Source organism: Prochlorococcus sp. MIT 0801 (genome assembly GCF_000757865.1).
Classification (GTDB): Bacteria; Cyanobacteriota; Cyanobacteriia; order PCC-6307; family Cyanobiaceae; genus Prochlorococcus_B.
This window is the reverse complement of record NZ_CP007754.1, coordinates 1,640,582-1,755,924: the sequence shown is the minus strand read 5'-3', so window position 1 is coordinate 1,755,924 and position 115,343 is coordinate 1,640,582. Positions and strand designations below refer to the sequence as shown.

122 protein-coding genes, 5 tRNA genes, 1 other RNA gene and 1 pseudogene (2 of these 129 running past the window's edge) are annotated in these 115,343 nt (G+C 36.6%); 87 read left to right on the top strand and 42 right to left on the bottom strand.

From position 1 onward, the window contains the following. The 3 genes in view from tkt to acpP are tightly spaced (at most 56 nt apart) and all read right to left on the bottom strand, a layout consistent with a single transcriptional unit that may run on beyond the window. Positions 1–683: the start of a transketolase gene (gene tkt, locus EW15_RS09510; RefSeq protein WP_038654517.1), read on the bottom strand. It extends 1,330 nt beyond the left edge of the window; the window shows 683 of its 2,013 coding nt (coding positions 1–683); the start codon lies at positions 681–683; the stop codon falls past the left edge of the window. 56 nt (positions 684–739) lie between these two features. Further along, positions 740–1,987: a beta-ketoacyl-ACP synthase II gene (gene fabF, locus EW15_RS09505; RefSeq protein WP_038655505.1), complete on the bottom strand. Its 1,248-nt coding sequence runs from the start codon at positions 1,985–1,987 to the stop codon at positions 740–742. Between the two features lie 7 nt (positions 1,988–1,994). Beyond that, on the bottom strand, positions 1,995–2,237 hold the full coding sequence (gene acpP / locus EW15_RS09500; protein ID WP_038654514.1) for an acyl carrier protein: 243 nt from the start codon (positions 2,235–2,237) through the stop codon (positions 1,995–1,997). Positions 2,238–2,372: 135 nt separating this feature from the next. Between acpP and psaC the strand changes: the two genes are divergently transcribed. Further along, on the top strand, positions 2,373–2,618 hold the full coding sequence (psaC, locus tag EW15_RS09495) for a photosystem I iron-sulfur center protein PsaC (RefSeq protein WP_011295528.1): 246 nt from the start codon (positions 2,373–2,375) through the stop codon (positions 2,616–2,618). Positions 2,619–2,705: 87 nt separating this feature from the next. Further along, entirely contained in the window at positions 2,706–4,610 is a 1,905-nt protein-coding gene (gene glmS, locus EW15_RS09490; RefSeq protein ID WP_038654511.1) for a glutamine--fructose-6-phosphate transaminase (isomerizing), read from the top strand. 70 nt (positions 4,611–4,680) lie between these two features. On the opposite strand, the gene EW15_RS09485 is transcribed toward glmS, so the two are convergent. Both EW15_RS09485 and rimM read right to left on the bottom strand, forming a co-directional pair. Further along, positions 4,681–6,138 carry a mannose-1-phosphate guanylyltransferase/mannose-6-phosphate isomerase gene (locus EW15_RS09485; protein WP_038654508.1) on the bottom strand — a complete coding sequence of 486 codons (1,458 nt, stop codon included), beginning with the start codon at positions 6,136–6,138 and terminating at the stop codon, positions 4,681–4,683. Between the two features lie 52 nt (positions 6,139–6,190). Further along, positions 6,191–6,721, bottom strand: coding sequence for a ribosome maturation factor RimM (gene rimM, locus EW15_RS09480; RefSeq protein WP_038654505.1), 531 nt, complete (start codon positions 6,719–6,721; stop codon positions 6,191–6,193). Between the two features lie 45 nt (positions 6,722–6,766). Here rimM and EW15_RS09475 point away from each other — a divergent pair, with 45 nt between their 5' ends. Then, entirely contained in the window at positions 6,767–6,952 is a 186-nt protein-coding gene (locus EW15_RS09475; RefSeq protein ID WP_038654502.1) for an NAD(P)H dehydrogenase subunit NdhS, read from the top strand. A gap of 25 nt (positions 6,953–6,977) precedes the next feature. Here EW15_RS09475 and rnc read toward each other — a convergent pair whose 3' ends face one another. Then, entirely contained in the window at positions 6,978–7,721 is a 744-nt protein-coding gene (rnc, locus tag EW15_RS09470; RefSeq protein ID WP_038654499.1) for a ribonuclease III, read from the bottom strand. Positions 7,722–7,792: 71 nt separating this feature from the next. Beyond that, an RNA gene (gene rnpB / locus EW15_RS10390) (RNase P RNA component class A) lies at positions 7,793–8,197 on the bottom strand. Between the two features lie 35 nt (positions 8,198–8,232). Between rnpB and EW15_RS09465 the strand changes: the two genes are divergently transcribed. From EW15_RS09465 to EW15_RS09455, 3 genes are all read left to right on the top strand, one after another. Next, positions 8,233–8,306 (top strand) — tRNA-Arg (locus EW15_RS09465). Positions 8,307–8,407: 101 nt separating this feature from the next. After that, positions 8,408–8,746, top strand: a complete 339-nt coding sequence (locus EW15_RS09460; protein ID WP_038654497.1) for a hypothetical protein — start codon at positions 8,408–8,410, stop codon at positions 8,744–8,746. A 37-nt stretch (positions 8,747–8,783) separates the two neighbouring features. Next, entirely contained in the window at positions 8,784–9,236 is a 453-nt protein-coding gene (locus tag EW15_RS09455; protein WP_038654492.1) for a hypothetical protein, read from the top strand. 4 nt (positions 9,237–9,240) lie between these two features. Here the strand turns inward: EW15_RS09455 and EW15_RS09450 are convergent, their stop codons facing one another. After that, entirely contained in the window at positions 9,241–11,760 is a 2,520-nt protein-coding gene (locus EW15_RS09450) for a glycogen/starch/alpha-glucan phosphorylase (RefSeq protein ID WP_038654489.1), read from the bottom strand. Positions 11,761–11,924: 164 nt separating this feature from the next. On the opposite strand from EW15_RS09450, the gene EW15_RS09445 reads away from it, so the two are divergent. From EW15_RS09445 to EW15_RS09425, 5 genes are all read left to right on the top strand, one after another. Further along, positions 11,925–13,298 carry a cation:proton antiporter gene (locus EW15_RS09445; protein WP_011295519.1) on the top strand — a complete coding sequence of 458 codons (1,374 nt, stop codon included), beginning with the start codon at positions 11,925–11,927 and terminating at the stop codon, positions 13,296–13,298. 118 nt (positions 13,299–13,416) lie between these two features. Further along, positions 13,417–14,328: an alpha/beta fold hydrolase gene (locus EW15_RS09440; protein WP_038654486.1), complete on the top strand. Its 912-nt coding sequence runs from the start codon at positions 13,417–13,419 to the stop codon at positions 14,326–14,328. Between the two features lie 3 nt (positions 14,329–14,331). Then, the gene (locus EW15_RS09435) at positions 14,332–15,189 is read left to right on the top strand and encodes a galactose mutarotase (protein WP_038654483.1); all 858 of its coding nucleotides are present in this window, start codon (positions 14,332–14,334) and stop codon (positions 15,187–15,189) included. A 146-nt stretch (positions 15,190–15,335) separates the two neighbouring features. Further along, positions 15,336–16,520: an alpha-hydroxy acid oxidase gene (locus EW15_RS09430; protein WP_038654480.1), complete on the top strand. Its 1,185-nt coding sequence runs from the start codon at positions 15,336–15,338 to the stop codon at positions 16,518–16,520. A 30-nt stretch (positions 16,521–16,550) separates the two neighbouring features. Next, positions 16,551–17,903: a four-carbon acid sugar kinase family protein gene (locus tag EW15_RS09425; RefSeq protein ID WP_038654477.1), complete on the top strand. Its 1,353-nt coding sequence runs from the start codon at positions 16,551–16,553 to the stop codon at positions 17,901–17,903. A gap of 26 nt (positions 17,904–17,929) precedes the next feature. Here the strand turns inward: EW15_RS09425 and EW15_RS09420 are convergent, their stop codons facing one another. Beyond that, positions 17,930–19,354: an NADP-dependent isocitrate dehydrogenase gene (locus tag EW15_RS09420; RefSeq protein ID WP_038654474.1), complete on the bottom strand. Its 1,425-nt coding sequence runs from the start codon at positions 19,352–19,354 to the stop codon at positions 17,930–17,932. 79 nt (positions 19,355–19,433) lie between these two features. On the opposite strand from EW15_RS09420, the gene EW15_RS09415 reads away from it, so the two are divergent. From EW15_RS09415 to EW15_RS09400, 4 genes are all read left to right on the top strand, one after another. Further along, the gene (locus tag EW15_RS09415) at positions 19,434–20,141 is read left to right on the top strand and encodes a heme oxygenase (biliverdin-producing) (protein WP_038654471.1); all 708 of its coding nucleotides are present in this window, start codon (positions 19,434–19,436) and stop codon (positions 20,139–20,141) included. A 166-nt stretch (positions 20,142–20,307) separates the two neighbouring features. Beyond that, the gene (locus EW15_RS09410; protein ID WP_038654467.1) at positions 20,308–21,024 is read left to right on the top strand and encodes a 15,16-dihydrobiliverdin:ferredoxin oxidoreductase; all 717 of its coding nucleotides are present in this window, start codon (positions 20,308–20,310) and stop codon (positions 21,022–21,024) included. Positions 21,025–21,037: 13 nt separating this feature from the next. Then, positions 21,038–21,814 (top strand): phycoerythrobilin:ferredoxin oxidoreductase, encoded by a 777-nt coding sequence (locus EW15_RS09405; RefSeq protein ID WP_038654464.1) that lies wholly within the window; start codon positions 21,038–21,040, stop codon positions 21,812–21,814. Between the two features lie 18 nt (positions 21,815–21,832). Continuing rightward, complete coding sequence (locus EW15_RS09400) at positions 21,833–22,306, top strand: low molecular weight protein-tyrosine-phosphatase (protein WP_038654461.1); 474 nt, start codon at positions 21,833–21,835, stop codon at positions 22,304–22,306. Here EW15_RS09400 and EW15_RS09395 read toward each other — a convergent pair. After that, complete coding sequence (locus EW15_RS09395) at positions 22,296–23,846, bottom strand: bifunctional pantoate--beta-alanine ligase/(d)CMP kinase (protein ID WP_038654458.1); 1,551 nt, start codon at positions 23,844–23,846, stop codon at positions 22,296–22,298. The genes EW15_RS09400 and EW15_RS09395 overlap by 11 nt on opposite strands. Before the next feature lie 129 nt (positions 23,847–23,975). Between EW15_RS09395 and purM the strand changes: the two genes are divergently transcribed. Next, the gene (gene purM / locus EW15_RS09390) at positions 23,976–25,016 is read left to right on the top strand and encodes a phosphoribosylformylglycinamidine cyclo-ligase (RefSeq protein ID WP_038654454.1); all 1,041 of its coding nucleotides are present in this window, start codon (positions 23,976–23,978) and stop codon (positions 25,014–25,016) included. Positions 25,017–25,178: 162 nt separating this feature from the next. Further along, entirely contained in the window at positions 25,179–25,811 is a 633-nt protein-coding gene (locus tag EW15_RS09385; protein WP_038654451.1) for a hypothetical protein, read from the top strand. 7 nt (positions 25,812–25,818) lie between these two features. Here EW15_RS09385 and EW15_RS09380 read toward each other — a convergent pair whose 3' ends face one another. Then, positions 25,819–26,790 (bottom strand): aldo/keto reductase, encoded by a 972-nt coding sequence (locus EW15_RS09380; protein WP_038654447.1) that lies wholly within the window; start codon positions 26,788–26,790, stop codon positions 25,819–25,821. Positions 26,791–26,882: 92 nt separating this feature from the next. Between EW15_RS09380 and EW15_RS09375 the strand changes: the two genes are divergently transcribed. After that, positions 26,883–27,020, top strand: a complete 138-nt coding sequence (locus tag EW15_RS09375) for a hypothetical protein (protein WP_225866565.1) — start codon at positions 26,883–26,885, stop codon at positions 27,018–27,020. 71 nt (positions 27,021–27,091) lie between these two features. Here the strand turns inward: EW15_RS09375 and EW15_RS09370 are convergent, their stop codons facing one another. Both EW15_RS09370 and EW15_RS09365 read right to left on the bottom strand, forming a co-directional pair. Next, on the bottom strand, positions 27,092–27,523 hold the full coding sequence (locus EW15_RS09370; protein ID WP_038654441.1) for a hypothetical protein: 432 nt from the start codon (positions 27,521–27,523) through the stop codon (positions 27,092–27,094). 341 nt (positions 27,524–27,864) lie between these two features. Beyond that, positions 27,865–27,935, bottom strand: a tRNA-Cys gene (locus EW15_RS09365). Positions 27,936–27,992: 57 nt separating this feature from the next. Here EW15_RS09365 and EW15_RS09360 point away from each other — a divergent pair. Then, positions 27,993–29,213 carry a lipid-A-disaccharide synthase-related protein gene (locus EW15_RS09360; RefSeq protein WP_225866564.1) on the top strand — a complete coding sequence of 407 codons (1,221 nt, stop codon included), beginning with the start codon at positions 27,993–27,995 and terminating at the stop codon, positions 29,211–29,213. Between the two features lie 55 nt (positions 29,214–29,268). Then, positions 29,269–29,538 (top strand): hypothetical protein, encoded by a 270-nt coding sequence (locus EW15_RS09355; protein WP_038654435.1) that lies wholly within the window; start codon positions 29,269–29,271, stop codon positions 29,536–29,538. 21 nt (positions 29,539–29,559) lie between these two features. Here EW15_RS09355 and EW15_RS09350 read toward each other — a convergent pair whose 3' ends face one another. Beyond that, on the bottom strand, positions 29,560–30,204 hold the full coding sequence (locus tag EW15_RS09350) for a ribonuclease D (protein ID WP_038654432.1): 645 nt from the start codon (positions 30,202–30,204) through the stop codon (positions 29,560–29,562). 186 nt (positions 30,205–30,390) lie between these two features. Between EW15_RS09350 and EW15_RS09345 the strand changes: the two genes are divergently transcribed. Together EW15_RS09345 and EW15_RS09340 are read left to right on the top strand one after the other, a co-directional pair. Beyond that, on the top strand, positions 30,391–30,948 hold the full coding sequence (locus EW15_RS09345; RefSeq protein ID WP_038654429.1) for a cofactor assembly of complex C subunit B: 558 nt from the start codon (positions 30,391–30,393) through the stop codon (positions 30,946–30,948). 24 nt (positions 30,949–30,972) lie between these two features. After that, entirely contained in the window at positions 30,973–31,713 is a 741-nt protein-coding gene (locus EW15_RS09340; protein WP_225866563.1) for an N-acetylmuramoyl-L-alanine amidase, read from the top strand. An 11-nt stretch (positions 31,714–31,724) separates the two neighbouring features. Here the strand turns inward: EW15_RS09340 and hemF are convergent, their stop codons facing one another. Continuing rightward, complete coding sequence (hemF, locus tag EW15_RS09335; protein ID WP_038654422.1) at positions 31,725–32,771, bottom strand: oxygen-dependent coproporphyrinogen oxidase; 1,047 nt, start codon at positions 32,769–32,771, stop codon at positions 31,725–31,727. Positions 32,772–32,951: 180 nt separating this feature from the next. Between hemF and EW15_RS09330 the strand changes: the two genes are divergently transcribed. The 8 genes from EW15_RS09330 (at position 32,952) to EW15_RS09295 (ending at position 43,820) form a co-directional block, all read left to right on the top strand. Beyond that, a complete protein-coding gene (locus tag EW15_RS09330) occupies positions 32,952–34,037 on the top strand; it encodes an Mrp/NBP35 family ATP-binding protein (protein ID WP_038654418.1) in 1,086 nt (361 codons plus the stop codon). 9 nt (positions 34,038–34,046) lie between these two features. Beyond that, a complete protein-coding gene (gene rodA / locus EW15_RS09325) occupies positions 34,047–35,321 on the top strand; it encodes a rod shape-determining protein RodA (protein ID WP_038654415.1) in 1,275 nt (424 codons plus the stop codon). Between the two features lie 393 nt (positions 35,322–35,714). Continuing rightward, entirely contained in the window at positions 35,715–37,100 is a 1,386-nt protein-coding gene (locus EW15_RS09320) for a HAMP domain-containing sensor histidine kinase (RefSeq protein WP_038655502.1), read from the top strand. A gap of 102 nt (positions 37,101–37,202) precedes the next feature. After that, positions 37,203–37,628, top strand: coding sequence for a photosystem I reaction center subunit II PsaD (gene psaD / locus EW15_RS09315; RefSeq protein WP_038654413.1), 426 nt, complete (start codon positions 37,203–37,205; stop codon positions 37,626–37,628). 61 nt (positions 37,629–37,689) lie between these two features. Beyond that, the gene (locus EW15_RS09310) at positions 37,690–39,210 is read left to right on the top strand and encodes an anthranilate synthase component I family protein (protein WP_038654410.1); all 1,521 of its coding nucleotides are present in this window, start codon (positions 37,690–37,692) and stop codon (positions 39,208–39,210) included. Continuing rightward, positions 39,207–40,346, top strand: a complete 1,140-nt coding sequence (gshA, locus tag EW15_RS09305) for a glutamate--cysteine ligase (protein WP_038654407.1) — start codon at positions 39,207–39,209, stop codon at positions 40,344–40,346. The genes EW15_RS09310 and gshA overlap by 4 nt, the downstream gene beginning before the upstream one ends. Before the next feature lie 35 nt (positions 40,347–40,381). Next, positions 40,382–43,366 (top strand): phosphoenolpyruvate carboxylase, encoded by a 2,985-nt coding sequence (ppc, locus tag EW15_RS09300; protein WP_038654403.1) that lies wholly within the window; start codon positions 40,382–40,384, stop codon positions 43,364–43,366. 1 nt (position 43,367) lies between these two features. After that, positions 43,368–43,820 (top strand): hypothetical protein, encoded by a 453-nt coding sequence (locus EW15_RS09295; protein ID WP_038654400.1) that lies wholly within the window; start codon positions 43,368–43,370, stop codon positions 43,818–43,820. A gap of 13 nt (positions 43,821–43,833) precedes the next feature. Here EW15_RS09295 and EW15_RS09290 read toward each other — a convergent pair. Continuing rightward, positions 43,834–43,907, bottom strand: a tRNA-Arg gene (locus tag EW15_RS09290). Positions 43,908–43,987: 80 nt separating this feature from the next. Between EW15_RS09290 and recF the strand changes: the two genes are divergently transcribed. Beyond that, positions 43,988–45,088, top strand: coding sequence for a DNA replication/repair protein RecF (recF, locus tag EW15_RS09285; protein WP_052041216.1), 1,101 nt, complete (start codon positions 43,988–43,990; stop codon positions 45,086–45,088). 40 nt (positions 45,089–45,128) lie between these two features. Next, positions 45,129–45,596 carry an adenosylmethionine decarboxylase gene (speD, locus tag EW15_RS09280; protein ID WP_038654394.1) on the top strand — a complete coding sequence of 156 codons (468 nt, stop codon included), beginning with the start codon at positions 45,129–45,131 and terminating at the stop codon, positions 45,594–45,596. 55 nt (positions 45,597–45,651) lie between these two features. Here speD and larE read toward each other — a convergent pair whose 3' ends face one another. Continuing rightward, the gene (larE, locus tag EW15_RS09275; RefSeq protein ID WP_038654390.1) at positions 45,652–46,494 is read right to left on the bottom strand and encodes an ATP-dependent sacrificial sulfur transferase LarE; all 843 of its coding nucleotides are present in this window, start codon (positions 46,492–46,494) and stop codon (positions 45,652–45,654) included. A gap of 133 nt (positions 46,495–46,627) precedes the next feature. Between larE and EW15_RS09270 the strand changes: the two genes are divergently transcribed. After that, positions 46,628–47,779: a cob(I)yrinic acid a,c-diamide adenosyltransferase gene (locus EW15_RS09270; RefSeq protein ID WP_038654387.1), complete on the top strand. Its 1,152-nt coding sequence runs from the start codon at positions 46,628–46,630 to the stop codon at positions 47,777–47,779. 6 nt (positions 47,780–47,785) lie between these two features. On the opposite strand, the gene moeB is transcribed toward EW15_RS09270, so the two are convergent. Continuing rightward, a complete protein-coding gene (moeB, locus tag EW15_RS09265; protein WP_038654385.1) occupies positions 47,786–48,931 on the bottom strand; it encodes a molybdopterin-synthase adenylyltransferase MoeB in 1,146 nt (381 codons plus the stop codon). Between the two features lie 23 nt (positions 48,932–48,954). After that, positions 48,955–49,467: a M67 family metallopeptidase gene (locus EW15_RS09260; RefSeq protein ID WP_038654382.1), complete on the bottom strand. Its 513-nt coding sequence runs from the start codon at positions 49,465–49,467 to the stop codon at positions 48,955–48,957. Between the two features lie 123 nt (positions 49,468–49,590). Here EW15_RS09260 and EW15_RS09255 point away from each other — a divergent pair, with 123 nt between their 5' ends. Next, complete coding sequence (locus EW15_RS09255) at positions 49,591–49,953, top strand: CAAD domain-containing protein (protein ID WP_038654380.1); 363 nt, start codon at positions 49,591–49,593, stop codon at positions 49,951–49,953. A 36-nt stretch (positions 49,954–49,989) separates the two neighbouring features. Here the strand turns inward: EW15_RS09255 and EW15_RS09250 are convergent, their stop codons facing one another. Continuing rightward, a complete protein-coding gene (locus tag EW15_RS09250; RefSeq protein ID WP_038654377.1) occupies positions 49,990–50,877 on the bottom strand; it encodes a fructosamine kinase family protein in 888 nt (295 codons plus the stop codon). Between the two features lie 28 nt (positions 50,878–50,905). Between EW15_RS09250 and crtD the strand changes: the two genes are divergently transcribed. Next, complete coding sequence (gene crtD, locus EW15_RS09245) at positions 50,906–52,423, top strand: C-3',4' desaturase CrtD (protein WP_038654375.1); 1,518 nt, start codon at positions 50,906–50,908, stop codon at positions 52,421–52,423. Here crtD and EW15_RS09240 read toward each other — a convergent pair. Further along, positions 52,416–53,291: a prephenate/arogenate dehydrogenase gene (locus EW15_RS09240; RefSeq protein ID WP_038654373.1), complete on the bottom strand. Its 876-nt coding sequence runs from the start codon at positions 53,289–53,291 to the stop codon at positions 52,416–52,418. The genes crtD and EW15_RS09240 overlap by 8 nt on opposite strands. Positions 53,292–53,364: 73 nt before the next feature. On the opposite strand from EW15_RS09240, the gene EW15_RS09235 reads away from it, so the two are divergent. Next, entirely contained in the window at positions 53,365–54,813 is a 1,449-nt protein-coding gene (locus EW15_RS09235) for a helicase (RefSeq protein WP_038654371.1), read from the top strand. Positions 54,814–54,852: 39 nt separating this feature from the next. After that, entirely contained in the window at positions 54,853–55,092 is a 240-nt protein-coding gene (locus EW15_RS09230; RefSeq protein ID WP_038655499.1) for a DUF2839 domain-containing protein, read from the top strand. Positions 55,093–55,112: 20 nt separating this feature from the next. Here the strand turns inward: EW15_RS09230 and recA are convergent, their stop codons facing one another. The 5 genes from recA to EW15_RS09205 form a co-directional block, all read right to left on the bottom strand. After that, complete coding sequence (gene recA, locus EW15_RS09225; RefSeq protein WP_038654369.1) at positions 55,113–56,246, bottom strand: recombinase RecA; 1,134 nt, start codon at positions 56,244–56,246, stop codon at positions 55,113–55,115. 112 nt (positions 56,247–56,358) lie between these two features. After that, positions 56,359–57,138, bottom strand: coding sequence for an HAD family hydrolase (locus EW15_RS09220; RefSeq protein ID WP_038654367.1), 780 nt, complete (start codon positions 57,136–57,138; stop codon positions 56,359–56,361). A gap of 13 nt (positions 57,139–57,151) precedes the next feature. Next, a tRNA-Gln gene (locus tag EW15_RS09215) sits at positions 57,152–57,223 on the bottom strand. Between the two features lie 183 nt (positions 57,224–57,406). Continuing rightward, on the bottom strand, positions 57,407–58,429 hold the full coding sequence (locus tag EW15_RS09210; RefSeq protein WP_038654365.1) for an LdpA C-terminal domain-containing domain: 1,023 nt from the start codon (positions 58,427–58,429) through the stop codon (positions 57,407–57,409). Positions 58,430–58,441: 12 nt separating this feature from the next. Continuing rightward, complete coding sequence (locus EW15_RS09205) at positions 58,442–58,906, bottom strand: NAD(P)H-quinone oxidoreductase subunit N (protein WP_038654363.1); 465 nt, start codon at positions 58,904–58,906, stop codon at positions 58,442–58,444. 370 nt (positions 58,907–59,276) lie between these two features. On the opposite strand from EW15_RS09205, the gene rplC reads away from it, so the two are divergent. The 30 genes from rplC (at position 59,277) to prfA (ending at position 75,776) form a co-directional block, all read left to right on the top strand. Then, positions 59,277–59,933 (top strand): 50S ribosomal protein L3, encoded by a 657-nt coding sequence (rplC, locus tag EW15_RS09200; RefSeq protein WP_038654361.1) that lies wholly within the window; start codon positions 59,277–59,279, stop codon positions 59,931–59,933. Further along, positions 59,933–60,568, top strand: coding sequence for a 50S ribosomal protein L4 (gene rplD, locus EW15_RS09195; RefSeq protein WP_038655496.1), 636 nt, complete (start codon positions 59,933–59,935; stop codon positions 60,566–60,568). Before rplC ends, rplD begins: the two co-directional genes overlap by 1 nt. Beyond that, positions 60,561–60,872, top strand: a complete 312-nt coding sequence (locus EW15_RS09190) for a 50S ribosomal protein L23 (RefSeq protein WP_038654359.1) — start codon at positions 60,561–60,563, stop codon at positions 60,870–60,872. The genes rplD and EW15_RS09190 overlap by 8 nt, the downstream gene beginning before the upstream one ends. Positions 60,873–60,876: 4 nt before the next feature. Continuing rightward, on the top strand, positions 60,877–61,740 hold the full coding sequence (gene rplB / locus EW15_RS09185; protein ID WP_038654357.1) for a 50S ribosomal protein L2: 864 nt from the start codon (positions 60,877–60,879) through the stop codon (positions 61,738–61,740). Between the two features lie 35 nt (positions 61,741–61,775). Next, positions 61,776–62,051: a 30S ribosomal protein S19 gene (rpsS, locus tag EW15_RS09180; protein WP_011295469.1), complete on the top strand. Its 276-nt coding sequence runs from the start codon at positions 61,776–61,778 to the stop codon at positions 62,049–62,051. A 2-nt stretch (positions 62,052–62,053) separates the two neighbouring features. Continuing rightward, complete coding sequence (gene rplV, locus EW15_RS09175; RefSeq protein WP_038654355.1) at positions 62,054–62,434, top strand: 50S ribosomal protein L22; 381 nt, start codon at positions 62,054–62,056, stop codon at positions 62,432–62,434. Continuing rightward, positions 62,434–63,168: a 30S ribosomal protein S3 gene (gene rpsC / locus EW15_RS09170; RefSeq protein ID WP_038654353.1), complete on the top strand. Its 735-nt coding sequence runs from the start codon at positions 62,434–62,436 to the stop codon at positions 63,166–63,168. The genes rplV and rpsC overlap by 1 nt, the downstream gene beginning before the upstream one ends. 12 nt (positions 63,169–63,180) lie before the next feature. Beyond that, on the top strand, positions 63,181–63,666 hold the full coding sequence (gene rplP / locus EW15_RS09165) for a 50S ribosomal protein L16 (RefSeq protein WP_038654351.1): 486 nt from the start codon (positions 63,181–63,183) through the stop codon (positions 63,664–63,666). Further along, positions 63,663–63,875 carry a 50S ribosomal protein L29 gene (gene rpmC / locus EW15_RS09160; RefSeq protein WP_038654349.1) on the top strand — a complete coding sequence of 71 codons (213 nt, stop codon included), beginning with the start codon at positions 63,663–63,665 and terminating at the stop codon, positions 63,873–63,875. Before rplP ends, rpmC begins: the two co-directional genes overlap by 4 nt. Before the next feature lie 10 nt (positions 63,876–63,885). After that, positions 63,886–64,152: a 30S ribosomal protein S17 gene (rpsQ, locus tag EW15_RS09155; RefSeq protein ID WP_038654347.1), complete on the top strand. Its 267-nt coding sequence runs from the start codon at positions 63,886–63,888 to the stop codon at positions 64,150–64,152. After that, on the top strand, positions 64,149–64,514 hold the full coding sequence (gene rplN, locus EW15_RS09150; protein ID WP_038654345.1) for a 50S ribosomal protein L14: 366 nt from the start codon (positions 64,149–64,151) through the stop codon (positions 64,512–64,514). The genes rpsQ and rplN overlap by 4 nt, the downstream gene beginning before the upstream one ends. A gap of 47 nt (positions 64,515–64,561) precedes the next feature. Continuing rightward, positions 64,562–64,873 (top strand): 50S ribosomal protein L24, encoded by a 312-nt coding sequence (rplX, locus tag EW15_RS09145; protein ID WP_197049717.1) that lies wholly within the window; start codon positions 64,562–64,564, stop codon positions 64,871–64,873. A gap of 89 nt (positions 64,874–64,962) precedes the next feature. Beyond that, positions 64,963–65,502, top strand: a complete 540-nt coding sequence (gene rplE, locus EW15_RS09140; protein WP_038654341.1) for a 50S ribosomal protein L5 — start codon at positions 64,963–64,965, stop codon at positions 65,500–65,502. A 19-nt stretch (positions 65,503–65,521) separates the two neighbouring features. After that, the gene (gene rpsH, locus EW15_RS09135; RefSeq protein WP_038654339.1) at positions 65,522–65,923 is read left to right on the top strand and encodes a 30S ribosomal protein S8; all 402 of its coding nucleotides are present in this window, start codon (positions 65,522–65,524) and stop codon (positions 65,921–65,923) included. 17 nt (positions 65,924–65,940) lie between these two features. Beyond that, the gene (gene rplF, locus EW15_RS09130) at positions 65,941–66,480 is read left to right on the top strand and encodes a 50S ribosomal protein L6 (protein ID WP_038654337.1); all 540 of its coding nucleotides are present in this window, start codon (positions 65,941–65,943) and stop codon (positions 66,478–66,480) included. A 32-nt stretch (positions 66,481–66,512) separates the two neighbouring features. Continuing rightward, complete coding sequence (gene rplR, locus EW15_RS09125; RefSeq protein WP_038654335.1) at positions 66,513–66,881, top strand: 50S ribosomal protein L18; 369 nt, start codon at positions 66,513–66,515, stop codon at positions 66,879–66,881. A gap of 14 nt (positions 66,882–66,895) precedes the next feature. Continuing rightward, complete coding sequence (rpsE, locus tag EW15_RS09120) at positions 66,896–67,522, top strand: 30S ribosomal protein S5 (RefSeq protein WP_038654332.1); 627 nt, start codon at positions 66,896–66,898, stop codon at positions 67,520–67,522. Positions 67,523–67,527: 5 nt separating this feature from the next. Then, positions 67,528–67,974, top strand: a complete 447-nt coding sequence (rplO, locus tag EW15_RS09115) for a 50S ribosomal protein L15 (protein ID WP_038654330.1) — start codon at positions 67,528–67,530, stop codon at positions 67,972–67,974. A 64-nt stretch (positions 67,975–68,038) separates the two neighbouring features. After that, the gene (gene secY / locus EW15_RS09110) at positions 68,039–69,358 is read left to right on the top strand and encodes a preprotein translocase subunit SecY (RefSeq protein ID WP_038654328.1); all 1,320 of its coding nucleotides are present in this window, start codon (positions 68,039–68,041) and stop codon (positions 69,356–69,358) included. A gap of 25 nt (positions 69,359–69,383) precedes the next feature. Next, positions 69,384–69,932, top strand: a complete 549-nt coding sequence (locus tag EW15_RS09105; RefSeq protein ID WP_038654326.1) for an adenylate kinase — start codon at positions 69,384–69,386, stop codon at positions 69,930–69,932. A 45-nt stretch (positions 69,933–69,977) separates the two neighbouring features. Continuing rightward, complete coding sequence (gene rpmJ / locus EW15_RS10660) at positions 69,978–70,094, top strand: 50S ribosomal protein L36 (protein ID WP_011295453.1); 117 nt, start codon at positions 69,978–69,980, stop codon at positions 70,092–70,094. A gap of 111 nt (positions 70,095–70,205) precedes the next feature. Then, on the top strand, positions 70,206–70,571 hold the full coding sequence (gene rpsM / locus EW15_RS09100; RefSeq protein ID WP_038654324.1) for a 30S ribosomal protein S13: 366 nt from the start codon (positions 70,206–70,208) through the stop codon (positions 70,569–70,571). 63 nt (positions 70,572–70,634) lie between these two features. Then, a complete protein-coding gene (rpsK, locus tag EW15_RS09095) occupies positions 70,635–71,027 on the top strand; it encodes a 30S ribosomal protein S11 (protein WP_011295451.1) in 393 nt (130 codons plus the stop codon). Between the two features lie 51 nt (positions 71,028–71,078). Beyond that, positions 71,079–72,017, top strand: coding sequence for a DNA-directed RNA polymerase subunit alpha (locus EW15_RS09090; protein ID WP_038654322.1), 939 nt, complete (start codon positions 71,079–71,081; stop codon positions 72,015–72,017). A gap of 39 nt (positions 72,018–72,056) precedes the next feature. Then, entirely contained in the window at positions 72,057–72,407 is a 351-nt protein-coding gene (gene rplQ, locus EW15_RS09085) for a 50S ribosomal protein L17 (protein WP_011295449.1), read from the top strand. Positions 72,408–72,455: 48 nt separating this feature from the next. Further along, positions 72,456–73,271 (top strand): tRNA pseudouridine(38-40) synthase TruA, encoded by an 816-nt coding sequence (truA, locus tag EW15_RS09080; RefSeq protein ID WP_038654320.1) that lies wholly within the window; start codon positions 72,456–72,458, stop codon positions 73,269–73,271. Positions 73,272–73,492: 221 nt separating this feature from the next. Next, positions 73,493–73,945, top strand: coding sequence for a 50S ribosomal protein L13 (gene rplM / locus EW15_RS09075; protein ID WP_038654318.1), 453 nt, complete (start codon positions 73,493–73,495; stop codon positions 73,943–73,945). Next, a complete protein-coding gene (rpsI, locus tag EW15_RS09070) occupies positions 73,942–74,349 on the top strand; it encodes a 30S ribosomal protein S9 (RefSeq protein WP_038654316.1) in 408 nt (135 codons plus the stop codon). Before rplM ends, rpsI begins: the two co-directional genes overlap by 4 nt. A gap of 33 nt (positions 74,350–74,382) precedes the next feature. Beyond that, positions 74,383–74,643 (top strand): 50S ribosomal protein L31, encoded by a 261-nt coding sequence (rpmE, locus tag EW15_RS09065; protein ID WP_038654314.1) that lies wholly within the window; start codon positions 74,383–74,385, stop codon positions 74,641–74,643. A 35-nt stretch (positions 74,644–74,678) separates the two neighbouring features. After that, entirely contained in the window at positions 74,679–75,776 is a 1,098-nt protein-coding gene (gene prfA, locus EW15_RS09060) for a peptide chain release factor 1 (RefSeq protein ID WP_038654312.1), read from the top strand. A gap of 6 nt (positions 75,777–75,782) precedes the next feature. Here prfA and EW15_RS09055 read toward each other — a convergent pair whose 3' ends face one another. Next, on the bottom strand, positions 75,783–76,289 hold the full coding sequence (locus EW15_RS09055; protein WP_038654310.1) for an HNH endonuclease: 507 nt from the start codon (positions 76,287–76,289) through the stop codon (positions 75,783–75,785). 73 nt (positions 76,290–76,362) lie between these two features. Between EW15_RS09055 and alr the strand changes: the two genes are divergently transcribed. Together alr and EW15_RS09045 are read left to right on the top strand one after the other, a co-directional pair. Further along, complete coding sequence (gene alr / locus EW15_RS09050) at positions 76,363–77,571, top strand: alanine racemase (RefSeq protein ID WP_038654309.1); 1,209 nt, start codon at positions 76,363–76,365, stop codon at positions 77,569–77,571. Between the two features lie 60 nt (positions 77,572–77,631). After that, a tRNA-Ser gene (locus tag EW15_RS09045) sits at positions 77,632–77,720 on the top strand. 170 nt (positions 77,721–77,890) lie between these two features. Here EW15_RS09045 and EW15_RS09040 read toward each other — a convergent pair. Then, positions 77,891–78,172: a DUF1651 domain-containing protein gene (locus tag EW15_RS09040; RefSeq protein ID WP_038654306.1), complete on the bottom strand. Its 282-nt coding sequence runs from the start codon at positions 78,170–78,172 to the stop codon at positions 77,891–77,893. Positions 78,173–78,533: 361 nt separating this feature from the next. Here EW15_RS09040 and EW15_RS09035 point away from each other — a divergent pair, with 361 nt between their 5' ends. Together EW15_RS09035 and EW15_RS11400 are read left to right on the top strand one after the other, a co-directional pair. Then, positions 78,534–78,764 (top strand): hypothetical protein, encoded by a 231-nt coding sequence (locus tag EW15_RS09035; RefSeq protein WP_038654304.1) that lies wholly within the window; start codon positions 78,534–78,536, stop codon positions 78,762–78,764. Continuing rightward, on the top strand, positions 78,765–78,935 hold the full coding sequence (locus tag EW15_RS11400) for a hypothetical protein (protein ID WP_197049679.1): 171 nt from the start codon (positions 78,765–78,767) through the stop codon (positions 78,933–78,935). Between the two features lie 713 nt (positions 78,936–79,648). Here EW15_RS11400 and EW15_RS10370 read toward each other — a convergent pair. The 6 genes from EW15_RS10370 to EW15_RS09005 all read right to left on the bottom strand — a co-directional run bounded on the left by EW15_RS10370 (position 79,649) and on the right by EW15_RS09005 (position 88,525). Beyond that, positions 79,649–81,025 (bottom strand): tetratricopeptide repeat protein, encoded by a 1,377-nt coding sequence (locus tag EW15_RS10370; protein WP_052041215.1) that lies wholly within the window; start codon positions 81,023–81,025, stop codon positions 79,649–79,651. Between the two features lie 252 nt (positions 81,026–81,277). After that, positions 81,278–83,830 carry a tetratricopeptide repeat protein gene (locus EW15_RS09025; protein WP_038654302.1) on the bottom strand — a complete coding sequence of 851 codons (2,553 nt, stop codon included), beginning with the start codon at positions 83,828–83,830 and terminating at the stop codon, positions 81,278–81,280. A gap of 581 nt (positions 83,831–84,411) precedes the next feature. After that, positions 84,412–85,011 carry a 2OG-Fe(II) oxygenase gene (locus EW15_RS09020; RefSeq protein WP_038654300.1) on the bottom strand — a complete coding sequence of 200 codons (600 nt, stop codon included), beginning with the start codon at positions 85,009–85,011 and terminating at the stop codon, positions 84,412–84,414. After that, positions 85,012–85,599, bottom strand: a complete 588-nt coding sequence (locus EW15_RS09015) for a tetratricopeptide repeat protein (RefSeq protein WP_038654298.1) — start codon at positions 85,597–85,599, stop codon at positions 85,012–85,014. Positions 85,600–86,101: 502 nt separating this feature from the next. Then, entirely contained in the window at positions 86,102–86,665 is a 564-nt protein-coding gene (locus EW15_RS09010) for a hypothetical protein (protein WP_038654296.1), read from the bottom strand. Between the two features lie 69 nt (positions 86,666–86,734). Beyond that, positions 86,735–88,525, bottom strand: a complete 1,791-nt coding sequence (locus EW15_RS09005) for a tetratricopeptide repeat protein (RefSeq protein ID WP_038654294.1) — start codon at positions 88,523–88,525, stop codon at positions 86,735–86,737. A 247-nt stretch (positions 88,526–88,772) separates the two neighbouring features. Here EW15_RS09005 and EW15_RS09000 point away from each other — a divergent pair, with 247 nt between their 5' ends. The 3 genes from EW15_RS09000 (at position 88,773) to EW15_RS11650 (ending at position 90,710) form a co-directional block, all read left to right on the top strand. Then, a complete protein-coding gene (locus tag EW15_RS09000; RefSeq protein WP_225866562.1) occupies positions 88,773–89,798 on the top strand; it encodes a hypothetical protein in 1,026 nt (341 codons plus the stop codon). 91 nt (positions 89,799–89,889) lie between these two features. Further along, positions 89,890–90,453 (top strand): hypothetical protein, encoded by a 564-nt coding sequence (locus EW15_RS08995; RefSeq protein WP_038654292.1) that lies wholly within the window; start codon positions 89,890–89,892, stop codon positions 90,451–90,453. A 122-nt stretch (positions 90,454–90,575) separates the two neighbouring features. Further along, entirely contained in the window at positions 90,576–90,710 is a 135-nt protein-coding gene (locus EW15_RS11650) for a hypothetical protein (RefSeq protein WP_011295180.1), read from the top strand. Here EW15_RS11650 and EW15_RS08990 read toward each other — a convergent pair. Further along, entirely contained in the window at positions 90,703–91,596 is an 894-nt protein-coding gene (locus tag EW15_RS08990; RefSeq protein WP_038654290.1) for a serine hydrolase, read from the bottom strand. The two genes, EW15_RS11650 and EW15_RS08990, sit on opposite strands and share 8 nt — an antisense overlap. Before the next feature lie 21 nt (positions 91,597–91,617). Between EW15_RS08990 and EW15_RS08985 the strand changes: the two genes are divergently transcribed. Then, positions 91,618–92,370 (top strand): C40 family peptidase, encoded by a 753-nt coding sequence (locus EW15_RS08985; RefSeq protein ID WP_038654288.1) that lies wholly within the window; start codon positions 91,618–91,620, stop codon positions 92,368–92,370. Between the two features lie 33 nt (positions 92,371–92,403). Continuing rightward, positions 92,404–93,366: a glycosyltransferase family 2 protein gene (locus EW15_RS08980; RefSeq protein ID WP_038654286.1), complete on the top strand. Its 963-nt coding sequence runs from the start codon at positions 92,404–92,406 to the stop codon at positions 93,364–93,366. Here the strand turns inward: EW15_RS08980 and EW15_RS08975 are convergent. After that, complete coding sequence (locus EW15_RS08975; RefSeq protein ID WP_038654284.1) at positions 93,324–93,806, bottom strand: HEAT repeat domain-containing protein; 483 nt, start codon at positions 93,804–93,806, stop codon at positions 93,324–93,326. The two genes, EW15_RS08980 and EW15_RS08975, sit on opposite strands and share 43 nt — an antisense overlap. Before the next feature lie 132 nt (positions 93,807–93,938). Between EW15_RS08975 and EW15_RS10655 the strand changes: the two genes are divergently transcribed. Both EW15_RS10655 and EW15_RS08970 read left to right on the top strand, forming a co-directional pair. Beyond that, positions 93,939–94,055: a photosystem I reaction center subunit VIII gene (locus EW15_RS10655; protein WP_011295429.1), complete on the top strand. Its 117-nt coding sequence runs from the start codon at positions 93,939–93,941 to the stop codon at positions 94,053–94,055. A 37-nt stretch (positions 94,056–94,092) separates the two neighbouring features. Further along, a complete protein-coding gene (locus tag EW15_RS08970; RefSeq protein WP_052041214.1) occupies positions 94,093–94,620 on the top strand; it encodes a photosystem I reaction center protein subunit XI in 528 nt (175 codons plus the stop codon). Positions 94,621–94,893: 273 nt separating this feature from the next. Here the strand turns inward: EW15_RS08970 and EW15_RS08965 are convergent. From EW15_RS08965 to psaA, 3 genes and pseudogenes are all read right to left on the bottom strand, one after another. Further along, a pseudogene (locus EW15_RS08965) lies at positions 94,894–95,070 on the bottom strand (hypothetical protein); the annotation flags it as partial. Positions 95,071–95,167: 97 nt separating this feature from the next. Continuing rightward, on the bottom strand, positions 95,168–97,396 hold the full coding sequence (gene psaB / locus EW15_RS08960; RefSeq protein ID WP_011295427.1) for a photosystem I core protein PsaB: 2,229 nt from the start codon (positions 97,394–97,396) through the stop codon (positions 95,168–95,170). A gap of 21 nt (positions 97,397–97,417) precedes the next feature. Further along, positions 97,418–99,724, bottom strand: coding sequence for a photosystem I core protein PsaA (psaA, locus tag EW15_RS08955; protein ID WP_038654276.1), 2,307 nt, complete (start codon positions 99,722–99,724; stop codon positions 97,418–97,420). A gap of 634 nt (positions 99,725–100,358) precedes the next feature. On the opposite strand from psaA, the gene cobJ reads away from it, so the two are divergent. Beyond that, positions 100,359–102,140 carry a precorrin-3B C(17)-methyltransferase gene (gene cobJ, locus EW15_RS08950; RefSeq protein WP_038654274.1) on the top strand — a complete coding sequence of 594 codons (1,782 nt, stop codon included), beginning with the start codon at positions 100,359–100,361 and terminating at the stop codon, positions 102,138–102,140. A gap of 138 nt (positions 102,141–102,278) precedes the next feature. Beyond that, positions 102,279–103,148 carry a lipoyl synthase gene (lipA, locus tag EW15_RS08945; protein WP_038654272.1) on the top strand — a complete coding sequence of 290 codons (870 nt, stop codon included), beginning with the start codon at positions 102,279–102,281 and terminating at the stop codon, positions 103,146–103,148. Here the strand turns inward: lipA and EW15_RS08940 are convergent. Together EW15_RS08940 and gltB are read right to left on the bottom strand one after the other, a co-directional pair. Further along, a complete protein-coding gene (locus EW15_RS08940) occupies positions 103,136–103,462 on the bottom strand; it encodes a YciI family protein (protein ID WP_038654270.1) in 327 nt (108 codons plus the stop codon). The two genes, lipA and EW15_RS08940, sit on opposite strands and share 13 nt — an antisense overlap. 10 nt (positions 103,463–103,472) lie before the next feature. Next, complete coding sequence (gene gltB / locus EW15_RS08935) at positions 103,473–108,062, bottom strand: glutamate synthase large subunit (protein ID WP_038654268.1); 4,590 nt, start codon at positions 108,060–108,062, stop codon at positions 103,473–103,475. Positions 108,063–108,338: 276 nt separating this feature from the next. Between gltB and rpsL the strand changes: the two genes are divergently transcribed. From rpsL to EW15_RS08900, 7 genes are all read left to right on the top strand, one after another. After that, positions 108,339–108,713: a 30S ribosomal protein S12 gene (gene rpsL, locus EW15_RS08930; protein WP_038655486.1), complete on the top strand. Its 375-nt coding sequence runs from the start codon at positions 108,339–108,341 to the stop codon at positions 108,711–108,713. 48 nt (positions 108,714–108,761) lie between these two features. Beyond that, entirely contained in the window at positions 108,762–109,232 is a 471-nt protein-coding gene (gene rpsG, locus EW15_RS08925) for a 30S ribosomal protein S7 (RefSeq protein WP_038654266.1), read from the top strand. 105 nt (positions 109,233–109,337) lie between these two features. Then, entirely contained in the window at positions 109,338–111,413 is a 2,076-nt protein-coding gene (gene fusA / locus EW15_RS08920; RefSeq protein WP_038654264.1) for an elongation factor G, read from the top strand. 42 nt (positions 111,414–111,455) lie between these two features. Continuing rightward, positions 111,456–112,655 carry an elongation factor Tu gene (gene tuf, locus EW15_RS08915; RefSeq protein ID WP_038654262.1) on the top strand — a complete coding sequence of 400 codons (1,200 nt, stop codon included), beginning with the start codon at positions 111,456–111,458 and terminating at the stop codon, positions 112,653–112,655. Positions 112,656–112,775: 120 nt separating this feature from the next. After that, the gene (rpsJ, locus tag EW15_RS08910; RefSeq protein WP_038654260.1) at positions 112,776–113,096 is read left to right on the top strand and encodes a 30S ribosomal protein S10; all 321 of its coding nucleotides are present in this window, start codon (positions 112,776–112,778) and stop codon (positions 113,094–113,096) included. Positions 113,097–113,156: 60 nt separating this feature from the next. Next, positions 113,157–113,819: an LON peptidase substrate-binding domain-containing protein gene (locus EW15_RS08905; protein WP_038654258.1), complete on the top strand. Its 663-nt coding sequence runs from the start codon at positions 113,157–113,159 to the stop codon at positions 113,817–113,819. Between the two features lie 2 nt (positions 113,820–113,821). After that, positions 113,822–114,754 (top strand): methyltransferase domain-containing protein, encoded by a 933-nt coding sequence (locus tag EW15_RS08900; RefSeq protein ID WP_038654256.1) that lies wholly within the window; start codon positions 113,822–113,824, stop codon positions 114,752–114,754. 1 nt (position 114,755) lies between these two features. Here EW15_RS08900 and pheA read toward each other — a convergent pair whose 3' ends face one another. Then, positions 114,756–115,343, bottom strand: the 3' portion of a protein-coding gene (pheA, locus tag EW15_RS08895) for a prephenate dehydratase (RefSeq protein ID WP_038654254.1). 243 nt of this gene lie beyond the right edge of the window; only the last 588 of its 831 coding nucleotides appear in the window; the start codon falls outside the window, past its right edge — the gene reads right to left on this strand; the stop codon is at positions 114,756–114,758.

Here is a 115,343-nt window from a genome sequence, read left to right as displayed (position 1 = left end):
ACATCTGTATTCCCCTCAGGAATTTCTTGTACATGCCATCCATATGCTTCATATCTTTTTAGGACATCCTCTGTAAATGAGACGTCAGTTCTTCCATCAATAGTGATGTGGTTGTCATCGTATAAAGCTATTAATTTGCCGAGTTTCAAATGACCAGCAAGAGAACAGGCCTCTGAAGAAATGCCTTCTTGGTTGCAACCATCTCCCATGATCACATAGGTGTAATGGTCTACAACTGTTGAATCAGGCTTATTGAATTTTGCAGATAGGTGGGATTCTGCAATGGCTAATCCTACTGCATTTGAAATTCCTGCTCCCAAAGGTCCAGCAGTTACTTCAACACCAGGAGTTTCAAATGTTTCTGGGTGTCCTGGAGTTTTAGCTCCCCATTGTCTAAATTCTTTAATATCTTCAATGGTGACAGAATCATAACCAGTCAAATGTAGAAGGGCATACAAAAGCATGCATCCATGTCCTGCTGAAAGAACAAATCTGTCTCGATTAAACCATTTTGGGTTTTTTGGATTATGACGTAAGTGTTTATCCCACAATGCATAACCCATCGGTGCGCAACCCATAGGGAGTCCAGGGTGACCACTTTTTGATTTATTAATTGCATCAACAGCGAGCATCCTGATGCTGTTGATGCAAAGTGTGTCTAGGGAAGTAGTCAAGGCAACCATTTTTAATTAAGAAGTTGGGAAAAAGAAATTTAAGTGGAAAGAGGAAATGAAATTGGTTAGATCATTTGTCGAAAAGCTAGACAGACATTGTGACCGCCAAACCCGAATGAGTTAGACAATACGACGCCTAATTTTTTCTCCCTTGCTTTGTTTGGTACATAATCAAGATCACAATTTGGGTCTGGATTGGAATAATTAATTGTTGGCGGAATTATTTCATGTTTTATTGCCAGAGCACAAGCAACAGCTTCTATCCCACCAGAACCTCCCAACAAATGTCCTGTCATGGATTTGGTTGAGCTTGTAGGCACTTGATATGCATAATTTCCTAAAGCACTTTTTATAGCAGATGTTTCATTACTGTCATTTGCAGGAGTGCTAGTTCCATGAGCATTAATGTAATCAACTTCTTCTGGATTAATTTGTCCATCAATTAATGCAAGTTTCATAGCTTCTGCACCTCCGACTCCACCTGGCGTAGGGGAAGTTATGTGATGTGCGTCACATGTAGTTCCATAACCAATTATCTCTGCATGGATTGTGGCATCTCTTTTTAAGGCATGTTCAAGAGTTTCTAGAATTAATATTCCTGCTCCTTCTCCAATTACGAAACCATCTCTTTGAGAATCAAACGGTCTACTCGCCGTGCATGGATCCTCATTTCTAAATGATAGGGCTTTAGCACTCGCAAAACCTGCGACTCCTAAGGGGGTAATACTTGCTTCTGCTCCTCCACAAACCATTGCATCTGCTTTGCCTAGTTGGAGCAGTCTGAATGCATCACCAATAGCATTTGATCCGGCGGCACAAGCAGTAGAAACTGCTGAACTTGGACCTTTGGCGCCAAGTGCAATAGCCGCTAGCCCTGTAGCCATGTTGGGAATCATCATGGGAACAGTAAATGGACTTACTCGACTAGGACCTTTGTTGTTTAAAACATGAGCTTGAGTTTCCATCGTTAGCAATCCGCCAACTCCAGAACCAATGATCACGCCAATTTTTTCAGCATTTAAATCGTCAATTACTAGACCCGAATGATTCAGGGCTTCTTTGGCTGCAACGACTCCAAATTTTGAGAAACGATCCCATCTTTTGGATTCTTTTGGTTCTAATTTGCCGGTTGGGTCAAAACTTTTTACCTCTGCTGCAAATCTGCATGCATGGGAGGAGGCATCAAAAAGGGTTATTTGATCAACCCCATTGCGCCCAGATTGAAGTCCTTTTAGGTAACTTTCGATGTTGTTGCCAATTGGAGTTATCGCTCCAAGACCTGTCACAACAACTCGATGGAGTTTCTCCATCATTTGAACCTCAAGACTGTTTTTCTTCGATGTAATTGACTGCATCCCCCACAGTGGCAATGCCTTCTGCAGCTTCGTCAGGGATCTCTATGTCAAACGCCTCTTCCAGAGCCATCACTAGCTCGACAGTGTCGAGAGAGTCTGCACCGAGATCGTTTTGGAAATTTGAATCCGGTTTAACTTCACCAGCTTCAACACTAAGTTGTTCTGCGACGATAGAACGAACTTTTTCAAGGATTGCTTCCTGGGACATAACCTTCTTAGACCTGAGTTCTAATCCTACGGGTTAAAGTGTCGAGTTAACAAAAGTGACTAGATTGCAACTAATTTTTTTTATGAAGCAAATCTTTGGGTATAGTTTTATACATCAAGAAACCTGTGCTGTAACTTGTCACACGCCGTAAAAATCTATGACACCTGTATTGGTTGCACCCAATGCGTCAGGGCTTGTCCACTTGATGTTCTTGAAATGGTTCCTTGGGATGGCTGCAAAGCTTCACAGATAGCTTCCTCTCCAAGAACTGAAGATTGTGTTGGATGTAAGCGATGTGAAACTGCTTGTCCAACTGATTTCCTTAGTATTAGGGTTTACTTAGGTGACGAAACAACTAGAAGTATGGGTTTGGCTTACTAAAAATTTGGGTTTGGCTTACTAAAAATTTGGTATTTTGCTTGAGGAAGGTTTATTTTAAAAAATAATTTTTGATGTAAATTTAAATATATGTGTGGCATTTTTGCTGTTATTGGATCAAGAGAAGTTTCTTCTTTACTTATTGATGGATTAAGAAAATTGGAATATCGCGGTTATGACTCTGCAGGTATAGCAACAATTGACAATTTAAATAACGATCAAATTGGACAACTAAATGTCACAAAAGCAAAAGGAAAGCTTGTTAATCTATCAAACTTAATTAAAAAAAAGCCTCCAAAAGGTCATGTTGGTATTGCCCATACTAGATGGGCTACTCATGGAAAGCCTAACGAGAGAAATGCTCATCCTCATCTTGATTTCTCAGGGCAAATTGCAGTTGTGCAAAATGGGATTATCGAGAATTACAGAGAGTTATCTAGCAGCCTGAAAGTTAAAGGAATCAAATTAACCTCGGAAACTGACACTGAAATAATTCCACACTTAATCGGTCTTGAGATAGAACAGTCTCTGGCAAATGGACTTTGCCCTGATGAACAAACACTATTAATCGCTGTTCAAAAAGTTTTGACTTTATTAGAAGGGACTTATTCCATCGCAGTGATTTGGTCTAAGGCACCAAATGCCTTGGTAGTAGCTAGAGGGCAAGCTCCATTAGTTCTTGGCTTTGGCGAGGGTGAGTTTTTTTGTGCAAGTGATACACCAGCATTAATAGGATTTACCCGTACATTTTTACCTTTAAGGGATCACGAAAGTGCACTTTTAACCCCACTAGGAATTGAACTATATGATGATGATGGAAAGAGGCAGCATAGAGCACCATCGATCTTGCAGGGCACGGAATTTTTTGCCGATAAAAGAAATTTTCGTCATTTCATGCTTAAAGAAATTTATGAGCAGCCAGAGACGGCACAACAATGGATAGATAGATTTTTGCCTATGGATTTGCCCTCCGAAAAACCAGTAGCTTTGCAGGTTTCTAAATCTATCCTTGAGAAAATAGAACAGATTCAAATACTTGCCTGTGGCACAAGCAGACATGCAGGTATGGTTGGTGCTTATTTGTTGGAACAGTTTGCAGGAGTTCCTACAAAGGTATATTTCGCGAGTGAATTTCGTTATGCTCCCCCTCCACTTTCTCCCAATACTTTGACAATTGGAGTAAGTCAATCAGGTGAAACTGCAGACACTTTAGCTGCCTTAAGGATGGAAAAGGAGAGAAGAGATTCGACTAAAGATCCTCATTTTTCTTTTCATCAATTGGGCATTACTAATAGAATTGATAGTTCATTTGGTCGTGAGCTAGATAATGTTATTGATATTGGATCAGGCATCGAAATAGGTGTTGCAGCAACCAAAACCTTTCTGGGACAAATGTTGTCCTTTTATGGTTTAACACTTTTATTTGCATCACATAGACAAAAAAGAAACTCTCAAGAAATTTTAGATCTCTCCAATGATTTGAGATTAATCCCTAAACAGCTAACAAATCTTATAAAAAAACATGATTCTCTCTCTAAGGAAATAGCACATTTGTTTGTTGAAACAAAGGATGTAATTTTTTTAGGTAGAGGAATAAATTATCCAATTGCACTTGAAGGTGCTCTTAAATTAAAGGAAATAAGCTACATCCATGCGCAAGGCTATCCAGCTGGAGAGCTAAAACACGGACCAATAGCACTTTTAGATCAACATGTTCCAGTGGTATCTATTGCTGTCCCTGGAATCGTCTATGAAAAAGTACTTAGTAACTCGCAAGAGGCTAAAGCTAGAGATGCCCGTTTGATTGGGGTGTCTACTCATCGATCTGAATCGGAAATGTTTGATGAATTATTTACTATTCCAAAAGTTAGTGAATGGGTGAGTCCTCTATTGACCGTTGTACCTTTGCAGTTATTTAGTTATCACATAGCAGCACATAAAGGTTTAGATGTTGATCAGCCTAGGAATTTAGCCAAAAGTGTAACCGTGGAATAAAGATTCTTAACTCTCAATCATTTTATTTAATTAATTACCTGTAATTTGAAAAATAAAATATAGTTTTTCATCAACTAAGATTTTTTATTCTGCCATAAGAATCTTCAAAGCGAATGATGTCTTCTTCATCTAAATACGCTCCGCTTTGAACTTCAATAAGCTCAAGTTTCATTTTCCCTGGATTGCTTAATCTATGCTTGCAGCCTAAAGGAATGAATGTGCTTTCATTTTCACTTAAAAGTTGCTTTTCTCCATTTTTTTCTATCAAGGCTGTTCCGTTAACTACAACCCAATGTTCAGCTCTATGATGGTGCATTTGTAAAGAAAGAGAAGCATTTGGCTTTACTTCTATGAGCTTGACTAGCCATCTATCCCCCTCAACTATTGTAGTGTAATTTCCCCAAGGTCTATAAATTTTTCTGTGAACTTTACCTTCTGGGAAGTCTTTTGAGCAAAGGCTTTTGATTATATTTCCAATATTTTGAGATTGATCTCTATTAGCAATTAATATAGCATCATTTGTATCTATAACTATTAGATCTTCTATTCCTATTCCCACAATTAGACGTTGTTCACTTTCTAGATAACAATTTCTACTTTGTTCAGCGATTATTCTCCCATTTATGTAGTTTCCATCCTTATTCTTTTGACTAATATCCCACAAAGATTTCCAACTTCCTATATCACTCCATCCTACATTTAAGGGAAGAACGGTACCTAAGTTTGTTTTTTCCATAACTGCTATATCTAAAGATATTTTTGGACATTTCTTGAATGACTCTGTTTCTAATCGTAGGAAATCAAGATCTTCTACATCTTTCTCAATTGCAATTTTGCAATAATTTATGATTTCTGGAGAGAATTTCTCTAATTCACTTATTATTGAACTTGCTTTAAAAAGAAACATACCACTATTCCAAGTATAGCGAGAATCTTTGATTAATTTTTCAGCTATTTCTTTATTAGGTTTTTCTATAAATTTGTTTATTTCTAGACCACTTATTTGATCTTCATTATTATCTAATTCTTTTGCTTCAATGTAACCGTAACCAGTTTCTGCAGAAGTTGGAACAATACCAAAGGTCACTAATCTACCCTGCTTTGCATATGTTTTTGCTGATTGAATTACTCTTTGAAATTCAATGATATTTTCTATCAAGTGATCGGCTGCCAAAATTAACAGTAAAGGATCTTTACCTAAAGAAATTGCTTGAAGAGCAGCAACTGCAATTGCTGGTGCAGTATTACGTCCTACGGGTTCCAGAATAATTGCCTGAGGATCAGTATTTATTTCTCTAAATTGCTCTGCAACTATAAATCTATGATCCTCATTACATATTAAAATGGGATTTTCAAGTCCCTCTAAACCCAGAAGCCTTTCATAAGTTTTCTGCAAAAGTGTTTTCTTTGTTCGTGTATCTAACGCTAGAAATTGCTTAGGATAACTTTCTCTAGAAAGTGGCCAAAGTCTTGTTCCTGATCCACCACTAAGAATTACAGGAATTATGGAGTTATCAGTTATTCTCATAAAGAACTTTGTAATTTATTTTTGAAGTTTTGTTTAAAAACCTCAATAATTATTAGAGTTCCAATAAGCCATTGGGTGGATTGATTAGCAACCATTTTTCTTTGATGTCTATTTCTGGGACAATTTCTTTAACAAAAGGTACCAAAACTTTTTTACCTTCCACTAACTCTATCTCTAGAAGGTCATTCCCTCCCTTCATTAAGTCAGTTACATGACCAATTAAAGCTTTTTTGGGACCGCTTCTTGCCTCTAGACCAATTAAATCATAGTAATGGTACTCATCTTTACTCAACATCGGTCTGCTATCACTTGGTATAACTATTTTCCAACCAATAATTTCTTCCGCAGAACTTCTAGTAGATACTCCCTCGATAGAAAGTACATAGATTGATTTGCCTGGAATAAGCGTTCCTTTTGTTAAATTGATTTCAGTAGGTAATTCGTCAGTTTTTTGAATCCATCGTTTCCCAGGTTGTGTAAATCTTTCAGGAAAGTCGCTATTAGGTTTAATTCGAATATCTCCTTTTAAACCTTGCGGAGCAACAATTTCACCTATTGACATCCATTTATCTTTTTCGATCATTTTTATGAGTAGACTTTTTCAAAGTTTATTTGAATATGGTTAATTATGACTGATACAAAAGATCCTATTCTTCCTGGTACAACAGTAACTGTTAATAACCAAGAGTCAATTTACAATGGTTATGAAGGATTTGTTCAAAGAATAAGTGGTGATAAAGCGGCAGTGCTTTTTGAGGGGGGGAATTGGGATAAATTATTAACAATACCTCTTAAAGATCTTATGAAAAATTGATTATTCATTTTTCTAAGGAAACTAATTACTGATCAATTACATTTTTCTCGAAATACTTCAATGCTTTACTTGCAGCATCTTTTTCGGCTTGCTTTATTGACTTTCCAGTTCCTTCAGCAATCGATCGATTTTTGACAAAAACACTACACAAAAATCGTTTAGGATTGTTATGCTTTTTATCAATTTCAATTGTTTTATATCTGGGAATTGATAAGCCTTTACTTTGAGTCAATTCCTGAAGTGCTGATTTGTAATTTTTCTTATGAGGATCAGCTAGAACTTCATTACTTTTCTCATCCCAGAACGGAATAAGCCAATCTTTTATAGGTTCAACAATATTAAGACTTTCATACAAAGCTCCTATTAGTGCTTCAGTTGCTTGCGCTTGAATAGTTGCGTTTGCTGATTTATCTCTAAGGGCTTTATTCCCAATAACTAATACACTGTTGATTTCTATTTTTTTACCAACTTCTTCTAGCCATTGATCACTTACCAGATGTGAACGAAGTTCAGATCTTTCTCCTACTTGCATATATGGATATTTATTTTTTATGAAATCTGATGCAACGAGTCTGAGAACTGCGTCTCCAAGAAATTCAAGATTTTCATAATTAATTTCACTATTTGCTGAACTATGAGTAAGTGATTCATTAATATATAAAATATTTTTTATTTTTTCTTTCGTAAACTCTTTTTTAAATTTTTGATCTAAATTTAGACCTTTAATAAAATTAATTATTTCTTCTACTCTGTGATTTGAGATTTTCATAATTCTTTAAAGAATATAATTTAAGTGATAAAAATAGAATTTTGACTGTGATTTTTTGTATGAAATGAATAAAGTGAAAGCAGGTCATAAGCCGGGTTCTGTTCATTCTTCTTTCTTCAGAAATCGAATGGGTAATCATCTATCTGGGGCTAACGTTACCGCTAGCCTCAAGCGGCTCTCTTCAGGGACAAGGTCTATGGCCATCCATTGCCCCTCGCCTTGCTCCTAGCCGGGGTTTACCTAGCCAGCACCTCTCGATGCTGCTGGTGCGCTCTTACCGCACCTTTGCACCCTTGCCGCGTCTGTTGGGATTTCCCCATCAAGCGTTAGGCGGTGTGTTTCTGTGGCACTATCCTCACGGTCACCCGCACTGGGAATTACCCAGCAAGCCTGGCCAAATAGGAGCCCGGACTTTCCTCAATAGAATTCTTCAGCTTTTTTGCTGAAGTTCAATTGCGATCACCTCCCCTGCTTTCATCTCCATCATGCCTCAAGGCATAATTAATTTCAGGGGGCTGTAGCTCAGCTGGATAGAGCGACGGTTTCCTAAACCGTAGGTCGTGGGTTCGAGTCCCGCCAGCCCCGTGCGAAAAACGAATAAAAACTAAAAATCTATAGTCCTAGATCTGGTGGAGGTGCAAAATCATTACTCTTTCGCTAGCGTTAATTAGGTGAATTAAGTCAACATGGCCCAGCTTCACGATCTTCGTTTGCGATTGCTTGTTCAGCAAGAGAGTGAGCAAATATCAAACTCTCAACCAAGTGATTTAGATTTATCAATTGTTCAAGCTCGATGCTTGTGTTGGTTAACACTTCTAGCCGAAGCGCATGAAGATCAAGCTAATGATGCGGAAGGAAGAAATGATACAGAACAAGCAATGGGTTGGTTTGCTGACTCAATGAGATTACGAGATGTTATTCAAGTGGTCTCTAGCATTGAAATACCTCTGCCTGAAAGCTCTGAATTGGATAATAATGATGAAGGAGGAGATTTCTTTAACGGTGAGCCACCTATGACGGCCTAAGAAATGCAATGATGGTTGCTAAGCTGCCTCGAAGAAGGTGCCTGAAGAACCATGCCAATGTCCAGATTGCCAAAGATTTTACAGGGAACATGATCGTCTAATCAGAGAGTTTCCCACTTTGCGTCAACAGCAAGAGATTAATTGGGCTGCTCTTCAATCTTTCCGAACTTTATGTGGACGAGTCTTAGAAGATTTGCAAAAGAAATTGAATCTAAACTCATCAGATCAATTTGAAGATAATTTTCAAACTGGAACTATTGAGAAAAAAGATAAATCAGTTACACAAGTGATTTCTGATCTTGAAAATATTCATGCTCATTTATATTCTATTGAAGCTTTAATGGAAAGAATTTTTGATGTCAAGGTTTCTGATGAAGTTGAAGATACATTTCGAGAAGTCGCTGGAGAACTTGCTCCAGATCCATTCAATATAGATCGGTTAAGGTTAAATAGATTATTACATCAAACACCAGATTTGCCTGATAAATAATTATTTATTTTTCACAACTTATCTCCACAGGTAATGGCTTAACCTTCCATATTGATTGACAGTATTCTCTTATTGATCTGTCTGATGAGAAAAAGCCAGATCTAGCAGTATTTAAAAGAGCCATACGATTCCATTTCTTACTTTTTTTCCAAGCTTTACTAACTTCATCTTGTGCGCGTAGGTAATCATCAAAATCAGCCATAACAAAGAAAGGATCGCTTCCTGTCAAGATATTAATTATTGGTCTAAACAGCTCACTATCACCATTACTAAAATGCCCAACTTCTATTAACTTAAGAGTTTCTTGTAGTTCACTCGATTCTGCGATAAAGCTATTTGGATTATATCCTTGAGCTCTTAATTCCATTATTTCTGATTCTGTCTTACCAAACAAAAAGAAATTTTCTGCGCCGACTTTATCCCTAATTTCTACATTAGCTCCATCAAGAGTTCCAATCGTTAATGCGCCATTCATTGCAAATTTCATATTTCCAGTTCCTGAGGCTTCTTTTCCAGCAGTTGAAATCTGCTCAGAAAGATCAGTTGCTGGATAGACTTGCTCACCAAGTTTTACATTGTAATCAGGAAGAAAAACGACCCTTAGTAACCCATCCATATCTGGATCTGCATTAACTACATCTGCTATACCATTAATAAATCTAATCATTAATTTCGCCATGAAATAACCTGGTGCAGCTTTACCACCAAAAATGACAGTACGTGGTGCAATATTTTTTGTTACTCCGTTTTTAATTCTTAGATATTGTGCAATGACTTGCAAAGCATTTAAATGCTGTCTTTTATACTGGTGAATTCTTTTAACTTGAACATCAAATAAACTTGAGGGATCTACTAGCACGCCAGTCTGTCTGTGTATGTACCCAGCTAGTTTCCTTTTGCCAGATAACTTAGCCGATGCAAAAAGATCTAAAAAATTGGAGTCATTTTCTTTTTTTTCTAATTCTAGTAATAGGTCCATATTGGTAATCCAATTAGGACCTATTTCTTTGTCAAGAAGTTTAGAGAGTTCAGGATTTGCTAAGGCTACCCATCTGCGTGGAGTAACTCCATTGGTGACGTTAGTGAATTTTTCAGGCCAGAGTTCTGCAAATTCAGGTAGTAATTGTCTCTTGATTAGATCTGAATGAAGAGCAGCTACTCCATTGACATGATGTGCTCCAATTGTCGCTAAATGAGCCATTCGTATGGCTTTCCCTCCATCTTCATCAATAATTGAAAGCTTCCTTAAAATCGCATCATTCCCAGGATACTTTAGTCTTACTTGTTGCAAGAATCGTCTATTTATTTCATAAATAAGTTCTAAATGTCTAGGTAATAAGCTTTTAAAAAGGCTAAGGTCCCATTTCTCGAGAGCTTCGGGCAACAAAGTGTGGTTTGTATATGCAACTGATCTATTGGTGATTTCCCATGCTTTATCCCAATCCAATCTATGTTGATCAATTAATAGTCGCATTAACTCTGCAACTGCTATGGCTGGATGAGTGTCATTTAGTTGAACTGTCCAGTGATTTGGGAACTCCTCTACAGCTATTGACCGTTTTTCTAAACTTCTAAGCATATCCTGCAAGGAACAACTTACGAAAAAGTGTTGTTGCTTTAAGCGTAGTCTTCTTCCTTCGTCAGTTCCATCATTGGGGTATAGAACTTTTGATAGTGTTTCTGATGCTACTTTCTCTTCTACAGCTCCGTAGTAATCGCCAATATTGAAAGCGTAGAAATCAAAACTTTCGGTTGCATCAGCTCTCCATAATCTCAATCGATCGCAGCTGTTTACTCGATAACCAAGAACAGGGACATCGTGTGGGACCCCAATAGCGTGTTCGCTTGGAATCCATCGAGAGCGATAATTTCCATTGTCATCAGTATAACTCTCGGTTTGACCTCCAAAACCGACTAGGCAAGCTTCATCTGGTTGGGGTAATTCCCAAGGCCATCCACCTTTGAGCCATTTGTCAGTAACTTCTACTTGCCAACCATCTCTTATTAATTGGTTGAAAATTCCAAATTCGTACCTAATTCCATATCCCACTGCGGGAACCTGAAGACTTGCAAGTGATTCCATATAGCAAGCTGCAAGTCTCCCTAATCCTCCATTCCCAAGGCCAGGCTCTTCTTCTACTTCCAATATCTCATTTAAAGATTCAATACCAAACCTTTTAAGCGCTTCTTCTGCCTCTTTTTTAATGCCTAGATTCAGTAAATTATTATTTAGTTGAGGTCCTATGAGGAATTCAGCTGAAAGATATGCAACTGTTTTTTGAGGTCTAGCTCTGATTGTCTCTTGACTTGTTAAGTATCTACTCATCAATCTGTCTCTAACAGCGTAGCTCAAAGCCATATAGAGATCTCTAAGGCTTGCCGATGTAGCAAGTTTCCCAAGAGTAAAAAAGAGATGCTCAGTCATTCCATCGAAGACTGCATCAGCATCCATACCAGCCCGAACAGGATCCGCATAGCATCCTGGGGTCGGTAGACGCAGGTCTAGTGACTGGGAGCTGCTCATAAGGGCGTCAAAGGTCTCTGGACGCTAGCTAATAAAGCCTTAGTAATCAGTGAGTAACTTCAGATCCACACCTTATTGATTAAGTCTCCTTTGATACTTATGCCAAATATGCCCTGTGATTAGGTAATTTATGTCTTAAAGAAAAGGCTTTTCTAGAAAACCTGATGGTACTAACTCCTTTAGTCTCAGCACTAAATACTCATGATGTTGAGGTCGCAGAAACACTGATAGGGGTCATTAATTTCTTGATGATCTTTGTTGCAGCAAGGACTTTGGCTGAAATCTTGGTTAGACTAAGTTTGCCTACTATTGTAGGTGAACTTCTTGCGGGAGTTTTAATTGGTGCCTCAGGATTACATCTTTTATTGCCGCCTAGTGCTCATGCTGAGTTGAATCAAGGTTTTGTTTCTGTTATTAGCACACTTGCTTCAGTACCGAAAGAAGCAGTCCCAGATATTTATTTTGAAACTTTTCCATCATTACAAGCAGTAGCAACTTTAGGGCTATATGCTTTGTTATTTTTGACCGGTCTTGAGAGTGAATTAGAGGAACTTGTAGCAGTTGGAGCACAAGCTTTCACTGTTGCAATGGCAGGAGTGATTTTGCCATTTGCTTTTGGAACTTTTGGATTAATGTTTATTTTCCAAGTAGATATCATTCCTGCGATATTTGCTGGTGCATCTATGACCGCGACTAGTATTGGTATTACTGCAAGTGTTTTTGGTGAGCTTGGTTATTTAAAAACTCGTGAGGGTCAAATTGTTATTGGCGCAGCAGTATTAGATGACATACTTGGAATTGTTATTCTTGCCGTTGTTGTAGCACTTGCGACGGGAGGATCACTGCAAATTGCTCCCATCGTCAAATTAGTACTAGCTGCAACTGTTTTTGTATTTGCTGCAATTGCTTTAAGTCGAACAGCGGCTCCAGCCTTTGATTGGTTGCTTGAGAGACTTAAAGCTCCTGGAGCTGTTGTTGTGGCCTCTTTCGTAATACTAGTCTTAAGCTGTTTTGTAGCTACTGCTATAGGTTTAGAAGCTGCTTTGGGTGCTTTTGCCGCTGGATTGATACTAAGTAGTTCAAAAAATAATCACGCAATTCAACAATCTGTGTTGCCATTGGTATCGCTCTTTGCAACTATCTTCTTTGTGCTTGTTGGAGCTGGTATGGATCTTTCTGTAATCAATCCTCTTGATCCACAGAGTCGCTCAGCTCTAATTGTTGCTGGTTTCTTATTCATTGTGGCGATCGTAGGGAAAATCGCTGCTGGCTGGTGTTTTGTCATTGATAAACCAACAAATAGATTAGTAGTTGGTCTAGGAATGATGCCTCGAGGTGAGGTCGGATTGATTTTTCTAGGATTGGGAACAAGTGCAGGTTTGCTTACCCCTTCACTTGAGGCTGCAATATTGTTAATGGTTATTGGAACAACATTTTTAGCACCTGTTTTGCTAAGAGTTGTTTTGAAAGATAAACCCCCTTCAGGAGGTAATTCTATTCCTGATGAGATTGCAGCTGATCCAGTTGGATTGGTTTAGAAATTATCAATAACTCTTTTTCAAAAAGGTGAGGCAATTTCGAAAAAAAAGAAATAAAATCATTAATCTTTTTCTATCAATTATTTACTAGGATCTAGAGGTTAGAATTTATCTTTAAATGGTTTCCTCAGTTGTAGAAACAAATCTTTCTGATTGGAAATTCCTAGGTCACCCTGTTCACAGTCTGAGCATTATTCCTGAAGCTCATAAAACCAAGACCGATGAAGAAAAAGGTCCAGCAATTCTCTTAATTCATGGCTTTGGTGCTTCTACAACTCATTGGAGGCACAACTTACCAGTACTTGGAAAGCAGTATGAAGTTCACGCTCTGGATCTTCTTGGGTTTGGTAAAAGCTCTAAACCGAGTGGACTTGCTTATGGAGGACCACTTTGGAGAGATCAAATAGTTGCTTACGTAAAAGAAAAAATTGGGAGACCTACAGTACTTGTAGGTAATTCTCTAGGAGGATATGCTGCGCTTGCCAGTGGTTCGGCTATGGGTCCAGAAGCAGCGGGTGTGGTTTTATTAAATGCTGCTGGTTATTTCAGTGCAGATAAGAAAACAACAAAAGGAACTTGGGCGACAGCTAGAAAAACTATTGCTGGTATCTTTCTCAAAAATGCTCTATTGCAAAGAATAATTTTTGAAAACCTTAGACAGCCTTCAACAATTAAACGTACTTTGAATCAAGTTTATATTGATACATCTAACGTTGATGATGAACTAGTAGAAGCGATCCGAAAACCATCTTTGGATAAGGGTGCTTTTAATGTCTTCAAAAGTGTTTTCGATCCAGCAGGACCTCAGGGAAGACCACTTGATGAGTTATTTGCTCAGTTGAAGGCACCATTATTATTGCTATGGGGTAATAGAGATCCTTGGATGAATGCTCCTGGTAAAAGGGCTACTTATAAAAAACACACTCCCACAAATACAAAAGAAGTTATTTTAGATGCTGGTCATTGTCCTCATGACGAAGTGCCCGATCAAGTTAATTCAGCTCTTTTAGAATGGATTAATCAGCTTTAATACATGTCCATCAGTTTCGAAAAAAAGACAAAGCCTTATCCTCATTGGGAATATTCAAACCTTGAATTTGATTCATCAATAAGTATTGTTCCTGAAAGAGGAGGGCTGATTACTGAATGGCGAAGCGAAGGGAAGGAACTTTTGTACTTTGATTTAGAGCGTTTTCTAGATAAAGATAAAAGTGTCAGAGGAGGAATACCTATCCTTTTCCCCATATGCGGGGGTTTGTCTGAGGGCTATTCACTTGGTGGCAAGAAGTATTTTTTAAAACAACATGGTTTTGCTAGAGATTTACCTTGGTCAATAGGTTTATTAAAAGATAAACTAGGAATAAGGCTTAAACTCACTGATACAAAAGATTCACGTTCTTATTTTCCTTTCTTTTTTACTCTGTGGATGGATGCATGCTTGAAAGAAAAAAGTCTTCAAATATCTATTAAAATCCAGAACCAGAGTCAAGATTCTATGCCTTTCAGTGTTGGTCTGCATCCATATTTTCAAGTTTCAAACATACAAAAAATAAAGATAGATGGTTTGCCTGAAAAATGTATTGATCAAACTAATATGAAAGTTACTAATGTCTCTGACCAGATAAGAATTTTAGATAAAGGTGTTGATTTTCTTTCTTATCCTTCTTCTTCGGTTAAACTGTTTGATTTTTTATCTAGGAATGTAATTGAATTAATTCATCAAGAGCCAATGGATACAACTGTCATATGGACTGATCCTCCTAGACAAATGGTTTGTCTGGAGCCTTGGACTAGCCCAAGGAATTCACTGGTGACTGGAGATAGAAAGCTGGAAATCAAACCGGAAGAATATATAGAATTATTTACTACTTTTCAGCATAATTCTTTTTAGTTATTTGAGTTATTGACGAGTACAGTTTCTAATTAATTAAATTCAATTTATAGCTTTTTGTATGACAAATATTTCAATATTTTGTTCGTTTTTGCAACTATGTTCAATATATTATAGATTCGTTATTCATGAATTTGTGATGAATAATGTTAGGAGCAGATGTTTCCTCTCCAAGAGTACTTAATATTGATGACCTCAGGTCTAGAGCTAAAAGTCGTCTGCCGGCAATGGTTTTTAACTATATAGATAGTGGTGCAGATAGAGAACAAACACTTTCACAAAATTGCAACGCATATAATGAAATTTTATTTAGACCTAGATGTGCAGTTTCTGTTCCATCGTGTGATCTTGGAATATCTGTTTTAGATCAGAAATTTCAACTTCCTTTCTTGTTGGGACCAGTAGGTAGTAGCAGAATGTTCTATCCTCAAGGAGAAGTGGTTGCAGCTAGAGAGGCAGGAAAAGCTGGAACTGGATATACCTTGTCGACTCTCTCTGGTTGTTTATTAGAAGACGTTAAAGCTGCTACAAATGGGCCAGCTTGGTATCAGCTTTATTTGCTAGGTGGTAAAGAAGTTGCCTTAAAAACAATTTCTAGAGCCAAAAAAGCTGGATTCTCAGCAATAGTTGTAACTATTGATACACCCGTGTCTGGTTTAAGAGAAAGAGATATGCGATCAGGAACTCAACAGCTTTTATCAATGAATCCTTTGGAGATGTTTCCTTATATTCCTCAAATATTAGTTAAACCATGCTGGATGACTCAATGGTTAAGTGATGGAGGCTTAATGAGTTTTCCTAATGTTCAACTTGATGATGGCCCCATGGGATATACGGCAATTGGTCCTGCTTTAGAGCAATCAGTTGTTACTTGGGAGGATCTTCAATGGATACGAGAGGCGTGGGGTGGAAAAATTATTGTTAAGGGTATACATATTGGTGATGATGCAAAAAAAGCGGCAGAGCTAGGGGCTGATGCGATCGTTATTTCTAATCATGGAGCTAGGCAACTTGATAGCGTTGCTCCCACGATCCGTGTTTTGCCAGAAATTTTAGCTGCAGTTGATGGAAAAATAGATGTGTTGCTAGATGGAGGTATTCGCAGGGGTAGTGATGTCGTTAAAGCATTGTGTCTTGGTGCGAAAGGAGTTTTGATCGGTAGAGCATATGCTTATGGACTTGCTGCTGCGGGAGGGAAAGGCGTTGCCAGAGCTATAGAAATTCTTCAAACAGATATAGTGAGAACTATGAAACTATTGGGATGTGGGTCTGTTGCCGAGTTAAATAAATCTTATATTCAAGTTCCTGAAAGTTGGGAGAGGTTCGAATAAATCTTTGACTGAATAATAGATTTATTTTTTATGAAAATAATTATTTTTGATGATGATCCAACTGGATCTCAAACTGTTTATGGATGCCCATTATTATTAAACTGGGATGAACATAATCTAGAGAAAGCATTTAAACAGTCTTCTCCTTTAATATTTATACTTGCAAACACAAGATCTTTATCTTCTGTTTTGGCTGTTAAGAAAACTAGAGAAATATGCTCATCTATTAAGAAATTTTTTTTAAGACAAGGATATTCCAAAGATGATTTCTTTTATATTAGTCGAGGTGATTCAACATTACGTGGTCATGGTGTTTTGGAACCTGCAATTCTCGAGGAAGAATTAGGGCCATTTGATGCAACATTTCACATTCCAGCTTTTTTGGAAGGTGGAAGAACAACTGAGAACGGTATTCATTATTTAAATGGTATACCTGTTCATACTACTGATTTTGGTCATGATAATATTTTTGGATTTTCTACTAGTAATTTAGCTAAATGGATTGAAGAAAAAAGTTTTGGAAAGATTCAGGCGAAAAATATCTTACATGTTGAAATTAAACAATTAGATATGGCTTTTAATAATGAGGATGATTTTGAATCTCTTTTAAAATTTTTGTCTAACTTAGAAAATAATACTTCAGTGGTTGTGGATGCTAAATTACCTCATCATTTAGAAATACTAGCTAGTGCGATTAAAGTAGTTTCTAAAGAAAAAAGATTTCTTTTTAGGACTGCAGCAAGCTTTATCAATTCTTTATCTGCCTTACCACCTAACCCTCAAGATGCTGCAGATTTAGTTGCTTTGAAATTGAAAAATAAAGAGTGTAAATATAAGCCAGGTTTGGTAATGGTTGGCTCCCATGTGAAATTAGCGACAGATCAATTAAAGGTTTTATTGATAGATAATTCCTGTGAGGGGGTCGAAATACCAGTTAGTAAATTAGCTAATATTTTTGCTTTAGAAGATTATCAACAGGCAATCTTAGAACTTGAGCATACTTTATTATCGGAAATAGATGATATTTTGGGTATAGAAAAAATACCTGTTTTATATACTTCTCGAGAAGAAATGAAGTTTTCTGCTTGCCCTGAAAGAATGAATTTTGGACTTCAACTTGCAGAGTTTATGGCAGTTCTGGTTAGGAAAATAACTAATAAATTGGGTTATATTATTAGTAAAGGAGGTATTACAACACAGATCTTACTTCAGAAAGGGTTCAATTTTAACCATGTAAATTTAAAAGGCCAAGTATTACCAGGGTTGTCAATAGTAACAAGTAATTCTGATCAATATAATTTACCAATAGTTACTTTCCCAGGTAATCTTGGCAATGAGAAAACCCTGTTAGAAGTATTAAAATTGATGGAGTCAATTCCTTAATTTGTGAAGACTCTAAATAAAATTAGTTAAAATCTTTCAACAATTGATTTAGCAAAATCACTACAACTAAGAGGCTCTACGCGTGGTTCCATTAAACGTGCTAGATCGTAAGTCACTTGTTTGTCTGAAATAGATTTGCTCAATCCATTTGTAATTAATTTTGCTGCCTCATTCCAACCCAAATATTCAAGCATCATTACTCCGCTTAATATTACTGAACCTGGATTTATTCTGTCCAAGCCTGCATGTTTCGGAGCTGTTCCATGCGTGGCTTCGAAAATAGCCGCTGTATCTCCAATGTTTGCACCTGGTGCCATCCCCAGTCCACCAACAATTGCAGCGGCCGCATCCGATATGTAATCACCATTAAGATTGAGAGTTGCAAGTATTGAATACTCTTGAGGACGAGTTTGAATTTGTTGAAAAATACTATCTGCTATTCGGTCATCAACCATCACCATATCTTTCCATTTACCATTGCCATGACTAGTTCCAATGATTGTAAGAACGGAACAAACCTCATCACAAATAGCTTTCTTTTTCTCTTCTGTTAAAAAGGAATATCCTGGATCAATCAACTCAGCATTCTCCTCGTAAGAGATGTGAGGATTTTTTTCTACATTATCTAAAATCCAACTTTCTCTCTCGGTAACGCATTCACTCCTAAATTCTGTGGTTGCTAATTCGTATCCCCAATCTCTGAAAGCTCCTTCAGTGAATTTCATGATGTTTCCCTTGTGAACCAAGGTCACATGTCTTTTGCTCCCCTCAAGGGTGAGTGCATGTTTAATTGCACGTCTGATATGTCTTTGACTACCACTTTTACTAACTGGTTTAATGCCTATTCCTGATCCGCTTGGAATTTTCCTGTTTTTTAGTTTTTGGCTGGCTGGAATTATTTCATTATTGAGTTGGTCAATCAATTTGATGCATTCGGGATCATCAGATTCCCATTCAATACCCATATAAATATCTTCAGTATTTTCTCTATAAACAATTACATCTAAATCTTGCGGCTTTTTATGAGGGCTTGGAGTCCCTGCGTAATATTTGCAAGGTCTAACACATGAATATAGATCAAAAATCTGTCTTAGAGATACGTTTAAAGATCTAATTCCACCACCTACAGGAGTGGTTAAAGGTCCTTTGATAGCCATCCCGTAAGTTCGTATCGCTTCGAGGGTATCGTTTGGTAAATATTGATAAGTTCCGTATAACTCGCAAGCTTCATCACCTGCATAGATTTTGAACCATTCAATGGATCGATTTTTTCCATAAGCCTTTTCAATAGCTTTATCGATAACTAATTGTGTAGCTGGCCAAATATCTATTCCTGTTCCATCCCCTCTGATAAATGGAATAATTGGATGGTCTGGGACTACTGGGTTTCCATCAAAAAAAGTAATTCTTTGGCCTTTTGACGGAGCACTAAGCTTTTCAAAATTTGCCATAATTTTTATCCAGCGATTAATTCATCTAATGTTGAGCTTATGTCTAAGTGGTAAGTTTTGATTAAATGATTTTGAACTCATGGCACTAGCCTTCGCTAGGCAACTTCGTGAAGGGACTAAAAAGTCTCATACGATGGCTGAAAACACAGGTTTTATAAGTTGTTTCCTCAAGGGAGTAGTTGATAGGTCCTCATATAGAAATTTATTAGCTGATTTATATTTTGTTTACTCTGCGATGGAGGAAGAGATAGAAAAACTTTGTGAAAATTCTCATCCAATAATTTCTCCAATTGGATTTAAAGAGCTTTTTCGTAAGAAAAAATTAGAACAAGATTTGTCATTCTACTTTGGTAGTAATTGGTCTGAATTGGTAAAACCCTCAAAACCTGCTGTTGAATATGAAGCAAGAATCCGAGAAATCGCTAAAGATAATCCTGAACTTTTAATTGGGCACCACTACAGCCGATATATAGGTGACTTGTCTGGGGGACAGCTTTTGAAAACAATCACTAAAAAAGCCATGAATCTTCCTGGTGACGATGGACTTAGCTTTTATATTTTTGAGGAAATCAGCGATGAAAAAGAATTTAAGATTAAGTATAGAAATACTTTAGACAATCTTCCTATTGATCAAAAGACAGCTGATTCAATTATAGAAGAGGCTAATAGATCTTTTAAATATAATATGGATATTTTTAATGAATTAGAAGGAAATTTAATTGCAGCGATAGGGAAAGTTTTATTTAGATTTTTTGCAAATAAAAAGCGAAAAGGTAGCACGGAGTAATAAAATTCATATTTTTTTAAAACTATTATTTTATTTATATTCATTATCTATTAAGATATCTATTATGAAGTATAAGAGTGTTGAAGATTTGTATTTTTTCTCTTTAACTGATTTAATTATTTCAAGGGAGAGGACGTTATTAAACTCTTTAAGGAGATGACTGTATATGTTTAATAACCTGTTAAGTGAGTTAAAAAAAAATATTCTTGAACATGGCGGTAAGAAGTTGATTGTACCGAATGAATTTTGTGAATGCGTTTCAAAACAAGGCAATTGTAAATTGAACAGTTGGTTATGGGATGTTCCCGGATTTCGAAGATGGAGAGTCACTAGATTGGATGCAGGAGATCGCCTTCAGGTATTAAATTCAGTTGCTTATCCTGATGAAAAAAATGATATGCCAATTATGGGTATTGACCTTTTGTGGTTTGAAAAAAAACAAAAGCTAGTTGCTATTCTTGATTTCCAGCCTCTAGTTCAAGATAAAGAATATTTAGATAGATATTTTGATGGCTTGAAAAGCCTAAAAAAATGTTTTAATCAGTTTAATTCTAGTATGAAAAGTAATATATATGATCCAAATAAGTACTTCTCACCATGGGCCCTTGTTTGCAAAGGAGGAAATTTTGAAGCGGAAAATATTTTACCAAAAATTTTTAGTTCTTTTCTTAAATGTTATTGGGAAAATCTTGATTTGTCTAAAGCTAATGAAAATCATATTAAATCTCAAGAGATCAGCTTATTGCATATAGACTATGATAAATATAGTGCTAAAAAAGATCCTGCTCATGGTTTATTTTCTGGCTTTTTTGGTAAAGAATGGTCAGAGAAATATATGAAAGAATTTTTATTTCCTTTAAGCCTAGAAAACATTAATTCTTAAGTTAATTTTTTAAATGCAAAGTATTCGAAATAATAGTCTTGAGCCTATTTCAATAAGTAATTGGCGTTGGGCTTATTTCTTAGATCAAACTATTAAGGCCTTTTCTACTTTTCAAACTAGACCTTATCCAATAGATAATGATTTTCTGTTTAGAGAATCTTTTTTTGGTTCAAGTTCTAATCCTAAAAAAGTTATTTTGGAAACATGGGGTCTAAAGATGGAAAAAATACGACAGGCTAGATGTGCATGCTTGCAAGCAGGTGACATTACTTCTGTCATGAATTTGGTAATTTCACCTCTCAATAATTATGACCTGCCTTTTTTTGGAGCCGATTTTGTCACACTTCCAAATGGACATCTTATTGCATTAGATCTTCAACCAGCGTTAAAAGATGATACAACACATACTCAATATGTTTCGAATAAATTAAAATCTATACATGCTCATTGGCAATCTAAAATTCCATCAGGAGGTGATATACCCTCTGGGGCTAGAAAATACTTTTCTCCAGCTTTTCTTTGGTCTAGAATTCCATTAGGAGAAGAAGGTGACAACTTGATTACTCAGGTAATTAAACCTGCTTTTGATGAATACTTGAATTGTTTCTTGGATTTAGTAAGAGAGGCAAAAATAATTTCTAAGGAAAGATCTTTTCAACTGTTAGATGGTCAGAAAAAATATATGCGATATAGGGCTGAAAAAGATCCTGCAAGAGGAATGTTGCGGAGCTTTTTTGGAGAGCTATGGACTGAAAGCTATATAAATAATATCCTTTTTGACTTAAAATAAAATAAAGACATTTAAAAAATGGTAAAAAAAATTCTCTTTGTTTGCTTGGGAAATATTTGTCGTTCGCCTGCAGCTGAAGGAATTTTTACTAAAAAAATTAAAGAGAGAGATTTAGAAAAATTGTTTGTAGTTGATTCCGCAGGTACTGGTAGTTGGCATGTAGGAAATCTTCCTGATAAAAGAATGCGCTCAACAGCGTTATCAAGGGGGATAGAACTGACCAGTAGGTCGAGACAAATCGAAGAAAATGATTTATATGAGTTTGATCAGATTCTTGTTATGGATAAAGATAATCTCGACGCTGTTAAATCATTAACTAAAGATCAAAATAATCCTGTAAATTCTAAAATAAAACTGATTCTAAGTTACTCAAAAAACTTTCAATTAGATGAAGTTCCTGACCCTTATTATGGCGGTCAAAATGGATTCGACAAAGTTATAGATTTACTTGATGATGCTATGGATGGATTAATAGATAGTCTCACGGATTAGGCGTTGGCCAGACTTCCTCTGGAATCTTTGATCTGAAAATATCAATCAGTTCTTTTAATACATCTTCAATATTCATACCATCTGTTACGAGCTCTATTGCCTCTTGAGCTTTTTTTAAAGGAGCTATTTTTCGTTCACTATCTTTTTTATCTCTTTCTTTAATTTCTTTTTCAAGATCTTCAATGCTGGAGAATTCATAACCTCTTTTGTTTAAGTCAAGGGCTCTTCTTTTTGCTCTTTCTGTTGGAGAGGCAGTAAGAAAAATTTTGAGGTCTGCATCTGGAAATACAGCTGTGCCTATGTCTCTTCCTTCCGCGACCAAGCCCCCATTGTTTCCAATTACTTGTTGTTTTCGGGTCAATAGTTCTCTTACAAATTGTTGTTTGGCAATTTCGGAAACCATTGAAGTCACTTTAGGGGATCTAATTTGTTCTGTTACGTCAATATTATTTATGAATATTTTTTGCTCAACAAAGCTAGAGTTTTTAAATTCTAATTTTAAATCTTTTAAGATATTTTTGATTTCCGCTTGATCATTTGGATCAATCGAATTGCTTATTATTAACCAAGTCACTGCTCGATACATTGCGCCAGTATCTAAATAAATAAAACCAAGTTTCTTGGCAAATGCTTTAGTTACTGTGCTTTTCCCTGCACCAGCAGGCCCATCAATCGCAACAATTGGTTTTCTTTGCATCAGAAAAGTGTGATCGATTAGCCTTGTAGACCCACATTTTACTGCTGCTGCCAAAAGGCATAGTCTATTGATATTTTCTGTTTCTTTTAATGAAAATGGATCTACGATTTTGAGATATTCAATTTTTAAATTATTTTCTTCAAATATCGAAGCTATTTTTGTGAGATTTATTACTTTCCCTTTATCAAATTCTGTTTTTGCTTCTTTGATTGCATTAGGTAATGATTGAGCATTTACTCTTTCAGAATCACTAAGATAAGAATTTCTTGAACTATAAGCAAATCCACTTTGGTCTCTTTGTGTAGAATAGGATTCAATCTTTACAGGTATTGATAGTTCTTGAAAGAGTTTTCTAATTATAATTAATTGTTGCCAATCTTTTTCTCCCAGAATTAGTTTCTCTGGCTTGATAATTTTGATCAATCGAATAATAACGGTTGCGACTCCATCAAAATGTCCTTTCCTTTCAGCACCACATAATTGATTATGTAATGTTTTAGGTACTTCAATTTTAAAATGTGAATCTTCACCTCCAGGAAAAACTTCGTCATAATCTGGAGCCCAAATTGCATCTGCTCCCGCGCTAAAAGCTAATTCAGCATCTCTGTTTATATTTCTGGGATATTTTTTGAAGTCTTCACCCTTGCTAAATTGCAATGGATTTACAAAAATACTTAAAAGAATAATTTGGTTTATGTTTGTTTTCCTTTCTTTTGCTTTCTGAATTAAATATTTGTGCCCAGGGTGAAGTCCTCCCATGGTAGGGATAAAAATTATTGCTGAATTTTGTTCACTAAGCCAATCTTTTAATTCAGCATTAGTTTGGAAGATTTTTCGTACCACTATGTTGGTAAACAAATTAATTTCATCAACTTATGATTGAAATGAAATAAGTTGATTGCATACTGATACTGATCCCATATGGATTTCATATTAGGGTTCATATCTTTTGAATAAGAAAGCTTTTTACTGATGGATTACAAAACTGCGGGAGTTGATGTTACTGCTGGAAGAGCCTTTGTGGAAAGAATTAAATCATGCGTTGAAAAAACTCATAAAAGTGAGGTCATAGGAGGTTTAGGAGGTTTTGGAGGATGTATAAGAATTCCAAAAGGCTTTGAAAGCCCAGTCTTGGTCTCTGGGACAGATGGTGTTGGTACAAAATTAGAATTAGCTCAGCAATATCGTTGTCATTTTGGAGTCGGAATAGACTTAGTTGCAATGTGTGTGAATGATGTAATAACTAATGGGGCTCGACCTTTATTTTTTCTTGATTACATAGCAAGCGGAACTTTGACTCCTGATGCTTTAGCTGAAGTGATAGAGGGCATTGCAGCAGGCTGTTGTCAATCGGATTGTTCTCTCTTAGGTGGCGAGACAGCTGAAATGCCAGGTTTTTATCCCAGTGGGAGATATGACCTTGCAGGCTTTTGTGTTGGGATCGTTGAAAATCATCACTTAATAGACGGCACCAAAATTAATTGTGAAGATCAGATCATTGGGATTAAAAGTAACGGTGTTCATAGCAATGGTTTTAGTCTTGTTCGCAGAGTTCTTTCTATGGCGAATGTGGATGAAAATACTCTATATGGGAAAGATAAAAGGAACTTGATCGAATCTTTGCTGGAACCAACAGCAATTTATGTTCCACTCGTTGAGAAATTGTTGAGAGAAAATTTACCAATTCATGGAATGACCCATATTACAGGTGGGGGTTTGCCAGAGAATCTTCCAAGAATTTTCCCTTCTGGATTGTCACCACATATAGATATAACTACCTGGGAAATAACTGAAATCTTTAATTGGTTACAAAATGCTGGAGATATTCCTGAAATTGATCTTTGGAATACTTTTAATATGGGTATAGGTTTTTGTCTAATTGTTCCTAAAAATGAAGTGAATTCTGCTTTAGAAATATGTATGAAAAATGATTTTGAGGCTTGGAATATAGGGCAAGTTGTTGAAAGTAAGAATAATTCAAAGCATATTGATATTTTAGGAATACCTAGCTGAGGTTTTAAGCATAGTTTTATAAAATCCCCAGTACAGTATCTGAACAAATTAAATGAAGGTTAAAAAAGATTTTCTATAACGGTAAAAAAACAGTAAGATGTAAAAAAAAACGCAAGCCGGATATTAGTTCGGGTAATGCGAAGTTAGATCTTAATTAGCTCTATGCCTTTTGAAAATCAACAGCGTCTAACGCGTAGGAGAAGTTCTGCAGGTCCAACACCTCCTAGAAAGCCTTTAGGAGGTCAAGCAGATTCGGGTATGCGACAGAATAGTGGCCCAAGACCAACTTTTTTAACCCTTAGAGATCATGGAAAAGTTTATGTAGCTGATTTACCAAACTTGTCTGACGGTCAACTTTCTCATATTGGGAAAGAAGCTGATGAAGTACTTACAAGTTTGGAAAGTAGAATTAATGATCTAGAACAAGAAGCAACTAATGGTCAAAGAGATAACGATACTTTGATTAAAGCGTCGACTAAGCATGAAGTCACTCTAAGATTTATTCGAGCCATTCAGGACGAGCAAGAGCATAGAAAAAATAATCCTGCATTAAAAGATGCGGCATCAGAGTCTTTACCGCTAACGTTCCTTGAGGTAGCTAGACATAGATTGCCAGGTGCAACCTTTGACTCGTTGTTGAGAGAAGCTTTAGAAGCTTGTGCTAATGATGAAAAAGAGCCTGAGAAAGAAATAATTGAAAAAAACTCAAATTCACAGCAAATTCCACCAACAAAAGTTATTAGTCTCCCAACCTCTTCTGATTCAATGAAGGTCATTGTTAGTCCTGATACTTGATTTTGGATTATGGACTAGTAAAAGGATTTTGTGGCATATTTGCTAGACAGGCATTCCTGTGAATATCCAGCCTTTTTTTTTCACTTTTAGTTAAAGACCAATTAAGTGCAGAAATTGCATCTTTAGCTTGAATTGGATTACGAATTCCGACTATTGGTTTGGCTCCATGAGACCTTACCCAATTCAAGGCAACTTGTGCTTGAGAGGCTGAATACTTTTTAGCAATATCAGATAGTAATGTTCTCAATTCTATAGTTTTTGGAAGTATCGTTTGGAATAAAATTTGTCGTAACAATGTTTTAGGCTTAGGAGATTGATTAGGTGGAACTGTTAGTATTCCCAGCCCTAATGGACTATAAGCTAAATATTCAATTTCATTCTCATCACATATAATTTTTATATTTTCATCTTCTAAAGATGGTTTCGTTAATAATGAAAGTTGCATTTGTATACTCTTAATTTTAATTCCTCTTTTTTTCAGCTTTTGGAATAAAAAAATCAGTCTTTTTGGACCAGTATTAGATAGCCCGATTTCTTTAATTAAACCTTCTTCGTATAAATCTCCTAGTCCATTTAGTAATTGTTCTTCTTGCCATGGTGCATAGCGATAAGTACTCCAATGAAGTTGTACTCTTGTCATATTTCCTTTTAACCGCTGATTACTTTCTTGGAATGCATTATTTAGACCATTGCGACCAATTCTCCATGGAAAGGGAGCAAGCTTTGTTGCGATAGTAATTTTTTTGAGCTTTCTCTTGGGCAACTCTTCAAGGAAATCTCCTATCAGCTTTTCGCTTTGTCCAAATAAGCTTCCCGTGCCATATGAATCTGCACTGTCAACAAGATCTAATCCTCCATCTATTGCATCAAAAAAAGTTTTTTTAAGTAAAATATTATCTGTTTCAGCTTTGTAGCCCCAAACCAGTTTATTTCCCCACGCCCAAGTTCCAAAACCAATCCCTATTTTTTTTTTAGTCATGACTTCATTGATGTTATTTCAAATAAAGAAAACTAATATTATTATCTTACATGAATAAATTAAATAGTTTTCAAGACTCTCCTTTTGAAAAAATGCACAATAGCGAAAAAAAACATCAAGAGAATGAAAGTAAAGATCAACAAGAAAAAGTTCTATGTAATCATTGTGGAAGAACTTCAGGTAACGGTATAAGATGTCTAGGTATTTGTGTGGCAGATAATGATTATTAATTTAGAATTTATCTATTTACATAAAAGTTTTTAATAGATTGTATATATAAAGAGTTAATCTATATTTAATACTATTCAATTACATCAATAATTCCTTCAGTTATATATCTTGCCATTTTAGTTATATGCTTTCGTATTTCACCTTCTTTAATATTCCACTTATTGGACATTTCCTTTACTTTTTTATTTTCTTTAATGTACTCAATCATTTTATTAGCTAGGTATACAGGTAATTCTTGTTGATTTGTAGAAGATAAAGTTTCCCATCCTTCTTTATCGATAAGTCCAATTTCTTGGAGATCTCTTGTATTCGTAAAATTATATAATTCTGTGATACCTATATAGAGATAAAGAGATCCTAGTTCATCAAGAAAACTTTTCGAGTTATTACCATTTTTGAAGTCATTGATTGTTTCATCTAGTAAAGGTATTTTTTCAGATTTACCTTCCTTTATTGAATTTAATAATTTATAAAAAGAACTGAACTCAATTTGATCAGACACTGTTCTTATTGATTAATATGGTTAATATTAATTCATGAATAATGTTTCTATGTGAATTCTTCTATTTAATTGTAATGAAAAAAAACCTTCATAACATTTACAAAAAATATTTAATCAATTAGTGAAAATAAGATGTAAACATTTGTCATTCTGATTCCATACAAGCTTTTCGCTAGTGGTTCTTTTAGGGACTAACTGTAAGAATGGATATATGATCAATATTTAGATAATGTACCAAGCTCAATTAATTAACTTCTGAATCTTCTTGAAACTTGCTACTCGCTACACCTGGAGCATTTTACTGGAAGTCGTCTGCAGGAAAATTAAACGAATAATAATTAAGGCGGCACCCAGATTCGAACTGGGGATAAAGGATTTGCAATCCTCTGCCTTACCACTTGGCCATGCCGCCGAAAATGAAAGTTTCATTTCCAATAGAAATCGTATCAGTCAAACCGAACAAAATCTTTTGTTTCTTTGTAATGGACATGGAGAAGACACGATTGCTTGCAGGGTTATAGAAGCTCTCCATGAAATGAATCCAAATATCTCCCAAGAAGTTCTCCCAATGGTTGGAGATGGGAAAGCATTTTCAACGCTTGTAAAAAATGGTTGGCTTGCAAAGATTGGCCCCTCAACATTTTTGCCAAGCGGAGGATTTAGTAATCAGAGTTTTAGTGGTTTGGTTTTAGATTTAAAAGCCGGATTGTTAGGAAGTCTTTGGGGGCAATGGACTTTGATTCATAGAGCAGCCAAAGAAGGAAGAATTATCGTTGCAGTTGGAGATTTATTACCTCTTCTTTTTGCATGGGCTTCTGGGGCGAATTATTTTTTTATTGGCACTCCTAAAAGTGATTACACATGGACCAGTGGGCCAAGATCCGCTTTGAGTGATTGTTACCATCGATTGAAAGGAACTGAGTGGGATCCATGGGAATATTGGTTGATGCGATCTAGTCGTTGCGAGATGGTTGCAGTAAGAGACAAAATCACTGCTAGAGGTTTGAGAAATCATGGCGTAAAGGCACTGTCGCCGGGCAATCCAATGATGGATGGAATTTCTAAAAGAGAATGTCCTAGTGACTTTAAAAGATATAGACGTTTGACTTTGTTATGTGGAAGTCGTTTGCCTGAGGCGTATCAGAATTTTCAAAAACTTTTAATTGCAATTCAGTTTATTCGAATTAAATCTTCCATTGCAGTCTTTGTTCCTTTAAGTTCTTCTGCAATGAGAAAAAAAATAGCTTTAATACTGATGGACTTAGGCTTTAAATCTACTTATCAATCAATAGACCAACATGGGATTTCAGAAATATGGAAAAAAAACTCACTACTTATATTGATTGGCGTTAATCAATTTTCTTGTTGGGCTAAGTGGGGAGAAGTAGGAGTAGCTAATGCAGGTACAGCTACAGAACAATTAGTAGGTTTAGGCATCCCATGCGTGTCCTTGCCAGCAAAAGGACACCAATTTAATTTCAATTTTGCTAAGCGTCAAAGTCGTTTATTAGGAGGTTCGGTGGCTATTGCTAAGGGTTATGAAACTCTCGCAAAACAAGTGGAGTTTTTACTGAACTCTGATTTTGATAGAGAGATTATTGGCTTAAGAGGGGCTCAAAGAATGGGCCGAGAGGGCGGAAGTCACTCCATAGCACTTAGTATTTCGAATTACTTGTCCCAGGGCTCATAGTGAGGTGTAATCTAATAAAAGATTTTATGAAGATTTTCTATTCAATCTTCTCCATATGCCACTAATTGAAGATCATCATTATCTTAAAATTTGTGCTCAGTTAGCATCATCTTTAAGTATTAGTATTTCAGCCGCTCGACGAAAAGTAGAGGTCGCGGCAGCTAAAGAAGGGAAAAAAGATTTGCAATCTAGAAAAGAAATTGCTCAAAGTTTCCTTGTACAAACTTTAAATGAGGATAAAAAACAAAGTTTATCTGCCGCTGCATCATTTGATCAATTATTAAAGGCTCTAAAAGAAGAGGAGAATTTTATGCTTGAGGATTAATAAATTTTTAGGTTGAAAAAACTAATGATCAAAAATATTTGTAAATCTTCTTCTATCAAGCTCGGACAAAACTGGTACGCATTGGAAACATTTTTGGGCTAATAACCATCTTTCTTCACGTTTCAACATCTCTTCAAGTTTGTATTTTGCGCCTAGTAAATATCTAACATCATTAGCAGCATAGATAAGTTGTTTTTGAGTTAAATCACCAATTTTTCCCCAGTCACTGCTTTGAGCTTGTTTGTCTAATTCCACTCCAACAGTTTCCATAACTACTTCTTTTAATCCATGTCTTGGACTGTAAGTTCTTCCTATTTTACTTGCGATTTTTGTACAAAAAATTGGATTAACATCAATATTTAGATTACTTGCTAAGGCAGCGACATCAAATCTTGCAAAATGAAAGACTTTTTCAATTTTTTTGTTCTCAAGAATAGATTTTAAGTGTGGTGCTGAATGTTGATTTCGTTCTATACGAATACAAATAACATTATCAAATTCATCACATATTTGTATTAAACAAAGCCGATCTCTACCATGAATTAATCCCATGGCTTCGGTATCAATTGCTAAATCTGAAGATGAGCTTAAAGCAAGTTCAGTTTCATTATCTATGTCTTGATCAAAGATCTTGAAACTCGAGGGTTCATCAAGTTTTTGTGGCATAACAAATTTAATGGGAATTTAATTCATCAATAATTTCTTTATGATCTAATTCTAGTACCTCAAATGATGAAAAATATTCAGGAAAATCAACGATTTTATTTTTTCTAATATCTTTTGATTTTTTTAGCTCATTTTTGTAGCTATGTTTTCAAGAACAATTAAAATAAAAGGGATCGTATTTTTGAGATGCAATTTGCATTCTCCTCAACTTTATTTCTCACTATCCTGTTAGCGATAGGCTTGGGATTTTTTTTGCGAGCTGCTAGTAAGGACCGCACAACAATTGTAGATGTTCAGTCTCCTTTGCCTCCTTTGGAAGTTTTGAAAGGCATTAGTTTTTGGTTGGAAGAACGTGGCTGGAAAAAAAATGGAGGCAATGTTGAAGAGAAATTGTTGATCTTTAGTGGCAATGTTGCTTCTAGTGCTTTTTTGGTGATCTTTTTATCTTGCCTAGGAGGAGTGGGGTCAGCCTGCTTAGGTCTTGTTCTAATTCAGCTTTATCCCTCTTTGAGTTGGTGGCCTTTACTACTGGCTGCTATTGGTGCACCTCTAGCTGGAATTATTTATCGTATTAAATCCAAACGAGAGGAATCATTAGAAGTTAAGTTATTAAGTTCAGATTTATCTGATATGAGCATTTTACGAATCAAAGCTCATCGTGATGAGCTGATCGCAATTCAGTTGGAATTATCTGAAAGTCTTGAGCTTAGTAGTGAAAACTCTCTACTTTCTTCTCCTATTTAATTAGAAATAGTGGTGAGAAATAAAGTGTTAGCCAGTTTAAAATTAATATTTTTTTTAATTACCTTTTATGCTTTTTCTCAACTTTATTACACTAGGAATTTTAATTTTAAAGAAAATTTTGAACTAATCATTGGGGAAGTTTCTAATCTTCCTGCAACTTGGGTTGGCACTAAAGATGTAGATAAAAATATCCCTATCTTAATATTAGCTGGCCACGCAGATTCTCAGGGATTTGCTGGTGCTGGCACACCTGGGGAAGCGGTGGATAAGTTTGGTTTGAATCCCATGCATCCAGAAATTAGTGATGAACTTTTTTGGAATTTAAAATTACAAAAATCAATTGTTAAACTTGGTAAAAAAAAAGGTTTAAATATCAGATCTTATGACCCAGAAATAAGAAATATAGATGATGCTAATGATCCGAGAACGAATTGGTCAGTAGGAAAGAGATTCGCTAAACGTGGTGGGTATGCGATTGAGATTCATTTTGATGCATATGGTATGTATGGAGTTGGTTCAGGATTAATCCCTCCTTTTTCTGAGACACCAAATAAAATAGACGAGTCAATCGCCAGAACATTTGGACGGTTCCCTGTTTTATTTAGAGGAGGTTTAGGTGCTCCAAGAAGGCAAATAAGGGTTCTTGAAATTGGGAAATTAGAGGGTTTACTAGAACAAAATCTCAGAAATCTAAAAACTAGGCAAAAAACAATAAAGCTCCTTGCAACTAAAATAGTTCAAGCTTTTATAAATGGAATAATCTAGAAGTTCAGCATCTAATCCAATGCTTGATGAGTTAAACACCTCTCCTCTAAAGATTTATCTGTAAACCAATCTTGAGGCTTAGTAAATAAATCTGTTAGTAGAGCCTCACGTGAATTTTCTTCTGGCTTATATCCATACTCCCATCTTGCTAAGGGAGGTAATGACATCAATATTGACTCCGTTCTTCCATTCGTTTGTAATCCAAAGATGGTTCCTCTATCCCATACCAAATTGAACTCAGCATATCTACCTCGTCTATAAAGTTGAAAGTCTCTTTCTTTAGTTGAAAAGCTTTGATTTTTTCGCTTTTTTATTATTGGCTCATAGGAGGGCAAAAATGCCTGCCCGCATGCTTTGGCAAGTGAAAAAAGATTTTCCCAATTCAAAGAATAGTCCCCTAGATCTTTTGAGATTTTAGAGGCCTTCCCATTGGCATTTTGTCCTTTATAAAGCAAGCCGGATCCATTTTGATAGTCATAAAAAATACCTCCAACTCCTCTAGTCTCATTTCTATGTTTTAGAAAGAAATATTCGTCACACCAAGGTTTGAAAACCTTATGTAGATCTTTATCAATTGTGTCACATGCAGTTTTATGGCATGAGTGAAAGTGACGCGTGTCAGATAGATATGGATAGAAAGGTGTCAAATCAGCCCCTCCCCCAAACCACCAAACAGGACCTGCTTCGAAATATCTGTAATTAAGATGAACGGTTGGTATGTATGGACTTTTGGGGTGAAGAACCATTGATGTTCCTGTCGCAAACCAAGAGTGACCTTTTGCTTCTGGTCTTTGGCTAATGATTGAGGGTGGAAGTTCATTGCCATGTACCTCAGAAAAATTTACCCCTCCTTGTTCAAAGATTTTTCCATCTTTCAAGACTCTTGAGCGTCCACCACCACCCTCTGGTCTCTCCCAAGATTCTTCTAGGAATTTGCCTTCTCCATCAATAGTCTCTAAGCCAGTACAAATTTCATCTTGAAGCTCTAAAACAAGCTTTTTTGCGCGATCTCTTGAATTGTTTGCCGGTAAATTGGCGTTATCTTGTGAGGAGGACAAAATTAATTGTATTTTGCTTTCTTTAAAAAAATACTTTCAAATGATGCACATTTCACACCAATATGGGAAAAGTTTGTATTGCGAATAGTTTTTACTTATTACTAAAGGCAATATCATTGGAACATGAGGTGGAATATGTGCCGAATTTTTTACTATCATCAAATGTAATAGAAATTAAGAATGAAAACCAACGAGAAGGTTTTAAAAGCGTTTCATTCAGTAAAGGATGTAGGAAGTGAACGATCTATTGTTGAACTCGGATGGCTTGAAATAGTTTCAGTAAAGCCACCGAAAATTGTTGTAAGACTAAATCTCCCTAATTTTGCGATAGCTCAAAGAGGTCAAATGGCAGATGATATTAGGGAAAGCATTAAGTCATTGGAAGATATAGAAGAAGTACAAATTGAGATAGGTGATTCATCTCCATCTAAGGAGTCTCCTATTGGTCAAGCCGGTCATGGTGGTCAATCTCAGGGATTAACTGCAATACCAAAAGTGAAAAATGTTATCGCTATAAGTAGTGGTAAAGGTGGTGTTGGAAAAAGTACTGTTGCCGTAAATTTGGCTTGTGCACTAAGTCAAAAAGGTTTTAAGGTTGGCTTGCTTGATGCTGATATTTATGGGCCAAATACGCCGTATATGCTTGGTGTTAGCGAAATAACTCCTGAAGTAAGTGGCTCTGGTGCAGAGCAAAAGATTATTCCCATTGAAACTTGTGGTATTGGAATGGTTTCAATGGGATTATTAATTGATCAAAATCAGCCAGTAATTTGGCGTGGCCCTATGCTTAATGGAATTATTCGACAATTTTTATATCAAGCTTCTTGGGGTGAACGTGATTTCTTAATAGTAGATCTTCCTCCTGGGACCGGAGATGCCCAACTTTCTTTGGCTCAGGCAGTTCCCATGGCAGGTGTGATAATAGTTACAACTCCACAAAATGTATCTCTTCAAGACTCAAGAAGAGGCTTAGCAATGTTTAAACAAATGAATATTCCTGTACTCGGAGTTATAGAAAATATGACCTACTTTATTCCTCCAGATCAGCCACAAAAATCATACGAGATTTTTGGTTCAGGAGGAGGTAGTCAATTAGCTAAAGAGAACAATGTCCCTTTACTCTCTCAGATTCCAATAGAGACTGATACTTTTTCAGGCACAGGTAAGGATCTACCTGTCGTTCATACATCTAGAGATTCAATAACAGCAAAAGTATTCTTAGAACTTGCTGGAACTTTGTGTAATGCATTATCTGTTAAACAGTGATTTAAATTAATGATGGGTTTTGGTCGAAATAAAATATCTTCTTTTAAAATAGTTAGAAACAAAAGAAATTGGAAAAATATTGATTTAGTAATTTGGGTTGTCCCCTTTATTTTAGTACATTTGTCTTGTTTGTTAATTGCAAGTACTCAAAGAAATCTTGGGATTACAGATTGGTATCAACATGCAATTATTGCTTATATAGGGTATTTGGTTGTTTATTTTTTAGCTCAGTTCCCTTTGCAAGATCTTCGAAAATATATTTTAACAATATATTTTTTGACTATTTCAATACTTTTATATGTGAATTTTAGTGGGACTTCTGCCTTGGGAGCAAAAAGATGGTTGAGCTTTGCTGGCTTGTATATTCAACCCTCTGAGTTTGCAAAATTAACCTTAATACTTGTCTTGGCTTCTATCTTAGATCGAAAAAGGTTTTCTGATTTGTCTCATTTAATTAAACCTTTATTAGTTTCCTTTTTGCCTTGGATTTTGGTTTTTATACAACCTGATCTTGGAACATCTCTTGTCTTTGGAGCAATACTTCTTGGAATGTTGTATTGGGCTGGGATGCCATTTGAGTGGGCGTTTATTATTTTGGCTACTTTGATTACGGGATTACTTGCATACTCATATCAAATTGGACTTTTTATTTGGATTCCAATCATTGGTTTTTTGTCGTATAAGTCTCTGCAAAATCAAAAAAAATTACTCACTTTATTCGTTGTCTTTTTTCATTTATTCATAGCGAAAATCTCTTCTTGGATGTGGGAATCTGTTTTAAGAGATTACCAAAGAGATCGACTAATCCTTTTTCTTAATCCTAGCCAAGATCCTTTAGGTGGTGGATATCACATGCTTCAAAGCAAAATAGGCATTGGATCTGGAGGATTGTTTGGGTCAGGTCTGATGCAAGGTCAATTAACTAAATTAAAATTCATTCCAGAGCAACATACTGATTTCATTTTTAGTGCTCTTGGAGAAGAGACAGGTTTTTTAGGAACTTTATTGGTCTTATTTTTATTTTTTACTCTAATTTTGCGATTAATAAAAGTAGCTATCGAGGCGCGAACTGATTTTGAATCTTTGCTTGTGATTGGAATAACTTCAATGTTTATCTTTCAAATTATGGTGAATATATTTATGACTATTGGATTAGGTCCTGTGACAGGAATCCCTTTACCTTTTATGAGTTATGGAAGAACTGCCTTATTTGTTAATTTTATAAGTCTTGGCTTTTGTTTATCTGTATCTAGACGAGGTCAGTCAATAAAAAGAAATCTTTGACTAGATACTTTTGCCTATGTTTTTTGTAAAAGCATTAATTTGAGTCAAAATAGAACTTTGAGTCTCATTATGGTTAATATCCATTACCATCTTGAGGTTAAGTTTTTTTGTCTATGTAAAGGAAGGAATCCTCACTTTTAGATTAAACATTAGCTTTATTCAGTTAGTTAATATAAATGCTTGGGATTTGAATTCTTAATTCACCTTTTATTCCCTAACTCATAGACTAAGGAGCCTCAATGATCTTAATTTGTCTAAAGAGCTTTTAATTGCCTCTTAAATAGACAATTAAGAAAACCCAGGACTTGATACTCTTCTTTTTATGCTTTTTCATCCTTTAAAATCTAGTCAATCAAATGGATTTAAAGGTTTATATGAGATTTGGAGATTCTTGTGAGCACGCCTCTAGTAACTATCCAAGCTTTACAAAAAAGAATGGCTATGGGTGTTCCTCATGCCACAAGCAGTGAATCCGCAGTAAGAAGAATGTGGTGGGCAGCTCTTGACACTCTTCAGTCGGATATTTTGTTGCCAATGAACCTTACGAGAGGTTTATGGTTGTCTTCACCTTTGCCTGCGCTTTACGAACCTAAATTACTTAAGAAATTTCAAGGATGGGTGTGGGCTCCTAAGGACTTGTTAAACATTTCAAATCCTTCTATTGGGATGTTGCCTCCCAGTCAATCGGCCTCAGTGGATTTTCATAATGATTCTTCTTGCTATGAGCGTTTGTCTCTTCTTGAGGAAGATGGGAATGATCCATTACTAATAGTTATTACACCTGAAATTCAAATAGCTTTGGCTTTGGAAGGTAAATCTCATGAGAGAAAATTATTAATGCGAAGTGATCCCGAGACTTTAAGTGATCTTTTGACACTACTTGATAATAGATTGAATACTGAAAATGTTGACCAAGCAAATAATCTGCGAAATGCACTTGAAGAGTTGGGACAGCTGAAAACAAATGATGATTTATCTAAAGTATTTTGGCCTCTATTATCTCAACGACTCGCAGATATTGCACCAAGTCTAAATATTCAAACTTTGCCAGATAATTTAATTATTGATCAGAAATCTACTGAAAAAAATAGTGAAATTTCCTTACTAGAGGCTTTAACACATGAAATAAGAACTCCTTTGGCGACAATAAGAACTTTAATCAGATCTCTTTTAAGAAAGCAAGATTTACCTAAAGTCGTTGAAACACGTTTGAAGCAAATAGATATTGAATGTACGGAACAAATTGATCGTTTTGGTTTAATTTTTAATGCAGTGGAGCTAGAGAGAAGCAAGCCTAAACAAACAAATTTAGCTTTAACCGATTTGGGGAAAATGCTAACAATGCTATCTCCAGTTTGGAAAAGTCAGTTAGAACGAAAAAGTTTGACACTTATTCTTGATATCACACCGGATTTACCCAAAGTTTTGAGTGACTCAGAAGGACTTGAATTAATGTTGACAGGTCTTATTGACAGGAACAGTCGTGGATTACAAGCGGGTGGAGAATTAACTTTGAAATTAAGGCCGGCTGGGCAGAGGCTAAAACTTCAAATTTTAACTCAACTTTCAGCTAATACTCATTCTGGACTAAAAGAAAGTGTTTCCAATGAAGAAATTGGACCAGTACTTAGTTGGAATCCAGCTACGGGTAATCTGCAACTCAGTCAGGCTGCAACTCAAAGACTTTTGAAAAGCCTTGGTGGACGTCTTACTAATAGGCGAGATAGTGGAATGACAATATTTTTTCCTGTTTCTGAATCAAAAGAATTTGATTTTTAAGGTTAATGTTGACGCGTGTGAAGTTGACGTCTAATGAGTCAAAAGGCACAAAATAAAGTGCTAATTTAAAAATATAAAGAAAAAGTTGATTTAATTAAAAGCATGACCGAAGTATTACCTGGAACACTTCCAAAGCACATTGGTAGCACTGGTGGGTTATTAAACTCCGCTGAAACGGAAGAAAAATATGCAATTACATGGACAAGTAAAACGTCTGAGGTTTTTGAACTTCCAACAGGAGGAGCTGCAGTAATGCACGAGGGTGAAAATCTAATGTACTTTGCTAGGAAAGAGCAGTGTTTTGCTTTAAATACTCAATTGAGGGGATTTAAACCAAGAATTGAAACAAGTAAAATATATAGAATTTATCCTGGAGGAGATAGAGAATTACTTTTCCCTAAAGATGGGGTTTTCTCTGAGAAACCCAATGAAGGTCGCTTGAAAGAAGGTTACAACAATAGACGCATCGGTGAAAATCCTAATCCAGCAAGTTTGAAATTTAGCGGTAAAAATACATACGATGCATAAGTAATTCAATTTAAACTTGTGTACCATTTAAATACAGATATTGGACTGCCATTATGCAGTCATGCTTAATTTAGATAAGGAAGAATTTCTTTTGTCGGCGTCCAGAGGGGCTAATTATGTTCCTTTGGCAAAAAGTTGGCCGGCAGATTTAGAAACTCCTCTCACAACCTGGTTGAAAGTTGGTAATGATTCTCCTTCAGGAGTATTGCTTGAATCAGTAGAGGGTGGAGAAACTATCGGTAGGTGGAGTTTAGTGGCATCAGATCCTCTTTGGAAGGTAATAGTAAGGGGCGATGAATTGACTAGATGCTGGAGAAATGGAGCACAAGAAAAGTTCCATGGAAATCCTGTTGAAATCCTCAGAAAAATGCTTGAACCTTATAAATCTGTTTCTTTGTCTGGTTTGCCACAGCTGGGACAACTTTTTGGGATGTGGGGATATGAACTAATTCAATGGATAGAGCCCTCAGTGCCTACTTATGAATTATCAGATCAAGACCTACCTGATGGTATTTGGATGTTTATGGATAAAATTCTTATTTTTGATCAAGTCAAACGCGTAATAACAGCTGTTGCGTATGGAAATTTAAGTGATGGAGTTTCTTCTGAAGAAGCTTATGAAATTGCCTTTAAACAAATCAATGAACTTGAAGAATTAATGGCTTCTCCTTTAAAGCCAATAAAGTCTTTAAAGTGGAATCGAAGAGCGAATAGATCTCTTGACATCGCTATTAATACCTCAAAAAGTGAATTTGAACATAGTGTTGAAGCGGCAAAAGAATTTATTAAGCAAGGCGATGTTTTTCAGTTAGTTCTTAGTCAAAAATTGGAATCGACTGTCAGGCAAAAACCCTTTGAACTATATAGAAGCCTGAGGATGGTAAACCCTTCTCCATTTATGGCGTTTTTTGACTTTGGAGACTGGCAACTTATTGGCTCTAGCCCGGAGGTAATGGTCAAGGCCCAACAAACAGAAAAGGGTATTCAAACAAGCTTGAGACCAATCGCAGGCACTCGTCCCAGAGGTGAAAATGACTTGGAGGATTCAGCCCTAGAGAAAGATCTTTTAAAAGATCCCAAAGAACGAGCTGAACATGTGATGCTAGTAGATTTGGGTCGTAATGATTTAGGTCGTGTTTGTGCCCCAGGTAGTGTTGTTGTAAAAGAATTAATGGTTATTGAAAAATACTCGCATGTAATGCATATCGTTAGTGAGGTTGAAGGTACTTTAAAAAAAGAAAAAGATATATGGGACTTATTAATTGCTTCTTTCCCTGCTGGGACCGTAAGTGGAGCACCAAAGATAAGAGCAATGCAACTAATCAATCAATTAGAAAAACAACGTAGAGGGCCCTATTCCGGCGTTTATGGGTCTATAGATTTGAATGGAGCTTTGAACACTGCTATTACTATCAGAACAATGATAGTACGTAAGAACAATCAAAATAGTTTTACTGTTGAAGTTCAAGCTGGGGCAGGGGTTGTTGCAGATTCTATTCCTTCTAATGAGTATCAAGAAACTTTAAATAAAGCCAAAGGGATGTTTACTGCTTTAGCTTGCTTAGAACCCCAAGATTTATGACCAACTGTATGCTTTTAAAGGGGTTTGAAGTGGAGCTTTTTACTGGCACATATGCTGGTGAAAATGTGGGTGTTGCCTCTGCTATTACTCAAGATCTATCAGATTTTGTCAAAGAACCGGATCAAAGAAATCTTGAGTACATAACTGTTCCAGATCAAAGATACTCTGTTTTAAAACATGCACTTTTACTACCAAGACAAAAACTTCGGAAATGGCTTGATTTTCACAAACTTACAATTCTGCCTGGGAGCACACTTAGTCTAGGTAATACAAAAATTTTTGAAAGGTCAGATTTAGAAAATTCTTATCACTCATTTATAGAAAAAAACTATGGCACTAATGTCGTAACAGCAAGTATTCATATTAATTTAGGTATTGAAAATTTATCCTTACTTTTTTCGGCTCTCCGCTTGGTTAGATGTGAGGCATCATTATTTCTTGCATTAAGTGCTAGTTCCCCTTTCTTAGCAGGACATGTGATGGGTGCACATTCTCAAAGATGGGTTCAATTCCCTAAGACACCCTCCAATGTTCCGATGTTTGTGGATCATCCACACTATGTGGCATGGGTTGAAGAGCAACTAGGTCAGGGCAGTATGCAAAATGAAAGACATTTGTGGACATCAGTAAGGCCAAATGGTCCAGAAAGACCACATATCTTAAATCGATTGGAATTAAGGATATGTGATTTGGTAGCTAACGCTGACTTGCTTTTGGCCATTACAGCGTTACTTGAACTAAGGATTATTAATCTTAAAAACAACATGAAAAAATTTGATCCAATTGAAGCAAGCTCTAAAACACAAGAAGAATTGGCTCTATTGGCAGATGAAAATGATTTGATCGCAGCCAAATCAAGTCTTGATGCCAATTTATCTCATTGGAAAAATGGGAAACAAATCAAATGTCGTGATTGGATAAAGGAACTTCTATTGGATGTAACTCCTTTAGCTAAGGAGCTCGATATGTTTGAGTTACTTCAACCTATTGAATCTGTTTTGACCAATGGAAATCAATCAATGATATGGCTTGATTCTTATTCCAAAGGAGTATCAATTCAGACTCTGCTTCAGCATGGTATTGGTGAAATGGAACGAGAAGAGACAAATTTTATTCAAATGAATTCAACCTATTAGTGACTAAGTCGGTAGAACTGCCTCATAATAAGTTTATGTTGAAAAATCCTTCTAACGAAAATATCTCTAATCACTCGACAGTATGTGTTGAGGATCAAGATCCTGGATCTTTATTGCAACAAAGGCTTGAACTAGTTGAGGATCTATGGAAAACCGTTCTCAAAAGTGAATGTCCACCTGATCAAACCGAGAGATTATTGCGATTAAAACAATTAAGTGACCCTAGCAAGTCAAATCAAGATAATTCCTCACAGGCAATAGTCCAATTGATTACAAAAATGGATTTAGCTGAGGCGATATCTGCTGCTAGGGCTTTTTCTCTTTATTTTCAGTTGGTAAATATTCTGGAGCAACGTATAGAAGAGGATAGTTATTTAGAAAGCATAGAAAAAGGGAAGCTAGACAATAGTAATTCTCAAATAGATCCATTCGCTCCAGCTTTAGCTAGTCAGACTGCTCCAGCAACTTTTACACAATTATTTGAGAGATTACGTCGTTTGAATGTGCCTCCAGCTCAGCTTGATGGTTTGATGAGGGAAATGGATATTCGTCTTGTTTTTACAGCTCATCCAACTGAAATAGTTAGACATACTGTCCGCCATAAGCAACGAAGGGTTGCAACTCTTTTGCAGCAACTTCAATCTAATAGTTTAATTTCCGAATCGGAGAAAGAAATATTTAGGTTGCAACTAGAGGAGGAGATAAGGCTTTGGTGGAGAACCGATGAGCTTCATCAATTTAAACCGACTGTTCTTGATGAGGTTGACTATGCCCTTCATTATTTTCAGCAGGTTTTGTTTGATGCCATGCCTCAATTAAGAAGGAGACTGACCACTGCACTTGCTTCAAGTTATCCAGACGTAGAGATCCCTAATGAAGCTTTTTGTACGTTTGGGTCTTGGGTAGGCTCGGATCGTGATGGGAATCCATCTGTTACTCCTGAAATCACATGGAGAACAGCCTGTTACCAAAGACAATTAATGTTGGATAGATACATTGCATCAGTCCAAGAGTTAAGAGACCAACTGAGTATATCTATGCAATGGAGTCAAGTAAGTTCTCCTTTGCTAGAGTCATTAGAAATGGATAGAGTTCGTTTCCCCGATGTCTATGAGGAAAGGGCTGCTAGATATCGACTGGAACCTTATCGATTGAAGCTTAGCTATACACTTGAGAGACTACGACTTACTCAGCTACGTAATAAGCAGCTAGCGGATGCTGGATGGCAATTCTCACCTGATGGAAAGCCTTTAATATCTACCGATAATAGTTTTGATGAATTTCTCCACTACAAATCTGTAGATGAATTAAAGAATGAATTAGAGCTTATTAGAAATAGTCTAGTAAGTACAGATCTAACGTGTGAACCACTAGATACTTTGCTAAATCAAGTTCATATCTTTGGTTTCTCTTTGGCTAGCTTAGATATTAGGCAAGAAAGCACACGACATAGTGATGCTTTGGATGAGCTCACTTGCTATTTAGATCTACCTGAGTCGTATGGAGCGATGAGCGAGGAAAGTCGAGTTCAATGGTTGATGAAAGAATTAAAAACTCGGAGACCACTGATTCCTCCTGCTTTTGAGTGGTCAAAAAGTACTCAAGAAACTATCTCGGTTTTTCATATGCTTCATAGGCTTCAGAAAGAATTTGGTACTCGTATATGTCGCTCGTATGTAATTTCGATGAGTCATACGGCATCAGATTTATTAGAAGTTCTTCTTTTAGCCAAAGAGTCCGGTTTGATTGATCCAACTTTAGGAGCTTCTGATTTTCTCGTTGTTCCATTATTTGAAACGGTTGAGGATTTACAACATGCTCCCTCTGTAATGGAGTCGTTGCTCCAGACAGATGTTTATCGTGAATTACTTCCACGAGTAGGAGAGAAAAAACAACCGCTTCAGGAACTTATGCTTGGATACTCTGATAGTAATAAGGATTCTGGTTTTCTCTCAAGTAATTGGGAAATTCATAAGGCTCAAATTGCACTCCAAGACTTAGCTAGTAGACAAGGAATAGCATTACGTATTTTTCATGGTAGAGGAGGGTCTGTAGGAAGAGGCGGTGGACCAGCTTATCAAGCTATTTTGGCTCAACCTAGTGGTACACTCCAAGGACGTATAAAAATAACAGAGCAAGGAGAAGTTCTTGCCTCAAAATATAGTCTTCCAGAATTAGCTTTATATAATCTTGAAACTGTAACTACAGCAGTTATTCAAAATAGCTTAGTTACCAATAAATTGGATGCTACACCAAGTTGGAATGAATTGATGACCAGACTTGCAGCTCGTTCAAGGGAGCATTACCGAGCTTTAGTTCACGACAATCCAGATTTGGTTCAATTTTTTCAAGTAGTTACTCCAATAGAAGAGATTAGTAAGTTGCAAATTTCTAGTCGTCCTGCCCGACGAAAGAGTGGTGCAAAAGACTTATCAAGCCTTCGAGCTATCCCATGGGTCTTTGGTTGGACTCAAAGTCGTTTTCTCTTGCCAAGTTGGTTTGGTGTTGGTACGGCTTTAGCTACTGAATTAAAGACAGACCCCGACCAAATGGAGATGTTGCGAATGTTGAATCAGAGATGGCCATTCTTTAGAATGTTGATCTCTAAAGTTGAGATGACACTCTCAAAAGTTGATTTAGATGTTGCCCATCATTATATGGTTAGTTTAGGTGGCGGTGATGATCGGGATGCTTTCGCTGCAATTTTCGATATTATTTCAAGCGAATATACCTTGACTAAGAAATTAATTTTAGAAATTACTGACAAGTCAAAACTATTAAGCGCAGACCCTGCTTTGCAGTTATCTGTCAACCTGAGAAATCGGACTATTGTACCTTTAGGATTTTTACAAGTTGCTCTTCTTAAACGCTTAAGAGATCAGAACCGTCAACCACCAATTAGTGAGGATATGAGTAGTGACTCTACTCAAAGTTCACGTACATATAGCCGTAGTGAATTATTGCGTGGTGCATTGTTGACTATAAATGGTATTGCTGCAGGTATGAGAAACACAGGATGACATGCTTGGATTAAATTCAGCAAATAAATCTCCTAAAATTCCTGATGGCTTTGTTCTGCTTCGGAGTGAACTCATTTCTATACGTAAAATCAATAGGCTCCTATCAAGATGCAACCAAGATACTCATCAACCAAGAAAATTAGAATTAGCTTTGAAAAATAGTGATTTTTATTTGACTCTCCTTCAAAAGACTTCTGAAAATCTTGTAGGTTTTGTCCGTGTAACTAGCGATAAAGGTTTAAATGCAAATTTGTGGGATTTAATTGCAGAGCCAGGCGAGCAACAAGAAAAATATATGTCTATTGTAGTTTTTAAGGCAATTGAAATAATTAGAATGGAGTTACCTGGCTGTAGCATTTCTGTTGCTGCGCCGTTAATTTCACTTAATCCATTGAAAGCTAATGGGTTTTTATTAGACCCAAATGGTATCAAAACAATGGGATTTAGACTTTGAAAAATTAAATTTACGAGCATGGAGGGACTCGAACCCCCGACCCTCAGAACCGGAATCTGATGCTCTATCCAACTGAGCTACATGCCCAACGAAGGGGTCTTATTAAAAAAAGGTCAAATGCTGAGACCTTATTAAAATTAGCTTACATACAAAATACATAAAGAAACATTCAACTTCATCAGTTAGAACTTAATAATTTTCGAAATTATCGACGTTTTCAGTTTGAGTTAACTGAAAATCGGTTGATAGTTATAGGCCAAAATGGAGTTGGTAAATCTAATCTTCTTGAATCAGTAGAACTTTTATCTAGTTTACGTTCTCACCGATCGAATCGGAACCAGGATTTAATTTTTTGGGACCAAGATCAGGCTTTCTTATCTGCAATGATTGAAGATGATCAAAAACTTTCCTTAGAATTAAATAGAAAAGGTGGTAGAAAAGCCTACAAAAATGAAAAACTTTTAACTCGTCAAATTGATTTGATTGGACCGATGAGAAGCGTAGGCTTTAGTGCTCTGGATCTAGAATTAATTAGAGGAGAACCTTCTCTTAGAAGAAATTGGTTAGATAGAATTGTCCAGCAACTGGAGCCTATTTATTGTGACTTGATCGGAAGGTTTTCTAGATTGCTGAGGCAAAGAAGTCAGCTTTGGCGCAATTTGAGCGTTGAATCGAGCAAGGATCAAAATATTCTATTGGATTCTTATGATATGCAAATGGCGTTGGTGAGTACAAGAATTCATCGGAGACGTAGTCGTATTTTAGATCGTCTACTTCCAATAGCTTCAAACTGGCAAAAATATCTTAGTAATAGTAAAGAGAAATTGGATATTACATATATGCCGGGTAGTAAACTTGAAGGTGAAGAGAGTGAAAGGCTTTGGATGGAGAGTATTGAACGGCAACTTTTAGAAATGAGGTCAGAGGAAGAGGTGACAGGCCATTGTCGAGTAGGTCCTCATCGTGATGATGTACGGTTTTTAGTAAATGATGTAGATGCTAGACGCTTTGGTTCTGCTGGTCAGCAGAGGACTATTGTGCTGGCTTTGAAATTGGCCGAATTAGAATTAATTAAAACACTTTATGGCAAATCTCCAATTTTACTTTTAGATGATGTTTTGGCTGAGCTAGACCCCAAACGTCAATTATTGCTTTTAGAGGCTGTCGGTCAAAAACATCAGTGTTTGATCAGTGCAACACATGTGGAATCTTTTGAAGGTGAATGGGTGCGAAACTCACAATTAATGGAATTAGATTCTTTTGGTTGAATCTAGTCGTCGGTTATTGTGGAAATGATTTTTGGATAATATGGATCCTTTTTTTTCCGAATTGCATCCAAATCCTGGATGGGGTGACTCTTGTAAGTCAAAAGATATAGACATTATACAAACTAATTCTAGTGAGAATATTGGAAGGCATTACATACTTGAACTATATCAATGCGATCACGCGAAGCTTAATGATGAAGCTTTTATAAGGACAACCATCACATCATCAGCCAAAATTGCTGGTGCAACACTTTTAAATTTGGTCACACATAGCTTTAAACCTCAGGGGGTAACAGGACTAGCTTTATTGGCTGAATCTCATATCTCCATACATACTTGGCCTGAAATTGGTTATGCAGCTATTGATGTTTTCACTTGTGGTGACCATACGATGCCTGAAAAAGCTTGTAAGTTACTCTTTAAAAATTTTTTGGCTCAGCACTTTTCTTTTAAAAATATCGAAAGAGAAATCCCTTCAAGAATCCAAACTTTGCATCGTGAACCTTGATTAAAATGCAAGGTTAAAATCAATACAACATCTTCTCGACATCTGAGTTTATTTGTTAAGTAGTCTTGATATCTCTAGTGAGTTTTCCACTAATCAAACCTTCAAGATCTAGGCTTATTGAATTGAAACCTAAAGATAAAAAATATTTTATTAATTTGTCTCTTTCAACAATTTTAAGAAAGTTATTTATTTGATTTGCGGGTAATTCGATTCTGGCTGATAGACCTTGACTTCTTACACGTACTTTTGAAAAACCTTGATTAATTATCCATTCTTCTGCTAACGCAATCTGCTCAAGCCTTTTTGAACTTATTTCCTCTCCAAAAGGAATACGAGAGGCTAAACAAGGTTGTGCAGGTTTATCCCACCAGGGTAAACCTAATGATTTAGAAATGGAACGAATTGATTTTTTATCTATTTCTAGTTCAGCAAGAGGTGATATCACTCCTGCTTGCTTAGATGCGTTAATGCCTGGTCGAAAGTCGTGAAGGTCGTCATAATTCACACCATCAAGGATTTGAGCATCATGGAATGTTTTTGAAATTTTAGTTAAATGTTTATGTAATTCTTGTTTGCATGTAAAACATCTATTTTCAGGATTTTTAAAGTAATTTGGTTCGTTGATTTCATTTGTTTGGCATTCTTCATGATGAATCCCAATCCAAGCTGCTTGAAGACGCGCTTGCTTAAGCAAATATGGAGCTAAAGAAGGCGATACACCAGTGACGGCAAAGGCTTTTGAACCCAGCTGCTCTTGGGCTATTGTCGCTACTAAAGAACTATCAACGCCTCCAGAAAAAGCAACACATACACGATTGATGTCTTTAATAAACTCCCTTAACAATTTTAATTGCTTTAGTTCTGAGTCAGTTAAAGATTCAAGTTGACTAAAAAACACTTTTTTTAAAGATCATTAATTTGATTGAATTGAGATTTTTACTCTCCCACATCTGTGTATGTATTTTGCATATTCTATGACGTCCAATGTAGAAGAAGTTAAGTTGCATTCATAAGAAGCAGAATTATCAATCGTGGTTTTAAACGGTATAGGGATTACGACAGCATCGGAAAGCCAGGAACGTAGTCACGGACAATTACACGTTTATGATGGAGAGGGCAAAGGGAAAAGCCAGGCGGCTTTGGGGGTGGTTCTGAGGACTATAGGTCTAGGCATATGTGAGAAAAGACAAACAAGGGTATTACTTCTTAGATTCTTAAAAGGACCTGGTCGCTCGTATGACGAAGATGCCGCAATTGATGCTTTGCAGCAAGGCTTCCCTCACCTTATTGATCAAGTTCGTACTGGCAGGGGTGAATTTTTTAGTGCCGATCAATCCACCAAATTTGATTATCAGGAAGCTCAAAGAGGATGGGATATAGCAAAGGGGGCAATTGCTAGTGCCTTATATTCAGTGGTTGTCCTAGACGAATTGAATCCTGTTTTGGATTTAGGATTATTGCCTGTTGCAGAAGTTGTAAAAACACTTACTGCTAGACCAAACGGGATGGAAATCATCGTCACTGGAAGAGCGGCACCAAACCCTCTGATTAAAGTTGCGGAACTTCATTCTGAGATGAGAGCGCACAGACGACCTGAAATCAATAAGGATGAAATTCTTTTTGAGAATAATGTTGGTGGAATTGAAATATATACCGGTGAAGGGAAAGGTAAATCAACCAGTGCTTTGGGTAAAGCTTTACAAGCTATCGGTAGAGGAATTAGTCAGGATAAAAGTCATCGAGTATTAATTCTTCAATGGCTGAAGGGTGGTAGTGGATACACAGAAGATGCCGCTATTGCGGCTCTTCGAGAAAGTTATCCTCATCTAGTGGACCATCTTCGATCTGGTAGAGATGCGATTGTTTGGAGGGGGCAGCAAAAACCAATTGATTATGTAGAAGCTGAGAGAGCATGGGAAATTGCAAGGGCAGCTATTTCAAGTGGTCTTTATAAGACTGTGATTTTGGATGAGTTAAACCCAACTGTTGATTTGGAACTTCTCCCAGTTGAGCCTATTGTTCAAACATTGCTTCGTAAACCTTCAGAAACTGAGGTGATCATCACAGGAAGATGCAAAAACCAACCTATATATTTTGATTTAGCAAGTGTTCATTCTGAGATGGTGTGTCACAAGCACTATGCAGAAAAAGGAGTTGATTTAAAAAGGGGAGTTGATTATTAGCTTGAATTAATTTTCTTCTTTCTTCCAGGCTTCAATACCTCCTTGAATACTAATGCCTCTAATTCCGAATTTGTGCAAATGCTTTAGTGCTCGTAATGATCTTTTCCCACTTTTGCAAAATACATAAAGATTTTTTTTTGCGGTAAGAATTTTAATTTCATTTATGGCTTTCCCACTTTCAATAGTGCTAAGAGGTATAAGCGTTGATCCTTGAATTGAATATTGATTGTATTCATTTTGGTCGCGAACATCTATTAATAGTATTTCTTTTGAAGATTGACCAAGAAGTTTTTTTAATTCTTTAATTGAAATACTTTTTATATCACAATCAACCTCATTCTTGACTTTAACTTCTGAACAAAAACCTTTATAATCTATTAATTTATGGATATTTCTATTTTCTGGATCCGACTTTAATTTTAGCTCTTTAAATTGCATTTTTAATGCATTAAAAATGAGGATCCTACCGTTTAGTGGATAACCAATATTTGTTATTATCTTTATGGCTTCTGCTGCTTGAATTGTACCCATAATGCCTGGAAGAATTCCCATCACTCCTGCTTCAGAGCAAGATGGAATTAATTCTTGTGGAGGGGGCGTGGGAATAAGATCTCGATAGTTGGGACTATCTTCCTTCCAATTAAATACACTTACCTGTCCTTCGAATCTTGCAATTGAACCATATATATCAGGCTTATTAAGTATTAGACAAGCATCATTAATTAGGTAACGCGTTGGAAAATTGTCTGAACAATCACATATCACATCATAAGATCTAAGTATGTCCAAAGCATTACTACTTGTTAGTTTTTGATTGAATAAATCAACTCGACAAGAAGGATTTATTTTGCGTAGGTGTTGTTTAGCAGACTCTGTTTTTAGTAGACCTATTGAATTTGTATTATGAATGATTTGTCTTTGTAAATTTGAGTATTCAACGACATCAAAATCAATTATTCCGATACGTCCAATTCCAGCTGCTGCAAGATAAATTAAAAGTGGCGACCCTAGTCCTCCTGTCCCAATGCAAGCAACAGAGCTTGACTTCAATTTTTCTTGGCCTTTGATACCTATCTCAGGGAGACTTAGATGTCTTGCATACCTAGCAATTTCTTCAGAACTTAAATTTCCTGCATTCTGGCTTTGCTCCATTAATCAAACCGTCCCTGATTCATTTACGTTAAAGAAAAAATTTTAATTTTCACTCTATGAAAGTTTAATTTATTTTTAATCCACCATGCTTTTAAATCTCCATCCTTATTTGAAATAACCATAAGACCAGGGGATTGGTGTAAAAGTAGATCCATTTCTGAGGGTTTGTTTTTGTCTGAAGGATGAGAATGAGCACAACATAAAACTTCTAGATTATTTTCTCTTGCCCATCTGTGACATGCAATTTGATCTTTAGCGTCTACTTCGAACCGATTTCTTTTGGATAATTGAATATTTTTTTGATTAGAAAACGCTCCTATATTTTGATCAATTAATTTCGATTCTTGTTCTCCCCAGATATTTCGACAATTCCAAATGTGAGTTACCTTCCAGATATTTTTTTTGTGATCTTTAGCTGAGCTTTTTATTTTGCCAATTAACATACAACAGCCTTCCTCCGGCTCTGCAGCTTTTAAAAATCTAGAGAGAACACAATTCGTTTCGTTATGAAATTCAAGATATTTTGGAGTTTTCATGAAAAAAAATGATTTGATTCGGCATCCTCTCTATTTTGGTTCGGACTTATCTCTATTCAGCCTATGGCATTTATTAAATTAATTCGATACGCTCAGTCCATATTTGCTTAGTAGCTTGTGTTCATGTCTGATGTAAATCCTGATTCTAAAGATGAATCAAAGGCAGGGAAATCAGAAGGCGTTAATTTTTCAGAACGTTACAGTGATGTAATGGGAAAAGTTAATGAATCTTTGAGTAAAATTGATTGGACTCAGATGGGTAAGTATGGCAAGGCGGCAGGGATCATTGCCGTTGTTGTATTAGCTCAAGTTTTAATCAAGGTTGTTATCGATACAGTTAATTTTTTCCCAATTCTGCCTGGTTTGCTAGAACTTCTTGGAATTGTTGTTTTAGGCCAATGGAGTTGGCAGAACTTAACAACAAGTGAAAAAAGAACAGCTGTATTTGACAAAGTTCAAAATCTTAAGAAAGAGTACTTAGGATAAATTAATAAGAGAGTGAACAAAAGATCTGAGGCTTCGTTAAAAGCGAGATCTCAGATCTTTTAGTATTCTAAGTGAATTTTCTTTGTAGGATCCACCAAATATATTTGCATGATTAAGCAAATGGTAAAGATTATAAATATCAGTTCTATCTTTTGAAAATTTATCTAGTGGCCAAATCTCTTCGTATCCTTTATAAAATTCTCTATTAAAACCACCAAACAATTTAGTCATTGAGATATCAACTTCTCTGTCAGCCCAGTAACTGGCAGGATCATAAAGACTTCCCAAGCTATTGTTAGTACTTCCACAATTGCCGGACCATAGATCACCATGAACTATTGAGATCTTGGGGTGATGATCATTTAAATATGAGCTTAAAAAAATTAAAATATCCTTATAATCATTAACATCCACTCCCCATGATTTTGCTTGTATGAGTTGCGGCCTAAGACGATAGTTGACAAAGAATTCTCCCCAGTTACTGCTCCAACCTCTTATTTGTCTATTAGATCCTATAAAACCTTCTTCTTCCCATCCGAAATCTTTTTGGCTACTTTCGCTAGAAGATTTGTGCAGTAGTGCTAAGCCTTTCCCAAGGAGATTTTGTTGGCATTGTTTGAGATCTATCCATTCTAAAAAATGAATAGATATATTTTGATAACTCACGAGATCAAGTGTTTTAGGAACGCATAGATACGATTTATCAGCAAATCTTTTTAGAACTGAAAGACACTCACGTTCAAACTTAAACATATTAATATTGTCAATGTGATTTGATTTGGCAAAAACTCTCCTGCCATTTTGGAAATGAATGCACCAAGCTTTATGGATGCAACCTCCGCCTACCGGAATTATTTTTTCTATTAGTGAGTTTTGGCTTACTTTATTTGATCTAGAAAGAGCCTTTTTGATTAATTCCTCCATTCACTTTATTCTCGCTTGATAATTTTCTATGTCTGAAGAATCTATCATTGTTGTCGGGGGAGGGATAGCTGGCTTAACAGGTGCTGCTCTTCTCGCTAGAGAGGGCTATCAGGTAACTTTGGTCGAAGCACATAGTCAATTAGGGGGTTGTGCAGGAACTTTTAAAAGAGGTTCTTATACTTTTGATGTAGGCGCTACTCAAGTTGCAGGCCTTGAGAGAGGAGGAATTCATCATCGTTTATTTAAGTATTTAGAGATTCCGTTACCTGATGCAAAAATTTTAGATCCTGGATGTTCAGTTATTCTTGGCGATGGGAGTAGGCCAATCAATCTTTGGCATGATCCATTGAGATGGCAGAAAGAAAGACAAGAACAGTTTCCTGGGAGTGAAATCTTCTGGTCAATATGTTCTAAAATTCACGAAAGTAACTGGGAATTTGTCGAAAGAGATCCAATACTTCCGATAAGAAATTTTTGGGATTTAAGTCAATTAATTAGAGCTATACGTCCTTCAAATCTTTTAACAGGTTTTTTGAGTAAGTTGACTATTGCAGACTTGCTTATAATTACTGGTTGTCATGAAGATAGACGTTTACGAAGTTTTTTAGACCTTCAGTTAAAACTTTATTCTCAAGAGCCAGCAAGTAGAACGGCGGCTTTATACGGTGCAACTGTTCTTCAAATGGCCCAATTTCCTAGAGGCCTATGGCACCTTCATGGATCAATGCAAATTCTTAGCAATTTGTTGAAAGATAGTTTTTTGAGAGATGGTGGAAGCCTTTTGATTGGTCATAGAGTGACCCAAATATTAAGTAAAAAAAATTCAAATATTTTTGATGTCAACGTAATTGATAGAAGAAAGAATTTGATAAAGCTGAAAGCATCAGATATTGTTTTTAGTTTGCCTCCTCAATCTCTTTTAGATTTAATTCCTATTGATGGAGGTTTACCCACAACATACCGTGAAACTATAAAAAAATTACCCAAGCCCAGTGGTGCCCTTGTATTTTACGGGGCTCTCTGTCGTGCTGACTTGCCAGTTAATTGTCCAGGGCATATTCAAATATTCGATGAGAATTTTGGCTCTTTATTTATTTCTATCAGTATGGAAGATGATCAGCGTGCACCAGCTGGAATGGCTACTTTAATTGCAAGTGTGTTTGTTGATATTAATCAATGGTCTAATCTAGATAGTCAATCCTACGCTAGAGAAAAAAATATTGTATTAAAACAGATTAGAACTATTTTAAATAAAAAGTTTGATTTGTTGGAGACGAGTTGGGATCATCAAGAACTTTCAACTCCAAGAAGCTTTGAAAGGTGGACAGGACGTCCTGGTGGAATAGTCGGAGGACTTGGTCAACATCCAGATCAATTTGGTCCTTTTGGCTTGGCAAGTAGGACCCCTCTTAGGGGTTTATGGCTTTGTGGAGATTCAATTTATCCTGGCGAAGGTACAGCTGGCGTAAGCCAATCAGCTATGATGGTTGTCAGACAAATAATGGAATCTAAAGGTAGACATTTAAATATCCCTGTCTTTAATTAGTAGGTTTTAAAGTAAAATCCTGTCTTTTTTCCTGGGCATTGACTAGTATTTTTTCTAGATCACTCCAGTTTTCTTCAAGTAAATATTTTTCAAAAAGATCTAAAGAATGTCTATAAGATGCCAAATGTCTCTCTATATTTTTCTTATTAAATTTTGCCATAGAGACTCCTAGTTCTGGGTTACCACCTCCGACTCTGGAGGTGTCAGCAAACCCACTGGATGCAATACTTTTTGCAAGTGAATATAAGGAGGGCTTTGCTTCTGCACTGAGTGTATTCAGAAATGCTGCGCTAATTAGAACTGGTAAATGTGAAATCAAGCCTACAGCTTCATCATGTATTTGAGCTTCAGAGCTTATCCATTGACTCCCGAGTGATAAAGAAATTTGGTGCACGATTTCGAGGGCTTTTTGATCAGTTTTTTTACTTGGAGTAACCACCCATGGCTTATTTTTAAATAAATCATGACGACCTGCGTTAACGCCAGATTCTTCTGTTCCTGTCATTGGATGACTAGCTACAAACCGCGGATGTAGCGTGTCCCAAGTATTTAAAATAGGGACTTTTACAGATCCAACATCCGTAACAACAGCATTTTTAGGAATGGCATTGATTAAAGCTGTTGAAGGATTTAGGAGCTGCTCAAGTGGTAAAGCAATATAAACAAGAGAACAATTGTCTAATACGTTTGGATCAGTACTAACAATTTGGGCAAGTTTTCTTTCTCTGGCTTTTTGTGCAGTTTTTTCTCGATGAGTAATCCCATAAACTGTATATCCAAGCTTTTGGAGATCTAAGCCTAAGGAGCCTCCAATTAGACCTAATCCAACAATTCCAATATTTTCAGCGGTTTTTGTTTTAAGCTCCATACATAGTATTGTTCTATATCTTTATTGATAGGGCAACATGATTAAAAGAATTTATTGATAAACGGTACTACTAATGCTTGAGGTGAATTCACATAAACATCTAAAAAAATACTATCAAAACAATCTTGCTCTATGGCCTCATAATTTGACACTAACAAGATTGATATCTAGAAGCCTAAGTCGTAAAGATAATACTTTTATTCAACTATCAAGTGACAGTAGAAATTTTTGGTGGCCTGGTCTTTTGATTCCACTTTGTCTGCATAACGATAATATTGTTCTAATTCTTTCAGAGAGACAATATCGACTCTTGCTTGAAGTGGAATTACCAAAGTTAGAATCTAGTCGATTAGGTTTCGATTATGTAGAAGGAATTGAATTAACTCCCTCAGATAAAAAAATTTGGGTTCTAAGATACCAAGATTTTATTTTTGCGTATGAAAAAGATTTATTAAAAAATCGCCAATTAATATTTCCTGAATCTGAGTTTATTTCTAGTGAGCTTAGAGAACCTATGTCTATTAAAATTACCCCAAAAGACTGGGAGGATTTAATTGCTTCTCACTCACGTTTCGAAGCTTCAATTGTTGAAGTTCATGAGCGTATAAGTCGAAGTCTTTTCAGTCAAGCAGTAACTTCTAATGCTGTTGTAAGAATTGATCATAGGGAATTTTTAGCATTAAAAGCAATTCTCAAAGATGATTTACCTTCAACAATTCCGTGGAAACAAGCTTTTAATACGGTTAACAATGAATGGGTAACATGGGCGAAACTAGATAATCGGAAACTGAGTTGGGATTTGCATATTCAACCTTTGACTCCTTTAAAAACTCTCGCGGGTTTGTTATCAAAAAATACTCTTTTAATGCTGACTACTTCAGGTCAAAGCGATTCTTTCTTTATAGATTTAAATAATAAAAAATTTACTTTCACTGTAAAGGTGAATTTAGGAAATAAATTTAATCAAGAACCTATTCCTTTATTTGTCCCTAAAAGACAACCTTTGCCAAATACGTCTGATTTTTATAGTCATGTTTTAAGACAGTGTCAAAGATTAATTCTTGGTCGTACTCATCCAACTATCATTTTGGTAGATGATTTACAACTACGACTTCAGATAACTAGTGAATTGGCTGGAGAATTTGGATTGAGAGTAGTTCATGAAACTACTGATATTGAGTCTAATGGGATTATTTGTTGTAGTTGTAAATGGTGGATTATTAATCAGTACAATTTACCAACACCAGATCAATTAATTTTTCCAGTGATTCCATTGCCTACTTTAGAATCACCCTGGATAGCCGCTAAAGTTGAAATGCTTAAGCAACAAGGTCGTGACTGGTTTAGAGAATTCCTTTTCCCCGAAACTCTTGCTATCCTTCTCAAATCGCTTGTAATCATTAGGGGTGAACATGTCCGAGTCGCAATACTTGACGGCCGCATGCACTATAGGAGTTGGGGAAAACTAATATTTGAAGCTCTTGAGCCATGGGTTGAGTTAGAACGTTTATTGCCTTATTAAAATCAATCTCTTAGATTGAAAAATATTGTTTTTTCTATAATGGGAGAAGCTCGCCGAAGATCTGAACAAGGCTTAAACCCTCGTAGTACGAAAAACTCTAAGAATGAGTCACCTCGTATTGTCTCTTGGTTTCCTGTTACGCAAGCGCAAAGAGATCAATTCATTCAACTAAGTATTCGTGCGGGATGGGTAGGTATTGCTGCTTTGGTTATTCTCTGGATTATTGTTCGCTTTGTTGGACCTGCTGCAGGGTGGTGGATTCCTGCAGACATCAGATAAAGCTAAGTATCTTGTTTCCTTTAACCGTTCGCTGAAACTTGGCTTAGGTTTGGTCGTGATGAAGCATTTCGAGCAGCTGCAGCTAATGGTCTCATTGAATTAGCACTTACTTCTGAGCCCTCGGTTAATTTCTCCTTAACTAATTTTTCAATTATTTCTTTTGATTCAGGATTTTGTTCAAGCCAAGTAATGGTATTGTCTCTTCCTTGCCCAATATTGTCACCTTCATAGCTATACCATGCTCCTTTACGAGTAACGACATTAGTCTCATCTGCTAAATCAAGGAGACAACCAAGAGTACTAATTCCTTTTCCAAAAAGAATATCAAATTCGGCTATTCGGAATGGAGGTGCAACTTTGTTCTTTGCGACTTTCACTTTTGCACGAATTCCATATTCTTCAGTTCCTCTCTTTAGCGTTTGAATACGACGAATATCTAATCTTACAGAGGCATAAAATTTAAGAGCGTTTCCACCAGTTGTTGTTTCTGGATTCCCATATGTAATACCAATTTTTAGACGTAATTGATTTAAGAAAATTACTGTGCAACCAGACTTGCCAATATTTCCAGTAATTTTTCTCATTGCTTGACTCATTAGACGAGCTTGAGCGCCTACTGAATGATCACCCATTTCGCCTTCTATTTCTGAACGGGGCGTAAGTGCAGCGACTGAATCAACAACAACTAGATCGACTGCAGCAGATCTAATGAGTTGGTCAACGATTTCCAATGCCATCTCGCCTGTATCTGGTTGAGATACGAGAAGATTCTCTACATCAACACCCAGAGAAGCTGCATAGACTGGGTCAAGAGCATGTTCTGCATCTACAAATGCAGCAACTCCGCCGTTACGTTGAATCTCAGCTATCGCATGTAATGTCAGCGTTGTTTTTCCAGAACTTTCGGGACCATAAACTTCAATTACACGTCCTTTGGGATAGCCACCACCAAGAGCTAAATCAAGAGTTAAAGCACCCGTAGATATTGTCTCTACCCGCATCTTTGACGCGTCCCCAAGACGCATGATTGAACCTTTCCCGAAATTGCGTTCTATTTGCCCAACGACTAAGCTCAATGCTTTTTCTTTTTCGCCAGATTTTGCGTCTATTTTCTTAGATTCAGTTGACTGGAGTGACTTACCTTCGTTTGACATGACAAATAACGTTAATTCAGAGGGATAGCAACAGACGTTGGGATTGATGATGAAATACTCAGTTTCTCAACGAAAAGCAATTAAACCGATAGTACAGACGTACGCTATTAAGTCAAGACCACTTTGAAATAGGTTCTCGTAAAGAATCTGAATTTAATAATTTAATACCGGATGGAAGATTATTTCTATCCTGAGGTTTCAAGTATCCCCAGCTTGCTAAGTAACAAGGGATAGATTTCAGCTTGGGATCTTCCAAGACTTTTTCCAAGGTAGTTCTTCTATCTTCAATAAACCCTCGAATTATTCTTTTCTGTAAGAGTTGGTTCAAGACATCGACTTTGCTTCCTGATTCATGACCGAAAACGAGCTTTGGCTGAAGATCGAAACAATCCAAAAGTTTTTTTGTGAACTCAATACTTTTTGTTGTTAAAACGGCAAATTCAATGCCTTCCTTCTCAAGTGTCTTGAGGCGTTCAGTAACTAAAGAAAAAGGTTGATGGAAATTTAACCACTGATTGAAATTATTTGATATTGCCTCTCTTCTAGTCTGATTTAAAGCTTCTTGTAATTGAAAAGGTGTCCAACCCCATTTTTCAAGCGCTAAAGAGCATTCTATTTGATAATTTTTCGAGAAATTTTGTAAACCTTTTAAGTTTAATTGGCTAGTTTCATTTGAACATTCAGCAGCCAGAATAACCATTTCCCAACCATGATGAACCCAGGGCCTCATGACCTTAAAAGCTTTGGGAATTTCACTAGGAAAAGAAATAATTTCTTTCTCTTTGGCTGAAAGTATGTTTATACAAGTTTGACGAGAACTTGACCAATACTCGTTAATGCCGTCAACGATGACACCATCAAAATCAAGAACAAGTAGAGGTTTCTCTATCACTAACTGTTGGAAACTGGGCCGCTAGGATTCGAACCTAGGAATGTCGAGACCAAAACCCGATGCCTTACCACTTGGCGACGGCCCATTGCTCCAAATCTATGTTTGCAATTGAGAGCCATAGATTTGAACTCTTTACTCTTAGATAATTACATATTTGATTCAATCCTGTCATGTCTTTATCCAGTTTTTTTTAGTTAATCGGAAGATTTCTTCATCAATACAACACAACGTGGGCTTTCGAATGATTGATTTAGCTAGGAAAATCCAATTATAAAGATTTTCTGATAAGCCAAGGATTTATAAGTCGTTTCGCCTCTGCAAGAGCCGCCTCCCAGCCTTCAGGCCACTCTCTAAGACTAATTCTTTTTCGTTGGGCCTCTTCTAACCATGGTTGGATTATCTTTCTTGCTTTCCCTCCAAAAGCGACTCCTTCAGGTCCTTTAATCTCTGGGAGGTACTTAATTGTCGATTCATTAGTCCCTCCAGCAAGTTGCAAGGGGCCTGGGGGAGCTATCGGGCGTATCCTTTCCCAAAGTTTTACGGCGATTTTGGCCGCACCTGCTCCGAGATCACCACTCATTCGACGCCCATCAATTTGCCAAAGCGGTTTTTGATTATGAATTCTCAGGAATTTATGTCGAAGCCAAAGTTCTTCTGCTAATTGTTCATGGTTTATCCCATGCCCTTGTAAACCGCAACTAACAGATAATCGCTTTAGCTGCAGGTCGGCTTTGAAAATTTCCTTGATTGTTTTTTCAAATTCTTTTCCTCTTCCTGGAGCAGTATGAATTTCTACTGCATCTGGTTTGATAGTCGTTAACAATGGAGCGAAATCTCTAAGAGTTAATCTTCGATCTTTTTCTTGAATGATACCTAACGGGCATGTATCAATACATCGGCCACATCCATAGCATTTTTTAGCATTTACACCACCTGCGTGTTCAATCGCGTGAGCCGGACAAATATTTTGACAGGGCCTTAAGCAGTTCGATGGACATAGGTCTGGATTAAACCAAGCTTTGCGAAAATGTGAATCCTTCCCATCACTTAAACTGATCATCAGCCATGGTCTTTTTCCATAAGTTTCGAAAACCCAATCAATAGCATCGCGAGCTGCATGGACAACAGCTTCGTCGGCAGCGAGGTCAATGCAATGCACCCCTGCAGCTCCATAAATTGAGCAAAGATCATTTATTGAAGGTAAATCTTGATTACTTGCACCACAGATTAATTTTACCCAGTTACCTTTTTTAAGAGCTTCCGAATTGCAAGTTGAATTTTGATTGATCACCTTGATGAATTTCTAATCCTTATTGATGAATTCATTTAATGGTTGCCATTTAATACTTCGAGCCCCACCCATTTCAATAACAATTTTTATACGAGATTCATTTTGGCAGAGATTATTTATTGCTAATAGTTCCGACTTAGATAAGACTTGACCTTCTAATAACCATAGAACTAAGGGTTTATCTTCGACTAACAATTCATTTAATTGAGGAATAACTTGTTGAACTTCCCCTAAGGCACCATTTCTCCCAACATTTTGATGTCCCAAATGTGGTGGTCGGATTCCATGTAATTGGGTAAGAAAGACAACAGGATCTCCCAATCCTCGAGAGGAAGTTATCTGTGTTTGATAGCCACTAGCTCTTAGTCTTCGAAGTAAACGAGTTTCTGCTCCTCCTTCTAATGGACAAAGGATGGCAAGGCAGCCGAATGATTCAAGATCAGTGCGAAATTTCTGTCCAGAGAGTAATAAAGGCATCCTTAAATCAAATTTTTTCTCTTATTCAAGTGAAGCATCACACAAAATGGGTGTTAATAGTGTAATCTTTTAAGTTGCTAAAGCTTTTTTATGCCCGCCCGCTAGCCGGGCCTCTGGATGCTTGAGCAGATTAGACGTTTGCGTTTAGTCTTTTTGGCCAGTACAGAAGAATTAATTTTCTTATGTCGAGATACTATTTGAACTTTGCGACAAGTTTAAAAAAGTCTCAGCCAACTGATTGTCGCTAGCATTTCCAAATAAATTGAACTTCAATTAATTTCAACTTTTTTGGCTAGATAGGCGATTTAATTCAGATTTCAAGTCTTTCTCCTTACAGATGATTGACCTTTTGCTGGCGTTTATTTAACTCATGTCTTTAGGAATCTTAGGTAAGAAGTTGGGTATGTCCCAACTCTTCGATGATCAAGGCAGAGCCGTTCCAGTCACTTTGATCGAAGCGGGTCCCTGTCGAATCACTCAATTGAAATCTGCTGATACGGATGGCTATGCTTCTGTACAGATAGGTTTTCAGTTGATTCGTGAAAAACTTATTAACAAACCTTCAAAAGGTCACCTTGCTAAATCAGGAAATGACCTTTTGCGTCATCTTCGAGAGTACCGAGTAGAAAACTCTAGTGAATTTGAACTTGGAGCTTCAATAACCGTTGATGATTTCGAAAAAGGTCAAAAAGTTGATGTTAGTGGCGACACTATGGGTAGAGGATTCGCTGGTTATCAAAAGCGACATGGTTTTAGCCGAGGTCCTATGAGTCACGGTTCAAAGAATCATCGATTGCCTGGTTCAATAGGTGCTGGAACAACTCCAGGTCGTGTTTATCCTGGGAAAAGGATGGCTGGTCGTATGGGCGGTAAAAAAGTCACTACCAGAGGACTTGAAATCCTTAAGATAGATACAAATCATAATTTATTGGTTGTAAAAGGATCCGTTCCAGGGAAGCCTGGATCTCTTTTAAACATAAGACCAGCCAAAAGAGTTGGCGTCTCTACCCAGCAAGGAGGTAAATGATGACTAACTGTACTGTTCTTGATTGGCAAGGAAAAGAGGCTGGAGAATCATCAATTGATTTGAAAACCGCTAAGGATTCCTCAGCAGCAGATTTATTACATCGTGCTGTTTTGCGTCAACAGGCTCACAGCCGTCAAGGTACCGCAAGCACTTTGACTAGGTCTGAGGTTCGAGGAGGTGGGCGAAAACCCTACAAGCAAAAGGGTACTGGTAGAGCAAGACAAGGCTCAATTAGAACTCCTCTTCGACCAGGAGGTGGAATTATATTTGGCCCTAAGCCTCGCAAATATAACTTGGAAATGAATAGGAAGGAACGAAGACTAGCTCTTCGTACTGCTCTAATGAGTAGAATTTCAGACACAAAAATAATTAAAGACTTCGGTTCAAAGCTTGAAGTTCCTAAAACAAGTGAAATTGTTGCTCTACTTAAGCGAGTTGGAATTGATTCTGATGGGAAAATTCTTATTATTCTCAATAAACCAACTGAAATTATAAAGCGCTCAATTAAAAACTTAGAGAAAGTAAAGCTTATCTCTGCTGATCAATTAAATGTTTTTGATCTTCTCAATGCCAATTCTTTGGTAATAGGCGAAGACGCATTATCAACCATTAAGGAGGTCTATAGTAATGACTAAATTTTTTGATAAACGACTTACTGATGTGATTAAGCGTCCTTTGATAACTGAGAAGGCCACAAAAGCTTTGGATTTAAATCAGTATACTTTTGAAGTCGATCCCAGGGCAGCTAAGCCTGACATAAAAGCTGCTGTAGAAAAAATGTTTGATGTCAAGGTTCTTGGTATTAGTACTATGAACCCACCAAGAAAAAGCAGGCGAGTTGGTAGGTTTTCTGGAAAGAGACCTCAAGTGAAGAAGGCTGTAGTCCGCCTGGCAGAAGGCAACTCTATACAGTTGTTCCCAGAATCAGAGGAGGCTTAAAACAATGGCAATAAGAAGTTTCAAACCTTACACACCTGGTACTCGTACAAGAGTCGTAACTGACTTTAGTGAAGTTACATCCAGTAAACCTGAACGCTCACTTGTCGTATCTAAACATCGAAAAAAAGGGCGCAACAATAGAGGAGTAATTACTTGTCGACATAGAGGAGGAGGGCACAAGAGGTTATATCGGATTGTTGATTTTCGTCGAAATAAACATGGTGTATCGGCCAAAGTTGCGGCAATACATTATGACCCGCATCGGAATGCAAGACTTGCTCTACTTTTCTACTCTGATGGTGAAAAGAGATACATACTTGCACCTGCGGACATAACAGTTGGGCAAGAAGTTATTTCAGGTCCAGATGCACCAATTGAAACTGGTAATGCTTTACCACTTTCTTCAATGCCTTTAGGTTCGAGCGTTCATTGTGTTGAGCTGTATCCAGGTCGAGGCGGGCAGATGGTTCGTACAGCTGGAGCCAGCGCCCAAGTCATGGCTAAAGAAGGGGATTATGTTGCATTGAAATTACCTTCAACTGAAGTTCGTTTAGTTAGAAAAGAATGTTACGCCACACTTGGAGAGGTTGGTAACTCAGAAATTAGAAATACGAGTCTTGGAAAAGCTGGAAGAAGAAGATGGCTTGGAAGACGACCTCAAGTTAGAGGAAGTGTCATGAATCCATGTGATCACCCTCATGGAGGTGGAGAGGGAAAAGCACCTGTTGGACGTGCTGGTCCTGTAACCCCTTGGGGTAAAGCTGCTCTTGGCTTGAAAACTAGGAAGAAGAATAAGCCAAGTAATAAGTACGTACTTCGAAAACGACGCAAAGTATCTAAACGGAGTAGAGGAGGTCGCGATTCATGATTTCTATCTTTCTTCATCAATTCTTTTAAACCGTTATGGGACGTTCACTCAAAAAAGGGCCTTTTATTTCAGACAGTTTGCTTCGTAAAATCGAGAAGCAAAATTCTAATGACGATAAAGCTGTCATCAAAACATGGTCAAGAGCCTCAACAATTCTGCCATTGATGATTGGCCACACAATTGCTGTTCACAATGGAAAGAGCCACATACCTGTTTTTATAACTGAGCAAATGGTTGGACACAAATTAGGTGAGTTTGCCCCAACTCGAACCTACAGAGGTCACATCAGAGATAAAAAAGGTGCACGCTAATCATGACTAACTCATCTACTAAAACGACAGCTCAAGCTCATGGTCGTTACATCCGCGGATCTGCTTCAAAAGTACGTCGTGTTCTTGATCAAATAAGAGGAAGAACTTACAGGGATGCATTAATTATGCTCGAATTCATGCCTTATCGATCAACTGAGCCAATAACAAAGGTTTTGAGATCAGCTGTTGCTAATGCAGAAAACAATCTTGGACTTGACCCTTCTTCTTTGATGATTTCCACTGCTACGGCTGACATGGGTCCACCAATGAAGCGTTATCGGCCTAGGGCTCAAGGTAGAGCATTTGCTATCAAAAAGCAGACGTGCCACATCAGCATTGCTGTTTCAGCCACTCAATCAACCAATTCTGAGGACTCAGACTGATGGGACATAAAATTCATCCTACCGGAATTAGGCTTGGTATTACCCAAGAACATCGTTCTAAATGGTACGCACCAAGTAAAACTTATCCATTATTGCTGCAAGAAGATGATCGGATCCGAACTTTCATCAAGAAAAAATATGGAGCAGCAGGCATAAGTGATGTATTGATTGCCCGCAAGGCAGATCAACTTGAGGTTGAATTGAAAACTGCTAGGCCTGGAGTAATTGTTGGTAGGCAAGGAAGTGGGATTGAAGAACTCAGATCGGGTATTCAAAAAACAATTGGTGATAGAAATAGACAAGTCCGCATAAATGTAGTTGAAGTAGAAAAAGTTGATGCTGATGCTTATCTACTGGCTGAATATATTGCGCAGCAACTTGAAAAGCGTGTTGCTTTTAGACGAACAATTCGAATGGCCGTTCAAAGAGCACAAAGAGCTGGTGTTTTAGGTCTAAAAATACAAGTTGGTGGAAGGTTGAATGGTGCTGAAATAGCGCGTTCTGAATGGACACGCGAAGGGAGAGTTCCCCTCCACACTTTGAGAGCTGAGATCGATTACGCAACCAAAGTAGCTACTACAACCTATGGCGTTTTAGGAATCAAAGTATGGGTTTTCAAAGGCGAAGTTCTTCCTAAAGAAGAACAACCCTTGCCAGTCGGATCTTCTCCTCGACGCACTAGGGGAAATCGACGGCCTCCACAATTTGAGGATCGTTCCAATGAAGGTAAATAAGGAGTTTTAACCATGCTTAGCCCAAAAAGAACCAAATTTCGTAAACAACAAAGAGGCCGTATGCGCGGTGTTGCAACTCGAGGCAACAAAATCGCTTTTGGCCAGTTTGCATTGCAAGCTCAAGACTGTGGATGGGTCACCTCAAGGCAAATTGAGGCAAGTCGACGAGCAATGACTCGTTATGTAAAAAGGGGAGGACAGATTTGGATTCGTATCTTCCCCGATAAGCCAGTAACGATGAGACCTGCTGAAACAAGAATGGGATCTGGTAAAGGTAATCCAGAATTTTGGGTTGCAGTTGTCAAACCTGGTCGAATCTTGTTTGAAATGGGTGGAGAAGATATTACAGAGGAAATTGCAAAAGAGGCAATGCGCCTTGCTCAATACAAGTTGCCTGTAAAAACAAAATTTATTTCCCTAGAGAAAGATCTCAACAAGGGAAATTATAAACCTGTTAAAACGCCAGTTACAGCAGATGATTCGGAGCCATCAACATGAGTAAAACAACTACAAAAGATTTACGGAATCTCTCGGATTCCGAGATATCAGACAAGATTCAAAATCTTCGGAAAGAACTTTTTGATCTTCGTTTCAAGCAAGCCACTAGACAGCTAGCTAAAACTCACCGTTTTAAAGAGGTACGAACCGAATTGGCCCAACTTTTAACGGTTTCTAACGAGCGAAGCCGCTCCAACTCAACATCTTGATTTTTTAGTTATGGCACTTAAAGAAATGGTCGGCACTGTTGTCAGTGACAAAATGCAAAAAACAGTAGTTGTTGCTGTGGAAAACAGATTTCCACATCCTATCTACCAAAAAATTATTAGTCGTACGACTAGATATAAAGCCCATGACGCAGAAAATCATTGCAAAGTGGGAGACAGAGTTCGGATTAAAGAGTCTCCTCCTATCAGCGCTCACAAACGATGGACGGTTACAGATGTTCTCGTTCAGGGTATGAAATCTAAGGAGGCTGCAAAATGATTCAGCAAGAAACATTCTTAACCGTTGCAGATAATAGTGGCGCAAAGCGTTTGCAATGTATAAGGGTCTTAGGTTCTAATCGCCGTTATGCCCACGTAGGCGATGTAATTGTTGCTTCTGTTAAAGATGCGATGCCAAATATGGGAGTAAAAAAATCAGATGTCGTTAAAGCGGTTGTTGTTAGGACTAGAGCAACAATGCGTAGAGAGACTGGAAATTCAATTCGCTTTGATGACAACGCTGCCGTTCTTATCAATGAGGATCAAAACCCAAGAGGGACGAGGGTATTTGGACCCGTCGCTCGAGAATTAAGAGAGCGTAACTTTACTAAAATTGTCTCTTTAGCTCCGGAGGTTATTTAGTCATGTCAGCAATTAACAAAACCAAAGCTTCTTCTGATCGGATTAAAATGAAGATCCGTAAAGGAGATACAGTTCAGATTATTTCTGGAAAGGACAAGGGTAAAACTGGTGAGGTCCTTAAAACACTTCCCTATGAAAATAGGGTTTTAGTCCAAGGAATTAACCAAAGAATAAAGCATGTAAAACCCTCACAGGAAGGAGAAACTGGTCGAATAGAAACCAAAGAATTTTCCTTGCATGCCTCAAATGTAATGATCTACTCAACTAAAGAAAAAGTTGCTAGTAAGGTTGAGATTTTTGTAGATAAAGACGGATCAAAGAAACGACGATTAAAAAAGACTGGGGAATTAATTGATTAATTCACTATTCCTTTGTCTCAATTAACTAAAGCAGACTTTCTTTTCCCAATTGAATTCTGACCAAGACCAGAATTAACTTTTTTCCAACAATGTCACTAAAAACCCGTTATCGAGAGACAATTAGACCAAAGCTTTTAAAAGATCTTGGTCTGAAAAATGTTCATCAAGTTCCTAAGGTGCAGAAGGTCACTTTAAATAGAGGTCTTGGTGAAGCAGCAACGAATTCAAAAGCTTTAGAAGCCTCTCTAAATGAAATGGCAACAATCTCGGGGCAAAAGGCTCTTGTGACAAGAGCAAAGAAAGCAATTGCTACTTTTAAGATCAGACAAGGAATGCCAATAGGTTGCGCAGTTACACTTAGAGGTGATCGCATGTATGCATTCTTGGAAAGGTTCATAAATCTGGCACTTCCAAGAATCAGAGATTTTCGTGGTGTGAGTCCAAAAAGCTTTGATGGCCGAGGAAATTACACCATTGGAGTTAAAGAGCAACTTATTTTCCCTGAGATTACTTTTGACAAAGTCGACACTATTAGAGGTATGGATATCACAATTGTGACCAGTGCTTCCTCTGATGAACAAGGCAAGGCTCTTCTAACTGAAATGGGAATGCCCTTCCGTAAAAAATGACTTTGATTAGCTAAATACTATGGCCAACCACGATCCAATTTCAGACATGCTCACTCGCATAAGAAATGCGAGTGAAAAACGTCATGAAAAAACCAATGTCCCTGCTTCAAAAATGTCTCTTAGTATCGCTAAGGTTCTTCAACGTGAGGGATTTATTGCAGAAATCAATGAAGAAGGAGAAGGCTTTCGAAAGCAGCTCATTCTTGGATTGAAATATACTGGGAAGCATCGCTCACCAATTATTCGTTCAATGCAGCGAGTTAGTAAGCCTGGATTGAGGATTTATAAAAATACTCGAGGATTACCCAAAGTCTTAGGGGGGCTTGGAATTGCAATAATTTCTACCTCTAACGGAGTCATGAGTGATCGTGATGCTCGCAAGCAAGGTGTTGGAGGAGAAGTCCTCTGCTATGTATGTTGATTGATTAGGTATTTATTATGTCTCGTACTGGAAAAAAACCAATCTCCCTTCCTGAAAAGGTAGATGTAAAACTTGAAGGGCTTTCCATCACTGTAAAAGGTCCAAAAGGGGAGCTGCAACGAACTCTTCCTAATGGGGTAAGCCTAAGCAAAGAAGAAAACTATATTTTTGTTAACCCCATAAATGAAAAGAGACAGTCCAGGGAAATGCATGGTCTATGTAGATCCCTAGTTGCCAATATGGTCGAGGGAGTCAGTAATGGTTTTACAAAAAAACTTGAGATTATTGGTGTTGGATCAAGAGCTCAAGTAAAAGGAAATACTCTTGTTGTTAGTGCCGGTTACAGTCATCCAGTTGAGGTTGTTCCTCCAGAAGGCATAACTTTTAAAGTTGAAAATAATACAAATGTGATTGTAACTGGACCTGATAAAGAATTAGTTGGCAATGAAGCTGCCAAAATAAGAGCAATTAGGCCCCCAGAACCTTATAAAGGTAAAGGAATCAAATATGAAGGAGAACAAATAATTAGAAAAGCTGGTAAGTCTGGCAAAACTTAATCTTGTTTATTTGTCTTTAAAAAATTTTAGCCATGTCAAAACTTTCTAGAAAACAACAGACCCAAAAACGACATAAACGCTTGAGGAGAAACCTAAGCGGAACAGAATCTCGACCAAGACTTGCTGTTTTTCGTTCGAATAACCACATCTATGCTCAAATAATAGATGATGATGCTCAAAACACTATATGTGCAGCATCAACTCTTGATAAAGACTTGAAAGCTTCTTTAAAAGTTAATGCAGGAAGTTGTGATGCTTCCACAGCAGTAGGAGAGCTTGTTGCAAAAAAAGCTTTATCAAAAGGCATCAAACAAGTTATCTTTGATAGAGGTGGGAACATCTATCATGGCAGGGTTAAAGCTCTAGCCGATGCTGCCAGAGTGGCAGGCTTGAACTTTTAATCATTGCTTTAATAATGACAGACTCTAAAAACCAGTCCCCAAATAAAAAAACTTCTGGATCATCAGATGCCACTCCTGCGGCAGATGGGAGGCAGGAAAATCGTCGCAACCGTGGTGAAAAACGCGGAGGAAGAAGAGATAGAAGAGGTCAAGAAAGAGATTCTGAATGGCAAGAAAGAGTTGTTCAAATTAGAAGGGTTTCGAAAACTGTCAAAGGTGGAAAGAAAATGAGTTTTAGAGCAATAGTTGTAGTAGGCAATGAAAAAGGGCAAGTTGGCGTTGGTGTTGGGAAAGCGGGAGATGTTATAGGTGCCGTTCGTAAAGGAGTTGCTGATGGCAAAAAACATTTAGTTCGTGTTCCTTTAACTCGAAATAGTTCGATTCCAACTCTCTCTAACGGTAGAGATGGAGCTGCAAGTGTATTGATTCGTCCTGCAGCTCCTGGAACAGGAGTAATTGCCGGGGGCTCAATTCGTACTGTTTTAGAGTTGGCTGGAATTAAGAATGTTCTTGCAAAGCGATTAGGTAGTAAGACCCCTCTTAATAATGCTCGTGCTGCAATGGTTGCTTTAAGTGAGTTAAGAACTCATAAAGCCACAGCAAAAGAGCGTGGTATTTCACTTGAGCAGATTTATTCCTAAAAATCATGACTATTAAATTAGAATCTCTTCAATCAAATAAAGGATCTAGACGTAAAAAAATGCGTAAAGGTCGTGGTATAGCTGCTGGTCAAGGTGCTAGTTGTGGGTTTGGTATGAGGGGGCAAAAATCTAGATCAGGAAGACCTACTCGCCCAGGGTTTGAGGGCGGTCAAATGCCTTTATACAGACGAGTTCCAAAATTAAAGCATTTCCCAATTGTTAATCAGAAAAATTTTACTGTCCTAAATGTTTCTAGGTTGAATTCCTTTAAAGATGGGACCGTAGTTAACCTTGATTTATTGGTAAAGGAGGGTATTTTGACTAAACCTAAAAATCCTCTAAAAATCCTTGGTAATGGGAAATTAGAAGTGAAATTGACTGTTCAAGCTTCAGCATTTACAACATCTGCTAGAAAGAAAATTGAAGAAGTCGGGGGCTCATGTGAGCTGTAAAACTAATTTTTTATCTTAAAAATTCAGTTTTATACACTAGCCTCTCATTAATTATAGTTATTAAATGTTAATAAGCCGTGGTCGAAACGCAAGTGCAGGTGAAGTAATCACCCAGATTTTTAGTAATGAAAAACTGAGGGAAAGAGTCTTAACGACCTTAGGTTTATTGCTAATTGTTAGATTAGGAATTTATATTCCGATGCCTGGAATAGATAGAGAGGCTTTTAAAACTTTTATTGATCAGGGGGGACAATTGATTGGATTTCTTGATATTTTTACAGGCGGTGGGATCTCAACTTTAGGAATTTTTGCACTCGGTATTCTTCCATTTATTAATGCGTCAATAATTATTCAATTGCTTACTGCTTCTTTACCTCAATTGGAGGATCTACAGAAAAATGAAGGAGAGGCAGGAAGAAGGAAGATTGCTCAAATCACTAGATACGTCGCTTTGGGATGGGGAATGGTTCAAAGCACGGTTTTTGCTTTGATTCTTCGACAGTATGCGGTCGAAGGTCTTGGCGAAACTGAATTTGTTATTCAAACATCTCTGGCATTAGTCACTGGATCGATGATAGTTATGTGGCTTAGTGAGATTATTACTGAAAAGGGGATAGGCCAAGGCGCTTCATTAGTTATATTTTTGAATATTGTTGCTACTTTGCCTAAGGCACTTAGCTCTACTCTTGAAAAAGCTCAAACAGGAGATCGTGCCGATGTTCTGGGCATAATAATTCTTTTGATAGTTTTTTTAATTACTATTGTGGGTATTATTTTTGTTCAAGAAGGTGCTAGAAGGATTCCCATCGTGAGTGCAAAAAGCCAAATGGGTGGAGGAGCCCTGTTGCCAAGTAAGCAAAGTTATTTACCTCTTAAGTTAAATGCTGGTGGCGTTATGCCAATAATTTTTGCTTCTGCATTAATATTTCTCCCAATAACAATCGCAAATTTCACTCAAAACCCTTTACTTATTAAGGCTGCGAGTTCACTTAATCCAGGTTCATCCAACCCATGGCCATATGCAATTACCTTTTTTGCATTAATTTTAGGTTTCGCTTACTTTTATGCTTCTCTAACAATTAATCCAGTAGACATAGCCTCTAATTTGAAAAAGGGTGGTGTAGCAATTCCAGGAGTACGGCCTGGAGGTGCTACTTCTAATTACCTTTCAGGTGTTCAAAACCGCCTTACTTTACTTGGTGGATTATTTCTTGGTTCAGTTGCTATTGTCCCTTCTGCAGTAGAGAGAGCAACTAATGTTCAAACTTTTCAAGGGCTTGGAGCAACTTCATTATTGATTTTGGTAGGAGTGGCAATTGATACCTCTAAACAGATTCAAACTTATGTCATTTCTCAAAGATATGAAGGATTAGTACGTGAATAAAATTTCTACTATGCTTTTTATTTAAATGAAAAAGAAATTACTATTCCTTGGCCCCCCTGGAGCGGGTAAAGGCACGCAAGCAAATCTTTTTTGCAAAAAATACGGATTAGTTCATCTTTCAACTGGAGATTTACTTAGAGATGAAGTCTCCTCTGGATCCTTTTTAGGTCTTAAAGCTGCTGAGATTATGAATAAAGGAGAATTAGTGAGTGATGAATTAGTTCTCTCAATTGTTGAGGGAAGATTGGTAAATATTAATCAGGGGTGGTTGCTGGATGGTTTCCCTAGAAATATCAATCAAGCTAATTCTCTAAAAAATCTTTTAGAAAAAATTAAGCAACCTTTAGAAGCGGTAATATTAATAAAAGTTGATGATGATTATTTAATTAAAAGGCTTTTAGAAAGAGGAAGGCAGGATGACAATGAACAAGTAATAAGTAACAGACTGAACATATACAGAGAGAAAACCTCTCCATTAATTGATTTGTATAAAAAACAAGGTATTCTTAAGGAGATAGAAGGTAATGCTGACATAGATGTTGTTTTTTCATGCATTGAGAAGTCTTTAGGCTGACGATGTAGTAAAGTTATAGTTTGGAAATAGGGAGAGTCTCACCAAATGAAGGTTAGATCCTCAGTCAAAAAAATTAGTCCTGACGATCAGATCGTGAGGCGAAGAGGCCGAATCTATGTGATCAACAAGAAAAGGCCTCGTAATAAGCAGCGTCAGGGCTAGTACCTGACTTTTAAAGAAGTCTTAAACGATTAAAATTTTTCGTTTGCTCCTTTATTAACTGTCATCATTAAATTATGATGATTTTCATTGTCCTCTTCGATTTATCCCTAAGTGGCACGGATTTCAGGCATCGATATACCTCGCGAAAAGCGGGTAGAAGTTGCCCTTACTTACATCTATGGCATTGGTTTAACCAGAGCCCAGGCTATCCTCGAGAAATCAGGTGTTAATCCTGATATTCGTGTAAAGGATTTAGAAGATAGTGATATTCAGAAGCTCAGAGCTGTTACTGAAGAATTCACAGTTGAAGGAGATTTAAGGCGCCAAGAAGGAATGGCGCTTAAAAGACTTCAAGATATCGGATGTGTCCGTGGACGTAGGCATCGAATGAGCCTTCCTGTTCGTGGACAACGAACAAGAACTAACGCTCGCACAAGGCGAGGAGCTAGAAAAACTGTTGCAGGAAGAAAGAAATAATTTCTTAAGACTCCTGTTACCAACTGGTAATTTACTAAATCTTTTTAAATAAAGCACAGCCTAATGGCTACAACCTCAAAGAAATCCGGTTCTAAGAAGTCAAAGCGCAACGTTCCAAATGGAGTTGTGCATATTCAAAGTACCTTTAATAACACCATTGTCTCAATTACTGACACCTCTGGTGAAGTCATTTCCTGGTCATCAGCAGGAGCAAGTGGATTTAAAGGAGCTCGAAAAGGCACTCCTTTTGCTGCCCAGACCGCTGCTGAACTTGCAGCCCGACGGGCCCTAGAGCAAGGAATGCGTCAAATAGAAGTTCTCGTACGAGGACCGGGCTCAGGTCGTGAAACCGCAATAAGAGCGTTGCAAGTAGCTGGTCTTGAAATTACTTTGATCAGAGATGTAACTCCTCTTCCTCATAACGGTTGCAGGAGACCTAAGCGCAGACGCGTTTAAAATCTACTCACTTAAGTGAACTTTTCTTTATTTTCCACATCGCATTAGACCGTGTTGCAATACCAGATAGACAGGATCGACCATCAAGTTTCTAATGATCGCTCCCAAACAGGCGTCTTCCTAATCGGACCTCTTGAAAGAGGTCAAGCCACTACTTTGGGTAATTCTCTACGCAGAGTGTTAATGGGCGGACTCGAGGGCAGCGCAGTTACTGCTGTAAGGATTGCAGGTGTTAATCATGAATATGCAACAATTCCTGGTGTAAGAGAGGACGTCCTAGACATTCTTCTGAATTGTAAACAAATTTCAGTTGACAGCCGTAGTCAAGAGCTTGAGATAGGAAGACTTGTTGTGACAGGACCAGCTGAAGTTAAAGCAAAGGATATTCAGTTCTCATCTCAAGTTGAAGTTGTTGATGGCGATCGTCCAATAGCAACAGTTCAGGAGGGGCATAACCTAGAACTAGAAATACATGTAGAAAGAGGCGTTGGATATCGACCAGTTGATAGAAGAAATGAAGAGACAAGCGCAATTGATTTACTTCAAATAGATGCTGTATTTATGCCTATAAATAGAGTTAATTTTACTATTGATGAAACTGCTGTGGCTGAGGGGGGATCAACTAGAGAAAGATTAAAAATGGAGTTGGTCACCGATGGATCCACCTCTCCAGACGATGCATTAGCGGAAGCTGCGAATCAATTAATCGAACTTTTTCAACCTCTTGCTACTGTCTCAATGGTAGAAGAGATTCCTGAAGAGCCAGAGCCTGCAGCAGAGGCCCAAATTCCCCTCGAGGAGTTAAACTTGTCAGTAAGAGCTTACAATTGCCTAAAACGAGCCCAAGTGAACTCTGTTTCAGACTTGATGGGTTTCAGTTATGAGGATTTATTGGAAATTAAGAACTTCGGTTCTAAATCCGCTGATGAAGTTATTGAAGCTCTAGAGAGAATTGGGATTTCTATTCCACAAAGTAGAACTTCCGCATGACTTTCAGGTTTATTACTACTAAATTTCAAAGCTAATCCAATGCGTCATCAACGTCGAATTCCACAATTGAGTCTCCCTGCAGATCAAAGGAAGGCACTTTTAAGAGGATTAACTACTCAACTAATTCGTGAAGGTAGAGTTACAACAACGAAAGCAAGAGCTAAAGCTTTGAGAAATGAAACTGAGAGAATGATTACTTTAGCTAAGGATGGCAGTCTTGCTTCAAGGAGAAGAGCTATTGGATATGTATACGATAAGCAATTAGTTCATGCACTTTTTGAAAAGGCTCAAGAGCGATATGGTGATAGAGAAGGTGGTTATACAAGAATTGTGAGAACGACTCCAAGACGCGGTGATAATTCTGAAATGGCCATTGTTGAGCTTGTATAGGGTATTAATTCTCCAAAACAAATCATACTTTTTACTTATTAGTTCAATTTGACGAATAGAGTTGCAATTGTTTTTCAATACGATGGATCAGGTTTTAGAGGCTGGCAAAATCAAAAAGATTCAATAACTGTTCAAGGAACTTTAGAAGAAAAAATTGCAGAACTTGATCCAATAAGACCAGTAAAAGCAATAGCCGCAGGCAGAACTGATTCAGGAGTTCATGCTTCAGGACAAGTTGCTCATTTTGATTGCTCTGGCCCAATTCCTATTCATAAATGGACATCAGCCTTGAATGGTAGACTTCCAGAATCAATTAAAGTTCTTGAATCAGTAAGTGTTCCCAGTGACTGGCATGCTTGCTATTCGGCAAAATATCGAAGGTATAGATATTCTATTTTTAATGGTTCCTATCCAAATCTTTTCCTTCAAAATGTAAGTTGGCATAAATATAGATTCAAATTGGATATCGATTTAATGAAGCATGCTTTGCATGATTTATTAGGTTTACATGATTTCGCAGCGTTTCAAAAAGCAGGAAGTAATAGAAGTAATTCAATTACCACAGTTCAAGATTTTTCTATTTCTCGTCATGGGGATATAGTCACAGTTGAAATTCAGGCCAGTGGCTTTTTGTATGGGATGGTTAGGCTTTTGATGGGCCAATTAGTTGCTGTTGGAGAAAAACGACTTTCTCTTGAGAAATTTATATATAGATGGAGAAAGGGTTTGCGCTCAGAGGTGAAAGAGGCTGCTCCTCCGCATGGTCTGTGTTTGATAAGAGTTGGTTATGAGGAAAATATCTTTTCAAAAGAGAAAAGTTTTGACACTTTTCCAAGTTTTTCTCTCCCAATATTTGAGCCTTAGAAATATATAAGCTAAATAAAAGATTAATAAATTAAAAATATATGAATTTAGTTAAATCAGTAATTTAAATTTTATCCGAACAAAAAGGCGAGTTTTAAGCCGTGAAAGTGTAGAATCAATCTCCTGAAGAATCAGATCAATTTTTTGACTTGATAACTTCTTTAAAAAGGTATTATCAAAACGATAATGCTTATTTCAGTGTTAAAAGGTGTTCAGAAAAAATGAACAAGACATCAGTTCCATCGCCGGATTCAATAGATCGCCAGTGGTTTCTGGTGGATGCAGAGAATCAGACTCTTGGTCGACTAGCAACTGAAGTTGCTAGTGTATTAAGGGGTAAGACAAAGCCAAATTTCACTCCTCACTTAGATACTGGAGATTTTGTTATTGTCGTAAATGCAGAAAAGATTAAAGTAACCGGCAAAAAATCAGATCAAAAGCTTTACCGCAGACATTCTGGACGTCCAGGCGGTATGAAAGTTGAAACCTTTAAGGCTCTTCAATCCAGAATTCCTGAGAGAATAGTTGAAAAGGCAATTAAAGGAATGCTTCCTCACACAAGATTAGGAAGGCAATTATTTACTAAACTCAAAGTTTATAAAGGCTCTGATCATCCTCATTCAGCTCAAGAACCTAAAATTCTTCCCCTAAATTCTGAATCTGTTACCAAATGACTAGTTCTACAAACAAAGTAGTTTACTGGGGAACTGGTAGGCGTAAGACATCGGTAGCCAGAGTTAGATTAACTCCTGGCAAAGGAGAAATAACCATCAATGGTCGCCCTGGTGACCATTACTTAAATTTTAATCCTGCTTATATATCTGCTGTTAAAGCTCCTTTGAAAACTCTAGGATTGAGTGAATCATATGACGTTTTAGTTAATGTCTATGGTGGAGGATTGACTGGTCAGTCTGATGCCATTAAGCAAGGAGCTGCTAGAGCTTTATGTACTTTATCTCTTGATAATCGTAAACCTCTAAAAGTAGAGGGCCACCTTAGTCGTGACCCTAGAGCAAAAGAAAGGCGTAAATATGGTCTCAAAAAAGCTCGTAAAGCTCCTCAATTCTCAAAGAGATAATTTTACTCCACATCAAAGTTTTAAATTTTTATCATGCCTAAATCAGATATACATCCAACTTGGTATCCAGAAGCAAAAGTAATTTGTAATGGAGAAGTTGTGATGACAACAGGTTCTACTCAGCCTGAAATACAGGTTGATGTTTGGAGTGGAAATCATCCTTTCTTCACCGGGACTCAGAAGATTTTAGATACGGAAGGAAGAGTAGATAGATTTATGAGAAAATATGGTATGGCTTCATCTGACTCAAGTGAACAAAAAGATAAATCTTCAGAAGAACAAAAAGAAAGTTGATAGCTGTTGATCTAAAGATTTAGGGAATAAAAAGAATGGATTCTTCAACCCTAATTAAACGATTAGAAACAGCTAAAAGTAGTTTTCAAAACTTAGAGTTGCAATTAGCTGATCCAGATGTTGCATCAGACCCAAAACAATTAGAGACAATTGCTAGAGAAAGATCCCGTTTAGAGCCTTTGGTTAATGATTATTTCAAGCTTCAGATAATAGAAAAAGAGTGTCTAGAAGCTAAAGGATTAGTAAAAGAAAGCAGAGATGATAAAGAGATGGAACTTTTAGCTAGAGAAGAACTTCAAAATCTCGAATTCTCAAAAAATGAATTAATTCAAAAGTTGACTGTGGCTCTTTTACCCAAAGATCCAAGAGATGAAAGAAGTGTGATGCTTGAAATAAGAGCTGGAGCAGGAGGTAATGAAGCTTGTTTATGGGCTGGTGATTTAGCAAGAATGTATGAGAGATATGGTCAAAAACTTGGATGGAATGTAAAGCCCATAAGCTCAACAGAAGCTGATATGGGGGGCTTTCGTGAAATGATTATCTCAGTCAAAGGAGAGTCTGTTTATAGCCAATTAAAATTTGAAGCAGGTGTCCATAGAGTTCAAAGAGTTCCTTCAACTGAATCTCAAGGGCGAGTTCATACCTCTACTGCAACTGTTGCTGTAATGCCAGAAGCTGATCCAGTAGAGGTGAAAATAGATTCTACTGACATAGAAATCAGTACGGCAAGATCAGGTGGTGCTGGCGGGCAAAATGTAAATAAAGTAGAAACAGCTATTGATTTATTTCATAAGCCCTCAGGCATAAGAGTTTTTTGTACGCAAGAACGTTCTCAAATGCAAAATAGAGAAAGAGCAATGGAGATTTTAAGAGCTAAATTATTAGAATTAGAAATAGCAGAGGCTAATGCAAAGGAAAGATCTGCTCGATTGTCTCAGGTAGGCACAGGTGATAGAAGTGAAAAGATTAGGACATATAACTACAAAGATAATCGAACAACTGATCACCGTCTAGGAGTTAATTTCCCCCTCGAGCAAGTTCTTTCAGGTCAATTGGAAGATGTCATAGGTGCATGTATTGCAGAAGAACAAAAAAGGCAAATGGAAGAGCTTAGTAATCAATCTGAAGATTAAAAGAAGCTACGCTACCCATCCAATTACATATTTACTCCATTCTTTATGGCGACCAGAATGAATTTGTTTTGTTGTTTCAAGACTCATGTTATTTAACGGTTTATAAGGTTTTGTTTTTAATGGCATCTTTGCTTCACCTGGAGTTCTATTACCTTTCATCACATTGCATTGTAAACAAGCAGTAATTACATTCTCCCAATTGTCTGTTCCTCCTCTACTGCGTGGTAAAACATGGTCGATTGAAAGTTTTTTATTTTTCTGACCACAGTATTGACAACAGTTACCATCTCGTTGAAATATATTTTTTCTAGAAAGAGGAATATCACGATATGGAACTTTAATAAATTGTCTTAATCTTATTACTGTGGGTGCTTTTACATCTTTCCTAATATTGTGTGAATCATCCTCTTCAAGACTTTCAGCCTTACCCTTAAGCATTAAAACAGTCGCGCGACGCCATGAAGTGATGTTCAATGGTTCATAGGACGCATTCAAAACAAGAACTTGGCCCATGCAAGCAAGCTATTTAAGCGGCATGCTAGTGGTAATACAAACTTAATGCAGTTTTCCTTATTACATTGATTGCATACAGAATATGTCAAAGATCAATAAAAGAGAAAGATTTTTCACTGTTGGTGGGATAACTAAAAATGTGACGAACCCTGATCCTCGAAGTCGCGCATGGGTTGAGGTCGATCCGAAAGTTATTGAAAAAAATTCAAGAGTTTTGAAAGACTTTATCGGCGAAGATTGCTTACTAATGGCGGTTGTAAAGGCTGATGGATATGGACATGGTGCTGAGACTGTCGCAAAGGCAGCTTTAATTGGAGGTGCAGATAGTCTTGGAGTCGCAACTTTAGAAGAGGGGATTCAATTAAGAAATGCTGGCTTTAAGTGTCAGATATTAATTCTTGGAAATTTAATAAATAGAGAAGAATTTTATACCGCATTGTGTTGGGCTCTTATTCCGACGATTAGTGGAATCCGTGAGGCAATTATTTGCAATAATATTGCTGAAAAAAATCATAAAAAATTTATTGTTCACTTAAAAGTGGATACAGGAATGACGAGACTTGGATGTCATTGTCATGAGGCAGAAGAGTTAATCTCTAAAATAGATTATTTAGAAAACATATCTTTAAAAGGTATATATAGTCATTTGGCAATTGCTGATTCAGATCAAGTAAAAAATAATTGTAAAAGTTTTACTCAGATGCAGCTAAATCGATTTGAAAAAGTTTTGAATGATTTGGGTAAACGTAACAAGTCACTTTGTCGACATCTTGCCAATTCTGCAGGCACACTCTCAGATAGTCGTCTGCATTTTGATATGGTTCGAGTAGGGCTAAGCCTTTATGGTTATTTTCCTGTGAATGAGTTTGGCTCTGATTTAAAACTTAAGCCAGCATTAAAAGTAAAAGCCAGAGTGACTTTGGTTAGGGATGTTGATAAAGGGATAGGGGTGGGGTATGGACATTTTTTTAAAACTCAAAGAAAAAGTAAGCTTGCCGTCGTTGCAATTGGTTATGCAGATGGCGTAAGCCGAGTGCTTTCAGGAAAGATATCAGCTTCAATAGATGGAGTATTAATACCTCAAGTTGGTGCAATTGCGATGGATCAAATGGTTTTTGACATAACTGATAAACCTGATATCAAAATAGGACATGTTTTAACTCTCCTTGGAACTGATGGTGACGTCATGATTTCACCTCAGAAATGGAGTGATTTGTCTGGTTCGATTCCATGGGAAGTCCTTTGTAGTTTCAGAAATCGACTTCCTAGAGTTATCACTTAACATCTTTAGAGGATCACAATTTAATTTTATTGAGCTTTGACTTGATATGGTACTTCTTATGGAGAGGTGGCTGAGTGGTTGAAAGCGGCTCCCTGCTAAGGAGTTACAGGAGGTAACTTCTGTCGAGGGTTCGAATCCCTCCCTCTCCGTATTTATTTTGGTTCAGGGTGCTTCATAAGGACTCAAATGCCAGTCAGTGACTAGATATTACGAAAATGATTGAATCATGAGTGTCCATACTGTGCCATACAGTTCAGTTTTTTGTTGGGTGGAATGTTGGGTGTTAAACAATCTTGTGTTGGGTGATATCAGTGGTTGATTAAGCAGCATCAACACAAGCACCGAATTGATGTTCTACTAATTCCCAATCATTAGAGAGTAGTTCGTTCCAAGTTTCATGAGCACTCTCATAATCCAATCGTCTTGTGTTCTTTAGTCTTGTTGGAATGCCTTCCTCTGTGCAGTACCAAAGTTGAGTCAAGACAGTCGGTGCAACCATGACCGATTTGGGATCACGAATAAAGAACAGACAAAAATCTCTAGTCGGTGCAACTAACCATCCTGTTGGCGTTGGCAATGCTTCTCTGATTGGTTGGTTCATTTTCTATTTCAAGAGACAAAAAAACCACCTGCTCACTGGTGGTTCCTTTGTTGTTTGTGACGGGGATTGAACTAGTACAAATATACTGCTTTTGTCTAGATGGTCAACCAATAAATTTTCCATTAAAGAAGGGGGCAAGATTTTGGTTGCCCCCTTTAAGTTCAGCACTTGTGTATCCGTGTGAACAATCCATTTTCTTTACTAACCACTTCCCTGACCTACGGGAAGACAAGTGCTAGAACTCCAACCCATTTCTAATCAAACAAAATCATTGGAACATGAGAGAAAACACCTGTTTCTATTTGTGTAATTGGTTCATCAGACCAAAGTGAGTTAAAACAAAGTTAGTCAGCATGAACTGATGATGGATAGTAAAGAATATGATTGGATTTTTGTTTATAAGATTCGTGATTCAGGTGATGTGATTTATAAAGTCACGATTCCATCAGAACGAAAAGAAGATGCAGTTGAAATATTTAAGAGAGAACATCCAGATGGATTGATCTGTAGTGGTATCAGGAGAGGTGATTTTAAATTGATACCATTCAAGGAACTGTCTTCACGTGATCCTTGGGAAGAGATTGCTTCGTAAGTGATATTCAAATCAAATCAAGGCAAATCCTTTACCAAAGAAGAAGGAATAGATCTAATGGTGTCATTGAGTGCAACTGACGCAAATTCAGAAAAGAAGTGGAGAGGTTTCTACAACTCTTTATCGCAGAAAGAACTTCAGGATGAATGGGATGAGTATTGGAAACCTTGATTTCTTGCATTAAGAAAGGGACCCTGCTGCTTCAGCGATCTTGAGTCCCTCTTTTAATTTTGACAGTATATTTTAGACAGTAATTGTGATCCTTAAATAACATTTTAAATGTGTTGGGTGGAATGTTGGGTGGAATAACCCCAAAATCTCATCCACTTGCGTCATGCTGCTCCACCACAGTCCACTTGGTGTCATTCAAAAGTCCTCCCTCTCTGTTCTTAATTGGTTCGGGCAAGTCCATATAAGTCCAAGAAACAGAAAAAAATGTTGCCAGTAAGGAATTAGAAGATCAGGCAGTCCAAGGCTCTCAGTAAGTGTGCCATAGATTCCTTGCACTGAGTAGGGGGAAAGTGAGATCGCTGAAGGGATGCGGGTTTCAGGTATGTCGGTCTATTTCGGGTGCTGCGTTGTGGGTAGTGTTTTTCAGGTTATAGGGTTCTCTATTATCCTCCCTCCTCTTGTCATTTCAGTCCTTGAAGGGGTTAAAGATTACTAATTAGATTCTATAAAAGGCTTAGATGAAAGACTGTCCCTCAGAATTCTCATTCTGACACGAAGTTGGAGTATATGTTGGGGACAAAAAAAGGTAATTAATAGGAATAAAATACTGGGTGACTTAAGGAAATCTGATATTTCGTAGATTTCTTTGATTATTCACTATTAATTGTAGCTATTGAATTAACTATTTGTTAATCAAGTTAAATTATTTCTTCTTAGAAAGCATAGAAATTAATACCTACCATTACTCTATCTTTTTTTCCAACATATGAAACTGAATGAAGTTTTGTACTATTAAGTATGATAATCATATCGTTTGAGGGTAGTATCTCTTCGTCAGGATTATATAATTTAAGTACGCCTGGATTTTGAGAAGTTTGATCTCCTATATCTAGATAATATACTAATGAATATTTATGAAAATATAGTCCAAAGTTCATATCTTGTTTCCCAATATGGTGATGTCTTCTTGATCCAGAACCTGAAATAAAAATATTAAAAAATGAGTCAGTAATTATTAGTTTTTTTTTATTAAGTGATCTTTTTGATATCTCTATTAGATCACTTTCTAACTTTCTAATAATTTGTGAATTATCTTCAAATAAATTAAAATCTGAGCATAAACCTTTTCCGTATCTCGAATCGTTTGGATCTGTATTGTCTAGTAAAATTGTATTTAGTTTATATAGATACGATAGAAGTTCTTTCTCTACTGGTCGTTTTAAAATCAGTCGATTAAACTTTTCTTCCTTTAATAACTTTGAGGTTTTTGAGGAGTCTAATTGATTTTTATTGAGTGATTTTTTTTTAGTTAAATTGATTGCTGTTATTGCTGCTTGGACTGTCTTTAAATTACCCGAGGTTACGCTAGATTTTATTCTTTGAAGATTACTTAGGGAGCCATCAAAATCTTTTTTATCAAAAAGAATACTCGAATAGAGGAAACTTGCTTCCCAATTTGGTTTAATTTTAATGGCTTTCTGGAATGATAGTTCTGCCTCTTTTGATCTACCACTATCTTTTAAAATAATTCCTAAATTATAATGAGCATCTGCGTAATCAGGTTTAATTTCTAGTGCTTTGCGGAATGATAATTCTGCTTCTTTTATTTGTCCATTGTATCTAAGTATAACTCCTAGATTAAGATGAGCTTTTTCATAATTAGGATTTATTTTAATTGCTTTTTCTACTTCTATTAGTGCTTCCTTTAATTGACCTTGATTCACTAATATACTTCCTAAATTTTTATAATCCTTTGGGTTATGTGGGTTTAACTTAATAGCTTTTCTCAGAGTTATTTCAGCTTCTTTTAATTTGCCAAGATCTTTTAATATTACTCCATAATTAGAAAATACTCTATAATCATTAGACCCTTGATTGATTAAGGAATTATAATAGTTTGCTGCTTCTAATTTGTTTTCTTGTGAATGTAACTTAGAGACTTGATAGATTTCTTCCTCTTTAGAATGTTTAGATGAAGTATCAGTATTAATTATAATATTTTCTTTGATCTCTCCCAAAGAAGATGGAATTGTAAATGTCTTTATTTTTATGACTTTTTCCCTCTCTTGATTTTTACTACTAGATTCCATAATCTCTTAGGAAGTCCCCATTGGGAAATACATTGAGTTAATTTAGTCTGTTAAGACAATAATTTTCTGTTGATTAACATCTTTACTTCGTAGGGAAAAAAGTAGGGGGAAATATTGCTTTTTTCCGCCTCGACCTTCCATCCCCTTGCGTCCCAGTTCATTCTGGTTCTCCAATAATGGACTTTCTCTCAGTTTTTAATTAGATTCAGACGAGTTCATAATCACCTAAACTTACTAGTATGACTGCTTATATTACTTTACAAGTTCCAGGAATTTACTTTCTAGATTCTTTGTAAATAATTTTGAATTAAAAAGTGGTGATTTATTCCTCAAAGTAATTACTTGCGACTTTAGGTTCTTGAGGACATCAGGATTATTTGCTATGTGAATAGCTTTCTCTTCATATTCTTTCTCATTATGTGTAATGAGTTCTGGAATCCCTAGAGAAGTTAGTAAACTTGCAGATACTCTTGCAGAAAAGCTTTCTCCAATTTTTGTTAGAACTGGTAAACCTGCCCATAAAGCATCTGAGGTCGTAGTGTGACCATTACAGTTAAAAGTATCAAGTGCTAAATCACCAAGAGAATATCTGGCTAAATGTTTTTCTAATGGAAGCTTGTTAGCAAAAAATAATCTATCTGAATCAATATTTCTTATCTCTGCTTCTTTACATAGGTTTTGAATTGCCCAAGTATTAGATTTATATAACCATAGTACGCTTCCTTTTACTTCTTTAAGTAATCTCATCCAAATATCAAATTCTTTTGGAGATATTTTTTTATTAGAATTAAAACAAGTAAATATAAATCCTTTATCAGGCAGTTTAAAATCTCTACGGGAAATAGATTCTTTAGAAATTTCTTTTTTATTATCATTACATTGATAGCAATTTGGCATTCGTATAATTTTTTCAGAATAAAATCTTTCCTTTTCCTTTGGGATTAAAATATTATCAGCAATTATATAATCAATAGTTTCTGCACCCAGAGATCCTGGATATCCAAGATAATTTATTTGTATAGGAGCTACTCGAGATGAAAAGATATTCATTCTAGAATGTTTAGTATAACCTTTAAGATCTATAGCTATATCGAGTCTATCTCTCCTTGCTAATTCAACAGCTTCAATAGTATTCAAATTTTTTATATCTCTAAAAAAACATCCAGATTGTTTAGCTCTCTCTGTATATATATCTTCTCTAGGAGTAAATGAATATAAATATATTTTGAATTTTGATTTATCGTGTAATTCAAAAATAGAAGCAATTAGATGCATAGTTGCGTGATCTTTAAAGTCAGAAGAGAAGTAACCTATATGAATTCTTTTATTTTTGAAAATAGGTAAATTAACAGCATTTTGTTTGAAATTTTGTTTATAGAAGTTTTGGGCTCTTTTTAAATCTTTTAAAGGATTATCTTCAAAAAAGAAGAAAGGGAATGGAATTACAGCGTCACCTTCAAAACCAAGAGTCTTAATCCAAGTATTATCAGCTTTTTGATCACTCCAGTCACATATATCTTTTTTAGATTCAAGTAATCCAACCTTTGCTGGTGAGAAAGAATTGTTTAACTTTATAGCTTTTTTATAGCAATTTATAGCAGCATCATATTTCCCAAGATTTATAAAAATAATTCCAAGATTGAAATGCGCCATTATTAGTTCAGGTTTGAGTTCAATAGCTTTTTTGGTAGATAATTCTGCTTCTTTTAATTTGTCTAGATCTACTAATATTCTCCCCAGATTCAAGTGAGCAAAAGCTAAATTAGGATTTATTTCAATAGCTTTTCTTATTGATAACTCAGACTTTTGTATATTCCCAAGAGCTCTTAATATATCTCCCAGGTTATTATGAGCAACTGCAAAATTAGGATTAATTTCAATTGCTTTGCGAGTGGATTTTTCAGCTTCTTTTAATTTGCCAAGATCTTTTAATATGATTCCCAAGTTGTAATGAACCTCTGCGGAATTAGGATTAATGTCAATGGCTTTACGAGTAGAGATTTCTGCTTCTTGTAATTTATCAAGATCTTTTAATATGGTTCCCAAATTCATATGAGCATTTGCAAAGTTAGGATTGATTTCAATTGCTTTGCGAGTGGATTTTTCAGCTTCTTTTAATTTGCCAAGATCTTTTAATATGGTTCCTAAATACATATGAGCATTTGCAAAGTTAGGATTAATCTTAATTGCTTTGCGAGTGGATTTTTCAGATTCTTGTATTTTACCAAGATCTTTTAAAATGATCCCTAAGTTATAATGAACCTCTCCTACATTAGTATTGAGTTCAATGGCTTTGTGAAGTGATGCTTCTGCTTCTTTTAATTTACCAATATCTTGTAAGATACTTCCCAGATTGGAATGAGCTTCTGCGAAGTTTGGATTGATTTCAATTGCTTTGCGAGTATATATTTCTGCGTCTTTAAAATTCCTAAGACCTCTTAATAAATTTCCAAGACTTAAATATGCATTAGCGAAATCAGGATTAATTTCAATTGCGCGGCGAAGTGATACTTCTGCTTCTTTTACTTTCCCAAGATCTTTTAGTATTAACCCATAATTATAAAAAACTCTATAATCATTAGATCCTTGATTTATTATCTGTTGATAATATTTTAGTGCTTGTGCTATATTTCCTTTTGAGTGAAAGTTAAATGCCTGATTAATTACTTGTTGTTTAGAATCTTTAGATGAAGTATTGATAACAATAGTAAGATTTTCTTTGATTTCTTCTAACTCATATGGAACTGGGTATATTTTAATTTTAGTGATCTTATTTTTTCCTTGATCTTTATCAATAGATTCCATTATCTTCTAAGGACTTCTAATTTCATTAATTCTACTACTCAATTTAATTGGTACTTCAAACTTTTCCTGAGATTATTGTGACTTAAGTCATATAGTTAGATGAAGAATTCTTGCTTGATAAAAAGAACTGTTTTCCCTAATCCAATACTTGATTGAAGTCATCCAACTTAGTTATGTCCTTTAATCCATAGTTAATGATTTGCGTTAACTCTTCTTTTGGAACTTTCTGAAGTTTTAGTGAGCAAGAATATCTTCCGACTCACTCTGCCTTTCCTGCTTTGGAGGCAATATATGTATTTCTCAGGTAGTTATTAGTTCATTTCCTTTCGCTGTCGTTCTTTTTGGTTTGCCACTAGCGAACTTCCTCTACGTTCCTATTAAGGTTGGGTGAATCCGTATAAGTCCAAATGACCAAATATGTTGTAATGTTAAAGGATTCTATGATGCTAATCTTCGTTTAAATGTTTATCTCTTAAGGTAAAATATTACTTATAATTTAAGCTATGAATCTAATTCATATAGGATATTAATTAAAATATCTTTTATATACAAAAATTAGAAAATATAATAATTAATTGGGATTAATTAGCAAAGTTTATCCAACCAGTTATGATATATTTTGAACCTTTTATTAATGTATTACCTCTGTGTGCGTGAGTCCATTCCGCGGGCCAAATTAACGTTAATCCCTCTCTAGGCTGTATTTCAAGATCATAATGACTAAAATATGTTGAACCTCCTTCTTTAACATCATTTAAGTAAGTCATAAAAGCAAAAACACGATGAGAGCTATCTATACTGGCCCGCTCTGTATGTATTTTTTTAAAATGTTGACCAGGTTTATATCTTTGAAGATTGAATGAACCAATTTCTAATACTTGAGTCATTTCCTTTAAAAAAGGCCATTCATCTAAATAGTTTTTGTAGAAATTAAAAAGCTCATCAAGATATTTTTTAAAAATTTCATTACCTGGCAATAAAATATCTTTAGGATGAATAACAATATCAATACTATCCTTCGTATTAGGATCAATTCCACCCCCTATTCTGCCTTTAATATGTTTAATTGAATTTAGTTCAAAATAATTTATAAGACCTTTACATATAGATAATTCGTCCATAATCCAAGAGCCAATAAAATGAGGATGTAGGTTACTTTTATTGATAAATACTTTATTCATTTAATTAATGATTATGCTAGATTTTTTATAATTAAGAATAATGGACCCATTTGCCTCTCTTATATATAATAAGCCTTCTTTTAAATTGCCATTTTTTAATAGTAGATCACCTAGATTATTTTTGACTTTATCAATATTTTTATCGGAATTAATTTCTTCTTTATAGCATAAAAGTGATTCTTTATAACACAAAATTGCTTCTTTTGACTTGCCCATTTCTTTCAACATGTTCCCAAGATTGTAATGTCCAGCAGCAAATTTAGGGTTAATTGTAATTGCTTTACGTAATAAGTTTGCTGCTTCCTTTGATTTTCCTAGATCTTTCAAAATACTTCCATAATTTGAAAAAACTCTATGATCTTTGAATCCTTGATTAATAAAATATTGATAATATTTTGATGCTTCTGAAATGTTACCTTCTGAATGAAATTGAAATGCTTTTGTAATGATTGTTTCTTTTGAAGGATTTGATGAAGTATGAGTATTAATATGCATATTTTCCTTAATCTTTTCCAAAGAAAAGGGAACAGTAAATGTCTTTATCCTGAAGACCTTTTGCTCTTTGTTATATTTATCATCAGATTCCATAATTCTCTAGGTATTTTTAAATTAGTAATCCTCTGACCATTTGTAGTAAGGATATGAGACTAAAGGTCTCAATTAACAGTTTATAGCTTAGGAGGGAAAAGTAGGGAGGAAAATTGCTTTTCCCTATCCACATATTCGATTCAACTCAGTTGCTGAGCGTTTAGCTTTATAGAAGTTTATTGCTGGTTTTGGTCGGTTTATATTGAGCCACGCATCTGCTTTCATCAGATGTGCTTTATGGAGAAATTTATTTGCTCTATGCAACTTAAAAACTCTATCGCTGAGTGAATTTTCTAGATTATTCACTATAAATTTATCTGTTGAATAGGTTATTTATTAATTAAGGTATATTATTCCTTCTTAAAAAGCAAAAAAAATTAATATCTAACATTAATCTATCTTTCTTTCCAATATATGAAATCTAATAAAGTTTTGTACTTCTAAGAATGATAATCGTAATATCTATTCGTTTCGATTGTATGATTTATTAATATCAGTATCGTTATTCTTTTACCACCTCAAGCATCATATCATATTGCTCAATTAAATTATTGTATATATTCGATTCCTGTTGGAGCAAATTAATATCGACATTTTTATCTGGATGTAATCTATACCAGTCTTCACTTGCTTTTAAAATTATTTCTTTAAGTTCAAAATCGATGTCTAAATATATTCCAAGAGTACTATTAGATGAACCATTTTCTATCCAAAACTTATTTAATTTCTTAGAAAATAATCGTAAACCAAAAGGTGTGACAACTCTTACATGAGTTGGATCATCATAGAAGAATTGATGTCTAAAGTGGGGAACAACTATTCTAATATTTGCTCCATTATTACATATTCTATACATCTCTTTAAATATTCCAAAGTATATTTCTATATCTTTTCCTAAATGTTCTAGAACATGTATTAATTGTATCTCAGATACTGAATTTTTTTTCCAAGGCCAAGGAAAGGATTCTAAATTATGTTTAATATCTGGGCTTCCAAATTTATCTACATTGATATAACCTGGCAACTTTCTTTCTCCACATCCAAGATTTAGCTTAAGACCATTCATTCTCCCAATACTTTAGATGTTACTTTAATAGTAGGCTTATATAGGAATTTTGCCTTTATATTCTTTTGATTATAAGTTTTTTATTTCTTTAGCGACTCTTTCCATAACCTCATTCCAGTTATGACGAATTTTTTGACGAAATAATCTAATCGATGGATACCAAAATGTATTTTCTTTTTCAAGTCCCCAAGTCCAAAAGGGGATATCTCTTAACAGTAGCCAAACTTTTTTTCCCATCCCTCCAGCTAAATGAGCAATTGAAGTATCACAAGTAATAATCAAATCACAATTTTCAATTATGGCAGCATTTTCTAGGAAATCCCAGGTTGAATTAACTATAGGTTGGGATTTAACAAACTTATTCCTGAATGAGCAATGATCGAGTTGTTCTGAACCAAATCCCTTTTGAAGAGAAAGCATTCTTATGTCATTTCGATCAAAAAGCATAGAGAATGTTTCTAAAGGTATAGAACGTCCTTTGTAATTGATTTTTTCCATTGCTGGATTACCTTGCCAATTAATTCCAATAATTGGTTTTTTTTCTATAGAGAGTATTTTTTTCCATTTCTTTTTTAGTTCATTTGTTGGAAAGATATATGGCTCTGAAATTATTGGATTATTTGGACTTACTTTTAAATATCTAGGTAAAGATAATAATGGAATATACGTACCTTCTGAAACTTGACTTGCTTGCTCAGGAGTTAAAGGATTTTTTTCAATACCTGAGGCTTGTATTAATCGATGTAGTTTAGTTTGAGCACAAAAAGAAATATTAAAACCTTGATTTTTTAGATATGGAATGTAACGCATATATTGAATAGTATCTCCTAAGCCTTGTTCAGTGATGACTAAGATCTTTTCTTCTTTTTGTAACTTGCTACTGTCTCTTCGTTTCATTTTTGTTAAGCCATGAGGAAGGTTGGGTTTATTTACTTTGAATCTAAATTCATAATTATCTAGACCAGATTGATAATTCCCTTTGAGAAGCTCTATCATAGATAGATTTAAATAAGCCTCAGCAAAATCAGGATTAAGTTCAATAGCTTTTCGAGTAGAGTTTTCTGCATCTTGTAAGATTCCAAGATCATTCAAGATTTGTCCCAGATTGGAATGAGCCTCAGCCAAATCGGGCTTAAGATCAATAGCTTTTCGAGTTAATATTTCTGCTTCTTGCAAATTGCCAGTATCTTTCAATATTCTTCCTAAATTGGAATGTGCTTGAGCTAGCTCAGGATTAAGTTCAATAGCTTTTCGAAGTGATATTTCTGTTTCTTTTTTCTTTCCAAGCTCGCTCAATATGTTTCCAAGATTATAATGAGCATTAGCGTTATTAGGATTAAGTTCAATAGCTTTTCGAAGTGATATTTCTGCTTCTTTTAGTTGGCCAAGATTGTTCAGGATGTTCCCGAGACTATAATGAGCATTTGAGAAATTAGGATTAAGTTCAATGGCTTTACGAGTTGAAATTTCTGCTTCTTTTAGTTGGCCAAGATCACTTAGTATATTCCCCAGATTGTAATGAGCATTTGAGAAATTAGGATTAAGTTCAATGGCTTTACGAGTTGAAATTTCTGCTTCTTTTAGTTTGGCAAGATCTTTCAAAATACTTCCATAATTAGAAAAAACTCTATGATCTTTGAATCCTTGATTAATAAAATATTGATAATATTTTGATGCTTCTGAAATGTTGCCTTCTGAATGAAATTGAAATGCTTGCTTAATTATTTGTTCTTTAGATGGTTTATAAGGAGTATTGTTTGATATTGAAATATTCTCCTTAATTTTTTCTAATGAAGATGGAATTGAGAATGTTTTTTCTTCATTGACTTCTTTATTCTCTTTCTTATAAGAGTCTTCCATTTCTTTTAGTACTTTTTTGTAAAAAGATTTTTAATTCTCATTTTAATACGAATCCTTTCCTCTGAATGACGAAAAAGTTTCTTGTGAAGAGATTTGAATTAGGCTTTATTAGTTCTAAAAACTTAAGATGATATTGAAAATATTTAGAAGAAAAGAAAATCTATTGCATTACTTCGTTGCAACTAGCCAATATTTCTAAAATCATAGTGATCTGGGTGCTTGAATAAGGCAAAATTTTGGATTTAAAGTGCAAGTTCAAACAGCTCAGGCAGAAAAGAAAGCGTTAGCAGATAAGAAAGCTGCTGCAGAGAAGAAAGCTTTAGCAGATAAGAAAGCTTTAGCAGAGAAGAAAGCGTTAGCAGAGAAGAAAGCCGCAGCAGAGAAGAAAGCGTTAGCGGATAAGAAAGCCGCAGCAGAGAAGAAAGCTTTAGCGGATAAGAAAGCCGCAGCAGATAAGAAAGCCGCAGCAGAGAAGAAAGCTTTAGCGGATAAGAAAGCCGCAGCAGATAAGAAAGCCGCAGCAGATAAAAAAGCTGCAGCAGATAAGAAAGCCGCAGCTAATAAGAAAGCCGCAGCAGAGAAGAAAGCGTTAGCGGATAAGAAAGCCGCAGCAGAGAAGAAAGCTTTAGCGGATAAGAAAGCCGCAGCAGATAAAAAAGCTGCAGCAGAGAAGAAAGCCGCAGCAGATAAAAAAGCTGCAGCAGAGAAGAAAGCTTTAGCGGATAAGAAAGCCGCAGCAGATAAAAAAGCTGCAGCAGAGAAGAAAGCCGCAGCAGAGAAGAAAGCTTTAGCGGATAAGAAAGCCGCAGCAGATAAGAAAGCTTTAGCGGATAAGAAAGCCGCAGCAGATAAGAAAGCCGCAGCAGATAAGAAAGCTTTAGCGGATAAGAAAGCCGCAGCAGATAAAAAAGCCGCAGCTAATAAGAAAGCCGCAGCAGATAAAAAAGCTGCAGCAGATAAGAAAGCCGCAGCAGAGAAGAAAGCTTTAGCGGATAAGAAAGCCGCAGCAGATAAGAAAGCCGCAGCTAATAAGAAAGCCGCAGCAGATAAAAAAGCTGCAGCAGAGAAGAAAGCCCTAACACAGAAGAAATTTCAAGCCAATAAGAAAGGTAATTCACCAACTCAAATTAATTCACAACAAAAACGAGACTCAAGAACTGAATTGTTAACGGTATCCGTCTCCTTAAACACCGGAAAGATCGTGTCAATAGCATCTATAGGGATTTTGGCTTCGGCTATTCTTGTTTCTGCGATGGTATTTATTGCTGGGTAGTTCAATTTCACTAATATCTACATAAAAGCAACTTTTTTATTCTGACTTTCTGCTATGTTTTCGTTCTTGTAGTTTTAGGTAAACGTAACCTGTGCTTAAAGAAAGAATCCAAGAAGTTTTTGACTTCACTAAAAGTGAGTCTCCCTACAGGAAAGCTAATAAAGGGTGGATTAACCAAGATATATTTTTAGATTTAAGTCCCTCTGCTGATACATATAAACAAACTAATGAAGCGGCTAAAGTAACACTATTTTGGACTCCACTAAATAGTTTATTCTCGAAGATTTTTTTAATTATTATTCTAGGTTCATTATTAGTATTTACCTCAGTATCTTTTGCAAAAGGCAGATTTGATTTTAATTTATTTAATAATTCTGAAGTCAACGATATTTTAAAAGTTGATCAAAATAAAGCTCAAGATATAAGTATTTTAAAGGATATAGAATCTACAAATTCAACAATCCAAAAAAATCTGGAGACAAAAGACTTAGATAAATCAACTGAAGTCAGCTCACTAGATGATAATTTAAAGAGAGCTGATGAAAAAATAATAAATAAAAAAATTGATAAACAAGTTACCTCAATAAAAGCAACTGAAAAGGATAAAGATATTAAAATCTTACAAAATAAGAAACCAAAATCAAATTTTATTTGAACTATTTTGTGATATCAATAAAAATTCTTTGGTTTTTTAAAAATTGTTTTATCAGCTAAACTTTTTTTGTTTTTTGGCAGAGTTAGATGCTTTAATCAAAGTGATTTTTATGAGTTTTAAAGGTGTCTGAAGCAAAGGGTAATCAACTCGCAACTATATCTGTTTACTTAAATACACCAATAATAGCCGTGCTTTTGGCTGTTGGATTTCTATTGGGATCTATTTTATTCGCTGGAATTTTACTTATTGCTAAATAGCTAATTTGTTTAACTCACTGCTAAGCGCAGGAAGTAAAAATTGATCTTTGACTAATTCTTTGCCAGTTGTAAAGACGACTGCAAGCATGGGATTCTTATTTGGCGACTCCCACCATGCGACATCATGACGAACTTCACTCATTAGCCCTGCTTTGCTCCAAAGTTTAGAAGCCAAAGGAAGGCCTGCTCCTAAAAAACCATCTACTTGATTTTCTAAATCTTGCTTGCGAGAAACTGGATCGAGCGAGCGTTGAAAAACTTTTATTAAATGCTCGCTTCTTAATTTTGGAAGCATTTCAAGAGTCATTAATGATTCAAAGATTCTGGCACTACCATCAGTTGTCATGCGGTTTCGATTCTCATTCTTTTTTCCATAAAAATCTTTTTCCCTTCCAAAAGGTCCTTCATTCCAAGTCTTTTGACTGCAGTTCCAATTTTTAATTTCAGGCCATCTAAGATCATCTAGCCAGTCATTAACTAATTGCCTTTGGATTTTCCATGCTTTAAAGTTTGATTCATTAAGAGATGGACCACTTGTTGTACCTGTTAAAAGATCTAAAATATAACTTGTAGCGTCATTATTAGATTTAGCAATCATTTCATGTAATGCTCTTCGAAGTTCTTCTGAGTCAACAATTAAGTCTTGTTGAAGCCATACCTGAGTCGCCAATGCATAAACTATTTTTACTACGCTTGCAGGGTAAAAAATTTTGTTTGAATTCCATCCTGTTCCAGATCCACTAGATGTAGATGGACTTTCCTTGTCATAACGAATGCATGTTATTGCAATGTTTTCTTGAAGGTATGGGCGACCTTCTTTTTCAAGCCTATCGAGTAGACCTTTCAGGCAATATGCTATCTCAGGGTCTTGCCGGTAGAACGCCATAGCGCTCGAGAAGAATTCAATATGACCTTAGAGGTTTTGCTAACTAAAGCTTCATTTGTTTTGGGAAGTTTATGGAAACTGCGAATAAACATTGATGGATTTAAAAGTGAAAATAGTGATGAATTAGTTACACAAGCAAGTATTGGTAGGAGTTTTCAATTGATTGATTGCTTAAAATCTAATTTTAAAGATAAGGAAATCATCGATAGAGTTAAAGTGCGTCTTTTGGAAGATGACTATATTTGTTGGTTTAGATTTTCTGAATTAACTCATCAAGCTTCAAAAATAGAATCTTGGGAATTTGAATTGTTTACTGAAGAGAGAATTTTTTCTAGGATTCCTGGGATATTGTCTTGGACTAAGGCTGCGAAAAAAATGAGTAATGAATATTTGTGGGGTGGAACGATAGGTCCAAATTTTGATTGCTCTGGTTTGGTTCAATCTGCTTTTGCAAGTTCAGGCATTTGGATACCAAGAGATGCTTATCAGCAGGAAAAATTCTGCAAAAATATTGCATTGGATATTGAAGTTTTAGGCAAATATTTAAAACCTGGTGATTTACTTTTCTTTGGATCATCTGAAAAATGTACCCACGTTGGATTACATATTGAGAATGGTTTTTATATTCATAGTTCTGGGGTAACTGATGGGCATAATGGAATAGAGATTGATGGTTTATTTCAACCGAACCTTGGAAAAATTGCTTCTTTTTACAGATCTAAATTTAGATCTGCTGGAAGAGTGATCTCTAGTTATCAGAGTGAAAAACTCTAAAGAAGATTAATTGAACTTTATGAGGAGTTTTGAATGAATTCTAATGTTGCACTATCAGTTGTTGTTCCTATCTATAACGAAGAAGAAAGTCTTCCTTTTTTGGTGAATCAGTTATTAGAAGTTTTACAGCCTATGGGGGAAACTTTTGAACTAGTTTTAGTTAATGATGGTTCATCAGATAACAGTGCAGAGGTAATTAGAAAACTAAGTTTTGATATACCAGAATTAGTTGGAGTTCTTCTGCGTAAAAACTATGGACAGACCGCAGCGATGGCAGCTGGGTTTGATATTTCTTCAGGAGAGATAGTGGTTACACTTGATGGTGACTTGCAAAATGATCCTGCAGATATTCCATTATTAGTTAATAAGATTAGGGATGGATTTGATCTTGTGAGTGGATGGAGATATCGAAGGCAAGATGCTGCGATAAGTAGAAAGCTTCCATCAAAAATTGCCAACCGATTGATTGGGAAGGTTACTGGTGTGCGACTTAATGATTATGGATGTTCTTTAAAGGCTTATAGGAAAGAAGTACTGACTGATATGAGATTATATGGAGAATTGCATAGATTCTTGCCTGTTCTTGCAAATATTGAAGGAGCTAGAATTACGGAAGTTAAAGTAAATCATAGAGCCCGTCAATTTGGATCTAGTAAGTATGGAATAGATAGAACTTTTAGAGTCTTGATGGACTTGTTGACTGTTTGGTTTATGAATAGATTTTTAACTAGACCTATGTATGTATTTGGTTTTGGTGGAATTCTTGCAATTATTGGGAGCTTTATCACAAGCTTTTACCTATTAATCATCAAACTTTTAGGAGAAGATATAGGTAATAGACCTTTACTTATTTTTGCTTTACTTCTTGCAGTGACTGGAGTTCAACTTTTTGGGTTTGGATTACTTGGAGAGCTTCAGATCCGCACTTATCATGAAAGTCAAAATAGACCAATTTATCGGATTAGAGATACATTTCGAGGACGTCTAGAAACTTGAGGTTTTTTATATAAATCAATAGTTTTTCCTTTATAAGATGAAATTCCAGTAGCAGCAGCAATAACAACCCTACTGTCAGAATCTTTCAATCCTCTTCTTAAAAAAGGTAATGCTTTCTTGTTGTTCCATTGACTAGCAATTTGAATAGCTAATAGACGATCATTGGGGTTGCTAGAGATTAATTTATTTAATTGTTTTTTTATTTCTATTGAATTAAGTGAAGTTGGCCGTGAAAAAGGCTTGGAGTTTTTATTATCCTTTTTGGTTGATTTTTGATTTTGTAAAGTCTTATCGATTATCAATGCTGACGATGTTAAATGAGCCTTTGAAAAGGAATCCTTTTGAGATTTGAAAAAAGCTGATCCCTTTAGTTGTTTTTTTGAACTCCAAAGGATCAAAGCAATAATTAGAGCTATACCACCAGCAAAAACTTGATTCATGATGAGAAAATCTGTTTAGTAATGCATCTTTAAAGAAGATATACGGATTGAACTTTTATGTCATCAAGGTTTGTATTTGGTTTGATTAGATCATAATTCTATAAAATAAAGTTGGATTTATTGAAATAAGTAATGACTAGTGAACTAGCTTCAAGTTTGCTTCCCGCTATTCTGATTCCTTTAGTTGGAATAATGGGTCCAGCCGTCTTCATTGTTTTGATTGGTAGGTACATAACCGCTACTGAATAATTTTAAAAATCTAAATTTCTACCAATTCTTTTTGTCCATGACTAAATCTCAAGAAACACTTATGCAAAGGTGGGCTGTGAAAACAGTTTCAGACCCAACCGTTGGCAACCTTCAAACCCCAGTGAACAGTGGTTGGTTTACAAAGATGGTTATCAATAATCTTCCTGTCTATAGAGAGGGCCTATCGCCAAACTTCAGAGGTCTAGAAACAGGCGCAATTTTTGGTTATTTACTTTTTGGTCCTTTTTCTATGACTGGGCCTTTAAGGAATACTGATTTTGCCTTAACGGCAGGTTTGCTTGGCGGTGTGGGAGCTATTCAAATATTGACTGCCCTTTTTATTCTTTACAACGCTGCAGGTAAGGCTCCTAACGTACAACCTCCTGATGCAACAGTAGCTAATCCTCCTTCCGATTTATTTACAAGAGCAGGATGGAGTGATTTTACAAATGGTTTTTGGTTAGGAGGCACAGGAGGTGTCGTTTTTGCTTGGTTGCTAATTGGTACTTTGCATTTAGATACTGTTCTACCTTTGATTAAGGAATATCATTTACTTGGAGCTTAAAACTTTTCTAGAAGAACTTATATTAAAAAGCCTCTTATCTTAGAGGCTTTTTAATTCTCTAAATTATTTACTTCAATTGGCTGATATTTTTCAAAAGCTTGAACTGAAATTCATTTATTTTGTTTTTTTGTTTTCTACTCCTAATTTCATGATATTCAATGGATCTATTTTGCTGATAAATATCAATACATAATCTCATAAATCTGAGTACCCATAAAAAAAGAACACTGCTTTTGAAGACAGTGTTCTTTTGATTGGAAGCTTGTTATAGATTTATCCGAACTTACCTGAAGTAGATGCGATAACAAATGCACCAAAGGTTACAAAGTTTCCAACTGTGAAATGGGTTAAACCAACTAATCGTGCTTGGACAATGGATAATGCAACAGGCTTATCTCTCCAACCAACTAAATTAGCTATTGGTGTTCTTTGATGAGCCCAAACAAGAGTTTTTATAGATAATCTAATAAACATGAGATTAGTACCCATAAAAAAAGAACACTGCTTTTGAAGACAGTGTTCTTTTGATTGGAAGCTTGTTATAGATTTATCCGAACTTACCTGAAGTAGATGCGATAACAAATGCACCAAAGGTTACAAAGTTTCCAACTGTGAAATGGGTTAAACCAACTAATCGTGCTTGGACAATGGATAATGCAACAGGCTTATCTCTCCAACCAACTAAATTAGCTATTGGTGTTCTTTGATGAGCCCAAACAAGAGTTTCGATAAGTTCTTGCCAATACCCTCTCCAAGAGATGAGGAACATAAATCCAGTCGCCCAAATGAGATGACCAAATAAGAACATCCAAGCCCATGGAGATAAAGCATTTACACCAAATGGGTTATATCCATTGATTAGCTGAGAACTATTTAGCCATAGATAATCTCTAAACCAACCCATTAAATACGTACCAGATTCATTGAATTGAGCGGTATTACCCATCCAAATTGCTAGATGTTTCCAATGCCAATAGAAGGTAATCCAAGCAATAGTATTTAAGGCCCAGAACATTGCTAAATAAGTAGCGTCCCAAGAAGAACTATCACAAGTACCTCCACGACCTGGTCCATCACATGGGAAAGCAAATCCTAAATCCTTTTTATCTGGAATTAGTTTTGTTCCTCTAGCATCAAGAGCACCCTTTATAAGAATCAAAGCAGTTGTATGTAGTCCTAGTGCAATCGCATGGTGAACTAAGAAATCCGCAGGTCCAATAGGTAAGAAATTGGTTAGTGCATCTGGTCTATTGATCATGTCCATCCAGTAGTGATTACCTGGCATGGAGTTAGCAGCTATAGATGCAGAACTTGATGCATTTGCTAGCAAAGCATTAAATCCATACATCATTTTTCCACTAGCAGCCTGTGCGAACTGTGCAAATACTGGTTCTATAAGAATCTGCTTTTCAGGTGTACCAAAGGCTACAACTACATCGTTGTGAACATAAATTCCAAGAGTATGGAAGCCTAGAAGCATTGTTACCCAACTTAAGTGGCTAATTAAGGCTTCTTTTGTACTAAGGATTCTTGCTAGAACATTGTCTTTATTAAGCTCTGGATCATAATCTCTGACAAAGAAAATTGCTCCGTGAGAGAACGCACCAACCATCAAGAACATTGCTATGTATTGATGATGGGTATATAGAGCGGACTGAGTTGTGTAATCCCTTGCGATAAATGCATATGAAGGTAATGCACCCATATGCTGAGCCACTAAGCTGCAAGCCACTCCAAGAGAAGCAAGTGCTAGCCCAAGCTGAAAATGGAGTGAATTGTTAACTGTCTCGAAAAGACCGTTGTGCTTTATCCCGAAATAACCTCTATGTGGATCTTTTGGGTGACTTGTATTGTGCGCTTCAATGATTTCCTTGAGACTATGACCTATGCCAAAGTTAGTCCTATACATATGTCCAGCAATTATAAACACAACTCCTATCGCTAAATGATGATGAGCAATATCTGTTAGCCAAAGTGATTCACTTTGAGGATGAAGACCACCAAGAAATGTAAATATTGCTGTTCCTGCACCTTGAGAAGTTCCGAAAACTGCATCAATCGAATCAGGGTTTTGAGCATAAGCTCCCCAATTTCCTGAGAAGAAAGGAGTTAAACCTTCTGGATGAGGCATAACAGTTAACCAATTTTCCCAGCCAACGTGTATACCCCTTGACTCAGGGATGGCTACATGAATCAAGTGACCTGTCCAAGCAATGCTACTGAATCCAAAAAGAACAGCCAAATGATGATTTAACTGAGACTCAGCATTTTTGAACCATGCTAATGATGGTCTGTACTTAGGTTGAAGATGCAGCCATCCTGCAAACAATAACCAACAAACAAGGATGTTTATAAAGATCGCACCTTGAAATAGTTGCTCATTAGTTCTCATGCCAATGGTGTACCACCAATGGTATAAGCCTGAATAAGCAATATTGACTGGAGAAGTCGCTCCAGCTTGAGTTAGGGCATCAGTAAGCCCTTGTCCAAAATGTGGATCCCAAATTGCATGAGCAATTGGACGAGTATGGAGTGGATCGAGAACCCATTGCTCAAAGTTTCCTTGCCAAGCAATGTGGAAAAGGTTGCCAGCCACCCAAAGACCGATTATGGCTAAGTGACCAAAATGAGTAGAGAAGAGTTTTTGATATAACTGCTCCTCAGTCATGCCGTCATGACTTTCAAAATCATGGGCAGTAGCTATGCCGTACCAGATTCTCCTGGTTGTAGGGTCTTGAGCAAGACCCTGACTAAAAGATGGAAATTTAGTTGCCATTTTATAAAAAATCAGAGAGGGTCAGCCGAGACCGATTAAGCGAGCATGGAAGAAGGCCCAAGTTGTAGCAATTCCTCCTAGAAGGAAATGAGCTGCTCCTACTGCACGACCTTGAGTGATAGACAAAGCTCTTGGTTGGATAGTTGGAGCCAACTTAAGTTTATTATGAGCCCAAATAATTGACTCAAATAACTCTTGCCAGTAACCACGACCACTAAATAGGAACATAAGACTGAATGCCCAAACGAAGTGAGCTCCTAAGAACATCAAACCGTACATGCTTATAGGTTGACCATAACTTGTTAGGACCTGAGATGACTGAGCCCATAGGAAATCTCTAAGCCATCCATTGATAGTTATGGAACTTTGCGCGAAGTTGCCTCCTGTAAGACCCCATACATCACTTTGCATCTTCCATGAGAAGTGGAAAATAACTACTGACAAGCCGTTATACATCCAGAACAATCCAAGGAAAACATGATCCCAAGATGAAACTTGGCATGTACCTCCTCTGCCTGGACCATCACATGGGAATCTAAATCCAAGATTCGCTTTGTCAGGAATTAGTCTGGAGCTCCTTGCGAATAAAACTCCCTTTAGAAGAATTAGAAGGGTTACGTGGATAGTAAAAGCATGGATATGGTGAATCATGAAATCAGCAGTTCCTAAAGGTATAGGAGCGATGCCAATTTTTCCTCCAACTTGACTTACTGAACCATTAAAAACTTCACTAACTAATCCAGGTTGAAGGTTTACGTTTGCACCAGCAAGAGTGGTAGAACCAGCTGCTGAATTATGAATATTTTGAATCCATTGAGCAAAAACAGGTTGAAGTTGGATTCCTGTATCACTGAACATATCTGCAGGTCTTCCTAATGCACGCATTACATCGTTATGAATATAAAGACCAAAACTATGGAAACCTAAGAACATGCAAGCCCAATTCAGATGACTAATTAATGCATCTCTTGCTTTCAAGATTCTATCTAGAACGTTATCAATATGAACAGCCGGGTCATAGTCTCTAATCATTGCAATACCAGCATGAGCTGCTGCACCAACAATGAATAACCCTCCTATCCACATATGGTGTGTAAATAGACCTAGGACAGTTGGGTAATCAATCGACAAGTATGGATATGGGGGCATCGCATACATGTGATGGGAAATGATGATACTCAAGGAGCCAATCATTGCAAGGTTTAAACCAAGCTGAGCATGCCAACTATTAGCTAAAAACTCATAAATCCCTTTATGTCCATTTGGAGCAGGGAAAAGAATTGGATCTCCAGCATGATTATCTAATATTTCTTTCAGGCTATGGCCAATGCCAAACATTGTTCTATATAGATGACCGCCCAATACAGCTAGTACTCCAAAAGCTAAATGATGATGAGAAATATCTGTCATCCATAAGCTACCAGTAACTGGATTTAGACCACCTTTGAAAGTTAGGAAATCACTAAACGCCCACCAATTAGTCGTAAAGAAATTTTCAACTGTTCTTCCAGCGAGGCCAGGGAATATTTGACTAGCAATAGCAGGATTGCAAAGCTCGTGGGGTAGAGGCATGTCCGCAATCGAAGCAATTGGAATTCCATCAATAATTAGAGGCTTTCCTGCATCAATTGCATCCATGAGTGCTGCTGTAGGTGCACCAATGTGAATGCAATGTCCAGCCCAAGCAATCGAACCCAATCCCACTAGACCAGCTATGTGGTGATTGAGCATAGACTCGAGATTTCTAAACCAATCAAGCTTGGGAGCAGCTTTGTGATAGTGATATATGCCACCGTGCAACATTATGGCTGCCATTAGTAGTGCACCAATAGCTAAAGCCATGAGCTCGGTTTCATTGGTAATTCCCCAGCCTCTCCACATCTGAAAAATTCCAGAAGTGATCTGAATACCGTGATAATTACCGCCTAAATCCGCATTAAGCATCTCCTGACCAACTATTGGCCAAACAACTTGTGCTCCTGGCTTGACATGAGTTGGATCAGAGAGCCATCCAGAATAATTAGAAAAGCGAGCTCCATGGAAAAAAGCTGCACTCATCCAAATAAAGATGACTGCTAGATGTCCAAAATGAGCAGAAAATACTTTTCTACTGGTTTCTTGGAGATCTCCAACATGAGTATCAAAATCATGCGCATCAGCATGAAGATTCCATATCCATGTAGTAGTCTTTGGCCCTTTAGCAAGGGATTTTGACCAAAAACCAGGCTTATCAAGCTTGGAAAAATCTACAGGGATTGCATCAGTTTCGATAGGTTTATCGAGAACCGGTTCTTTTTTTTGTTCTTTTTCTGGTGGGCTAATGGTCATCGAGTGATTCCTTTAGGAATGTGATCGAGGTTTGGGGGCCTAATCTTGGAAAGACTAGGGTGAAATCTTTAGCAAGTAATTTTACTTATGAAGTGAAATTACTTTGGTGAAAGATTTCAGGCATTCAAGACCTACCTTTGAAGTTACTTGAAAACCTATATAAGGGTTATGTGATAAGCATAAAGTAGACAGTCAGTTACTACGGAAGCATGTAACAAATGTTCTACACTTTTATTCTTAAGAGGTCATTGAATCCACGGTTTTTCTTAATTAGTAAATCTTTGTCTTTCGTGGAGTGCAGGCAAGAAAGTTTTTTAGGCCTAGGGGCTTTACTTCTTATAGATATGAATTAGGGAAAAAAGTTGTTATATAAGGCTTTCTTGGCTTTGCAAAGTTTAATTGGATGCTAATAGCTAGGTAAAAATACTATTTGATTTCTTGATAAGAGCTTTTTATTGATTTCAATAAATTTGTTTAAAGACTATTTCACGGTTTTTGATGTTTGATTTTTACTAAAGCTTTCTTAAAGAGGCTACCTTATATAGATAAATAAAAATTTATTTTATCTCTCGTTCTGGAAAAAACATTAGTTAAAACCCCAAAAAGGATTGCATTTGGATTTTCTTTAAGCTCTTTGCCTTTGCTTGAGAGATTACAAGCATCAAAACATGTAGATCAAATTTTTATATCTGTTGGTTCAACTCTTTCCTTAGAAAAAAAAATTGATGGTTTAGTTGAATCCTCACCAATTGATTTTCTAAAAGATCAATGGCAGGGCAATAATAAATTAATTTTTGTAGGTTCAATCGGCGCTGTAGTTAGGCTTATAGCTCCTTTTATTCGATCTAAAGAAAATGATCCAGCAATATTGGTAACGGATTCAAAAGCAAAAAATGTTATTACTCTTTTAGGAGGACATAAGCAAGGAGGAGATCGATTTGCTAGTGAGTTAGCAGCTGCTTTAGAAGCAGAAGTGATTTGCACTTCAGATTCATTCACAGAAAGCAGAATCCCTTTGGATTGTTTTGGTGAAGGATGGGGTTGGAAAAGAGGAGGGGGGGGTGTCGGTTGGCGAAAGTTAATGATTAGTCAGTCTAAAGAACAAAAAAATATTGTTTTTCAATCCAAAGGGTCAAAATTGTGGCAGCAATTAAAGGGTTGTTCCAATTTTTCTTTTTTAGAAAAAAATGATCCAATTTCTTTCGAAAATATCGATCTTTATATAGGTCAAGAAAATAGGAATAAATGTTCATGGCATCCCCCGACAATAATCATTGGCATTGGCTGTGAGAGAAATACAGATGAAAAGGTCATTCAAAGAGCTATTAATCAATCTTTTAATCAAAATGGTTTATCACTTCTTTCAATCTCTGGTTTAGCAACTATCGATAGAAAAAATGATGAAATAGGATTATTGAGTTTGTCAAAAACACATGAATGGCCAATTTATTTTTTTAGTGCCTTTGAACTTTCAAAAGTCAACGTGCCTACTCCTTCAAATGTAGTGTTGAATGAAATGGGAACTCCTTCAGTCGCAGAAGCTGCAGCACTTTTGGCAGGAGATCATCGAGGAAGGTTAATACAAAATAAACAAATCTATTATTCCAAGGAAGAGGAATCTGGTGCCGTAACAATTGCATTGGTTGAGCTTGAGAACCCTTTTGCCCCTCATAAAGGAGAGTTGCATCTGATTGGTAGTGGCCCTGGAGACTTGAAAATGCTTACTTCTGACTCACGCCAAGCTTTAACTAGATGTGCTGTTTGGATCGGTTATGGTCCTTACTTAAATTATTTGGAATCAATTCGAGGTCATGATCAGATTCGAATTGATTCCAAATTAACTTTTGAAAAAGATCGTTGTCAGCATGCTCTTGATCTTGCAAAACAGGGAGTAAAGGTTGGTCTTATTTCTTCTGGCGACAGTGGAATTTATGGCATGGCAGGATTGGCTCTTGATCTTTGGCTAAATGAAAGGCTTGATTCCAGACCTTTATTTGAAGTGCATCCAGGCATTAGCTCTTTTCAAATGGCTGCTGCAAAACTAGGAGCTCCTTTTATGCATGATTTTTGTTCTATTTCTTTGAGTGATCTTTTGACTCCATGGAATCAAATTGAGAAAAGAATAAAAAGTGCAGCTATAGGTGACTTTGTTCTTGCAATATTTAACCCGAAATCAATAAAACGTGATTGGCAGTTAAAAAAGACTGTTGATTTATTACTTGAATGTCGCAACCCAAGTACGCCTGTTGCTATTGCTCGGCAGCTTGGGAGGCCAGAGGAAAGTATAGAAATACATACTTTGGAAACTTTGCCATTTGATCGGGTAGATATGCTTACGATTTTGGTTATTGGTAATAGTCAAAGTGTTATCAAAAACAATAAATTTTTAACGCCAAGAGGTTATTTTTCTAATTAATTTTTTGTTTACTTCTTCTAACTAAAAAAATCGAATACTTTTTTTTAGACTAATTTTTGCTTGTCAAGTTTAGAAGAGGTTAAAAAATCAAGTCAATCTGGAAATTCTTTCTAAAGTTAGTTTGTTATTAAAATAGCTTTGCTTAAACCAGACTGGCTTCGTGTTAAAGCACCACAGCAAGAGAGGATTGGCAATGTTGCTGATCTATTAGTTGATTTAAAACTCAATACAGTTTGTCAGGAAGCAAGTTGTCCGAATATTGGAGAGTGCTTTGCAGGAGGTACTGCTACTTTCTTAATAATGGGACCTGCTTGCACGAGAAAATGTCCTTATTGCGATATTTCATTTGATAATTCAAAAAGGCTTTTAGACCCATCAGAACCTGATCGTTTAGGAGAAGCTGTTTACAGAATGGGCTTAACGCATGTCGTAATAACTTCCGTTAATCGTGATGATTTAGAAGATGGAGGCGCTAGTCAATTTTTGAAATGTATTAAGGCTGTTCAAAGTAAATCTCCTTTTACCTCTATTGAAGTCTTGATCCCAGATCTTTGCGGAAATTGGGATGCTTTGAAAGTTATCTTGGATGCTGCTCCAAATGTCCTTAATCACAATATCGAGACAGTTCCGAGACTATATCCAAGAGTTAGACCTCAAGGGAAATATGAAAGGTCTTTAGAATTATTAAAAAGAGTTCGGGAAGGTTGGCCAAGAGTCTATACAAAATCAGGCTTAATGGCTGGATTAGGGGAGACAGATGATGAGATTTTGAGTGTTCTAAGTGATCTCCATTTAAATAAAGTTGATATAGTAACTATTGGGCAATATTTATCACCAGGACCAAAACATTTACCTGTTAATAGATTTGTATCTCCTTCGCAATTTGATAGTTACCGTATTGAGGGAGAGAATAAATTAGGATTTTTACAGGTGATTAGTTCACCATTAACTAGAAGTAGTTATCACGCTGGAGAAGTGAAAAAGTTAATGATGTCTCATCCAAGATGATTTGAAAACTTTGGTTGACTTCCATCAATAGATATCCATTCTTGAAGATCCCAAATAACTAATTCATGTTTAATCATTGGATCATTCCCGATTATTTTTTTTGCTGTCAAATAATCCTTCGCTTCAAAAATTAATAAACCGCCTCCTCCTGGTCTTTTTTCTTCATTGATTAAATATCCGCTATGAATGTATTGGCCAGATCTGCTAACTTCTTCGACCCATTCTTTATGCATTAATAAGACTTTTTTCCTTTCACTGTTAGATAATTTTAAAGTTTTATCTTTAAACTTCTCTGTCTTAATAAATATAGGCATTTTTATCTATCTAGATTGTAGCTTTCTCCAGTACTTCCTCAATACCTAGTTTACTTTTTTCGCTTGGAGGAACTATTGCTTTAAATAATTCCTTCCATGAAGACCAGTCTGAGAGAATCTTTTGTGCTATGGGACTTTTTGTTTTTTGATGATATTCAAAAATTAAGTCTTTTAAGAATTGTTCTTGGTTAGTTGCAGTTAGAGGATGGACCTCAACAATTTCTTTATTTATTCTTAAGTCAAGTTCATTTTTTTTGTCAAGAATAAAAGCTATGCCCCCTGTCATTCCTGCTCCTATGTTTCTTCCAGTTTTTCCGAGAACAACAACTACCCCTCCAGTCATATATTCGCAACAATGGTCACCCGCTCCTTCAATAACAGCATGAGCTCCACTATTGCGAACACCAAAACGCTCACCTGCTATTCCAAGGGCAAATAATTTACCACCAGTTGCTCCATATAGACATGTGTTACCAAGTATTACCTGAGTGTTAGATGTGTCATTAATAATTTTGGGAACAATCGTAATGGAACCTCCGTTAATTCCTTTTCCTACATAATCATTAGCTTCTCCTATTAAAGATATATTCATTCCTTTTAATATAAATGCACCAAAACTTTGGCCGGCTGAACCTTTAAATATCAAATTTAAATTCCCATTAAAACCTTTATTTCCATATTTTTTAGCTATCTCTCCAGAGATTCGTGCACAAACACTTCTATCTGTATTAACAATAGGAATTTCTTTAGTGATACTTCCCTGAGTTTGAATTGCATTAGAAATTTCTTCAACTTTCAGTAAGGCATTTTCAAGAACTTCTCCATTGCTATGAGCTCTAATTTCGTGGCTTAACCATGAACGATCTGCTGGGTTATCTATAGGTTTGAGAAGGCTAGATAGGTCAACTTCTTTTGTTTTTGTTAAGTCTATATTCCGTGGAATTAATAGATCTGTTCTTCCAATTAGATCCTCGACTTTTGCTACTCCAACTTGACTCATCAATTGTCTGACTTCCTCAGCTACGAAGATGAAAAAGTTAACGACATGTTCTGGTAATCCAGGGAATCTTTTTCTTAAGCCTTCTTGCTGAGTTGCTACACCGACTGGACATTTGTTTGTGTGGCAAATCCTCGCCATTATGCAACCTTCTGCAATCATTGCGACTGTTCCAAAGCCATATTCTTCTGCTCCAAGTAAAGCTGCTATGACCACATCCCAGCCTGTCTTTAGACCTCCATCTGCTCTTAATAAAACCCTTTCGCGAAGACCATTTTCTAATAAAGAGCGATGAACTTCCGTTAATCCAAGTTCCCATGGCAAACCAGCATGTTTGATTGAACTAAGTGGAGATGCGCCCGTACCGCCATCATGTCCTGAGATTTGGATGACATCAGCATTGGCTTTAGCTACTCCTCCTGCAATTGTGCCAATCCCTATCTCAGCAACTAATTTCACACTAACTTTTGCAGTTGGATTTATTTGATGTAGGTCATGAATAAGTTGGGCAAGATCCTCTATGGAATAGATATCATGATGAGGAGGAGGAGAAATAAGAGCTACTCCTGGCTTGCTATTACGAAGCCTTGCTATGTATTCATCAACCTTTGGCCCAGGTAATTGTCCTCCTTCTCCAGGCTTTGCACCTTGAGCTACTTTGATTTCTAATTGCTTGCCGCTAGTTAAATATTCAGGGGTTACACCAAATCGGCCAGAGGCAATTTGTTTAATTGCAGAACATGCTGTATCTCCATTTAAAAGTCCTTTGAGATTAGGCAATGTTTTTGATTGATTATTTTCATCAACATCCTCGAGGATATTGTATCTTGCAGGATCCTCACCTCCTTCACCACTATTACTTTTGCCTCCAATCCTATTCATTGCTATTGCAAGAACTTCATGCGCTTCCCTAGATAGGGCACCTAGGCTCATTCCACCGGTGCAAAATCTTTGACAAATACTCTCAACACTCTCTATTTGATCAAGAGGTAAAGGCTGGGTAGCTGTTTTGAATGTAAGGAGATCTCTGAGGGTAGTAGCGGGACGATTTTCTAGAAGTTGTTGATAAGTTTTGAAGTGGTCATATTCAGGCCCAGCTTTCACTGCAGCATGAAGAATTTTTGACATTTCTGGATTATTTAAATGAAATTCTCCGCTATTTCGATATTGAACGAATCCATTAAAATCAAGTTTTTTTTGCTCCAGTTCGGGGAAAGCTTTTTTATGAAATGAAATTGTTTCGATTGATAATTCGCTCAGAGTTAGACCTGCTATACGACTTGTTGTTCCCTTGAAAGCTAAATCAATTAAATCTGCACCGATACCTATAGCTTCAAAGATTTGTGCTCCGTGATAACTTGCTAATACTGAGATTCCTATCTTCGAAAGTATTTTTCTTAATCCATCTTCCATTGCTTTCTTAACATTATCTTGAGCAATCTCTATAGATAAATTAGATAACTTCCCATCGGAAATAAGTTTTTGAGTTTTAGGTAATTGCCACCAATGGCGAGTAGTTTCCCATGTCAGCCAAGGACAAATTGCACTTGCTCCAAATCCAATCAGACAGGCAATGTGATGAGTACTCCAGCATTGAGCTGTATCTATAATTATCGAGGTTTTTAGTCTTAGCCCTTTTCTAAGTAAATGATGATGAACTGCACCAACCGCAAGAAGAGGTGGAATGTAAGAGTTTTCTCGATTAATATCTCTATCCGAAAGTATTAGTATCTCTCTACCATTAATTACACTATCTTCTGCTTCTTTACATAGATTTTTGAGACCTTCTTCGAGATTAATTTTATCATCATTAATAGGAATTAAAATCGATATCTGCTTGCATGAAAGTTCTGATTTTGTTATTGAAGTTAATTCTTTTTCATTAAGTATTGGAGATTTAAGATGAATTAGCCTTGCAGACTCTTCTTTAGGTCTTAAGGGCGCTTTCCTGACCCCTAGATTCATCTCTAAGCTAGTGACTAGCTTTTCTCTAAGAGGATCAATTGGTGGGTTGGTAACTTGTGCAAATCTCTGTTTGAAATAGTCGTAAAGAATATGTGATTTGTTAGAAAGTATTGCTAGTGGTATATCATCTCCCATGCAATAAGTTGGTTCTTTTGCATTTGCTGCCATGCTATTAATTATGTAATCAAAATCTTCTGCACTAAAGCCAAATGCAATTTGATATTGAAGCAATTTTTGCTTATCAAATTTATTATTTATTTCCCAACTTTGGTTGTTAAGGTTTATACGATTTGCTTTTAACCAATCTAAATATGGGTATCTATTTGCTGACTCTTCTTTAACATCCCAGTTTCGTAAAATTCTCTTGCTTTCTAAATCTACCGCAAGCATTTGACCAGGACCTAGACGACCTTTTTCTTGGATTACATCTTCTTCTAATTCAACAACACCTGTTTCAGATCCCATAACAACATATCCATTTTTAGTAATGCAATAGCGAGCTGGTCTTAAACCATTTCTATCAAGAGTTGCTCCAATATTTGTTCCGTCAGTAAAGACTATTAAAGCTGGACCATCCCAAGGTTCTTGGGTTCCTGCAGCATATTCATAAAAAGCAGTTATTTCAGGTTTATTGATTAATTCCGGCTGGTCTCTAAAAGCTTCGGGAATAAGTGTTAACAAACTATCAGTTATTGGCCTTCCACTTCGAACTAATAGTTCAAGGTTTAAATCAAGATTTGCTGAATCACTATATAAATTATTGACTATAGGTTTGAGATCATTTGCATTTTCTTTCCAAACAGAACTTATATCTGTTTCTGTTGCTTTAGCCCAATTTATATTTCCGAGTAATGTATTTATTTCTCCATTATGACCTAAAAGTCTCATAGGTTGAGCTAAAGGCCATTTAGGTAATGTATTTGTACTAAATCTTCTATGGTAAACAGCATATGAGACTTCAAATCTATCGTCTTTTAAGTCATTATAGAAAGGAGCCAATATTTCAGATCTAACCATTCCTTTATAAACAATAGTTTTGCTACTTAAAGAGCAAATATAGAGACCTAATTCATCTTCCTTTAATTCTATATTTGCTCGATTAGAAATCCTTTGCCTCAATCTGAAAAGTAAAGCCTCAAGATTGATTTCTTTATCCTTAATATCAACTATCCATTGTGTAATAAAAGGTTCATTTTCCCTTGCAAGTTTGCCTAAAACTTCTTCATGAACAGGAACATCTCTCCATCCTTTGGAGGTGAATCCTAAAGAATCAGCTTCCTGCTCACATATTTTTTTCGCTATTTCTCTATTTTTTAAGTCTTTAGGCATAAACATCATGCCTATCCCTGATGATTGGGGTTCGCAATGCTTAGCCTTGTCCCAAACTTGCTTGAAATATGACCATGGGATTTCACATAAAATCCCAGCACCATCACCTGAGTCGCTATCTCCCCCACATCCTCCTCTATGTTCCATGCAACTCAGCCCACGTAATGCCTGAGTTAAAACCCAATGATTTTGTTTGCCTTCAACGCTAGCTATGAAGCCAACTCCACAAGAGTCTTTTTCCCCAGAAAAGGCATCTGGATAGGTGCTATCGCAGTAGGGCCAATTTGATCTTGTGGGTCGTTGATTCATGTTTTTAACTTACTATTTTTTCTTTTCTTACAAAAGTGCTATCGATAAGCTTGGAATAGCTGATTAGGATAATTTGTTAGATACTAGAGTTACATCTTAAACATTTTTGTCTACTGACAAGTTTTTTATTCAATACTTTCTTGAAATTATTTGTAGTTATGCTTAAACCTGAATAAAAATAAAGTTTTAATTAAAAAAAACTATGAATTTGGGTGGTCGACCAAGTAATCTGGAACATTGTTGAATCTGGTCGAAATTAGACCAAATATTAAATTAATGCCAACAATTCAACAGTTGATAAGAACAGAGCGAAAGACTCTAAAAACAAAGACAAAGTCTCCTGCTTTGCGAGGTTGTCCAGAAAGGAGAGGAGTCTGTACAAGGGTTTACACCTCAACTCCCAAAAAACCTAACTCGGCTTTAAGAAAAGTAGCTCGTGTCAGATTAACTTCAGGTTTTGAAGTTACTGCATATATTGGTGGTATTGGTCACAACCTTCAAGAACACTCTGTGGTTTTGCTGAGAGGTGGGAGGGTTAAAGATCTTCCAGGAGTTAGATATCACATAGTCAGAGGAACTCTAGATACCGCTGGGGTTAAAGACCGTAAACAGTCAAGATCAAAATATGGAGCTAAATCTCCTAAAGATTAAAAATTTATTTTGAATCCCTGAATTTTTCCCTTATACAAATTTAATTTCATGTCAAGAAGAAACGCAGCAGAAAAAAGACCTGTTCTGCCTGATCCTCAGTTTAATAATCGTTTAGCGAGTATGATGGTTCATCGATTGATGAAGCATGGTAAGAAATCAACAGCACAAAAAATTCTTTCTGATGCCTTTGGTTTGATCAACGAGCGAACTGGTTCAGATCCTATTGAATTATTCGAAACAGCTGTGAAGAATGTCACACCTCTTGTTGAAGTTAGAGCGAGAAGAGTTGGTGGAGCAACATATCAGGTTCCTATGGAGGTTCGCCAAGAAAGAGGAATTGCAATGGCACTTAGATGGTTAGTAAATTTCTCAAGATCAAGGAATGGTCGAAGCATGTCTCAAAAACTTGCAGGGGAGCTTATGGATGCTGCCAATGAAGCTGGAAATGCAGTAAGGAAGAGGGAAGAGACCCATAAAATGGCCGAAGCAAATAAAGCTTTCGCACACTACCGCTATTGATTTAGGTCAAATTTTTCTATTTAAATCCTCAAAATATTCCTTTTTGAGCATGCTGAGTTGTAGAGTCCATGCTCATTTTAAAGTCCTTTAGTCGGAGTATTTTCTGTGGCACGCGCCTTTCCTTTGGAACGAGTAAGAAATATCGGAATTGCTGCACATATTGATGCTGGTAAAACAACTTGTACTGAAAGAATTCTTTTCTATTCAGGTGTTGTTCACAAGATGGGAGAGGTTCATGATGGTGCGGCTGTCACTGATTGGATGGCCCAAGAAAGAGAAAGAGGAATAACGATTACCGCCGCGGCTATCTCAACTACATGGGACGATCATCGTATCAACATTATCGATACTCCTGGGCACGTTGACTTCACCATTGAAGTTGAGCGCTCTATGAGGGTTCTTGATGGAGTGATTGCTGTCTTCTGCGCGGTTGGTGGCGTACAGCCTCAATCTGAAACAGTTTGGCGCCAAGCTGATAGGTATTCAGTGCCGCGAATGGTATTTGTTAATAAAATGGATAGAACTGGAGCAGATTTCCTAAAAGTCCATGGTCAAATAAAAGACAGATTAAAAGCTAATGCAGTTCCAATTCAGTTACCTATTGGTGCTGAAAATGACTTGAAGGGGATTATTGATCTTGTGGAAAATAAAGCTTATATCTACAAAGATGATCTTGGAAAAGATATCGAACAAACTGATGTCCCATCAGACATGGTTGATTTGGTATCTGATTGGCGATCAAAATTAATGGAGTCAATAGCAGAAACTGAGGAGGAATTATTGGAAGCGTTTTTAGAAAATGGAGAGTTGACATTAGAACAACTTAAATCTGGTATTAGGGAAGGAGTCCTTAAACATGGTTTGGTTCCGATGTTATGCGGCTCAGCTTTTAAAAATAAAGGAGTTCAGTTACTACTAGATGCAGTAGTTAATTATCTCCCTGCTCCAGTTGATGTACCTCCCATTCAAGGTTTGCTTCCTAACGGGAAAGAGGCTGCTAGACCTTCCGATGATGGTGCTCCCTTTAGCGCTCTTGCATTCAAAGTAATGGCAGATCCATACGGCAAATTGACCTTTGTTCGGATGTATTCGGGAGTACTTCAAAAAGGAAGTTATGTTCTGAACTCAACTAAGGATGAAAAAGAGAGAATCTCTAGGTTGATAATCTTGAAAGCTGATGACCGAGAGGAAGTTGATGAATTAAGAGCTGGTGATCTTGGTGCCGTTCTTGGCCTCAAAAACACGACAACTGGAGATACCTTATGCGCTTCAGAAGATGCAATTGTTCTTGAAACCCTATACATCCCTGAGCCAGTTATTTCAGTCGCGGTAGAACCCAAGACAAAAAGTGATATGGAAAAGCTAGGGAAAGCGCTGACATCTCTTTCTGAGGAGGATCCAACATTCAGAGTAAGTACTGATCAAGAGACAAATCAAACCGTAATCGCAGGTATGGGTGAATTGCACCTAGAGATTCTGGTTGATCGTATGTTGAGAGAATTTAAGGTAGAGGCAAATATTGGAGCACCTCAAGTTTCTTACAGAGAAACGATCAGAGCTAGCTCTTCAGGTGAAGGTAAGTTTGCAAGACAAACAGGAGGTAAAGGTCAGTACGGTCATGTTGTCATTGAAGTTGAGCCAGGTGAACCAGGCACTGGTTTTGAGTTTGTAAATAAAATCGTCGGCGGCTCTGTTCCAAAAGAATATATAAAGCCTGCTGAATCAGGAATGAAAGAAACATGTGAGTCTGGTGTAATTGCTGGCTATCCTTTAATTGATGTAAAAGTTACATTGGTTGATGGCTCTTATCATGATGTTGACTCATCAGAGATGGCTTTCAAAATTGCAGGCTCAATGGCTTTCAAAGATGGAATCAAGAAGTGCAATCCTGTCCTTCTAGAACCTATGATGAAAGTTGAGGTAGAAGTGCCTGAGGACTTCCTAGGATCTATAATTGGAGATCTGTCCTCTAGACGAGGTCAGGTTGAAGGTCAATCCATCGAAGATGGACAATCCAAAGTCCAGTCAAAAGTGCCATTAGCTGAAATGTTTGGCTATGCCACTCAACTCCGATCAATGACTCAAGGTCGGGGTATTTTCTCAATGGAGTTCAGTACCTACGAGGAAGTTCCTCGTAATGTTGCTGAGGCAATTATCTCCAAGAATCAGGGCAATTCCTGATCTCTAAAAACTTACTAACCACCCCCCGATTCTTTAAAAAAAATGGCTCGCGAGAAGTTTGAGAGGAACAAACCTCACGTCAACATAGGTACTATTGGCCACGTTGACCATGGCAAAACAACTCTTACAGCAGCAATTACGAAGGTTTTAGCCAAGAAAGGTCAAGCCGAAGCGCAAGATTACGCTGAAATTGATGGAGCTCCAGAAGAGCGTGAACGCGGCATAACAATCAACACTGCTCACGTTGAATATGAAACTGATGGCAGGCATTACGCTCACGTTGATTGCCCAGGTCACGCTGATTATGTGAAAAACATGATCACAGGTGCTGCTCAGATGGACGGTGCGATTCTTGTTGTAGCTGCTACCGATGGAGCAATGGCACAAACAAAAGAACATATTCTTTTGGCGAAGCAAGTTGGAGTACCTGCATTGGTTGTTGCACTAAACAAATGTGACATGGTCGATGATGAAGAAATGATAGAACTTGTAGAAATGGAGATCCGTGAACTTCTTACAAGTTATGACTTCCCTGGCGATGACATCCCTGTCGTTCAAGTTTCGGGATTAAAAGCTATCGAAGGAGAAGCAGATTGGGAGACAAAAATAGATGATTTGATGACAGCTGTTGATGCATCAATTCCAGAACCAGAACGTGAAATTGATAAGCCTTTCTTAATGGCTGTTGAAGACGTTTTCTCCATTACTGGCCGTGGAACAGTGGCTACTGGACGAATTGAAAGAGGAAAAGTAACAGTCGGAGAGGAGGTTGAAATTGTAGGAATTAGAGATACAAGAGTAACCACCGTTACCGGTGTCGAGATGTTTAGAAAACTTCTTGATGAAGGTATGGCTGGTGACAACGTTGGACTTCTTTTACGGGGTATTCAGAAGGAAGATATTGAAAGAGGAATGGTTCTTGTTAAAAAAGGATCCATCACGCCTCATACCAAATTCGAGGGTGAGGTCTATGTATTGAAGAAAGAAGAGGGTGGCCGCCATACTCCTTTCTTTGCTGGTTATCGTCCTCAGTTTTATATTCGTACTACGGATGTAACAGGTCAAATTACTGCATTCACATCTGATGATGGTAGTAATGTTGAAATGGTCATGCCTGGGGACAGAATAAAGATGACAGGAGAATTGATATCTCCTGTTGCGATAGAACAAGGTATGAGATTCGCGATTCGCGAAGGTGGTCGTACTATTGGAGCAGGAGTAGTTTCTAAAATTATTGAATAAACATTTAGAGGATGACTTGTAATTTATTCAAGTCATCCTCTAAATTAATTAAACGAATGAACTAATTTGTTCATTTTTAAAAGAACCTCGAAAACTTAACTAGCTTTTGCTAATCCCATTATGTCAAATGCAATTGCACAGCAAAAAATACGTATTCGTCTAAAGGCTTTTGATAGAAGAATGCTTGATTTATCTTGCGATAAAATCATTGAGACTGCAGACACAACAGCTGCTTCTGCAATAGGTCCCATTCCTCTTCCTACAAAAAGAAAAATTTATTGTGTGCTTCGTTCACCTCATGTTGATAAAGATTCAAGAGAGCATTTTGAAACAAGAACACATAGAAGAATTATTGATATTTACAGCCCTTCCGCAAAGACTATAGACGCTCTAATGAAGTTAGATCTTCCTAGCGGAGTTGATATTGAAGTTAAGCTCTAGATCTTTTTCTCTCAAACCAGAGATTGATTATCTAGGATATCTTTAATTAGGTTTATCCATTTGAGCGAACTTTCAGTTAGGGAGCTACCACTTTTCCCATTGCCTGAGGTTGTGCTTTTTCCTCAGGAGTACTTGCCACTTCATATTTTTGAGACTCGTTACAGAGTGATGCTTCAATCTGCTTTGAAATCGGATAGCCGTTTTGGAGTTGTTAGATGGGATCCAATTGCAAAAAAAATGGCAAATGTTGGTTGTTGCGCCGAGATCATTAAGCATCAAACATCACAAGATGGTAGAAGTAATATTGTGACGATTGGACAGCAAAGATTTCGAATTCTTGAAATTATTAGTGAAAATCCTTTTATTAATGCACTAGTAAGTTGGGTCGATGATGAACAAATCACAGACCAAACCAAACTATTGGAATTAAAGGACTCAGTCTCAATTGCTCTAAAGGATGTAGTTGCACTCACTTCAAAATTAACTGAAACTGAGAAGGAACTTCCTGATTCTTTGCCTGAGATTCCTAGAGAATTGTCTTTTTGGATAGCTGCTCATCTTGGTGGCCCAGTAGCAAGCGAACAGCAGGACTTATTAGAATTAACAAATACTTTTCACCGATTGGAAAGAGAATATGAACTCCTGGATCATACAAGAAGGCAACTAGCTGCCAGAACTGCTCTAAAAGATACTTTCTCAAACGCTGATCAAGCCAACAATTAATTATGCAATGGATATTAATTTTTATATTTAGTGCTTTCTGTCTTTTCACTTTAACTAACCAGTGGCTTAGGAAAAGTCGTAAATATGAGTCTGTTAATAGCGTTGCATCTTCATATGATTCATGGACTAATGATCGTTTATTAGAAAATCTATGGGGAGAACACATTCATCTTGGTTTTTACGAAAAACCAAGAATAAAAAAAGACTTTAGGAAAGCAAAGGTTGATTTTGTTCATGAATTAGTTAGCTGGAGTGGTTTAAATCAATTACCAAAAGGCTCAAGGGTTTTGGACGTAGGTTGTGGGATAGGCGGAAGTTCAAGAATATTATCTGATTATTATGGATTTGATGTCATTGGTATTTCTATAAGTCAAGAACAAGTCAAAAGAGCGAATGAATTAACAACTAATAAAGATTTTTGTCGTTTTGAAGTAATGAATGCACTTGACTTAAAGTTTGAGAAAGGTAGCTTTGATGGGGTTTGGAGTGTTGAAGCTGGTCCTCATATCTTAGATAAACAAACTTTTGCAGATGAAATGCTTAGAGTTCTTAGACCTGGTGGAGTTTTGGCTGTTGCAGATTGGAATCAAAGAGATTCAATTAACCATCCCTTAAACTTTTTTGAAAAGTTTATTATGAATCAATTACTAATCCAATGGACCCATCCTGAATTTTCAAGTATTGAAGGATTTAAAAACAACTTGTTAAACAGCCCTTTTTGTGGAAGCCCTGTAGAGTCTTCAAATTGGACAAAATACACAATTCAGTCTTGGAATGAATCTATATATGAAGGCTTTAGAAGACCTTTATCTATTTTGAAATTAGGCCTTAGCTCTTCCCTAAAGGCATTTAGAGAGATCCCAACAATATTAATGATGCGATGGGCTTTTTCAAGAGGTTTGATGAAATTTGGAGTATTCAAATCAAGAGGATAATTTACTCAACTTCTGATCCGAAATAACATCCAAAATTAATTATTTGATTGCAAAGAGGAGATAACTCTTTTGTAATGTTTTCAAAGTCTTTTTTATTGTTATTGTTTAGATCAAGATCTATGAAAAAGACATATTCGCCAAGTTCTCTTTTAGACGGACGTGATTCAATTCTACTCATATTAAGGCCAAGATTTGCTATGCAATTCAATGCTTTAAGTAATGCACCTGGACTATTTGACTTAAGAGAAAAAGCTATACTTGCCCTATTTCCATCTAATTTAATGTCATTCTTACTGAGAAGAACAAATCTAGTGCAATTACCTTCAATATCATTAATAGGATAAGCCAGAATATTCATTTCCTCACTTGCATCTTTGGATCCTATCGCTGCTCTAAATGAGCTGCCTCTTACCATCCTTATCGCTTCTGCCGTTGAATTAGTTGGTAAATGAACTGCATTTGGAATATTGTCGTTTAACCACTGGCTGCATTGAGCTATGGCCTGAGGATGGGAAAGGACCTCTGAAATCTTTGATATTGATCCGCTACTCAATAATGAGTGTTTGATAGGGAGTACTAAGGCTCTATG

What these genes read in the sequence shown, in the direction of transcription:
- fabF (WP_038655505.1), bottom strand. Translation starts at nt 1,987, where the DNA reads ATGATGGAGAAACTCCATCGAGTTGTTGTGACAGGTCTTGGAGCGATA.
- acpP (WP_038654514.1), bottom strand. Translation starts at nt 2,237, where the DNA reads ATGTCCCAGGAAGCAATCCTTGAAAAAGTTCGTTCTATCGTCGCAGAA.
- glmS (WP_038654511.1), top strand. Translation starts at nt 2,706, where the DNA reads ATGTGTGGCATTTTTGCTGTTATTGGATCAAGAGAAGTTTCTTCTTTA.
- EW15_RS09485 (WP_038654508.1), bottom strand. Translation starts at nt 6,138, where the DNA reads ATGAGAATAACTGATAACTCCATAATTCCTGTAATTCTTAGTGGTGGA.
- rimM (WP_038654505.1), bottom strand. Translation starts at nt 6,721, where the DNA reads ATGATCGAAAAAGATAAATGGATGTCAATAGGTGAAATTGTTGCTCCG.
- EW15_RS09475 (WP_038654502.1), top strand. Translation starts at nt 6,767, where the DNA reads ATGACTGATACAAAAGATCCTATTCTTCCTGGTACAACAGTAACTGTT.
- rnc (WP_038654499.1), bottom strand. Translation starts at nt 7,721, where the DNA reads ATGAAAATCTCAAATCACAGAGTAGAAGAAATAATTAATTTTATTAAA.
- EW15_RS09460 (WP_038654497.1), top strand. Translation starts at nt 8,408, where the DNA reads ATGGCCCAGCTTCACGATCTTCGTTTGCGATTGCTTGTTCAGCAAGAG.
- EW15_RS09450 (WP_038654489.1), bottom strand. Translation starts at nt 11,760, where the DNA reads ATGAGCAGCTCCCAGTCACTAGACCTGCGTCTACCGACCCCAGGATGC.
- EW15_RS09445 (WP_011295519.1), top strand. Translation starts at nt 11,925, where the DNA reads ATGGTACTAACTCCTTTAGTCTCAGCACTAAATACTCATGATGTTGAG.
- EW15_RS09440 (WP_038654486.1), top strand. Translation starts at nt 13,417, where the DNA reads ATGGTTTCCTCAGTTGTAGAAACAAATCTTTCTGATTGGAAATTCCTA.
- EW15_RS09435 (WP_038654483.1), top strand. Translation starts at nt 14,332, where the DNA reads ATGTCCATCAGTTTCGAAAAAAAGACAAAGCCTTATCCTCATTGGGAA.
- EW15_RS09430 (WP_038654480.1), top strand. Translation starts at nt 15,336, where the DNA reads ATGTTAGGAGCAGATGTTTCCTCTCCAAGAGTACTTAATATTGATGAC.
- EW15_RS09425 (WP_038654477.1), top strand. Translation starts at nt 16,551, where the DNA reads ATGAAAATAATTATTTTTGATGATGATCCAACTGGATCTCAAACTGTT.
- EW15_RS09420 (WP_038654474.1), bottom strand. Translation starts at nt 19,354, where the DNA reads ATGGCAAATTTTGAAAAGCTTAGTGCTCCGTCAAAAGGCCAAAGAATT.
- EW15_RS09415 (WP_038654471.1), top strand. Translation starts at nt 19,434, where the DNA reads ATGGCACTAGCCTTCGCTAGGCAACTTCGTGAAGGGACTAAAAAGTCT.
- EW15_RS09410 (WP_038654467.1), top strand. Translation starts at nt 20,308, where the DNA reads ATGTTTAATAACCTGTTAAGTGAGTTAAAAAAAAATATTCTTGAACAT.
- EW15_RS09405 (WP_038654464.1), top strand. Translation starts at nt 21,038, where the DNA reads ATGCAAAGTATTCGAAATAATAGTCTTGAGCCTATTTCAATAAGTAAT.
- EW15_RS09400 (WP_038654461.1), top strand. Translation starts at nt 21,833, where the DNA reads ATGGTAAAAAAAATTCTCTTTGTTTGCTTGGGAAATATTTGTCGTTCG.
- purM (WP_038654454.1), top strand. Translation starts at nt 23,976, where the DNA reads ATGGATTACAAAACTGCGGGAGTTGATGTTACTGCTGGAAGAGCCTTT.
- EW15_RS09385 (WP_038654451.1), top strand. Translation starts at nt 25,179, where the DNA reads ATGCCTTTTGAAAATCAACAGCGTCTAACGCGTAGGAGAAGTTCTGCA.
- EW15_RS09380 (WP_038654447.1), bottom strand. Translation starts at nt 26,790, where the DNA reads ATGACTAAAAAAAAAATAGGGATTGGTTTTGGAACTTGGGCGTGGGGA.
- EW15_RS09375 (WP_225866565.1), top strand. Translation starts at nt 26,883, where the DNA reads ATGCACAATAGCGAAAAAAAACATCAAGAGAATGAAAGTAAAGATCAA.
- EW15_RS09355 (WP_038654435.1), top strand. Translation starts at nt 29,269, where the DNA reads ATGCCACTAATTGAAGATCATCATTATCTTAAAATTTGTGCTCAGTTA.
- EW15_RS09350 (WP_038654432.1), bottom strand. Translation starts at nt 30,204, where the DNA reads ATGCCACAAAAACTTGATGAACCCTCGAGTTTCAAGATCTTTGATCAA.
- EW15_RS09345 (WP_038654429.1), top strand. Translation starts at nt 30,391, where the DNA reads ATGCAATTTGCATTCTCCTCAACTTTATTTCTCACTATCCTGTTAGCG.
- EW15_RS09330 (WP_038654418.1), top strand. Translation starts at nt 32,952, where the DNA reads ATGAAAACCAACGAGAAGGTTTTAAAAGCGTTTCATTCAGTAAAGGAT.
- rodA (WP_038654415.1), top strand. Translation starts at nt 34,047, where the DNA reads ATGATGGGTTTTGGTCGAAATAAAATATCTTCTTTTAAAATAGTTAGA.
- psaD (WP_038654413.1), top strand. Translation starts at nt 37,203, where the DNA reads ATGACCGAAGTATTACCTGGAACACTTCCAAAGCACATTGGTAGCACT.
- EW15_RS09310 (WP_038654410.1), top strand. Translation starts at nt 37,690, where the DNA reads ATGCTTAATTTAGATAAGGAAGAATTTCTTTTGTCGGCGTCCAGAGGG.
- gshA (WP_038654407.1), top strand. Translation starts at nt 39,207, where the DNA reads ATGACCAACTGTATGCTTTTAAAGGGGTTTGAAGTGGAGCTTTTTACT.
- ppc (WP_038654403.1), top strand. Translation starts at nt 40,382, where the DNA reads ATGTTGAAAAATCCTTCTAACGAAAATATCTCTAATCACTCGACAGTA.
- EW15_RS09295 (WP_038654400.1), top strand. Translation starts at nt 43,368, where the DNA reads ATGCTTGGATTAAATTCAGCAAATAAATCTCCTAAAATTCCTGATGGC.
- speD (WP_038654394.1), top strand. Translation starts at nt 45,129, where the DNA reads ATGGATCCTTTTTTTTCCGAATTGCATCCAAATCCTGGATGGGGTGAC.
- moeB (WP_038654385.1), bottom strand. Translation starts at nt 48,931, where the DNA reads ATGGAGCAAAGCCAGAATGCAGGAAATTTAAGTTCTGAAGAAATTGCT.
- EW15_RS09260 (WP_038654382.1), bottom strand. Translation starts at nt 49,467, where the DNA reads ATGAAAACTCCAAAATATCTTGAATTTCATAACGAAACGAATTGTGTT.
- EW15_RS09255 (WP_038654380.1), top strand. Translation starts at nt 49,591, where the DNA reads ATGTCTGATGTAAATCCTGATTCTAAAGATGAATCAAAGGCAGGGAAA.
- EW15_RS09250 (WP_038654377.1), bottom strand. Translation starts at nt 50,877, where the DNA reads ATGGAGGAATTAATCAAAAAGGCTCTTTCTAGATCAAATAAAGTAAGC.
- crtD (WP_038654375.1), top strand. Translation starts at nt 50,906, where the DNA reads ATGTCTGAAGAATCTATCATTGTTGTCGGGGGAGGGATAGCTGGCTTA.
- EW15_RS09240 (WP_038654373.1), bottom strand. Translation starts at nt 53,291, where the DNA reads ATGGAGCTTAAAACAAAAACCGCTGAAAATATTGGAATTGTTGGATTA.
- EW15_RS09235 (WP_038654371.1), top strand. Translation starts at nt 53,365, where the DNA reads ATGCTTGAGGTGAATTCACATAAACATCTAAAAAAATACTATCAAAAC.
- EW15_RS09230 (WP_038655499.1), top strand. Translation starts at nt 54,853, where the DNA reads ATGGGAGAAGCTCGCCGAAGATCTGAACAAGGCTTAAACCCTCGTAGT.
- recA (WP_038654369.1), bottom strand. Translation starts at nt 56,246, where the DNA reads ATGTCAAACGAAGGTAAGTCACTCCAGTCAACTGAATCTAAGAAAATA.
- EW15_RS09205 (WP_038654363.1), bottom strand. Translation starts at nt 58,906, where the DNA reads ATGCCTTTATTACTCTCTGGACAGAAATTTCGCACTGATCTTGAATCA.
- rplC (WP_038654361.1), top strand. Translation starts at nt 59,277, where the DNA reads ATGTCTTTAGGAATCTTAGGTAAGAAGTTGGGTATGTCCCAACTCTTC.
- rplD (WP_038655496.1), top strand. Translation starts at nt 59,933, where the DNA reads ATGACTAACTGTACTGTTCTTGATTGGCAAGGAAAAGAGGCTGGAGAA.
- EW15_RS09190 (WP_038654359.1), top strand. Translation starts at nt 60,561, where the DNA reads ATGACTAAATTTTTTGATAAACGACTTACTGATGTGATTAAGCGTCCT.
- rplB (WP_038654357.1), top strand. Translation starts at nt 60,877, where the DNA reads ATGGCAATAAGAAGTTTCAAACCTTACACACCTGGTACTCGTACAAGA.
- rpsS (WP_011295469.1), top strand. Translation starts at nt 61,776, where the DNA reads ATGGGACGTTCACTCAAAAAAGGGCCTTTTATTTCAGACAGTTTGCTT.
- rplV (WP_038654355.1), top strand. Translation starts at nt 62,054, where the DNA reads ATGACTAACTCATCTACTAAAACGACAGCTCAAGCTCATGGTCGTTAC.
- rpsC (WP_038654353.1), top strand. Translation starts at nt 62,434, where the DNA reads ATGGGACATAAAATTCATCCTACCGGAATTAGGCTTGGTATTACCCAA.
- rplP (WP_038654351.1), top strand. Translation starts at nt 63,181, where the DNA reads ATGCTTAGCCCAAAAAGAACCAAATTTCGTAAACAACAAAGAGGCCGT.
- rpmC (WP_038654349.1), top strand. Translation starts at nt 63,663, where the DNA reads ATGAGTAAAACAACTACAAAAGATTTACGGAATCTCTCGGATTCCGAG.
- rpsQ (WP_038654347.1), top strand. Translation starts at nt 63,886, where the DNA reads ATGGCACTTAAAGAAATGGTCGGCACTGTTGTCAGTGACAAAATGCAA.
- rplN (WP_038654345.1), top strand. Translation starts at nt 64,149, where the DNA reads ATGATTCAGCAAGAAACATTCTTAACCGTTGCAGATAATAGTGGCGCA.
- rplX (WP_197049717.1), top strand. Translation starts at nt 64,562, where the DNA reads ATGAAGATCCGTAAAGGAGATACAGTTCAGATTATTTCTGGAAAGGAC.
- rplE (WP_038654341.1), top strand. Translation starts at nt 64,963, where the DNA reads ATGTCACTAAAAACCCGTTATCGAGAGACAATTAGACCAAAGCTTTTA.
- rpsH (WP_038654339.1), top strand. Translation starts at nt 65,522, where the DNA reads ATGGCCAACCACGATCCAATTTCAGACATGCTCACTCGCATAAGAAAT.
- rplF (WP_038654337.1), top strand. Translation starts at nt 65,941, where the DNA reads ATGTCTCGTACTGGAAAAAAACCAATCTCCCTTCCTGAAAAGGTAGAT.
- rplR (WP_038654335.1), top strand. Translation starts at nt 66,513, where the DNA reads ATGTCAAAACTTTCTAGAAAACAACAGACCCAAAAACGACATAAACGC.
- rpsE (WP_038654332.1), top strand. Translation starts at nt 66,896, where the DNA reads ATGACAGACTCTAAAAACCAGTCCCCAAATAAAAAAACTTCTGGATCA.
- rplO (WP_038654330.1), top strand. Translation starts at nt 67,528, where the DNA reads ATGACTATTAAATTAGAATCTCTTCAATCAAATAAAGGATCTAGACGT.
- secY (WP_038654328.1), top strand. Translation starts at nt 68,039, where the DNA reads ATGTTAATAAGCCGTGGTCGAAACGCAAGTGCAGGTGAAGTAATCACC.
- EW15_RS09105 (WP_038654326.1), top strand. Translation starts at nt 69,384, where the DNA reads ATGAAAAAGAAATTACTATTCCTTGGCCCCCCTGGAGCGGGTAAAGGC.
- rpmJ (WP_011295453.1), top strand. Translation starts at nt 69,978, where the DNA reads ATGAAGGTTAGATCCTCAGTCAAAAAAATTAGTCCTGACGATCAGATC.
- rpsK (WP_011295451.1), top strand. Translation starts at nt 70,635, where the DNA reads ATGGCTACAACCTCAAAGAAATCCGGTTCTAAGAAGTCAAAGCGCAAC.
- rplQ (WP_011295449.1), top strand. Translation starts at nt 72,057, where the DNA reads ATGCGTCATCAACGTCGAATTCCACAATTGAGTCTCCCTGCAGATCAA.
- rplM (WP_038654318.1), top strand. Translation starts at nt 73,493, where the DNA reads ATGAACAAGACATCAGTTCCATCGCCGGATTCAATAGATCGCCAGTGG.
- rpsI (WP_038654316.1), top strand. Translation starts at nt 73,942, where the DNA reads ATGACTAGTTCTACAAACAAAGTAGTTTACTGGGGAACTGGTAGGCGT.
- rpmE (WP_038654314.1), top strand. Translation starts at nt 74,383, where the DNA reads ATGCCTAAATCAGATATACATCCAACTTGGTATCCAGAAGCAAAAGTA.
- prfA (WP_038654312.1), top strand. Translation starts at nt 74,679, where the DNA reads ATGGATTCTTCAACCCTAATTAAACGATTAGAAACAGCTAAAAGTAGT.
- EW15_RS09055 (WP_038654310.1), bottom strand. Translation starts at nt 76,289, where the DNA reads ATGGGCCAAGTTCTTGTTTTGAATGCGTCCTATGAACCATTGAACATC.
- EW15_RS09040 (WP_038654306.1), bottom strand. Translation starts at nt 78,172, where the DNA reads ATGAACCAACCAATCAGAGAAGCATTGCCAACGCCAACAGGATGGTTA.
- EW15_RS09035 (WP_038654304.1), top strand. Translation starts at nt 78,534, where the DNA reads ATGATGGATAGTAAAGAATATGATTGGATTTTTGTTTATAAGATTCGT.
- EW15_RS10370 (WP_052041215.1), bottom strand. Translation starts at nt 81,025, where the DNA reads ATGGAATCTAGTAGTAAAAATCAAGAGAGGGAAAAAGTCATAAAAATA.
- EW15_RS09025 (WP_038654302.1), bottom strand. Translation starts at nt 83,830, where the DNA reads ATGGAATCTATTGATAAAGATCAAGGAAAAAATAAGATCACTAAAATT.
- EW15_RS09020 (WP_038654300.1), bottom strand. Translation starts at nt 85,011, where the DNA reads ATGAATAAAGTATTTATCAATAAAAGTAACCTACATCCTCATTTTATT.
- EW15_RS09015 (WP_038654298.1), bottom strand. Translation starts at nt 85,599, where the DNA reads ATGGAATCTGATGATAAATATAACAAAGAGCAAAAGGTCTTCAGGATA.
- EW15_RS09010 (WP_038654296.1), bottom strand. Translation starts at nt 86,665, where the DNA reads ATGAATGGTCTTAAGCTAAATCTTGGATGTGGAGAAAGAAAGTTGCCA.
- EW15_RS09005 (WP_038654294.1), bottom strand. Translation starts at nt 88,525, where the DNA reads ATGGAAGACTCTTATAAGAAAGAGAATAAAGAAGTCAATGAAGAAAAA.
- EW15_RS08990 (WP_038654290.1), bottom strand. Translation starts at nt 91,596, where the DNA reads ATGGCGTTCTACCGGCAAGACCCTGAGATAGCATATTGCCTGAAAGGT.
- EW15_RS08985 (WP_038654288.1), top strand. Translation starts at nt 91,618, where the DNA reads ATGACCTTAGAGGTTTTGCTAACTAAAGCTTCATTTGTTTTGGGAAGT.
- EW15_RS08980 (WP_038654286.1), top strand. Translation starts at nt 92,404, where the DNA reads ATGAATTCTAATGTTGCACTATCAGTTGTTGTTCCTATCTATAACGAA.
- EW15_RS08975 (WP_038654284.1), bottom strand. Translation starts at nt 93,806, where the DNA reads ATGAATCAAGTTTTTGCTGGTGGTATAGCTCTAATTATTGCTTTGATC.
- EW15_RS10655 (WP_011295429.1), top strand. Translation starts at nt 93,939, where the DNA reads ATGACTAGTGAACTAGCTTCAAGTTTGCTTCCCGCTATTCTGATTCCT.
- EW15_RS08970 (WP_052041214.1), top strand. Translation starts at nt 94,093, where the DNA reads ATGACTAAATCTCAAGAAACACTTATGCAAAGGTGGGCTGTGAAAACA.
- psaB (WP_011295427.1), bottom strand. Translation starts at nt 97,396, where the DNA reads ATGGCAACTAAATTTCCATCTTTTAGTCAGGGTCTTGCTCAAGACCCT.
- psaA (WP_038654276.1), bottom strand. Translation starts at nt 99,724, where the DNA reads ATGACCATTAGCCCACCAGAAAAAGAACAAAAAAAAGAACCGGTTCTC.
- EW15_RS08940 (WP_038654270.1), bottom strand. Translation starts at nt 103,462, where the DNA reads ATGCCTATATTTATTAAGACAGAGAAGTTTAAAGATAAAACTTTAAAA.
- gltB (WP_038654268.1), bottom strand. Translation starts at nt 108,062, where the DNA reads ATGAATCAACGACCCACAAGATCAAATTGGCCCTACTGCGATAGCACC.
- rpsL (WP_038655486.1), top strand. Translation starts at nt 108,339, where the DNA reads ATGCCAACAATTCAACAGTTGATAAGAACAGAGCGAAAGACTCTAAAA.
- rpsG (WP_038654266.1), top strand. Translation starts at nt 108,762, where the DNA reads ATGTCAAGAAGAAACGCAGCAGAAAAAAGACCTGTTCTGCCTGATCCT.
- tuf (WP_038654262.1), top strand. Translation starts at nt 111,456, where the DNA reads ATGGCTCGCGAGAAGTTTGAGAGGAACAAACCTCACGTCAACATAGGT.
- rpsJ (WP_038654260.1), top strand. Translation starts at nt 112,776, where the DNA reads ATGTCAAATGCAATTGCACAGCAAAAAATACGTATTCGTCTAAAGGCT.
- EW15_RS08900 (WP_038654256.1), top strand. Translation starts at nt 113,822, where the DNA reads ATGCAATGGATATTAATTTTTATATTTAGTGCTTTCTGTCTTTTCACT.